A 113,471-nucleotide genomic window follows, 5' to 3' on the forward strand; every position below is an offset into this window, starting at 1 on the left:
GGTTACATTCCGAACCCGGAAGCTAAGCCTTACAGCGCCGATGGTACTGCAGGGGGGACCCTGTGGGAGAGTAGGACACCGCCGAACAAATTTTAAGAAAGGCCCACGCCGTCATGGCGTGGGCCTTTCTGCATTTCCGGGCGTATTCCCGGCCATGTTTGCGGCTGCGTCTAAGCTCGGTGGTATGCGCTACGACCTGGTTATCTTCGACAACGATGGCGTCCTCGTCGACAGCGAGCCCATCTCCAACCGGCTCCTGGCCGCCTATCTCACCGAGCTGGGGCATCCCACCTCCTACGAGGACTCCATACGGGACTACATGGGATCCGCCATGCACCGGATCCATGACCTCGTCCAGGAGCGCACCGGGCAGCGGCTGCCCGGCGACTTCGATGACGTCTTCCATGCGCGGGTGTTCGCCGCCTTCGAGGCCGAGTTGAAGCCCGTCGCCGGGGTGGCGGAGGTGCTTGAGCGGCTGGCGGCCGACGGGGTGCCGTACTGCGTGGCGTCGTCCGGGAGTCATGAGCGGATTCGGGTCGGGCATCGGACGACCGGGCTCGACCGGTGGTTCGACGAGTCGCGGATCTTCAGTGCGCAGGACGTGGGGAGGGGGAAGCCGGCGCCGGACCTCTTCCTGTACGCGGCCGAGCGGATGGGGGTCGCGCCGGGGCGTTGTGCCGTCGTGGAGGACAGTCCGCTGGGTGTGCAGGCGGCTGTCGCGGCCGGCATGGACGTGTACGGGTTCACGGCGATGACACCGGCCGACCGGCTGCGGGGGGCCACACAACTCTTCTCCGATCTGGGGCACTTGGCTGACCTGCTGGAATGACCGAGGGCAGCACGGCGGGGCTGACAATTGTCATGCCGAGCTACGGACGATCGTTTCTACTGGGGGACCCCGCCCGGACGCGAAGCTAAGAGCATGACGAAGACGACGAACGCCGGGGCCCGGAACAGCGACCAGGACAAGCAGCAGCCCAGCGTGCTGGAGAACTTCAAGCCGCTGATCGTGGACGTGGCGGTTCCCCTCGGGTCGTACTACCTCTTCAAGGGCGCCTTCGGGATGAGCACCTTCGCGGCGCTCGCCTGGAGCAGTGTGGTGCCGGCCCTGCGGACGGTGTGGAGCGTGGTCAAGGAGCGTCGGGGCAACGCGTTCGCGGGGCTCATCCTGCTGGTGAACCTGGTCTCGCTGGCGCTGAGTTTCGTCTCCGGCGACCCGCGGCTGATGCTCGCCAAGGACAGCGGGGTCAGCAGCGCGATCGGGATCGCGATTCTGGTGTCGGTGGTGATGGGCCGGCCGATGATGACCGAGGGGCTCAAGCCGTTCGTGCTGAAGGGCGACGCGGCCAGGGAGGCGGCCTTCGAGCGGCTGAGGTCCGGGTCCGCCGCGTTCCGGCGGTCGGAGCGGGTCTACTCTCTCGTGTGGGGCGTGCTGCTGCTCGCCGAGTGCGCGGTGCGGATCGTCGGGGCGTACACCCTGCCCGTGGACACCATGGTGTGGCTCGGCACGGTCATCCTGGTCAGTGCGATCGGGATCGGGATGGTGGTCAGCGGCGGGCTCGCCGCCGAGCCGATGGCCCGGATGATCTCCGCCGAGGTGAAGGCCACGGAGGACGCGGAGGACGGCGTGCAGCGTCCGGTGGCTGTCGCCGCCTGACACCGCCGAACGACCCCGCCGAAGGTAAAGCTGAAGGAAATTCATCTTTGGCTGGATCTACCCACGAGTACGCCGGGGCCCTACGCTCGCCGCCATGACAGATGTGCTGCGGCGCGGTAGGGCCTCGTTGGCGTTCAGCTTCTTCACACAGGGCGCCACTTTCGCGCTGCTCGTGACGCGCATTCCCGCCATCCAGGACCGGTACGGCGTCTCCGACGCGCTGCTGCCGGTCTTTCTCGCCGCCGTGCCGATCCTGGCGGGCGTCGGCAGTGTGACCACCGAGCAGCTGGTGAAGCGAATACGGCCGAGTCGGCTGCTGCGCTGGTCCCAGCCCGTGGTGATGCTGGCGCTGCTCGGGGTCGGGGCCGGCAGCGAGGTGGCCGAGCTGGCGGTCGCGCTGGCCGCGTTCGGGCTGGCGGTCGGGGCGTTGGACGCCTCGATGAACATGCTCGGGGTGAGCCTGCAGCGGACGTACGGACGCAGCATCATGCTCAGCTTCCATGCTGCCTACAGCCTGGGCGGGATTCTGGGGGCCTCGCTGGCCTGGGTGGGGGCGCACTGGCATCTCGCGCTGTGGGTGTCGTACCTGCCGGTCGTCGCGGTGCTGCTGCCGGCCGCGCTGGTGGGGAGCCGGTGGTATGTGGACGGCAAGCCGGCGTCGGCGGAAGACGCGGCGGACGTGGCGGACGGGACGAGCGCCGGTGCGGGCGGTGGTGTCGTCTTCAAGCTGCTGCTGCCGCTGTGTCTGGTGATGACCTTCGCCTACATCGGGGACTCGACCGTCTCCAACTGGAGTGCGAAGTATCTGAAGGACGTGCTGGGGAGCAGCGAGCAGCTGGCCACCGTGCCGTACAACGTGTACATGGTGACCACGCTGGTCGGGCGGGCTATCGGGGACTTCGGGGTACGGCGGTTCGGGGCCGTGGCGGTCGTACGGCTGGGGGCGCTGGTGGCGGCGGTCGGGTTCGCGGTGGTGGCGGGGGCGTCCGGGGCGTGGGTCGGGATGGTCGGGTTCACTCTGCTGGGGCTGGGGTTGTGCGTCCTGGTGCCGCAGACCTTCGCGGCGGCCGGGCGGCTGTTCCCGGGGGATTCGGATGCGGCCATCGCCCGGCTGAACATCTTCAACTACGTCGGGTTCCTGATCGGTTCGCCGTTGGTGGGCGCGCTGGGTGACGCGTGGAGCTATCGCGGGGCGATGCTGATCCCGATGGTGTTGGTGCTGGTGACGTTGGTGTACGCCCGTTCGTTCGCGGTTCGGCCGGACCGATACGGTGGCGGACATGAGCGGCCGCGCACAGCTGATGTGGGACGAGGCAGTAACGGGCTATGACTTCGGTCCGGGCCATCCGATGGATCCGGTCCGGCTGGCGTTGACCCGGAGACTGGTCAACGCGTTCGGGCTCGACCGGGTGGTGGACGTCGTCGCGGCGAAGCCGGCCGGGGAGTCGACGCTTCGGCTGGTGCACCGGGAGGACTACGTCGAGGCGGTGAAGGCGGCCTCGGCCGATCCCGCGGCGGCTGACCAGTCGTACGGGCTGGGGACTCTGGACGATCCCGCGTTCGCCGGGATGCACGAGGCGTCCGCGTTGATCGCGGGGCAGTCGGTGGGGGCGGCGGAGGCGGTGTGGCGGGGAGACGTCGATCATGCCGTGAACTTCGCGGGTGGGTTGCATCACGCGATGCCGGGGGCGGCCTCCGGGTTCTGTATCTACAACGACGCCTCGCTCGCCGTCGCCCGGTTGCTGGAGCTCGGGGCCGAGCGGGTCGCCTATGTCGACGTCGACGTGCATCACGGGGACGGGGTGCAGGCCGCGTTCTGGGAGGATCCGCGGGTTCTGACGATCTCGCTGCATGAGCATCCTCGTACGTTGTTCCCGGGGACCGGCTGGCCGACGGAGGTCGGGGCCGGGGCGGGGGAGGGTGCCGCGGTGAATGTGGCGCTGCCGGCGGGGACCGGGGACGCGGGGTGGCTGCGGGCGTTCCACGCGGTCGTGCCGGAGCTGGTCGCCGACTTCCGGCCGCAGGTGCTGGTGACCCAGCACGGCGCCGACACGCATTTCGAGGATCCGCTGGCGCATCTCGCCGTTTCTCTGGATGCGCAGCGGGCCGTGCAGGTCGCCTGCCATGAGCTGGCGCACGAGTACGCCGGGGGGAAGTGGGTCGCGCTGGGGGGCGGGGGGTACGAGGTGGTGGATGTCGTGCCCCGGTCGTGGACGCACCTGGTGGCGATCGCCGCGGGGCGGGAGATCGCGCCTGAGGCGCTGGTTCCCGAGGAGTGGCGGCAGGAAGTGTTCGCCCGGACCCGGCAGTTGGGGCCCGGGCGGATGACGGACGGGCGGTGGCCGGTGGGGTGGGCGGAGTGGGAGGCGGGCTACGACCCCGCTGACCGCCTGGATCAGGCGGTGCTGGCTACTCGGCGGGCCGTGTATCCGCTGCGGGGGTTGCTGGCGTAGGGGTTGGTGGATCGTTACGCCAACCGTGGGGTGTTCCGCTGGTTTCGGGCTTTCCGGGCGGCTGGGTCCGTCACTATCTCTGGCGTGTCGAGTGGTGGCGGGCTTCGGGACTATCTGGTGGCTGTGGGGCTGGCGGGGGTGGTGGCTTCCTCTCGGGAGCGGAGTCTTCGGCGTTATCGGCTGTTCGCGGATCGGGATCCTCGCGCGTTGATCGGTATTGATCCGCAAGGGGGGTGGAGTGAGCGGGATTTGGTTCGGTTGATGGCGGGCAAGTGTGGGGTTTCGGACGATCCGCGGTGTGTTTCAGGGCATGATGTGATCGATCCGGAGCTGACCGTCGCCGCGCTGGATTCCTTCGCGGAGCGGGTGGGGGACGTGGCCCGGCGGCGGGCGCCCGTGTTGTTCGGGACCGGGCATCCGCATCGGCTGATCGGCTTCTACGCCGGTCTCGCGGACGCGTTGTCGGCGGCGGGGTGTGAGGTTCTCACCCCCGCGCAGGGTCGCTGTGTCGACATAACGACCCGGTTCGGTCTACGTACGTGCAACCTCGATTACGTACAAGGTGTCGGGTTGGTGCGGGAATCGGGAGGTGAACGCCCCGGTTGTGCGCCGGGTACGCACACGCACTCACCGCTGCCGGTTCGGGTGGCGCTGGATGCGGCGGCGAGCGGCGGCGGGCCGTTGCCCGAGCTGGTGGTGGGGGACCACGGGTGGGTCTGCGGTGCTGGTCAGCTCGGGTTTGAGGCCATTGGGCTGGCGGATACGGATGACCCCGCGCTCTTTGTGGGCGAGGCCGAGGGGGTCGTGTCCGTCGCCGTTCCGGTTGATGACGGCGTGCGGTCTGATTACTACACGCCGCTTACCCGCTACGTACTCAATCGAGCGTGTCTGTCACAGTAGGCCGCCGATGGGTGCACCTCTTCCCCACTCGCATCACCCGCCCCTACATTGGGGAGTGAGCACGCAACGACGAAGAGTCACCGGAAGGGGAAGCCGGTGGCCCGTCGAGTGCGGAAGGTTCAGGTGTGTCATGGCAGCTGGCGAGAGGCCTCTCAACGAGGTTGTGTTCCTTACCGTGGCGGAGGTCGCCGCGGTGATGCGAGTGTCGAAGATGACCGTGTACCGGCTGGTGCACAGCGGTCATCTGCCCGCGATCCGGGTGGGGCGGTCCTTCCGCGTCCCCGAGCAAGCGGTACACGAGTACCTTCGCGAGAGCTATGTGGGGGTGGAGACCGCCTGACGACGGTTTCGGGATACCCGGAGCACCTCGATTACGACCTCAGCGCTCGGGCGGGTAGGCTAGCCCCTCGTAGGTCGTATGGGCCCATGGCGCCCAGCACCGAGTGATGAGAAGTGAGCGAGGGTAGTCGTGGGCTCTGTTATCAAGAAGCGGCGCAAGCGGATGGCCAAGAAGAAGCACCGCAAGCTGCTCAAGCGCACGCGCGTTCAGCGCCGTAACAAGAAGTAATTACGGCGCCGAGCCGCGAGAGCTTGTGTATGGCCCCCCACCAGTACGGTGGGGGGCCATACGCATTTTCCGGCCGCGACGGCTCGCCCTGGCCTGCCGAGGGTCATGCCAGCGCAGCATCAACCCGCTAAGTTGGCCCGCATACGGGAACTACGGGTACTACGGGAACACGGAAGAAGGGCGCTGATCTTGGGGAAGGTCGTGCTTGTGACCGGAGTGGCCCGTCAACTTGGGGGCCGGTTCGTACGACGGATCCAGCGTGACCCCGACGTCGACCGGGTCGTCGCCGTGGACGCGGTGCCGCCGGAGCACCATCTGGGCGGGGCCGACTTCATCCAGACCGACATCCGCCAGCCGACCGTCGCCCGCATCCTCGCCGAGACCGGCGCCGACACCGTCGTCCACATGGACGTGACCGGCACGCCGCTCGGCAGCGGAAGCCGGGCCACCGTCAAAGAGACCAACGTCATCGGGACCATGCAGCTGCTCGGCGCCTGCCAGAAGTCGCCGGCCGTCAAGCGGCTGGTGATCAAGTCCAGTACGAACGTGTACGGCTCCGCGCCGAAGGATCCCGCCGTCTTCACGGAGACGACCCCGCCGAAATCGCTGCCCAGCGGCGGGTTCGCCAAGGACACGGTGGAGGTGGAGGGGTACGTGCGGGGGTTCGCGAGAAGGCGGCCGGACGTGGCCGTGTGTGTCCTGCGGTTCGCCAATATTCTCGGACCGACCGCCGACACCCCGCTCGCCTCGTACTTCTCCCTCCCCGTGCTGCCCACCGTGTTCGGGTACGACCCCAGGCTGCAGTTCGTGCACGAGGACGATGTGATCGACGTCCTGCGGATCGCCTCGCACGAGCCGGCGCGGGGGACCCTGAACAGCGGCACGTTCAATGTCGCGGGCGACGGTGTGCTGTTGCTCTCGCAGTGTTCGCGACGGCTGGGGCGGCCCACCGTGCCGTTGCTGCTGCCGGCGGTCACCTGGGCCGGGTCCCTGGTGCGGACGCTCGGCATGAGCGACTTCTCGCCCGAGCAGATCCGGCTGCTGACGCACGGCCGGGTGGTCGCCACCGACCAGATGCGCGAGACGCTGGGATTCCGGCCGAAGTACACGACGGCGGAGACGTTCGCGGACTTCGTGCGCGCCCAGGCCACGGGGCTGCTGCCGCCGCAGGCGGTGGCCGCCGCCGTCGACCGGATCGCCGCCCTGCCCGTCCTGAGCGGCGGGAAGACACCGACGCAGAGCGCCAACTGAGGAGCGCAACACGATGGCGGACGCCAAGGTCATTCCGTTCGACGACGACCGGTCCCGCGGAGCTGCCGTGCAGCGGCCGGCCCGGCGCCGGGGGCCGGGGAACCGGCGCAAGGGCGGCGGCGAGCAGGCGGTGGTGCGCGAGTCCGGGGCGGTGCGTGAGGTCCAGCCTCTCGCCGGGCGGATCCCCGCGCAGGAAGATGTCCATGTGACCCGGGAGAGCCCTGAGACGGGCGTGGAGGAGCCGCACGACGACGCCGGCCTGGAGCAGCGCGTCGCACGCGGTCTCGCGTTTCTGCGCCGGCGGCTGACCGGGGACTACGAGGTCGACGACTTCGGCTACGACGAGGAGCTGACCGACCAGGTCCTGATGTCCATGCTGCGGCCGGTGTACGAGAAGTACTTCCGCGTCGAGGTGAAGGGCATGGAGAACATCCCGGCCGAGGGCGGTGCACTGATCGTCGCCAACCACTCCGGGACGCTCCCGATGGACGGGCTGATGATGCAGGTCGCCGTGCACGACCATCACCCGGCGAATCGTCACCTCAGGCTGCTGGCGGCCGATCTGGTCTTCGTGCTGCCGGTGGTGAACGAACTGGCGCGCAAGCTCGGGCACACGCTCGCGTGCGCGGAGGACGCCGAGCGGCTGCTGGGGCAGGGCGAGCTGGTCGGGGTGATGCCGGAGGGGTTCAAGGGCATCGGGAAGCCGTTCAGCGAGCGGTACAAGCTCCAGCGGTTCGGGCGGGGCGGGTTCGTGTCGACCGCGCTGCGGCAGGGGGCGCCGATCATTCCCTGCTCGATCGTGGGGGCCGAGGAGATCTACCCGATGCTCGGCAACGCGAAGACGCTGGCGCGGGTGCTGGGGATCCCGTACTTCCCGCTGACGCCGACGTTTCCGTGGCTCGGGCCGCTCGGGGCGGTGCCGCTGCCGACGAAGTGGACGATTCAGTTCGGGGAGCCGATCCGTACGGACGGCTATCCGCCGGAGGCGGCCGAGGATCCGATGCTGATGTTCAACCTGACGGACCAGGTGCGGGAGCAGATCCAGCACACGCTGTACAAGTTGCTTGTGCAGCGGCGGTCGGTTTTCTTCTGAGGGGCAGGGCCGTGAGCATGTGCCGGCCGGTGGGGGCTGGTCGCGCCCACGCGGCGGAGCCGCATATCAGATACGGCCCCGCGCCCCTTTCGGGGCGCGGGGGTGCGGCCTCGTTGACTAGTTGCCCGCGTCCTCGCTGTCGATGCCCAGGCCCGGTAGGAGGCCGGGGAGGAGCGGGGGCAGGGTGACGTCCGGTTCGCTGGTCGGGCTCTTTGACGGGGACGTGCTGCTGCCGCCTGAACTCCCGGTCTTCGGGGGGTCCAGGAGGCCGCCCGCGGCGCCGCCGATCAGGCCGTCGTCGGCGCTGCCGGAGGCCGAGCCGCTGGGGCTGCCGGTGCCGGACTCGTGGCCCGATGAGGAGCTGCCCGAGGACGACGGGGCCGTCGACCGGTGGCTGCCGGAGGTGCCGGTGGACGCCGTCCCGGAGCCCTGCCTGCCGGTGCCGCCGCCGGTCTCCTGGGGCGGCTGGGGAAGCAGGGACTGCAGCGGGGCGACCTCTTCGTCTATGGCGTCGAAGACCGACGACACCTGCTGGCTGACGTCCCCGAGCTGGACCGGGAGTTTGTCGCGCAGCACGCCCCAGGCCTCACGGTGGGACTGGGCGAACGCGGACAGGGCCTGGATGGGGCCCAGCGAGTTCGGGTCGCGCTCGTAGGCCTCATGGAGCAGGCGGTGGCCCTCGGTGACATCGTGCTGCATCCCGGACAGGGTGCGGCGGATCTCACCGATCGACTCGTGGTCGAGGTGGCCGCCGCGGTCCCGTTCCATCAGCCGGCGGGCCTCCATCAGCCTGGTCGAGGCCTGGTCGAGGTAGGTCTGGCCGCGCTGGTCGTCGCCGTCGGCCAGATAGTTGAGCTTGAAGTCCTCGATGCCGCGTTTGAGGCCGTACAGCGAGTCGCCGGGCAGGGCGCCGGAGCTGGCGGCGGCGACCCCGCCGAAGGCTCCGGCGGCCACGCCGACGCTCAGGCCACCCGCGGCCAGGCCCTTGGTGAGCCGGGAACGCGGTCGCAGTTTGCCCAGTGGGCTGGCCCGGTGTGCGCCCTTGGCCCGGTGGGAGCGCTGCTCGGGAAGCGACGCGTCCACCGCCCCGCCCAGGGTGCCCTCCGCCAGCATGGCCTCCATCGCGGCCACCAGCTGGGCCCGATGGACGACCTTGACCTCCGGGTCGAGCACCGGCTTGGGCAGTGCGCCGAGCCCTGTCGCCAGGGCCAACAGCTCGCCCGGCTCGGTCCGTTCGGCCCGGTCCGGCGTGGCCGGCGGATCGCCCGCCGGCCCCTCGGACCGCTCGGCCGCCGGGTCCCGGTCGGGCTGCTCCTCCAGGGCCTGGGCGAAGGCGTTCGCCCGCCGGTGCGCCGATACGTTCGCGATCACTGGCGGCACCTCCTCTCGTCATGACGGTCGACTCCCCAGGGGGTCCTGAGGGTTGCACGCCCTCGACCAATCCACACGATCGTGTGATCAGGGTCTTGCTGGACGTGACCACAGGGAGCCTGTATCCCGCACAACGAGCGGCTCGGCACTTGGGTTACGGACGACCGGTGATCGGCTGAGAAAGGCAACAGGCTTTCACCGAACGTGAGTTGGGTGTCGCCGAGCGTGCCCGGCTCAGCGTGCGTCGTCCGGGAGGAGCCGGGCGAGAGTGCGCACGGCCCGGTACTGGAGGGTCTTGATGGCGCCCTCGTTCTTGCCCATCACGCGGGCGGTCTCGGCGACCGAGAGGCCCTGGAGGAAGCGGAGCGTCACACACTCCTGCTGCTGGGGGTTGAGTCGTCGTACGGCGTCCAGGAGTGCCGCGTTCGACAGGGACTCCAGGACGGAGTCCTCCGGGGAGCGCTCGACCTCGTTGGCGTCGAGCATCTCACCGGTGGTGATCTCCAGCCGGAAACGGCTCGACTTGAAGTGGTCGGCGACCAGGTTGCGGGCGATGGTGACCAGCCAGGCGCCGAAGTCGCGGCCCTGCCAGGTGAAGGTGCCGATCCTTCTCAGGGCGCGCAGGAACGTCTCACTGGTGAGGTCCTCGGCGGTCGCCTTGCCGCCGACGCGGTAGTAGATGTAGCGGTACACGGTGTCGCTGTACTGGTCGTAGAGGCGGCCGAAGGCGTCGGACTCGCCGGCCTGGGCGCGCTCCACGAGGTCCATCATCCGGGCGCTGTCGCTGTCCGCGGCCGGGCGACGGGCGGTGGTCGCGGCGGTGCCGGTGGCACGGCCGCGTCTGCCGACGTCCCGCCCGTCACCCGACCGCCGCCCCTCAACGACGGCGCTGCGCGCCGGCACCTGTTCCATGCCGTCGGCCAGTGCGTAGCACGGGCCGATCGGTGCGGCGGTGGCGAAGGCGGGGACGGCGTACGCGGTCGGGACAAGGCCGCGCAGCGTCTCTTTGACCGTTGCGACAGTTGCGCGCAGCGTAGCCAGGCCCGAGGCGTCAACCCCGACGTGTGGGTACACGGGACTCCCAGAGGCAGAGCTTCCATCACGTGCAGTACGGAACCTTTCACCCGTCGTAGCGACGGAGGGGTACCGGTTTGCGTCTGAGGAGAATAACGCTTCGTGCAGGCACTGCTACACCGAGTTGCTCAAATCACCGGTTGCGTCGCTTCTGTAACCGATTTGGGATGGTTCAAGTGCCGCAGGGTGATCGGTTGTTGATCAGAAAGATGCGTGTTGAGGCGAAGTCGAGGGCGTGTTGGGATGGCGGCGCGATAATTCGGGCGCGCGAGGTTTGGGGCGCCGGGGTGTTCGGGTGCGGGAGGCTGAACCTGGAAAGCAACGGCTGGGGAGCGCCCCCTCAGGGGCGCGGGGAACTGCGCGAGCGGCCACAGGCCACCCGCGGGCGGGACGCGGCCCGCGGTTCTACGGCGCTGTTCCGGCAGGCGTGGCGCTACCGGCGCCGTCGGCTCAGCGCGATCGCCGCCGCCGTGCCACCGGCAACCGCTCCTACCCCGGCCGCCGCCGGGATGCCCACCTTCGCCGCCTTGCGCCCCGTGCGGTAGTCGCGCAGGCGCCAGTCCATCTCCCGCGCGTGCTTGCGCAGCTTCGTGTCCGGGTTGATGGCGTACGGGTGGCCGACCAGGGACAGCATCGGGATGTCGTTGTGGGAGTCGCTGTAGGCCGCGCAGCGGGACAGGTCCAGGCCCTCGGCGGCGGCCAGGGCACGTACCGCCTCGGCCTTCGCCGGACCGTGCAGGGGCTCGCCGACCAGCTTGCCCGTGTAGATGCCGCCCACCGACTCGGCGACCGTGCCGAGCGCTCCCGTCAGGCCCAGGCGGCGGGCGATCACACCGGCGATCTCCACCGGCGCCGCTGTGACGAGCCACACCTTCTGGCCCGCGTCCAGGTGGGCCTGGGCGAGGGCGCGGGTGCCGGGCCAGATGCGCTCGGCCATGTACTCGTCGTAGATCTCCTCGCCGATGGTCTGCAGCTCGGCGACCCGGTGGCCCTTGACGATGGACAGGGCGGAGTCCCGCGCGTCCTGGATGTGCTGCGGGTCCTCGACGCCGGCCAGCCGGAACCAGGCCTGCTGCCAGGCGAACTTGGCCAGGTCGCGGGTTTCGAAGAACTTCCGCTTGTACAGGCCCCGGCCGAAGTGGAAGATCGCGGCGCCCTGCATGACCGTGTTGTCGAGGTCGAAGAACGCGGCGGCCTTGGTGTCGCCGAGCACCGGGAAGTCCGGTTCTCCGGCGTCCTTGGACACGGTGCCGCCGGCCCGGGCCGACGCGTCCTCGGCCAGGGCTTCCTGGTTCTTGCGCGCGGCCTCCGCCGAGGCCTCGCCTGCCAACACGCTCCGCGCCGTGGCGGAGCGCCTACGGGGAGTGAGCCATCCGAGAGCGGCCATGTCGTGAGCATAGCCAGTTTGTTCGGTGGTCCCGGAGTCGCGGGAGTTGGATGGGTGTGAACTCTCCGCGACCGGTCCGTTAAACAAGGAGTCGAACAGGGCGCGGCAGGTGGCGCGGCAGGGCGGGAGAATGGACCGCATGAGTCCTCTCTTCGGCCGCAAGGCGCCTGCGTCTCGTGCGCGTTTGGTCACTCTGATCCGTAAGCCGGGTTGTCATTTGTGCGATGACGCACAGGTCGTGGTCGAGAAGGTGTGCGGCGAGCTGGGGGTGCCCTGGGAAGGGAAGGACATCACCCAGGATTCGCAACTGCACGATCTGTACTGGGAGCAGATTCCGGTCGTACTCGTCGACGGTGAACAGCACACCTTCTGGCGTGTGAACGAAGAGCGCCTCCGCAAGGCACTGACTGACTAGTCCAAACGGGCCGGAAAGTCGCTTAGGATCGACGGCGGTCTGGTCTCGGGGGCGGGATTCGTGAGGAGTGTGTACTGTTTTGCCCCCATCCGAGATGGAGCGCGAGCGTGTGTGCGCCGGTTCCCCGAGACTGCGCCGGGGGCGCGTGACACCGGTCACGTTGGCCGGGCAAATCGGACACCATCTTTGTGCACGCGTTCACAAAGACATAGCCTGCTGTCGACGGGGCGGTCTGGGAACGTGTGACCGTCCGCAGCCCCGCTCTACCCGCAGGAGCACCGTGGCAACTGGCCGAACTCACCGACCGGCGACCCGCAGCCGAGGGATCCCCGAGGCCACCGTCGCCAGGCTTCCGCTGTACCTCCGGGCGCTGACCGCACTGTCGGAGCGCTCGGTCCCCACGGTCTCCTCCGAGGAGCTGGCGGCCGCCGCGGGAGTCAACTCCGCGAAGCTGCGCAAGGACTTCTCCTACCTGGGCTCGTACGGAACGCGCGGTGTCGGCTACGACGTCGAGTATCTCGTCTACCAGATCTCCCGTGAGCTGGGCCTGACCCAGGACTGGCCGGTCGTGATCGTCGGTATCGGTAACCTCGGCGCCGCTCTCGCCAACTACGGCGGCTTCGCCTCCCGCGGCTTCCGGGTCGCGGCCCTGATCGACGCCGATCCGGCGATGGCCGGAAAGCCGGTCGCGGGCATTCCGGTGCAGCACACGGACGACCTGGAGAAGATCATCACCGACAACGGTGTGTCGATCGGGGTCATCGCCACGCCCGCCGGTGCCGCCCAGCAGGTTTGTGACCGGCTCGTGGCCGCCGGTGTGACCTCCATCCTGAACTTCGCGCCCACCGTGCTGACCGTCCCGGACGGCGTCGACGTGCGCAAGGTCGACCTCTCCATCGAGCTGCAGATCCTCGCCTTCCACGAGCAGCGCAAGGCCGGCGAGGACCACGAGGGGCCGGTCAAGCCCGTCGCCGCCCACCAGGAGTCCACCGAGCAGGGACCCGACGGGGACGTACCCGCCGTGATGCCGGCATGAGTCTCCTCGTCGTCGGGCTGAGCCACCGCAGCGCCCCGGTCAGCGTCCTGGAACGGGCCGCGCTCGCCACGGACGCCCAGGTCAAGCTGGTCCAGGACACGGTCGCCGCCGAACCGGCCGGTGAGGCCGCGGTGCTCGCCACCTGCAACCGCATCGAGCTCTACGCCGACGTGGACAAGTTCCACGCCGGAGTCGCCGAGCTGTCCACGCTGCTCGCCCAGCACAGCGGGGTCGGCCTCGACGAGCTCACCCCTTATCTCTACGTGCACTACGAGGACCGGGCCGTCCACCATCTGTTCTCGGTGGCCTGCGGGCTGGACTCGATGGTCGTGGGCGAAGGACAGATCCTCGGGCAGATCAAGGACTCGCTCGCCCTGGCGCAGGAGCTGCACAGCGCCGGCCGGCTGATGAACGACCTCTTCCAGCAGGGACTGAGAGTCGGCAAACGCGCCCACTCCGAGACGGGGATCGACCGGGCCGGACAGTCCGTGGTCACCTTCGGCCTGGAGCAGCTCGCCGCCGGTGCCGACGTCGAGGCCTGGGCCAAGGGCAGGAAGGCGCTGGTCATCGGCGCCGGCTCGATGTCCTCGCTGGCCGCCGCGACACTGGCCCGGGCGGGCGTCGCGGAGATCGTCGTGGCGAACCGGACGTACGACCGCGCCGAGCGGCTCGCCGAGATCCTGAACGACAGCGACGACACGGACGTGGTGGCCCGCGCGGTACCGATGGACTCGGTGCCGGTCGAGCTGACACGTGCCGACGTCGCCGTCTCCTGCACCGGGGCCACCGGACTTGTGCTGACGGCCGAGGAGGTCGCCGCGGCCGTCGAGGGGCGGACCGGTGAGCCGGTCGCCGAGATCGAGGACGACCGTCCGGCGCAGGGCGCCCCGAAGCCCGCCGTCACCGGCCTCGGCGCCGACGAGAACTGCCCGCTCGACCTCACGGCCGAGCAGAGCGGTTTCTCCGTGATGGGCGAGGCCGCCGTCGCCGGGATGGCCGCCGCCGAGCTGGAGCAGCACGCGGCCTGGGTGGACAACGGCACCGTCGACATCCGGGAGGCCGGGCGCCGTACGCCCGAGGCCGAGGCGGAGCTGATCGGCGCGCTCGCCGCGACCGCCGCCCGGGTGGGACGCATCCCCGAGCTGCGCAGGCCCGAGCCGGTCGCCGGCTTCGCCCGGCCCGCCCCCGCGCTCTTCCTCCTCGACCTCGCCATGCCCCGCGACATCGACGCGGCCGCGCACCGGCTGGCCGGGGTGCGGCTGGTGGACATCGAGTCGCTGGCGGAGGCGTCCGCGGACGCCCCCATGGCGGCCGACGTCGACCAGGTACGACGGATCGTCGCCGACGAGGTGGCCGCCTTCGGGGCGGCACAGCGGGCCGCGCACATCACGCCGACCGTGGTCGCGCTGCGCACCATGGCCGCCGACGTGGTGGCCGGTGAGATCGCTCGGCTCGACGGGCGCCTGCCCGACCTGGACGAACGGCAGCGCGGAGAGATCCGGCAGGCCGTGCACCGGGTCGTCGACAAGCTCCTGCACGCGCCGACGGTACGGGTCAAGCAGCTGGCGGCGGAGCCCGGCGGCGCCGGGTACGCGGACGCGCTGCGGACCCTGTTCGACCTCGACCCCGAGACGGTGGCCGCCGTCTCCCGGGCCGTGGACAGCACAGACAAGAAGGACCGACCGGAATGAGTGACAACCCACTACGACTGGGGACCAGGCGATCCACACTCGCCATGGCCCAGTCCGGGCGAGTGGCGGAAGCCGTGAGCCAGGTGACCGGACGGCCCGTCGAGCTCGTCGAGATCACCACCTACGGCGACACCTCCCGCGAGCACCTCGCACAGATCGGCGGCACGGGTGTCTTCGTGACCGCCCTGCGGGACGCGCTGCTGCGCGGCGAGGTCGACTTCGCGGTTCACTCGCTCAAGGACCTCCCGACCACGCAGCCCGAGGACCTGGTCCTGGCCGCCGTACCGGTACGCGAGGACCCGCGTGACGTGATCGTCGCCCGGGACGCGCTGAAGTTCACCGACCTGCCGCGCGGTGCGCGCATCGGCACCGGTTCGCCGCGCCGGATGGCGCAGCTGAACGCGTACGCACGCGCCCACGGGCTGGACGTCGAGACCGTCCCGGTCCGCGGGAACGTCGACACGCGGATCGGATACGTACACGACGGCGAGCTCGATGCCGTGGTGCTGGCCGCGGCGGGACTCAGCCGCATCGGCCGCATCGACGAGGTGACCGACTTCCTGTCGGTCGACACGGTTCTGCCCGCCCCCGGCCAGGGGGCACTGGCGATCGAGTGCGCCGCGGACAACGCGGAGCTCATCGCCCTGCTCGGGGAACTCGACGACCCGTTCACGCGGGCCGCCGTGACCGCCGAGCGATCACTGCTCGCCGCCCTGGAGGCCGGCTGCTCCGCCCCTGTGGGCGCGCTTGCCGACCTGCTGGCCGACGGGCAGATTGTCAAGGAAATGCGCCTGCGTGGCGTCGTCGGCACGACCGACGGCACACGGATGGTGCAGTTGTCCACCACCGGTCCCGTGCCCGAGACAAACGACCAGGCGACGGCGCTCGGTCGCGAACTCGCCACCGAGATGCTTGCCCAGGGCGCGGCCGGTCTGATGGGGGAGCGAGCACAGTGAGCCCCACCAACCTTCCCGCCGGCCTTGAACACGGGCACGTCACCTTCCTGGGTGCCGGACCCGGGGATCCGGGACTGCTGACCTTGCGTGCCGTGGAGGCACTGTCCAGCGCGGACGTCCTGGTCGCCGAGCACGACGTGCTCGACGTGATCAGGGCCCACGCCAGGCAGGGCGTCTCCGTCGTACCCATGAATCCGGGTTCCTCGTCGGACCCGTATCAGGGCACAGGCACGCCTCAACTAACGGTTGTTGACGGAGCGTCAACAACCGCTGCGCTCCCGCCCGCGCGGGATGCCGCTCATCTTGTCATGGAGGCCGCACGGGGCGGCAGGCGGGTCGTCCGTGCGGTAGCGGGGGACCCGGGACTTGATACGTACGCGACCGAGGAAATGCTCGCCTGCGCCGCCGCCGGTGTGCCCTTCGAGGTCGTGCCCGGTGTCGCCACGGCGGTCGGCGTACCCGCGTACGCCGGTGTCCCGCTGCGGGACGCCCAGGGCGCGGACGTCCGCTTCGTGGACGCCCGTACGGCCTCCGACCGGTGCTGGACCGAGGTCGGTGCCTCGGACGGCACGGTCGTGGTGTCGACGACCCTCGACTCGGTGGCCGCGGCCGCCGGGGAACTGGTCGCCGCCGGCCGCAAGCCGGACACCCCGATGACGGTCACGGTCGCCGGCACCACCACCCGGCAGCGGACCTGGGCCGCCACCCTCGGCACAGTCGCCCAGACCCTGAAGCAGGCGAAGGTGCTGCCCTCGCCGGAGGGCGGCCGCCCGGTGATAGCCGTGGTCGGTGAGCGGTCGTCCGCCGCCCAGCGCGACCAGTTGTCGTGGTTCGAGTCCAAGCCGCTGTTCGGCTGGAAGGTACTCGTGCCGCGTACGAAGGAGCAGGCGGCGACCCTCTCCGACCAGCTGCGGTCGTACGGCGCCGTGCCGCACGAGGTGCCGACGATCGCCGTCGAGCCGCCGCGCACGCCCCAGCAGATGGAGCGGGCCGTGAAGGGGCTCGTCACCGGGCGGTACGAGTGGATCGCGTTCACGTCGGTCAACGCGGTGAAGGCGGTCCGGGAGAAGTTCGAGGAGTACGGGCTGGATGCCCGGGCCTTCGCGGGGATCAAGGTCGCCGCGGTCGGCGAGCAGACCGCCAAGGCGCTGGTCGCCTTCGGCGTGAAGCCCGACCTGGTGCCGAGCGGTGAGCAGTCGGCCGCCGGGCTCCTTGAGGACTGGCCGCCCTACGACCCGGTCTTCGACCCGATCGACCGGGTGTTCCTGCCGCGTGCCGACATCGCCACGGAGACGCTGGTCGCCGGGCTGATCGAGCTGGGCTGGGAGGTGGACGACGTCACGGCCTACCGGACCGTGCGGGCGTCGCCGCCGCCGGCCGACACCCGGGAGGCGATCAAGGGCGGCGGCTTCGACGCGGTGCTCTTCACGTCGTCGTCCACCGTGCGGAACCTCGTGGGTATCGCCGGGAAGCCGCACAACGTGACGGTCATCGCGTGCATCGGGCCGGCCACGGCCAAGACGGCCGAGGAGCACGGGCTGCGGGTGGACGTGATGGCTCCGGAGCCGTCGGTCGGGAAGCTGGCGGAGGCGCTGGCGGAGTTCGGGCTGCGGAGGCGCGCGAGCGCGCTGGAGGCCGGGGATCCGGTGACGCGGCCGAGTGAGCGGCGGCCGGGGGCTCGGCGGCGGCGCAGCACTACGTGAGTTGGTCCGCGGGGGGTCTGGGGGCTGCGCCCCCTGGACCCCCTTCTTTTGCGGGTGGGTGGGGAACTGCGGGCCCGGTGGGGGCTTGTCGCGCAGTTCCCCGCGCCCCTATCGGCGCGCGTCATAGACACCGACGCCACGTCGGCAAGCGTGCCCGGATGACGGGCGTAGCGTAGGGCACATGACGAAGTACGGCTCCTTCCCCGGCACGCGGCCGCGTCGGCTGCGGACCACCCCCGTCATGCGGCGCATGGTCGCCGAGACCCGGCTGCACCCCGCGGACTTCATCCTCCCGGCGTTCGTGCGCGAGGGCGTCACCGAACCGGTACCGATCGCCGCCATGCCCGGCGTCGTCCAGCACACCCGCGACACCCTGAAGAAGGCGGCCCTGGAGGCCGTCGAGGCGGGCATCTCCGCGATCATGCTGTTCGGGGTCCCGGAAGAGGACAAGAAGGACGCCCTCGGGACGCCCGGCACCGACCCGGACGGGATTCTCCAGGTCGCGCTGAGGGACGTGCGGGCCGAGGTCGGCGACGAACTGCTCGTGATGTCCGACCTCTGCCTCGACGAGACCACCGACCACGGACACTGCGGGGTGCTGGACGCCGAGGGGCGCGTCGACAACGACGCCACTCTGGAGCGGTACGCCGAGATGGCCCAGGTGCAGGCCGACGCGGGCGCCCACGTCGTCGGGCCCAGCGGGATGATGGACGGGCAGATCGGCGTCGTCCGTGACGCCCTCGACCAGATCGGGCGGGAGGACGTCGCCGTCCTCGCCTACACCGCCAAGTACGCCTCCGCCTTCTACGGGCCCTTCCGGGAGGCCGTCGGGTCCTCGCTGCAGGGGGACCGGAAGACCTACCAGCAGGACCCGGCCAACGTGCGGGAGTCCATGCGGGAGCTGGCCCTTGACCTGGAGGAGGGGGCCGACATGGTGATGGTCAAGCCGGCCGGGCCCTACCTGGACGTCCTCGCCCGGGTCGCCGACGCCGTGGACGTGCCGGTCGCCGCCTACCAGATCTCCGGCGAGTACTCGATGGTCGAGGCCGCCGCCGAGAAGGGCTGGATCGACCGCGACCGGGCCATCCTGGAGACCCTGACCGGCATCAAGCGCGCCGGCGCACAGAACATCCTCACCTACTGGGCGGTCGAGGCCGCGCGGATGCTCGGCTGAGCCCGAGGCGCAAGGGCGGTGCCCGCTGTGAGATCTCACAGCGGGCACTTTCATGAGACAACTCGGGCCACCGGCTCACCAGTCGAGGGCGTCGTCCCGGTCCTGCTGCCAGTACGTCACCCGCAGCGAGCTGTCGTAGTACACGCCCTTCGCCGGCAGCGACGATGTCGCCGAGGCGCCGCCGTTGCTGTTCGGGGACATGCCCTGGAAGGCGACGACCAGCTTGCGGCCGGTCGTACCGCCGTCGCCGCTGCCGTCGGCCGCGGACAGCAGCACGCCAGCGTACCCGGACTCGCCCGGGGCGAGGGTGGTGACCGCCTGCGGGTGGGTCTCCTCGGCGGGCTGCGGGACCCACTGCATCTCGTCGAAGCGGAGCACGGGGTAGTAGGTCAGGTAGCAGGTCCTGCTGCCGGTGTTCTTCACCGTGATCAGCATGTGGTTCAGCGGGCGGGAGAGCGGCTGGACGGTGACGGTGCTGTTGGAGCCGTTGCAGAGGACGGTGGGGACGGTGGTGGACTTGCCGCCGCCCCCGCCGCCGCTCGGCGTCTTCGTGGCCGTGTCGCTCACGGGCGCGGACGTCGACTTGCCGGTGCCGGTGCCGGTGGTTGTGCCCGCCCCGGTGCCCGTGCCGCCGTCGGCGGTTTCCGAGGGCTTCGGCGTTGCTGCCGTCTGCGTCGACGCGGTCGTCGTCGACCGGGAGGCTCCCTCGTCCCGTGCGCCGGTTCCGTTCTCGCATGCCGTGAGGGCGAGAGCGGCGACGGCGGCGCCGGTGGCGGCGAGCAGGCGGACACGGCGGGCGGTACGCATGGCGAATCCTCTTTCGAGTGGCGGCGTGCTTGGATGGCCACAGCCTGCGGGCCGCTCCGTCCCGTCCGCCACAGTTACCGGACGATCAGGGACGCTGGAACGGCCATACCGGCTTTGACCTGGGAGAACATCCCTTCCCTGGAACGCGGGAACGGGATGTCGGGGGACGGAGGAACCGTGTCGGACAGTGCTGCGGGAAGCGGCTTCGCGGAGTTGCTGCGGGAGCTGAAGGACCGCTCGGGACTGAGTTACGGCACGCTCGCCAAGCGGCTGCACATGAGCACCTCGACCCTGCACCGCTACTGCAACGGGGACGCCGTACCGGCGGACTACGCCCCGGTGGAACGCCTCGCCCGGCTCTGCAAGGCCGGCCCCGAGGAACTCGTCGAACTGCACCGGCAGTGGGTGCTGGCGGATGCGGTGCGGGGGCGGAAGGCGGACGCGCCGGAGAAGCCGGAGAAGCCGGAGAAGCCGGAGAAGCCGGAGAAGCCGGAGAAGCAGGAGAAGGACGAGAAGACTGAGAAGGCGGCCGAGGTGGTCGTGACAGCGGAGCCGGTGCCGGTGCCGGAACCGGAGTCGGACCCGGAGCCGGTGGCGGAGGTGGTGGTCGGGCCGGGTGCCGCCGGGCGTGGTCGGCGTGTTCCGCGGCCCGCGCTCCTCGCCGGGATCGCGGTCGTCGTCCTGCTCGGCGCCGCCGTCGCCGCCGTACGCCTGCCCTCCGGCGGGACGGACGCGAAGAACGCGGGGCCCGCGGGCGCCACCGCCGCGGCCGGCGCCGCTCCGCACCGCACGTACCGCTCCTCGACGGCGCCGACGCCCGGCTCGTCCGCCGCCTCGAAGACCCCCTCCGCCTCGTCCTCGGCCCCGGCCGCCGGTCCGGCCGAGGACACCGCCACGGCCGGTTCCTCGCCCACCGCGGACGACGGCACGGCCGCACCCCCGCTCACCGTCAACACCCAGCCCTACAGCTGGGAAAGCCCCTGCTCCCAGCACTACCTGATCGACCGGGACCCGGCCCACGTGGCACCGCCGCCTCTGGAGACCGACGCGACCGCGTGGGTGACCGCGCACCAGGCGGTCTCCTCGGGGGAGCAGTACGTCACGCTGACCGTGCAGGGCAGCGGCACCGGGTCCGTGGTGCTGGAGGGCCTCACGGTCCGTACGGCGGAGCGGAGTTCGCCGCTCGCCTGGAACGACTACGCGATGGGGTATCCGGGCGTCGGCTGCGGCGGGAACGTGCCCACCCGCTCCTTCACCGTCGCTCTGGACGCGATGCGGCCGGCGGTCGTGCCCGAGTCGGGGCACCGGGACTTCCCGTTCAAGGTGAGCGAGTCGGACCCCGAGGTGTTCTACATCAGGGCCGACGCCTCGGCGTACTACGTGGGCTGGTACCTGGAGCTGTCCTGGTCCAGCGGGTCGCGGCACGGGACGCTGCGGATCGACGACAAGGGGCGGCCGTTCCGCACGAGCGGCAACAACGGGCGGCCCGCCTACGAGTTCCCGCTGGGCGGCGAGGCCTGGCGGACCGCGTCGTCGACGGGGTGAGGCAGGGACGCGGCGGAGGGGCCCTCGTCGCGTACGCCCTCGCCGTCCCGGCAGCCGCCGAGGACGGTCGCGGCGACCAGCGCCAGGGCGGCCGCCGCCAGGAGACGGCGGCGGCCGGCGGCCGGGGTGGGGCGCGTGGCGGACATGCGAGGGCTCCCTTGATGTCGTCGGCGTGCTCGGGGTGCTCGGCCTGGTCGGCGATCTCGGTGTGCCCTCAGCCTGTGGGGCGGAGGGCCCGGACCGCCAGAGCGCACCGGTGATTCGGGACGAGTGAACCCGGTCCACGCCTCCGACCTGCACGGATCCCACTCCTTGGGACGGCGGGACGGGACGCCCGCACACCCGGATCCGGTGCCCGGGCGTCCTTCGTCCGTATCGCGGAATCACGGGTGTAGAGGGCATCCACCTCTCTAGGCTCCGGCCAAGACGAGGATCAGCCCGAGGAGCCGTCCATGACCGTCACCAGTGCCCCAGCCGCCCTGCCGCCGCTCGCGGCCCGGGCCCATGCCGTCGGCGGTTCGCCGGTGCGGGAGATCCTCGCGGTGACCGCACGCCCCGAGGTGATCAACTTCGCGGGCGGGCTGCCGGCCCCCGAACTCTTCGACCGGGAGGGCATCGCGGCCGCCTTCCGGACGGTGCTGGAGGAGTCGCCGGAACGGGCGTTGCAGTACTCGACGACGGAGGGCGAGCCGGCCCTGAGGTCCGGGCTGGCGGCGCGCGCCACCGCACAGGGCCTGCCCACCGACCCCGACGACCTGCTCGTCACCACCGGCTCCCAGCAGGCCCTGTCCCTCCTGGCGAGCGCGCTGATAGACCCCGGCGACACGGTCCTCGTCGAAAGCCCCTGCTATCTGGCGGCACTTCAGGTCTTCGGGCTGGCCGGCGCCCGGATCCTGCCCGTCCCGGGCGACGCGGACGGCGTCGACCCGGCCGCCCTGGAGGAACTCATCCGCGCCGAGCGGCCCAAATTCCTCTACCTCGTCCCGACCTTCCAGAACCCCACCGGCCGCACCATGCCCGCCGTCCGCCGCGCCGCCCTCGCCACGACCGCCGCCCGGCACGGCCTGTGGATCATCGAGGACGACCCCTACGGCGAACTCCGCTACGACGGCGAGCGCGTCCCCTGGATCGCGTCCTTCCCCGGCGCCGCGGACCGGGTGGTCCTGCTCGGCTCCTTCTCCAAGGTGATGGCACCCGGCCTGCGCCTCGGCTGGCTCCGCGCCCCCGGCGCACTGCGCCGCGCCTGCGCGGTGGCCAAGCAGGCGGCCGACCTGCACACCCCCACCCTCAACCAGCTCGCCGCCGCCCGGTACCTGGACGTCCTGGACGACCATGTCGCCAGCGTGCGCGCCGTGTACGGCGCACGCCGGGACGCCATGCTGGCCGGCCTCGCCGACGCCCTGCCGGCCGGCTCCACCTGGAACCGGCCCGAGGGCGGCATGTTCCTCTGGGCCCGGCTCCCGGAGCCGTACGACACCACCGCCCTGCTCCGCCGGGTGGTGGAGCACGACGTGGCCTACGTCCCCGGTGAGCCCTTCTACGCCGCCGACCCCGACCGCTCCACCCTGCGGCTGTGCTTCGTGACCCAGACTCCGGAGGAGATCGCAGAGGGACTGCGCAGGCTGGCCGCCGGGCTCAGCGGCTGAGCTCAGCCGCTGAGGCGGCTCAGTCCCACCAGAAGTGCCACAGCCGCTCGCCCACCAGCTGCTCGGCGTACGACGACAGGGTGTCGTCGGCGCCGGGCAGCACGCTGTACGGGCAGAACGCGAAGTGCTCGGCGGCCACCGCCTCCGCCTCGTCGAGGTCGGCGGGCGGTGCGGCCACGGAGACGGCGAGATGGTCCAGGCCGAGGGCCACCACCCGTATCCCGAAGCGGTCCTCCCAGGAGCGCAGCACCGCGCACAGCCGGGCCACGTCCTCCTCGTAGTTCACCGGCCCGCTCCAGCCGATGGCCGCTGGTATGTCCGCGCTGCGCCGGGCCGACACCAGCGCCAGGTGCGGCTCCTTCAGCCAGGGCCGCCCCAGGCTCAGCGCGTCGGCGACATCGGCGGCCCGTGCGTCCGGGTCGGCGACCAGCGTCGGGGCGAGGGCGAGCCCCGGCCACTCCTCGCCGTTCGGCGGGTCCTCCTCCCAGTAGTCCTCCAGCACCTCGTCGGCGTCGTGGTCCCCGGGGTACGACGTCTCCTCGGGCGCGAAGTCCCAGTCGTCGACCTCGGACACGTCGATGAGCACCGGCAGCAGCCCCGCGCGGCCGGCCGGGGCGCCCAGCGCCGTCCAGGTCCCGGGACCGGCGGGCTGCCCCGCGTACCACAGCAACGGCTGGTGCCACGGGCCGTCGAGGGTCTCGTCCAGCAGTGCGCCGGGCGGCAGTTGGAGCCCCAGGGAACGACCGCTCGGGTCGGTCGCCAGCTTGGGCAGCGGGTTGGGAAGAGTCGCCATGGCACAGACTGTAAAGGCGCCCACTGACAACGACGTTGGCGACCACATGAAGTGTTCCGGTCAACCTTCGCCGTACCCCTGCGCCGCGACCACCTCCCGCAGTGCCAGACAGCGCCCCGCCGGCTCCCCGGCCAGGGCGCACAGCTGCTCCACGGCCGCGCGCGGCGGCAGGGCGCGGCCGCCCAGATAGCGCTGCCAGGACGACTTGCTGAACGTCGTCCGCGCCGCCAGCCCCGCCAGGCTCAGCCCGGTGCGGTCCCGTAACGCGCGCAGGGCGGCGGGCACCGCCTCCGCGCCGCCGCCCCGGGCCGCCACCTCGTGCAGCGCGAGCAGCCCCACCGGATCGCCGCCGCCGAGCCGGGCCAGCGCCGCCACCGCCTCCGGGGGCGGCAGCGAACGGCCCGCCAGATAGCGCTCCCAGGACTTCGGGCTGTATCCGGTGTGCGACGCCAGCCGGTGCAGACTCAGCCCGCTGCGCTCCTTCAGCCGGCGCAACCGGACGATCAACTGCCGTAAGCACGGCTCCAGTTCGACAGGCAGCGCTTTCCCGTGACGTGACATGATCCCCCCGATCGTTCGTCCCTGTCCGGCTGACGGATCGGGCGCGGTGCCCGTATGAGTCCGGCGGTGGCCGTCCTGCCGTACCGCCGCGTCGGACGGCCTTCGCGCAGGTCAACGGGTACGGCGTCCCGCCCGGCCGTCACTTGTGGGGGAGGTGTGGCTTCCGCCGTCGTCCGGCCCGCACGCTCGTGTCGATCTGTTCTCGCGACCGGAAAGAGGAACGCATGCGATCGAACGTCATGACCAGGACCCTCGTCAGTGTCGCCGCCGTGGCGGGGCTCGCCGCAGGAAGCCTGGCGACCGCGAGCACGGGTTTCGCGGCCTCGCAGCCGGCCGCCAAGGCCGCGGTGAGTTCCCGGACCGCGGCCATCCAGGCGGTGAACAACCTCGGCCTGGACACCGCCCACGCCGCGAACTGGCAGTGCTGGCTGGCCAGGTGGGGCTACAACCCCGGCACGATCGACGGGCAGCTGGGCACCAACAGCTGGAAGGCGGCTCAGCAGATGTTCAACGACCAGGGCCTCGGCGCCGGTACCGTCGACGGGGTCGTCGGACCGAACACGATCAGGGCGCTGCAGCGCTACCTGAACCAGTACGGCTACAACCTTGCCGTCGACGGCGTCGCGGGACCGGCGACCAAGGCCGCGTTCTGGGACTTCAACGCCTACTGCTGAGCCGCCCGGAACGCCCGGGCGGCTTCAGAGCCTCAGAGCCGCTCGGGCGTCCGGATGCCCAGCAGGGCCATGCCCTGGTGGAGGGTGCGGGCCGTCAGGTCGCACAGGAGGAGGCGGTTCTCCACCTGGGCGGGGGTGTCGGCCTTCAGCACCGGGCACTTGTCGTAGAACGACGTGTACAGCGACGCCAGCTGGTACAGGTACGCGGCCAGCTTGTGCGGGGCGTACTCCGCCGCCGCCTCGAAGACCGTGTCGCCGAACGCGTCCAGGTGCAGGCCCAGCGCCCGCTCCGCCGCGTGCAGTTCCAGCTCCGGGTGCGCGGCGGGCCGGACGTCCCCCGCCTTGCGGAGGATCGACTGGATACGGGCGTACGCGTACTGGAGGTAGACGGACGTATCGCCGTTCAGCGAGACCATCTGGTCCAGGTCGAACTTGTAGTCCCGGCTGGGCGACGTCGACAGGTCCGCGTACTTCACGGCACCGATGCCGACCTGCTGGGCCCGCTCCTGGATCTCCGCCTCGGTGAGGTCCTGCGCCTTCTCCCGGACGACCTCGGCGGCCCGCTGCACCGCCTCGTCCAGCAGGTCCTCCAGCCGTACGGTCTCACCCTCACGCGTCTTGAACGGCTTGCCGTCCGCACCCAGCACCGTGCCGTAGCCCATGTTGTGGGCGGTCACGTCGTCGGTGAGCCAGCCCGCCCGCCGCGCCGTCTCGAAGACCATCTTGAAGTGCAGCGACTGACGCACGTCCACGACGTAGAGCAGCGAGGTGGCGTGCAGGTCGGTGACCCGGTTGCGGATCGCCGTCAGGTCCGAGGCCGCGTAGCCGAAGCCGCCGTCCGCCTTCTGCACGATCAGCGGGACCGGCTGGTCGTCCTTGCCCCGGATCTCGTCGAAGAAGACCACGAGCGCGCCCTCGGAGCGGACCGCGACGCCCATCTCCTCCAGGAGGCGGGCGGTCTCGGGCATGCCGTCGTTGTACGCCGACTCGCCGACGATCTCGTCGTCCCGGATCTCCATGTCGAGCTTCTCGAAGACCGAGTAGAAGTAGACCTTCGACTCGTCCACGAACCGCTGCCACAGGTCCAGCGTCTCCTTGTCGCCGGACTGGAGGGCGACCACCCGCTTCCGGGCCCGCTCCTTGAAGTTCTCGTCCGCGTCGAAGACCGCCCGGGACGCCTTGTAGACCCGGTTCAGGTTCGACATGGCCTGCTCGCCGTCCGTGTCGGTCTCCGGGGACAGTTCGTCCGGGTTCTCGATCAGGTACTGGATGAGCATGCCGAACTGGGTGCCCCAGTCGCCGATGTGGTGCCGGCCGATCGTCTGCTCGCCGGTGAAGTCGAGCATGCCGCGCAGGGCGTCGCCGATCACCGCGGAGCGCAGGTGGCCGACGTGCATCTCCTTGGCGACGTTCGGCTGGGCGTAGTCGATGACCGTGATGCCCGGGTTCTCCTTGGCCGCCACGCCGAGCCGGCCGCCGTCCACGTACCGCGCGGCGAGGTTCTCGGTGATCGCCTTGTCGGAGAGGGTGATGTTGAGGAAGCCGGGGCCGGAGACCTCGACGTCCTGGATCAGGTCCGCGCCGGTGGTGATGTTCGAGACGACCTGCGTCGCCAGCTCCCGGGGGTTGGCCTTGGCCTTCTTGGCGGCGGCGAGGATGCCGTTCGCCTGGAAGTCGGCCCGGTCGCTGCGTCGCAGCAGCGGGTCGACGGGGGCCTCCGGCAGGGCTGCCGAGAGGGCGTCCGCGAGACGCTGATTGACGAGATCGGTGAGCGACGTGACCGAGGCCATGGGGTGGGAGCCGTTCTCCTCGTGGGTGCGGGTGGACGGGACCAGTATTTCACGGGGGGTAAAGGGGTTTTTGCGGGTGAGAGCTCGGGGGTGCGGTGGGCGGGCCGGGTGCGGGTGTGTGGGGGCTGGTCGCGCAGTTCCCCGCGCCCCTGGGTCGGCTGCACAGCCCGGCGCTGACAGGCCGCGTCGGCGCCCCTGGGTCGGCTGCCCAGCCGGCAACGATCCATCGCCTCGCGGTCGCGCCCGCGCGGCGGAGCCGCCCGTCGATACAGCCCCGAGCCCCTGGGCGGCGGCCGCGTCGCCGATCAGGGGCGTGTCGATAACCCGTTTTCGTGGATTCCACCTCGGCGGGGACAATAGAGCGGTCAGCCGTGCGACCGTACCGGCTGTCCCGTGTCAGAAAGAAGGACGTGCCGATCGTGGCTCAGAGCACCGAGACCACCGACTGGGTCTCCCGTTTCGCGGATGAGGTCATCGAGGAGTCGGAGCGTCGGGCCCCGGGCAAACCTGTGGTCGTCGCGTCCGGGCTCTCCCCGTCCGGCCCCATCCACCTCGGCAACCTGCGCGAGGTCATGACCCCGCACCTGGTCGCCGACGAGGCCCGGCGGCGCGGGCACCAGGTCCGGCACCTGATCTCCTGGGACGACTACGACCGCTACCGCAAGGTGCCGGCCGGTGTCGCTGGGGTCGACGAGTCCTGGGCGGAGCACATCGGCAAGCCGCTCACCTCCGTCCCCGCCCCGAAGGGCTCCGCGTACCCGAACTGGGCCGAGCACTTCAAGGCCGCGATGACCGAGTCGCTGGCCGAGCTGGGCGTGGAGTTCGACGGGATCAGCCAGACCGCCCAGTACACCTCCGGGGTGTACCGGGAGCAGATCCTGCACGCCATGAAGCACCGCGGTGACATCGACGCCATCCTCGACCAGTACCGGACCAAGAAGGCCCCCGCGAAGAAGCAGCAGCAGAAGGCCGTCGACGAGGCCGAGCTGGAGGCGGCGGAGGGGTCGGGCGCGGCGAGCGAGGACGACGGTTCCGCGGGCTCCGCCGGGTACTTCCCGTACAAGCCGTACTGCGGCGGCTGCGGAAAGGACCTGACCACCGTCACGTCCTACGACGACGACACCACCGAGCTGAGCTACGTCTGCACCGCGTGCGGGTTCACGGAGACCGTCCGGCTGAGCGAGTTCAACCGGGGCAAGCTGGTCTGGAAGGTCGACTGGCCGATGCGCTGGGCGTACGAGGGCGTCATCTTCGAGCCGAGCGGTGTCGACCACTCGTCGCCGGGGTCGAGCTTCCAGGTGGGCGGGCAGATCGTCGGGATCTTCGGCGGGCAGCAGCCCATCGGGCCGATGTACGCGTTCGTCGGCATCAGCGGGATGGCGAAGATGTCGTCCTCGCGCGGCGGCGTGCCCACGCCCGCCGACGCGCTGAAGATCATGGAGCCGCAGATCCTGCGCTGGCTCTACGCCCGCCGCCGGCCCAACCAGTCCTTCAAGATCGCCTTCGACCAGGAGATCCAGCGGCTCTACGACGAGTGGGACAAGCTGGACGCGAAGGTGGCCGAGGGCGCCGCGCTGCCCGCCGACGTCGCCGCGCACGCGCGCGCGGTGGGCACCGCCGCCGGTGAGCTGCCGCGGACCCCGCGACCGCTGCCGTACCGGACGCTGGCGTCGGTCGCCGACATCACCGCCGGGCACGAGGACCAGGCGCTGCGGATCCTCAGCGAGCTGGACCCGGCCAACCCGCTGGGATCGGTGGACGAGGCACGGCCGCGGTACGCCAAGGCCGAGGCCTGGATCAACACCCAGGTACCGGCCGACCAGCGCACCATCGTGCGGGACGAGCCGGACGCCGAGCTGCTGAAGTCCCTCGACGAGGCGTCCCTGCAGTCGGTACGGCTGCTGCTCGACGGGCTCGCCGAACACTGGTCGCTGGACGGGCTGACGCACCTCGTGTACGGCGTGCCCAAGGTGCAGGCCGGGTTCTCCGCCGACGCGACGCCCAAGGAGCTGCCGGCCGAGATCAAGACGGCCCAGCGGACGTTCTTCGCGCTGCTCTACCACCTGCTGGTGGGGCGCGACACCGGGCCCCGGCTGCCCACGCTGCTGCTCGCCGTGGGGCAGGAGCGGGTGCGGGTCCTGCTCGGGGAGTAAGCCGGCATCGGCATGAGCACGAAGAAGGGGCCCTCTTCGGCGGAGGGCCCCTTCTTCATGTTCTTCGTGCCGTGCGCGTCCTACGCGATGTGGTCTTCCTGCAGTTCCGCCGTGTGGCGGTTGGTGAAGCGGTTGACCATGCGCTCCGCCTCGCGCTGCGGGAGGGTGGTGCCGTACGTCGCCTCCACGTCGCCCCTGAACTGGCTCGAACTGGGGTAGCCGCCGTCTATCGACTTCTTGAAGACCAGGTAGAAGTCCTCCTCGGTCGGCTCCGGGGGGCCACCGCCCTCGCCGAGTTCACGGGTGCGGCCGGGACCGGAGGGGATGGGAAAGCTGCCGGTCGTCTCCGACGGGGACTCCTCGGGGAGCGACTGCTGCTCCGGCGGGAACTGCTCCTGCGCGAACCGGGCGGGCGGGAACTGCTGCTGCTGCCGGGCCAGTTGCTGCTCGTACTGGTCCCGCTGGTACTGCTCCCGCTGGTACTGCTCCTGCTCGTACTGCTGCTGTGCCTGCCAGGCCGCGTACTGCTCCTCGGTGTACTGGGGCTCGAACGTCGGGTCGTAGTCGCCGTGGTACTCGATCTGCTGGGGGTCCCTCGCGTGCAGCCACGGGTTCAGCTGCGGGTCGGGTTCCGGCTCGGGCTCCGACGCGTATGCGGGCTGCCCGGCGTTGGGGCTGGGGACCAGCTCGGGGCGCTGCTCGCCGGGAGGCGCCGCCTGCTGCGGGACGGCAGCGGGAGCGGGCGCGGGCGCGGCGGCGGCCGGAGCGGGTGCGGGGGCCGGCAGGAGCGCCGGCAGGTCTATGCCCGCCGCCGCCAGGCCCTCCGGGGCCGTCTGGGCCAGGGGGACGCCGTAGCGGGCCAGCCTCAGGGGCATCAGGGACTCCACCGGGGCCTTGCGGCGCCAGGCCCTGCCGAAGCGGGAGCGCAGTCTCGCCTGGTAGACGAGACGTTCCTGCTCCAGCTTGATGACCTGGTCGTAGGAGCGCAGCTCCCACAGCTTCATCCGGCGCCAGAGCAGGAACGTGGGCACCGGGGAGAGCAGCCAGCGGGTGAGGCGGACCCCCTCCATGTGCTTGTCCGCCGTGATGTCGGCGATCCGGCCGATCGCGTGGCGGGCGGCCTCGACCGCGACCACGAACAGGATCGGGATCACCGCGTGCATGCCCACGCCCAGCGGGTCCGGCCAGGCCGCGGCGCCGTTGAAGGCGATCGTCGCCACGGTCAGCAGCCAGGCCGTCTGCCGGAGCAGCGGGAAGGGGATGCGGATCCAGGTCAGCAGCAGGTCCAGGGCGAGCAGGACGCAGATGCCCGCGTCGATGCCGATCGGGAAGACATAGGCGAAGTTCCCGAAGCCCTTCTTGATGGCCAGCTCACGGACGGCCGCGTACGAGCCGGCGAAGCCGATTCCGGCGATGATCATCGCGCCGGTCACGACCACACCGATGAGAACGCGGTGCATCCGAGTCAGCTGTATTCGCTCGGCCACCCGTACTCCCCTCCCCTTGCGTGTTGTTGCGCGCAACAGGGTGGCACATCAGTGCGGCGCGCGTGTTGCCGGTCAGCCCTTCTTGGCTGACGACTTGGAGGCCGATGCACTCGCGGAGGGCGACTTGGAGGCCGGCTTCGAGGGCGTTGCCGCAGGTGAACTCGGAGACGTGGCAGAGCCGTTGGCCGTCGCGACCGAGGCCACCGCCTCCTTGGCGGCCTTCTCCGCGGACTTCGCGAGAGTGCCCGCGTCCGGGGTTTTCTCACCGGCCAGACCCGCGCCGTTGTAGTCGACGGTGACGACCACGTTCGCGACCCGTGCCACGACCGTCTGCTGCCGGAAGGCGCCTTCCTTCTTCTTCAGGTCGTAGTGCACGACGGTCGCCTGGTCACCGGTCCCGGCCACCGGCTCCGACTTGGTGTTCTTGGCGCCGGTCACGGACTGCGCCTCCTGCACCTGGCTCGCGTAGTACGCCTCGGCCTGCTTCTCGCCGGAACCACGGTTGGTGTCCGACTCGAAGCGGAGGAAGGAGATGTTGAGCCAGCGGAACTGCGAGCCCTTGACGCCGTTGTTGTCCAGGCTGCTCCAGGAGCAGCTGCCCCGCGTGGCCACGTCGTCCGAAGCGCCCTCCTTGCCCGACTTCGCACCCTTCGGTACGAGGGCGGTGAGTGTCTTCTTCGACAGCACCGCGCACGGCTCCGGCAGCTTCTGGTACTTGGCCGCCTGAACGGTCGGCGAAGCGGCGGCGCCGGTGCCGGTGCCGGAGCCGGAGTCGGCGGGGGCGGTGGCCGGGTTGGAGCCGCCGCCCGTCTCCTTCGCGGCGTCGTCGGAGTCCGAGGAGCAGGCCGCCGCGAACAGCGCCACGGCGGGGACGGCGGCCGCACAGACGAGGCCGCGGCGCAGGCGCCCTGCCCGTCGCTGTGCGTTCCGCTCGTTCCGGTCGCGCTGGTCGTCTCGCTGGACTGCTACTCGCTGCATGGTTCCTTCACTCATACGTTCGGGGTTCCTGCGGTCGGATCGGGTCCGAGGGGCCACGGTACGCGGTGAGGAAGCTGTGCGGTTTCGGTTCGCGGGCTTTGCGGGCGGGGTGCACAGGGCGTGCCCGGGCACTCAGCTGTTGAGGTCCTCGGCCAGCTGGGCGGCCAGATTCTGGGCCCTGTCCTGCAGTTCCTTGCTGTCCGGGACGGTCCCGGTGGCCATCGGCTGCTCCTCGTACTCGATGGTCACCACGACGTTGGACGTGCGGAACACCACAGTCACCGTGCGCTGTTCGGCCGTCGAGCCGGAGCCGCTGAGCTGGTCGTCGAGATACGCCTCGTCACCGAGGTCGGCGAGGGTGCGGGGCTGGAGGTCGGCCGGAGGGGTCGAGGCGGAGGCCGAGGTGGACGCCGTCGCGGACGTCGAGGCGGAGGTGCCGGTGGATCCCGAGGGGGACGTGGACGTGGGCGCGGAGGACGACGACGGGGACGGGGTCGGTGTCCCGGACCCTGACCCGGACGGCGATCCGGAGGGCGACTCCGACTCGGTGGCGCTCGGGGGCGCGGACTCGGGGATGCCGGCCGCCGACTCCCGCTGCGTGTAGATCGTCTGCGCCTCGTTGTCGTCACTGACCGCGTTGTCGTACGACACCACGCGCTCGAAGTCGACGGACAGCCGGTCCGTGGCGTCGGTGGACTCGACCTTCCAGTGGCAGCCGACCTTGCGGTCCGTGTCGTAGGTGAGCGTGGCCGTGCCCGCGTACGCCTTGTCGCGCTGCTCCTCGTCGGTGATCTGGGCGATGCCTGGGAGCAGCGAGTCGAGGGTGTCCTGGCTGACCGCGCCGCAGGGCTCGGGGAGGGTGCGGTACTTGCCGGGCTGGGCGGCGACGGTCGAGGTGCCGGTGTCCGCGTTCTTGTCGCTGATGTCGTCGCCACCGCTGGAACCGCTCGTGCAGCCGGCCAGCAGGGCCGCGAGGAGGGCGGCGGTGCCGGTTGCGTACGCCTTCCGCTGCACGGTCAGGCTCCTTTCCGTTCACTGGGTCGCTCGGTCCTGCTCCAGTGTCCCCGCTGGTTAATCGCTTGCCGCAGCGGGGCGTCCCCTGGAGACAATGTGTATCGCACGCACTGCGGTGAACGCCGGTCCCAAGTCTGATTTCGGTGGCCTTGGCAGCGCATTTGCGTTATGCCTTCATTAGGTCTTTTGTCCTTTTCATCTGATTGTCCGCGGGGGAATTGAGGAAGCCATGTCGTACGTGGAGATGCCGGGCGCGAAGGTACCGATCCGGATGTGGACCGACCCTGCCGCCGTCGAGGAGGTGGCGCTCCAGCAGCTGCGCAATGTCGCGACCCTGCCGTGGATCAAGGGCCTGGCGGTCATGCCGGACGTCCACTACGGGAAGGGCGCCACGGTCGGGTCGGTCATCGCCATGCAGGGGGCCGTGTGCCCGGCGGCGGTCGGCGTCGACATCGGCTGCGGCATGTCGGCGGTGAAGACGTCACTGACCGCCAACGACCTGCCGGGGGACCTGTCGCGACTGCGGTCGAAGATCGAGCAGGCGATTCCGGTGGGGCGGGGGATGCATGACGATCCGGTCGAGCCGGGGGACTTCCACGGGCTGGCGACGGCCGGGTGGGGGGAGCTCTGGGGGCGGTTCGACGGGGTCGCGGATGCGGTCAAATTCCGTCAGGAGCGAGCACATAAGCAGATGGGAACGCTCGGATCTGGCAACCACTTTGTCGAAATCTGCACGGATACGACCGGTTCTGTGTGGCTGATGCTGCACTCCGGGTCCCGGAACATCGGCAAGGAACTCGCCGAGCACCACATCGGGGTGGCCCAGAAGCTCCCGCACAACCAGGGCCTGGTCGACCGCGACCTCGCCGTCTTCGTCTCGGACACCCCGCAGATGGCGGCGTACGAGCACGATCTCTACTGGGCTCAGGAATATGCGAAGTACAACCGGTCGCTCATGATGGCCCTTCTCAAGGACGTGATCCGCAAGGAGTTCAAGAAGGCCAAGGTCACCTTCGAACATGAAGTGAGCTGCCACCACAACTACGTGAGCCGCGAGCGGTACGAAGGCATGGATCTGCTCGTGACCCGCAAGGGTGCGATCAGCGCCCAGGCCGGGGAATACGGCATCATCCCGGGCTCCATGGGGACCGGGTCGTACATCGTGAAGGGCCTCGGTAACGAGAAGTCCTTCAACTCCGCTTCCCACGGCGCGGGCCGGCGCATGAGCCGGAACGCGGCGAAGCGGCGCTTCTCGACGAAGGACCTGGAGGAGCAGACGCGGGGCGTGGAGTGCCGCAAGGACTCCGGCGTCGTGGACGAGATCCCGGGCGCGTACAAGCCGATCGAGCAGGTCATCGACCAGCAGCGGGACCTGGTGGAGGTCGTGGCGAAGCTGAAGCAGGTCGTCTGCGTGAAGGGCTGAGAGCCGGCGCTGCCGTGGCACCGCCGGCCGGCCGGTCTACTTCGCGTGATGGACCGCGTAGATCATCACGAAGGCGAGGAAGTGGATGCCGAAGAGGAAGTAGGCCAGGAAGTACCAGACCTGGCGTTCGTTCCTGGTCTCCTGTGCCAGGCGGCGCTTGTCCAGGTCGTTTTCCAGGGCGGCCGCGGGGTCGGCGTCCGGACGGTCCTCCATCACAGGTCCCGGTGGACCTTGGAGTTGGAGGCCTGGGCGCGGGGGCGTACCACCAGGAGGTCGATGTTGACGTGGCTGGGGCGGGTCACCGTCCAGGCGATCGTGTCCGCCACGTCGTCGGCCGTCAGGGGCTCGGCGACGCCCTGGTAGACCTTCGCCGCCTTCTCCTCGTCGCCGCCGAAGCGGGTCAGCGCGAACTCGTCCGTCTTGACCATGCCGGGGGCGATCTCGATGACCCGGACCGGCTTGCCGACGATCTCCAGGCGGAGTGTCTCGGCGAGGACGTGGGCGCCGTGCTTGGCGGCGACATAGCCGGCGCCGCCCTCGTAGGTGCCGTGGCCGGCGGTGGAGGAGACGACGACCACCGTGCCGTCGCCGCTCGCCTCCAGCCTGGGCAGCAGGGCCTGGGTGAGGTTGAGGGTGCCGATGACGTTCGTCTCGTACATCGTGCGCCAGTCCGCCGGGTCGCCGGTGGCCACCGGGTCGGCGCCGAGGGCTCCGCCGGCGTTGTTCACGAGGACGGCGATCGTCTTGAAGGCGGTCGCGAACTCGTCCACGGCCGCGCGGTCCGTCACGTCCAGCGGGTAGGCGGTCGCCTGCTGGCCGGCCTGGTTGATCTCCTTGGCCAGCGCCTCGATACGGTCCTCGCGGCGGGCGGTGAGGACCACGCGGTAACCGGCGGCGGCGAGCTTTCGGGCGGTCGCGGCGCCGATTCCGCTGCTCGCACCGGTGACGACGGCGATGCGGGAGGCGGCGGACGGTGCGGTGGCCATGCGGTGCTCCTGGTGCTCGGTGGGCGGTCGGCTCCTTCCAGCCTAGGCGAGGGCTAGCCGCCGTTCCTCGGCGCCCACATGATCACTGCCATGCCGGCCAGGCAGACCGCCGCGCCCGTGAGGTCCCAGCGGTCCGGGCGGTAGCCGTCGGCGACGACGCCCCACAGGATCGAGCCCGCGACGAAGATTCCGCCGTACGCCGCCAGGATGCGGCCGAAGTGGGCGTCCGGCTGGAACGTGGCGACGAAGCCGTAGGCGCCGAGGGACAGGATCCCGCCGGCGATCCAGAGCCAGCCCCGGTGCTCCCGTACGCCCTGCCAGACCAGCCAGGCGCCGCCGATCTCGAAGAACGCGGCGACGACGAAGAGGGCGGCGGAGCGGAGGATCAGCATGGCCGCAGCCTGCCATGCCGTCCGGCTGTCACCTGTTGGAGGGCGCCTGCGGCGGGGTAGGGGTGGCATACATCCGTATGAACGCCGGAGACGGACGGGACGGACGGATGGACGGGACGGGTGGCATGGCGATGCGTCGTTGCGGGCTTACGGTGGTCGGGGCGGTGACGGTGGGCGCGCTGGTGGCCGGAGCGGGCGGTACCGCGTGGGCCGGGGACGCCGACCTCGAGGTGCACGGGTCGGTGGTGATGGGCGGGGACCTGGTGGAGGTGCGGGTGACTCCGCGCAACCTCGGGCCGGACCCCCTGTCCGACGCCACCGTGCGGTTGAGCTGGTCGGCGGCGCTGGCGGACACGCAGCAGCTGCCGGCCGCCTGTGCCCGCTCCGGCGACCGGGAGGTGGTGTGCGGTACGGGGCCGCTCGCCGTCGACCTGCCCGGCGAGCAGCTGGTGGTTCCGGTACGGCTGCGGGGGCAGCCGGCGGAGGTGACGCTGGAGGTCGACGTGGTGTGGGGCGGGGGCGCGGTGGACCACGACCGTACGAACGACAGGCAGCGGGTGCTGGTGCTGGCGACCGGGGACCCGTACGCCTTCTGACCGGAATTCTGACCGGAATTCTGACCGGGACGCTAGGTCGTGCCGAAGGTCACCCGGTAGTAGCAGGCGCCCTTGCAGGGCATGGTCGCCGCGTCGTCGAAGGCGTAGGAGTAGGCGTACGGCGCGGCCCGTTTGAATACCTGGGTGTAGTCGACGGGCCATTTGGCGGGAACGCAGTTGTCGCGGCCGGCCCAGGCGCCGCGGCAGCAGTACGTGTCGCCGCCGAACGCCGCGCACGGCGGTTTGCAGCCGATCTCCTGGCCGCCGGAGAGGGCCTGCATCGCCTTGGGGCAGTCGATCCCGGTGGTGCAGGTGCCGTGGTAGCAGCCCGTGGAGCTGACCGGGTCGGTGGTCGTGGTGTGGGAGATGTTGATGTACATGGGCAGGTTGGCGCCGTCGACCATGCTGACGTCGTAGAAGTCCATGCCCGCGTACGCGTCGAAGGTGAACTCGCCGAGGGTGGTGGGCGGGTTGGGGCCGGTGCAGACGCTGGTGCAGTCCCCGGAGGCGCAGGGGCCCGCGGCGGTGCCGGTGCATCCGGTACGGCCCCAGATGCGGCCGCCCCAGTTGTTGGCCACGGTCAGCGAGAGGCTCTGGCCGGGGGCGAGTCTGCGGCCCGCGGGGTAGACGGCGGTGTTGGTGACGATCGCCCAGACCGGCTGCGCGGTTCGGTTGACGACCGTGATCAGACGCTTGCCGGCCGGGGCCGACGCCGGGGCCTGCTGTTCGGGCGCGGCGGCCGGCTTCCGGGCGGTCGTGGCCGACGGCTTGGCCGAGCGGGGCGGGGACGCGGAGGGGGATGCGGAGGAGGAGGGGGACCCACTGTGGCCGGCGGAAGGCGCGGGCGAGGTGGCCGGCGGTGTGGACGGGGCGGCTGCGGCCGTCCGGCGGGCCGGTGTGCCCGCGGTGTCGGTTCCGGGTGACGGTGTCCACGCGCCGTAGGTGATCAGTACGGTGGCCGCCGTCGCGAGGGCGGTGGCCACCGCCGAGGCGTACCACCAGCGGTGTCGCGGGGGTCTCGCGCCGTGTCTGCTGCGTCCTCGTGCCATCCTCGGGCCTTCCTCGGGCGGTGCCGGATGTGTGCCTGCCTCTCGGTGACCTCGTGCGCGGCGGCCGTACAACATAAATTGCGGACTCGAACAGGTTTCGACGTCGGCCCGCCGGTTTTTCTGTTGTCCTCGTGTGCCTCGGGGGGTCTCCACATCACAAGCCGGTCCAACAGCCGGTTCCGAGGCCGGTCCACGAGCCGGACCCCTGCGCGGAGGAACAGACCCACATGATCGAGAACCATCGGAGGGGGCCCGATCCCGGCCTGGTGACGGCCGCCCGCGCGGGTGACGGGCGGGCCCTGGAGCAGCTGGTGGGCGACTGCCTGCCGCTGGTCTACAACATCGTCGGCCGGGCCCTGAACGGTCATGCCGATGTCGACGACGTCGTACAGGAGACGCTGTTGCGCATGGTGCGGGGGCTGCCGAAGCTGCGGGATCCGTCGGCGTTCCGGTCCTGGCTGGCCGCGATCACGATCAGGCAGGTGCGCAACCGGGAAAGCCTGCGGGCCACCGACCGGGACCGCAGGGCGCGGCTGGAGGACGCGGAGGTGCTGGCCGACCCGGACCTGGATTTCGCCGGGCTGACGATCCTGCGGCTGGGCCTGACCGAGCAGCGCCGGGAGATCGCCGAGGCGACGCGCTGGCTCGATCCGGACGATCAGGAGCTGCTGTCCCTGTGGTGGCTGGAGGAGACCGGTGAGCTGGAGCGCGCCGAACTCGCCGGTGCGCTGGGGCTGTCCGACCGGCATGCCGCCGTGCGGGTGCAGCGGATGAAGAAGCAGATGGAGGTCGCGCGGTGTGTGGTGCGCGGGCTGGGCGCCGATCCGCGCTGTGCCCGGCTGGACGAGATCGCCGCGCCGTGGGACGGCACGCCGGGTTCCCTGTGGCGCAAGCGGTTCGCCCGTCACATACGTGACTGTGGGGAGTGCGCGGGCCTGGAGCGGGGGCTGCTGCCGATGGACCGGCTGCTGAGCGGTCTGCCGCTGGTGGCCGTGCCGGCCGGTCTCGATCCGGCGCGGGTGCTCGCCCACATCACAGCGACTTCCGGTACTCCCGGTACGTCCAGTACATCCGGTACGTCCGGTGCCCCTCGCGGGCGGCACGGGCATGCGGGCCGCCGCGCCCGGCGGGCCCGGCGGGCGGTGAGCAGGCAGGTCGTGGTCGGTGGCTCGGCGGCGGTCGCGGTCGTCGCGGTGGCGGCGCTGGTCGCGGCCCGGCTGACGGCGGGCCCGTCGGCCCCGGTGGCCCAGACGGCTCCGCGTCCGTCGGCGCCGGTGGCGGTCGCCTCCCCGAGCCCCACGCACTCGCCGCCCCCGTCGCCTTCCCGGTCCGCCAAGCCGAGTGCGTCCCCGAGCCGGTCCGTGAAGCCCACCCATTCCCCGCGCACGGTGGCTCCCGTGCAGGTCGCCTCCAGCGCCCGGAAGGGTGTCGGCGTGTGGTCGTTCGACGGCGTGAGCCAGGCGCTGGCGGCGAGCGGGGCGAGCTGGTACTACACCTGGAACACCCAGCATCAGGGCGTGACGACCCCGGGCTCGGCCTCCTTCGTGCCCATGGCCTGGGGCGCCGCCTCCGTGACCGACGCGTCGCTCGCGCAGGCCCGAGCGCAGGGGCCGTACCTGCTGGGGTTCAACGAGCCCGACATGGCGCAGCAGTCGAACATGACGGTCGAGCAGGCGCTGGAGCTGTGGCCCAGGCTGATGGGGGCCGGCAAGGTGCTGGGCAGCCCGGCGGTGGCGTACGGCGCGGACACGGCCGGTGGCTGGCTGGACCGGTTCATGTCCGGGGCGAAGGCGAAGGGGTACCGGGTCGACTTCATCGCGCTGCACTGGTACGGCGGCGACTTCCGCACCCCGCAGGCCGTGCAGCAGCTGACCTCGTATCTGGCCTCGGTGTACGAGCGGTACCACAAGCCGATCTGGCTCACCGAGTACGCGCTGATCGACTTCTCGCAGGGGACGCGTTTCCCGTCCGCGCAGCAGCAGGCGGACTTCGTCACCGCGTCCGCGAAGGCGCTGGACGCGCTGCCGTACCTCCAGCGCTACGCGTGGTTCGGGCTCGGCGCCGACCCGTCGAAGCCGAGCAGCGGGCTGTTCACGAACGGTACGGCGGCCACGGCGGCGGGCCGGGCCTTCCAGGCGGCGCGCTGAGCGGAGGGGGCCGGTGCGACCGCCGTGCGGCGGTGGGCGCCCGGCCCCCTCGGGGTCATGGGCTCACGCCCCAGGTGACGCGGTAGCCGCACTCTCCGGAGCAGGTGAGCACGCTGGTGGCGTCGTCGTTGACGTAGGAGTAGGCGTTGGGCTCGGCCGCCTTGAACACGGCCGCGGAGTCGACGGGCCACGAGGACGGGACGCACTGCGGGCGGGCCGCGTAGGCGCCGGTGCAGCAGGTCTGGTCGGTCTTGAACACCAGGCAGGCGCTGAGGCACGCGACGACATGGCCGTCGCGGACGCGCTGGAGCTTGGCGGGGCAGGAGGCGTTGGCGTCCCGGGTGCAGCCGGCCGCGGAGCACCCGTTCGCGTCGATCTTGTCCTTCGACGTGCCGCCGTAACTGTTGATCCACATCGGCAGGTTGTTGCCTTCGACCAGGCTGACGTCGTAGAAGTCCATGCCGTTCCAGGCGTTCAGGTTGAACTCGGCGAGCGTGGAGGGGAATTCGCCCCACGTCGAGCCGCACTGGAAGCGGCCGCAGTCCCCGGTCAGGCAGTGGCCGTGGCCGGCGGCGTCGAAGGAGCAGCCGGTGCGGGCCCAGAGGCGGACGTCCCAGTGGTCGGGGATGCGGAAGCTCAGGCTGGCGCCGGGGCGCAGGACCCAGCCGGTCGCCTCGACCGGGTGCTTGGGGTCGGCGGCGATGGCCGGCCAGATGGTCTGGTCGAGGCGGTTGACGAGGGTGATGGTGCGCTTGCCGGGGGTCTTGGCGGCGGCCGTCGGCTGCTTTGCCGTGCGGGAGGGCGAGGAGGCCTTGGCCGAGGGCGATGTCCCGGCGTGCGGAACCGACGAGGCCGAGGCCGAGGGGGTCGGTGAGGGCTTCGGGGAGGGGGTCGCGAGAGGGGTGGCGGCGGCTGTCGTACGGGGCGTCGCCGCCGGGTCGGCGGTGGTGGTCCGCTGGTCCGGGGCCGGGCCCGTCTGCATACGGGCCAGCACCACGCCGGTCACCAGGGCGAGGCAGGTGAGGACTACGGCGGTGGTGGCGGCGAGGCCGGAGTACCGGCGGGGTCGGTGGCGGCGGCGGTGGTGGCGCATGGCACGGGGCTCCTGTCCGTTCCCACGGGCGTGGGCTTACGTAGGGGAGACCTGGACGGGGGTGGTGGGACAACGGAAATGGGGTGGCTGGTGCGGGTGTGCCGCTGTGGATGCGGGCCGGTCGCGCCCACGCGGCGGTGGCCGCAAGTCGAATACGGCCCCGCGCCCCTGAAGGGGCGCTTCGGGAGCCGTCGGCCGACCCGGCGGTGGTGACGGAGCTGGCGGGGCAGGTCGCGGGGCTGGCGCCGACGGCGCGGGCGATGGGGATGTTCGGGGAGCCGGTGGCGGTGGCGGAGGGGGCGCCGGAGTTCGAGCGGCTGCTGGGGGTGACCGGGCGGGACCCGGGCTGGAAGGCGTAGCCGCGGCGTATGGAGGGGGCGCGGCACGGCGTGGGGAATACCGGCGGGTGGGGTCTCGTTCTCCAGGTATAGTTGAACTGTAAACAACCTGGAGGGTGAGCGAGCATGCAGTTCGGGATCTTCACGGTCGGCGATGTCACGCCGGACCCCACGACGGGTCGGACGCCGAGCGAGCGGGAGCGGATCAAGGCGATGGTCGCGATCGCGCTGAAGGCCGAGGAGGTCGGGCTGGACGTCTTCGCGACCGGTGAGCACCACAACCCGCCGTTCGTGCCGTCGTCGCCGACCACCATGCTCGGTTACGTCGCCGCGCGCACGGAGAAGCTGATCCTCTCCACCTCCACCACCCTGATCACCACCAACGACCCGGTGAAGATCGCCGAGGACTTCGCGATGCTCCAGCACCTGGCCGACGGCCGGGTGGACCTGATGATGGGGCGCGGCAACACCGGCCCGGTCTACCCCTGGTTCGGCCAGGACATCCGGCAGGGCATCAACCTCGCCATCGAGAACTACGCCCTGCTGCACCGGCTGTGGCGCGAGGACGTCGTGAACTGGGAGGGCAAGTTCCGCACCCCGCTGCAGGGCTTCACCTCCACCCCGAGGCCGCTGGACGGGATCGCCCCGTTCGTCTGGCACGGCTCGATCCGCTCGCCGGAGATAGCCGAACAGGCCGCGTACTACGGTGACGGCTTCTTCCACAACAACATCTTCTGGCCCGCCGACCACACCAAGCGGATGGTCGAGCTGTACCGGGCCCGGTACGCCCACTACGGGCACGGCACGCCCGAGCAGGCGATCGTCGGCCTGGGCGGCCAGGTGTTCATGCGTCACAACTCGCAGGACGCGGTGCGCGAGTTCCGGCCGTACTTCGACAACGCGCCGGTCTACGGGCACGGGCCCTCCCTGGAGGACTTCACCGACCAGACCCCGCTGACCGTCGGCACGCCCGAGCAGGTCATCGAGAAGACGCTGGCCTTCCGGGAGTACGCCGGTGACTACCAGCGTCAGCTGTTCCTGGTCGACCACGCGGGGCTGCCGCTGAAGACGGTCCTGGAGCAGATCGACATGCTGGGCGAGGAGGTCGTACCGGTGCTGCGCAAGGAGTTCGCGAACGGCCGTCCGGCCAACGTCCCGGAGGCGCCCACGCACGCCTCGCTGCTCGCCGCGGCCGCTTCGGAGACTTCGGAGTCGGAGAAGAAGGAGGTCGGGGCATGAAGCTCGTCGTCGTCTCGGCAGGGCTGAGCGTGCCGTCGTCTACCCGGCTGCTGGCCGACCGGCTGGCGGCCGCGGTGGGCCGGCAGGCCGCCGGTGTCGAGGTCGAGGTGGTGGAACTGCGCGACCTCGCGGTCGAGATCGCGCACAACTTCACGAACGGGTTCCCGGGGCGCAGGCTTGCGGCCGCGCTGGAGGCGGTGACGGAGGCGGACGGCGTGATCGCGGTCACGCCGGTGTTCACGGCCTCGTACAGCGGCCTGTTCAAGTCGTTCTTCGACGTCATGGACAGGGAAGCGCTGGTCGGCAAGCCGGTGCTGATCGCGGCGACCGGGGGTACGGCCAGGCACTCGCTGGTGCTGGAGCACGCGCTGCGGCCGATGTTCGCGTACCTGCGGGCGGTGGTCGCACCGACGGGCGTCTACGCGGCGTCGGAGGACTGGGGAGCGGAGGGCCTGGAGGCCCGGATCGAACGGGCGGCGGGAGAACTGGCGGCGCTGATGACGGGGCTGACCGGTACGAAGCGGGAGGCTCCGCCGGCGGTGGTGCCGTTCGAGGAACAGCTGGCGAGGCTGGGGGCGAGCTGAGGTCGGCTGGGGAAGCGCCCCCTCAGGGGCGGCGGGGCTGTCTCGATTTGCGGCTCCGCCGCGTGGGCGCGACCAGCCCCCACCCTCCCGCACCCGAAATCCGACGCGCCAGGTTGCCTCTGTGACGGTGAGAGGCAGGTAAAAAGGGTGATCGTAGGCCCGCTCACCCCGGCCGAACCGCCGGAGGCCTTGGCAGACTGGGTGCGTGCCCCAGACTGTGCTGCTCGCCGAAGACGACCGCGCCATCCGCCATGCCCTGGAGCGGGCCCTCACCCTGGAGGGTTATGAGGTGACGGCGGTCGCGGACGGTGTGGAAGCCCTGGCGCACGCCCACCGCGAGCGCCCGGACGTCCTCGTCCTCGACGTGATGATGCCCGGCATCGACGGCCTCCAGGTCTGCCGCGTCCTGCGCGCCGAGGGCGACCGCACCCCCATCCTGATGCTGACCGCGCTGGTCGAGACCGCCGACCGGATCGCGGGACTGGACGCGGGCGCCGACGACTACGTGGTCAAGCCCTTCGACGTCGAGGAGGTCTTCGCGAGGCTGCGGGCCCTGCTGCGGCGCACCTCCCCGGTGACCACCGGCGGCGGCTCGGGCGGCGGCTCCGGCGGCGTCGTCGCCGACCCCGGCCGGGAACCGCAGATCTCCGACCGGCAGATCGAGGCGGCCGGCCTGCGGATGGACCTCCAGGCCCGCCGGGCCTGGCGCGGCCGGCGCGAGCTGGAGCTGACCCGGACCGAGTTCGAGCTCCTGGAACTGCTCGCCCGCAATTCCGGGATCGTCCTGGACCACTCCACGATCTACGACCGTATCTGGGGCTACGACTTCGGCCCCGGCTCCAAGAACCTCGCCGTCTACGTCGGCTACCTGCGCCGCAAGCTCGACGAGCCCGGCGCCCCGCAGCTGATCCACACCGTCCGGGGCGTGGGTTACGTGCTGCGGGAGGACTGAGTGGGCCGCCTGAGGCGGCTCCGGCGGGTGCTGGTGAGGCGTCGGCCCAGGCTCGTCTCCCTGCGCACCACGTTCGTCGTCTCCTTCGCGGCCGTCACCGCGGCCGTCACGATCGTCGTCGGCATCCTGTCGTACAATGCCGCCGCCCGGCTGGTCCGGGTGGACGAGCAGTCGGTGTTCACCCAGGTCGTCTCCGACGTGCAGGACGAGGTCAAGCAGCACCGGATGGTCCCGGAGGACTTCTTCTCCTCCAAGCCGGGACATGATCTGGTCCGGCCGCCCCGCACCGACGTCCAGGTGCTGGGCGAGCACGGCGAGACCGTCGACCACGGCAGCCCGGTGCTGCCCGTCACCGACGCGGACCGGGCGGCCGCCATGGCCGAGAAGGCCGGGACGACGGCCCAGCGCAAGGACGTCAGGGTCGGCGACGACCTGTTCCGGATCGCCACGGTGGCGCTCGGCGACGGCCGGGGCGCGGTGCAGGTGGCGCAGGAGTTCAGCGACACGGAGGACCTGCTGCGGGCGCTCCAGCAGCGGACGCTGGCGCTGATGGCGGCGGTGGTCGTGGCCGCGGGGCTGTTCGGCTGGTGGCTGGCCCGCCGGATCACCCGCCGGCTGGTGATCCTCACCTCGGCCGCGGAGGACGTGGCCCGCACCCGGCAGCTCGGCATCCAGGTCCCGGTGACGGGACTGGACGAGGTGGGCCGGCTGGGCCGGGCGTTCGACCGGATGCTGGGGCGGCTGGCCCAGTCGGAGGAGGACCAGCGGCGGCTGGTCCAGGACGCCGGCCACGAACTCCGCACGCCCCTGACCTCGCTCCGTACGAACATCTCCCTGCTCCGCCGTATCGATGAACTCCCGCCGGCCACCCGGGACGAACTCGTCGCGGACCTCGGCCAGGAGGCGCGCGAACTGACCGACCTGGTCAACGAGCTGGTCGACCTCGCGGCCGGGCAGTCCGACGCGGAGCCGCCGCAGCGGGTGGACCTGGCCGACATCGCGGAGGACGTCGCCGGGCTGGCCCGCCGTCGTACCGGCCGCGAGATCCTGCTCCGCGCGAGCGGCGACACGACCACCGACGGCCGCCCGGGCATGCTCCAGCGGGCCGTCTCCAACCTGGTCGAGAACGCGGCCAAGTTCGACCGGGACGGCAAGGCCCCCATCGAGATCAGCGTCACCGGCCCCGCCCGGCCGGGCACGGTCCGCGTCGAGGTCCTCGACCGCGGCCCCGGGATCGCCGAGGGCGACCTGATCCGGATCTTCGACCGCTTCTACCGCGCCGCCGACGCCCGCTCCCTCCCCGGCTCCGGCCTCGGCCTCTCCATCGTCCGCGAGGTCGCGATGGCCCACGGCGGAGCCCCCTTCGCCTTCCGCAGGGAGGGCGGCGGCGCGGTGATCGGGTTCACGGTGGGCGGGGGGTTCGTGGGCGGCACACCTCGCGTCTGACCCACCTGGCGGGGGCCCGTCGGTACCCAGGCGGGTCATATCCGGCCATGATCCGTAACTGGGCCAGGCCGGCGACGAGGAAGCGGAGCGATGAGGTAGCCGATGATCACCATGCAGGTACGAGGGGAGACCGGCGACATCGTGGCGCGCGGATCGTCCCAACTGGACTGGACGAGAACGCTGCAACATGTGAACGCCGACAGGTTTCCCGACCGGTCCGTGCAGGAGCTCCTCGGACAGGATGCGGCGGCGGAGATCGAAGGACTCTGCCAGCGGGTGGAGCGCGGCTCCCCTCTCTACCTGTGGTTCCTGGGGGACTGACGTGACACGCCGGTACCAGATGACCCGCAAGGGTCACTGGGCGTGTCACGACCCCCAGGGAATCGTGAGGAACCCCTCCGCGCGAGCGCTCGCCAGGCCGATGCGGGGGAGGTCGCTGCTCTTGGTGAAGAGGATGTAGCGGGGCTCCCACACCGGGCGGTACTTCGCGTTCGCGCGGTACAGGGACTCGATCTGCCACCAGCGGGAGAAGAACGTCAGGGTCGCGTGCCAGAGGCGGAGGACCGGGCCGGCGCCGAGGCGGGAGCCGCGTTCGAAGACCGAGCGGAACATCGCGAAGTTGAGGGAGACGCGGTCGACCTTCAACTCGGCGGCGCGCAGGAGGAGTTCGACGACCATGAACTCCATCAGGCCGTTCTCGGAGTCGCGGTCGCGGCGCATCAGGTCCAGCGAGAGGCCCTGCTCGCCCCAGGGGACGAAACTGAGGAGGGCGCGGGGGGTGTCGTTCGCGTCCCGGCACTCCAGCATCACGCAGCGGCCGTCCGCCGGGTCCCCGAGGCGGCCGAGGGCCATGGAGAAGCCGCGTTCGGTGGCGCCGTCGCGCCAGTGGTCGGCCCGGTCGATGAGCGAGGCCATCTCGTTCGCGGGGATGTCCTCGTGGCGGCGGATGCGGACCGTGTAGCCGGCGCGGCGGACCCGGTTGTGGGCCTGGCGGACCACGCGCATCGCGCGGCCCTCCAGGGTGAAGTCGGCGATGTCCACGATCGCCTCGTCGCCGAGTTCCAGGGCGTCCAGGCCGTGCCGGGCGTAGATCGTGCCCGCTTCCTCACTCGCGCCCATGACGGCCGGCGTCCACGCGTGCCGTCGCGCTTCCGTCAGCCACGCGTCGATCGCGCCGGGCCAGGCCTCCGGGTCGCCGATCGGGTCGCCCGAGGCGAGGCTGACGCCACCGACGACGCGGTAGGTGACCGCCGACTTGCCGGTGGGGGAGAAGATCGCCATCTTGTCGCGGCGCAGCGCGAAGTAGCCGAGGGAGTCGCGGGCGCCGTGCCGGTCCAGCAGGCCGCGCAGCCGCGACTCGTCCTCGGGGCTGAGCAGGCGACGGCCGCGCGGGGAGCGGAAACCGGCGTAGAGGACCAGACAGAAGGCGGCGGCGAGGAGGACGTTGATGACGATGTCGGTCCAGCGCGGGGCGTGCACCGCGGTGACGCGGTCGGCGAGCGGGCCGACGCTGACGCCCCTCAGGAGGGTGTAGGCGATCTCGTCGGGGAGGGTGGCGTCGGGGAGCTTGTTCGTGGCGTGGACGAGGAGGGTGCCCAGGACGCCGGTCACCAGGACGCCGCCGACGCCCACCGCCAGCGCCGTCTTCGGGTTCGACGGGTCGCCGACCGCGCTGAACTCCCGGCGGCTGATCAGCAGCGCGGCCACGAAGAGGCCGGTCAGGGCGGCCGAGACCCAGTTGAAGGCGTGGGCGCGGTACTCGTGCTGGGTGAGGGCGAGGACGTAGAGGGCGAAGAGGGGCGTGGACAGGAGTACGTTGACCACCCACGCCGCTCGCTTGCGGCGCCGCATCACCAGCACGAAGAAGATCGCCAGGGCGGCCGAGACCAGGCCCGCCGTGGCGAGGTACGGCGTGAAGAACTGGCCGGAGTGGTGGGCGTGCTGCCGATGGAGGTGGAGGGTGAGGCGGCCGTTGTTGTGCTCGTCGACCTCCTGGCGGAACGGGAGCGACATCACCGCCACTATGTTCAGTACGGCGATCACGCGCAGGTACCAGACGGTGAAGTCGGCGGCCCGCCTGCGCAGTGCGCCGCCGGGTGTGGCGGCGGGGGCATGGCGGTCGGCGGACGCGCGTGGGGGGATCAGGGTCGTCGGCTGTGCGGGCATGGTGACCGGTCACCTTGGGGACGGGGACGATGGCGGAGGGAGCTGACCCTACAGTCTGTAGGGTAACGGCGCGGGCCGGGGGCGCGACCGCCCGAGGTGCGGAATACGGTGTGAATAGGGGGAGGGTCCTCTTACGGACACTCCCGTTCGGCCCGCCACCTGGCCACCAGCACCCACGCCAGGTTCCCGATCGCCGCCCCCGCCGCCACCGCCGCGACGATCACGCCGCCCGTCGCCAGCCCGTCGCTGAACAGGTGCGGGCGCCGGTCGAGGCTGTGCAGGCCGAAGCCGGACAGCTCGTACACGCCCACCGCCGCGACCAGCAGGCTCGCCACCAGCACCGCCACCGTGGGGGCGAGGCCGCGCCGCGCCTCCTGTGTGTCCGTGCCCTGCATGAGTACCCCCGATGAGCAGACGAGCCGCCGTGGCCGATGGGGAACCTACAATACGTAGGGTCCGCAAGGCCTCAGGACGTGCGTATTCACATCGGCGAGGACACGGGGGGCGGCACGCCCCGGGCCGGTGTCCTCAGGGCCGTCGGGGTTCTCGCTCACAGCCTCCCGCCGTCGTGGTCCGCACGGGTGACGGCGCGGCGTACGCGGGGATGACGGCGCGGGACGAATCGGTCGTCGCCGTACCGGTACGGGTCGCCGCCGGGTTCCGTCCCCTGCGGAGACCCGGCGGGCGACCGGCCCTCTGGCCGCCGGCCGGGCTCAGCCGAACCGGCCCGCCACGTAGTCCGCGGTGCGCTGGTCCTGCGGGGAGTTGAAGACGGCCTCCGTGTCGCCGTGCTCGACGATGCCGCCCGGGGTGCCCTGCCCCGCCAGGAAGAACGCGCACTGCTGGGAGACACGCGCCGCCTGCTGCATGTTGTGGGTGACGATCACGATGGTGACCTGGCCGGCCGGTCCTGGATCGTCTCCTCCACGCGGCGGGTGGAGGTGGGGTCCAGCGCCGAGCACGGCTCGTCCATCAGCAGCACCCGGGGGCGGACCGCCAGCGCCCGCCCGATGCACAGGCGCTGCTGCTGGCCGCCGGAGAGGGCGCCGCCGGGCTGCCGGAGCCGGTCGCGGACCTCCTTCCACAGGCCCGCGCGGGTCAGGGACTCCTCGACCAGCTCGTCCCGCTCCCGGCGGTCCACCTTCGTGCCGGTCAGCTTGAGGCCGGCCACGACGTTGTCGTAGATCGACATCGCCGGGAACGGGTTCGGCTTCTGGAAGACCATGCCGATCCTGCGGCGGGCGTCGGTCAGGCGCCACGACGGGTTGTAGATGTCCTCGCCCTCGAAGAGCACCTCGCCGCCGAACTGCGCCGAGGGGATCATCTCGTGCATCCGGTTGAGGGTGCGCAGGAACGTCGACTTGCCGCATCCGGACGGCCCGATGAGCGCGGTGACCTCGCCCGCGGGCATGGTCAGCGACACCTGGCTGAGCACCTGGTGGGAGCCGAACCAGGCGGAGACGGCACGGGCTTCGAGGGTGGCGGGGGCGGGGCCGTCCACCACCGGGACGGCGGGCAGCACGGCGGTGTCGGTCGTCGCGGCGTCGGGCGCGGCGGTGTCGGTCGTCGCGGTCTCGGTCATCTCATTCACCTGGGTCACAGCAGATTCGGCAGCAGTTCGGTGGTCCGCGTCGCGACCTGGAGGCCGAGCACCGCGACGACCGGGGCGAAGACGATCCATGTCTGGTGGCGGCCCCAGCGGTGCCAGGCCCAGACGGCGGCCACGGCGGTGAGCAGCAGCGCCTGCAGCCACATCACCAGCGGCCACGGCACCCCGGAGGGGCGGGCGAGGGGTTCCTCGGAGTCCGGCAGGGTGCCGGCGCGGATCACGGCCGAGGGGGTCTGGAACGGCTCGGAGACCAGGTCGGCGTCGACGCGCAGGACGCCCGAGGGCACGAACTTCGGTCCCGTCGCCGTGATCAGCACCAGCCGGCTCTTGCCGGCGGCGAGCGCGGTCGGTGCCGGGTCCCCGGCCCGTCGTACGTCGATGACCAGGTACTTCGCCTTGCCCTGGCCGGTGATCACGGTGAACGTGTCGCCCGTGGTCAGCTCGGAGAGCCTGCCGAACGGGCCGCCGTACGCCGCCGCCCGGCCCATCAGCACGCTGGTGCCGGCCTGGCCGGGCATCGGGGTGTCCCGGCGGTGCCCGGGGCCGTCGGTCAGCACGGCGGAGTCGGTGCCCTCCAGGACGACCTGGCTCAGGCCCAGCTTCGGGATCCTGACGATCGCGAGCGGGGTGCCCGGTGCCAGCAGCTTGCCGTCCCGGCCGGTCTGGGCCACGGGGTCGGTGCCGAGGGCGAGTTGCTCGCGCAGCTGGTCGAAGTCGGCGTGCTGCGCGGAGTGCTGGTCCCAGCTGGACTTCCAGAGCGTGTCCGCGCGCCGGGTGTGCAGGGCGCCGGCGTGCATGTCGTCCACGTAGGGGTGGAAGTCGGTCATGCACTGCTCTTTGTCGTCGGGTGCGCCCGAGTTGGGCGGGATCGTGCACCAGGGGTCGTTCTTCGGGTACTCGTCGGTGTTCGACGGGTCGAAGGTGGCGCCGGACGGGTTCAGGTCCGCGTTGGTGCTGTAGTACGGGTTGACCCGCATCCCCTCGTCGTCGGGGACACCGGCGAGGAACTGCCGGGCGGCCTTGTCGGCGACGATCCACTGCCAGAGCGCGCGGGCGGTGTCGGTGTGGCCCAGCGAGGTCATCAGGTCGGTGTCGGTGGCCGGCGTCTCGGCGACCGAGAGATTGGCGAACTCCGGGTTCAGGGCGATGAACTCGGGGTCGGAGGCGAGACCCGCCGGGTTGTTCTTCGCCCAGCCGTACCCCTTGGCCACCCCGCTGTCGAGCACCGAACCCCAGGTGGAGTTGCGGTACGACTCGGTGAGCAGCTTGGCGAGCAGGCGGGGGTTGAGCTTGATCGACTCGACCTTGGTGCCCGCGAGTTTCTGGATGCTGTCGGGCGCCGTGGACTTGGGTCTGCGTTCGATCGTGAACCCGATGACGGCACCGCTGAGCGCGACCGGTGCGTAGGTCGTCGTACCCGATGGTGCGGAGGTGCCCGGGTCGGCACCGAGTTTGCGGGTGGTGAAGGCGAGACCGGTGGAGCCGTCCGAGATGAGCCGCGCGCGGGTGTTGGGCTCGCCGTACTCGGTGTGGCTGTAGACCTTGCCTTCCGTGCACAGCCTGGCCTGCCAGCTGGTCATCGCGTCGGCCGCCGGCTCACTGCCCGTGGTGGGGCGTTCGTCTTCGCCGAGGGCGCAGTTGGTGCCCACGCTGTTGAAGTCCAGCTTGACGGCGACGCGGTTCTTCCAGTTGGTCGAGGAGACCGGGGAGCCCGCGTTGACGTGGCTCTGGTCCGCGTACGGCTTGCCGTCCAGGTCGAGGCGGCCCTGCGGGACGATCACCAGCCAGCAGGAGCGGGGCTTGGTGACGCCGTCGGTGGTGACGGGTACGCCGCAGCCGAGGTGCGGGGCTTCGTTGGCGGTCTGGACCTCGAAGTACTCCTGGCCCTTGCCGTCGGCGCTGGTGCGGGCGAAGTCGACCTCGTTGGTGGTGTTGTAGTTGAAGAGGGGGTTGTTCTGGGTGTTCCTGGTGATCGTGGTGCCGTCCACCGACTTGAAGGGGACCTCACCGGGAGCGTTGGGTTGGTGGCGCCGTACCGGTCGTCCTGGCCGTAGTTGGTGGGGTCGGCGCTGTAGAAGATCTGCCGGGTGTCGTCCTGCCCGTTGCCCGGCCAGCCGCTTCGGTCCGTGGTGGGGGAGGCGCCGAACTGGCACTGGGTGCGCGACGGGCCCGGGTTGGACGGGACCGTGCCGTCGTCGTCGCCCCAGCACGGCATGATCTGTACGAAGTCGGTGTTGAACTGCGAGCCGGCGAAGGCGGTCGGCGTGCCGCCGGACCTGATCGCGAAGCCCGCCGCCAGACCCGACTTCTGCATGCCGAGACCGAGGATCCAGACCGCGTACACCATCAGGCCGGCCACGACCGACGGCAGCGCGGTCATCGCCTCGACGATCGTCCGGACGAACCGTGAGAAGCGGCCGCGGATCTGGTTGAGGTACACCGTGCAGGCCAGGCCCAGCGGGACCGTGATCGCCAGCGCGATGGTGATCATGATGAGCGTGCCGAGCATGGCGTGCGCGATGCCGCCGTGGGTCAGCGGGTCGAGCGGGCCCGCCGCCTGCATGTCCTGGGTGACGAAGTTGCCGTGCGGCAGGGCCTCCCGGCCGCGCCACGCGGTGAAGCCGACGACCATCGCGAGCGCGAGGAACATCAGCCCGCCCGCGGTCCACAGGACGACGGTCATCACCCGGTCCCGTACCGCCTGCCCGTCCTCCTCAAGGCCTGTCAACACCGCGTAGATACCTAGGAATGAAAGGTATGCGGTGCCGAAGAAACCCAATCCCTCGGAGAACGGGGCGAGTTCGCCGAAGAGGAGGACGGCGGTGCACAGCCCGGAGGCGGCGGCGCCGAACAGCGACAGCACCCCGGAGCGGGTGAGCCCGCCGATCCGGCGCGGCACGTCGGGGAGTGCGGCGACCGAGTCGTTCGCGGTGCCGTCCGCGGTGCCGTCCGCGAGGACCTCCCGGGGGGCGTCCTGCGGAACGTTCTTCTCAAGGTCTACGACGGTCATCGTCACCCCTTGAGGAAGGCCCAGACGCCTCTCGCCCGCAGCGCCTGCCCGGCCCGGAGCAGCAGGAACAGCCCTACGGCGGCCATGATGGCGAGGACGATGCCGCCCGTGGCCGTCAACTGGTACCGGAACATCCGGTCCCCGAGCGCCCGGGCAGCGGACAGCCGCCTGGGCACGGGTCTTTCGGATTCCGCCCCGGCGGAACCCTCAAGCGTGGACACCACTGTGTCCCCCTATACGAAAACGATTCTCCCCACACGGCCCCGAAATGGGGTGCCGCGCGGGGAGAGTCAATGGCCGGTTCCTTGCGCACCAGCACGTCGAATGTGGAGCACAGGTGAACTGTCCATGCCATTTCGGTGGGGGAGATGTGGGCGCCTGTGTACTGAGGGGTGAGGTGGTACGGGACCGACGGGGTGGCGTGCGGGGGCGAAGTCGGGCGTGGGTGGGTGTGAAGGTGCCGGTGAGCGGGTGCGCAGGGCGTGCCGGCCGGGCGAGCGCGGCCGGGCGCCGGGCGCCGGGGCTGCGGCCGGGTGACGGGGGAGTTAAGTCGCGTGCGGGAGAGGGGAGGTGGGCCGCCACGGGCCGGGCGGGAGGAGTCCGGCCACGGGCCGGGGGGAGGGAGCTGAGCCGAGAGCCGGGGGGCTGGTTCAGCCGTGGGCGGCGTTGTCGAGGATGCGTTTGACGGCCTGCTCGTTCTGGCCGAGTACCGCCTTCTCCAGGCTGTGGTCGTCGTGCCGGGAGAATCGTTCCCCCTCGGCGACGTCCTCCTTGCTCAGCACACGTCCGCACCACTCGCCCTGGTCGCCGGTGCGGTCGTCGAAGGGCACGGCCCCGCCCTCGCCGAGGACCACCCAGCCGCCCTCGTGCCAGCGCAGGGCGAGCAGATAGGTGTGGCCGACCTGGAGCCGGGGCGCGTCGGTGGCCGGTTGTGCCACGCGGGTGCCGCTGGACCGGTAGACCTGCCAGCCCGGGGCGACCAGGTCGAAGTCCGACCCGAGGGCGTGCCGGGGTGAGCTGCGGGACCACAGCCTGCTGTCGGTCCGGAAGCTCACCAGCCGGTCCGTCGCGTACGCGACCGACCCCTTGCGGTAGTTCCGCCGGTTGGTCTCCTGTTCCCGGGTCGGGCCGGCGACGACGACGTGATCGGCGTACGACACCCAGTCCCGCGCGGTCTGCGACGGATAGAGGTCCCCCGATGTCCCGCATCCCGGCACCGACTCCAGCCCCGGTCCGCCGACCAGCACCCCGGCGACGATCCCGACGGCGGCCAGAATCGCGGCGACGGGCCGCGCCGGCACACGCCGAGGCATGACAGATCGTTCCCCCATGATGAAGCGCCCCCCAGTGCGTGAAGCCAGTCCCTGCGGAGCCGGATCCGGTCAAGATCCGTAACCGCGGTGATCACCCTAAGCGGGGTCCGACGGAAGTGGACAAGGATCACCACGGCCCGGCACAGAACTGTGACGCGGTGGCGGGAGTGCGGCTCAGCAGCCCTCGCCGGCCGGGACGAACTCCAGCCGGGCGTGCTCGTCCGCGGTCCGGGCGTCGACGTAGACCGAACTGCTGACCTGGTACCAGACGTCGTCCCGCGCCGTGTCGCCGTTCACGTCGTCCAGCTCCACGCACCACTTCTCGGTGCGCACGGTCCTCCGGTAGGTCTCGGTGCCGCTGCGGACCTTGGTGCAGGACCGGTGCCGCTCGGTGGTGTACCAGGTACGGGTCGTGCGTCTGCTGCCGGTCCCGCTGCTGGAGGTGTGCCGGACCCGGCGGGTGGTGGTGGAGCACTTGCCGACCATGTGGGGCGGGGTGGCTTCGGCGGTCTTCACGGGGACGTGCCGGACGGAGTCCTTCAGCCCGTGGACGGTGCTGTCCTGGGCGGAAGGGGTGCTGTCGTACCCGGAGGTGGTGCTGTCGTACCCGGAAGTCGTGTCGCTCCCGCCCGAGGTGGTGTCGTCCCCGCCCGAGACGGTGTCGCTCTGCTCCCAGGCGATGCCGTCGTCGTCTCCGCCGTTGCCGCCACCGGAACACGCACCGAGCGTGCCGATCAGAATCGCTATGGCCCCGCTCACGACGAGCCGCTTTCCGAACATGAATCCCCACCCCTGCGAACCGTGCCGATCACCGGCCGGTGATCCCGCAGATTCTGCACGGAACCCCTGTGCGGGCGCCGGGCGGGCCGGGTATAGCGTCGCGCAGTGGACCTGACCTGACCCGTTTCGTCCCGGACCGAAGGAGGATGAGCCGGATGGCCGAGCTGACCGTGGGCCGGCTGCTGACGTCGTGGCAGCTGGATGTGCCGGCGCTGCTGCTGGTCGTGGCCCTGGGCGGGCTGTACGGCTGGGGCGTGCTGCGCGTGCGTGCGAAGGGCGAGCCCTGGTCGCCGGCCCGCACCGCCGCCTTCACGGTCCTGGGCCTGGGTGCGCTGGCGGTGGCGACGATGTCGGCCCTAGCCGTCTACGACCACGCGCTGTTCTGGCCGGCCGCCGTCCAGAACATCCTGCTCGACCTCGTCGCGCCCCTGGGCCTGGCGCTGGGCGACCCGCTCCGTCTCGCGGTGGAGGCGCTGCCGGAGCCCGCGGCGGCGCGGCTCCGCCGCACGATGACCGGCCGCCTGATCCGCCTCCTGACCTTCCCCCTGGTCAGCACGGCGCTGGTGCTCACCACCGAGCTGACCATCTACTTCACCCCCTACTTCGGCACCGCGCTGCGGGTGGGCTGGCTGCACGAGCTGATGTACCTGCACCTGCTGGCGGCGGGCTGCCTGTTCGTCGTACCGGTGCTGACCCGGGAGGAGACCCTCCCGGCCTGGTGCACCCACCCGGTCCGGGCGGCCCTGGTCTTCCTGGACGGGGTGATCGACGCGATCCCGGGCGTGGTCGTCATGACGCACGGCACGCTGATCGCCGGTGCCTGGTACCTGCACCACCACCCGTCCTGGTCCCCGGACGTCCGGCACGACCAGCAGATCGGCGGCGGCGCGATGCTGAGCATCGCCGAGCTGGTCGCGTTGCCGTTCCTGCTGACGATCCTGTTCCAGTGGGCGCGGGCGGAACGGGTGCAGACGGCGGCGCTCGACCGCCACCTGGACCGGCAACAGGCCGCCGAGACCTCCGCCGCCCCCGCCCGCGTCCCCATCACGACCGCCCCGTCCGCCGAACGGGTCCGCCCCTGGTGGGAGACGGAGAAGAACGAGGTGGCCGCGAGAATCCGCCGCCAGCACGGCGACCAGTGACCGAATCTGAACCAAACGCATCATGGATTGCCCTGAATGCGTTCATGTTCTCTCGCAAAACTTCGTGTAGCGCTGGTGATCCAATAGGCGCCCTTACGCTTGGGAGCGCACCGCAGCATCATGGGGGCGCGCCTCGCGCTGCCGAGCCACCGTCGTCAGGGGGAGGACCCACGGTATGGGAGAGCCTGCGAAGGACTTCTGTTCCGACCTGCTCGATCTGTCCGGGGCCTCTTTGACGGAGCTTCAGTCCAGTGACGATCCCGCGCTGCGCGGCGCGTTGAGCCGGATGGATGTCCAGGCGACCATGTGACGAGTTGCGGGCGATCGGGATCCGGCATCCGCAGCCGCAGGCAGCGGCGCAGGAAGGCCGGCGGGAACTCCCGCTCGCCGTTGGACGTGATCACCACGACGGGAAAGGCGCGGCACTTGACGATGCCGTCGACGATCTCGGCGCTCCGGCCGGGATCGTCGGTCATCACGGTCACCTTGGGGTGCAGCCGCCGCGCCCGCGCCAACTCGGTGATCGGGAACTGTCCTTCCTCGAACACGCTCAGCAGGTCGTTCGCCAGATCCTGGTCGCTCTTGTCCAACTCGTCGACGAGCAGCACACGGGGCAGCTCGTGCGGTAACAACGCCGTGCCGAGCGGGCCGAGTTGGAGGTAGTCCCCGATTCCCGGAAGGCGTTCCTCGTCCGCGGCCTGTGGCTCTGCCCCGGCGGCGGCGCCGTCCGACCGGTGCAGGGTGTGCAGCGCCGCCGAGTCCTGGACCCGCCCGATCGCGTCGTACTCGTACAGACCACCGCGCAGCGTGGTGCGGCTGGTGATGTGCCAGCGCAGCACCCGGCCCAGCCGAAGCTCCCTGCTGATCCGGTAGGCGAGGGGCGACTTGCCGGTCCCGGGACGTCCCGTGACCAGGAGCGGCCGGCGCAGCACCAGGGCCGCGTTCACCAGGTCCACTTCACGCCTGAGCTGCTCGGAACCAGTGGATGACGCGCTCATCCGCCCCAGTCGACGCTCGATCTCCACCTGAAGGCCGTCCGGGTGTGCCATCACCTCACGGAGCAGGAACAGCAGCATCACCCGTCGGCGGCTGGTCTCGGGCAGCACGATCCTGACCCTCAGGGCCCGGCCCGCCTGGCGTGCGCACTCGTGCAGCAGCGCGGGTTCCTCAAAACACGGGATGGCGTCCAGTGCGTCGAGAAGGATCTTGGGTGGCCTCCAGGGCTCCTGAGACTCTGTCACGACGGTTCGCTCCCCGGGACGGTCGGCCGGAACTCCCCGAGGAGTCTCGAAGCGGCCCGGGCGGCCCCGGACTCGCCGTCGGGCAGGCGTACGGCATCGACCAGGTCCCGCCGGATGCCGTGGGGCTGCCCACCGCGCGCCGCGGCCCCGCTGCCGTCCGGAACACCGCGCGGACCCACCCGCGCCGCACCCGTCCCGCCCGGAGGCGACCACGCCGTACGCGGTACGGCGCGATCACCGCCGGCCGCACCGGCCGGCGGCCCGGGAAACCCGCCGCCCGACACGACGCTGGTTCCGCCGGTCCGGCCGTCCCGGCATCCGGGCAGGCTGACCGGCGGGGTGCGCGTCGGCACCGCTCCCGCGAGGCTCCGCCCTCGTTCCGTATGCGACGACACGACCTGCGCACGGGTCTGCACAGCCCCGGGCGTCGCCGGAAGGCCGGCACCCCGTACGGCCCCACTCGCCGGCAGGATGCGCACCAGCCCCAAGACCGCCGCGTCCGCCCCATCCCCCTTGGACACTGTCCCGTCCCTTCCCCCGTATGCAGCCATGGCCGGACAGCTCCACGAAGGAAGCGGCGTACGAAGCGCACGCGTTCGGTACGCGGGCTGTGCGTATCCCGGAGCTTTACCGGATGTGGCACTCGTGAATCATCGGTGGGCCCGCGGGCGCCCGGCGACACGGGGATGCCGAGTCCGGAGTGCGCGAAGAGCGAATACGGTCGACGGGCCCAACCGTTCCCGTCCTCCACCTACGAGGGGCGTGTCACCGCGGCGGAGCATCTTCCGGTACTGCGCGGCCGCTGTCCCCACACCTGGTGGACCCGGTCACCACCACGACCGGCGAACCCGCCGCCGGGGCCGGTTCGGTGACCGTGCCCTGCGCGCTCGCCGCGGTCGGGCCCCCACCCCGCCTGATGCACGAGTGACGCGAGATACCCCCCGGAACCACAACCTCCGCAGGGAAAAACGCGTCCAACAGGCGTGGCTCAGTTGCTGGATGGAATGGACGGAACGAAACGCCTCCGGGCTCGCCGGATCATGGGGGCGGTTCCCGGGTGTCCCCCTGCCGATGTCCGGGAGCGGCTTGTCCCGCCGTTTCCGGAGCCGTCTCCCCGGCTGTGGGCGCTCGTCGGGCTCGGGCCCGCGTCGGCGGGCCGCGTCGCGAGGGCGATGGAGTGGCTGGGGCCGGTGCTGGTCGCCGTGCTGGCGGGGGCGATCCGGTTCTGGCGGCTCGGCCGGCCGCGGGAGGTCGTCTTCGACGAGACCTACTACGCCAAGGACGCCTGGTCGCTGCTGCACCTCGGCTACGAGGGCACCTGGCCGGACCGCAAGATCGCCGACCCGGGGATCCTCGCGCACCCGCAGGTGATCCCGCTCTCCGACGCGGGTTCCTTCGTCGCGCACCCGCCGACGGGCAAGTGGGTGATCGCCCTCGGCGAGGGGCTGTTCGGCCTCACCCCGTTCGGCTGGCGCTTCATGACGGCGCTGCTGGGCACGCTGAGCGTGCTGCTGCTCTGCCGTATCGGGCGCCGCCTGTTCCGGTCCACCTTCCTGGGCTGCCTGGCCGGCGTCCTGCTGGCGGTGGACGGCCTGCATGTCGTGATGAGCCGTACCGCACTGCTGGACCTCGTCGTGATGGTCTTCGCCCTGGCCGCCTTCGGCTGCCTGCTGGTCGACCGGGACCGGGCACGGGCCCGGCTCGCGGCGGCGCTGCCGGCCGGAGCGGACGGCCGGGTGCGACCGGACGGCGACACCGCCGACCGCGCGGGGACGGGCCCGCGGCCCTGGCGGCTCGCGGCGGGTCTCTTCCTGGGACTGGCCGCGTCGACCAAGTGGAACGGCCTCTACTTCCTGGCCTTCTTCATGGTCCTGACCTTGCTGTGGGACGTCGGCGCGCGCCGGGTGGCCGGAGCCCGGCACCCGTACCGGGCGGTGCTGCGCAGGGACCTCGGGCCCTCGCTGCTCTCGCTCGCACCGGTCGCCGTCGTCACGTACCTGGTGACCTGGACCGGCTGGTTCCTGTCCGACGACGGCTGGGGACGCCACTGGGCGGACGGCCGCGGCGGCACCTGGGCATGGATCCCGGCCCCGCTGCGCAGCCTGTGGCACTACGAGTACCTGGTGTACCAGTTCAACGTGGGGCTGCACACGCCCCACAAGTACCAGTCGAACCCCTGGAGTTGGCTGGTCCTCGGCCGCCCCGTGCTGTTCTCCTACGACTCGCCGCAACCGGGCGAGGACGGCTGCCACACGGCGTCCGCCTGCACCCGTACGGTCCTCGCCCTGGGCACCCCGGTCCTGTGGTGGGCCGCGTGCCTCGCCCTGGTCTATCTGCTCTACCGCTGGGCACTGCGCCGCGACTGGCGGGCCGGCGCCGTCCTGTGCGCGGTGGGCGCCGGCTATCTGCCGTGGTTCCTGTACCAGGACCGTACGGTCTTCTCCTTCTACGCGGTCGTCTTCGTGCCGTACCTGTGCCTGGCCGTGACGATGATGATCGGAGCCATGCTGGGGCCGCCGGGCGCGACGGAGCGGCGCCGGCAGGCGGGCGCGGTGGCGGCGGGCGTGCTGGTCCTGCTCATCGTCTGGAACTTCGTCTACTTCTTCCCGATCTACACCGGGCAGACCATCCCGTACTCCGGCTGGCAGGCCAGGATGTGGCTCGACAGCTGGGTCTGAGGGCGGTGATCACTCCTGGAGGCGGGACGCGGACGCCCGCCGTCGGCTACGGCGTCCCGGTTGCCCGCTCGTTCAGCGGGCCGTCGCGACGAGTCGCCGTAGGGCGGCGCGGGCCGGCGGCCCCCAGCTGGGCTTGCCGCCGGGACGGCCGCGGACGCCGGCCTCGCCGATGAGGATCCCGCCGAGGGCCTGCCGTGCGGCCCAGCCGCGGGCCCGGCGCAGGGTCGCGGCGTCCGGGGCCGGCCGGTAGGCGTCGAGGAAACGGTCGGCGGTGCCGTCCGGGAGCAGCGACCAGGGAGCGGCGAGGTCGCGGGCCGGATCGCCCGCGCAGAGGTCACCGAAGTCGATCACGCCGCAGAAGGCGCCGTCCGCGGTGAGGACGTTGGCGGGATGCAGGTCGCCGTGGAGCCACCGGGCCGGACCGGTCCACGGGGGCGCGGCGACGGCGTCCTCCCAGACGGCGCGGACGGCGTCCGGGTCGGGGATCAGCCCCATCTCGGTGGCCGAGGCGAGGCCCGCGAGGAACTGGTCGGTGTGGGGCGCCAGCGGCCCCCCGTTGCCGTCACGACCGGCGGGCACCCCGTCGGGGGCGGGCCGGTGAAGGGCCGTCAGGAACGCGGCCAGGACGTCGGCGGCCTCGTCGCCACGCGTCACGGGAGCGCGGTCGGCCGGCGCACCCGCCACCCAGGTGGTGACGATCCAGGGCCGCGGGAACCGGGCGGAGGGCTCGCCGAGGCGTTGCGGGACCGGGACCGGCAGGGGAAGGCGCGGGGCGAGACCCGGCAGCCAGGCGTACTCCTTGCGCAGCAGGTCGTCGGCGGACCGTGTCGCCCACGGCAACCGGACGGCGAGGTCGTCACCGAGCCGCCACAACTGGTTGTCCCACCCGCGCGCACCGAGCCGCACAGGACGATCGGCCAGATCGGGATGCTGCTCACACAGCAACTCCCGGACCAGATCAGCGGTGATCTCCATCTCGACGAGGGCCATGAGCGGCGACGCTAGCAGCACGCGGGCCGACCCTGCCCTTCTACGGTTCGAATGCGTCCGCCGCCGTGCGGCAGACCTGGGCGGGTGGAGGTCGCCCTCTGTTGCTGCTGGCCGCGACTCGCGGGATCTCCCGGGGCGCGCGCCCCGCGCTGCTCAAGTCGCCCCCCGTACAAGGCAGATGAGACGCCCGAGTACGATCACCGCGAACTCGCTCTGTACCCCTCATCACCCCTCATCGGCGCGATGGAGTTGCCATGACGACCAACCCTCAGCCGTTTCCGTCGGTCGACACCAGCAGGGCACACCCTGCGCGGGTCTACGACTGGCTGCTCGGCGGCAAGGACAACTACCCGGTCGACGAGGCGGTCGGCGAGAAGCTGCCGCCCGAGGCGAGGGACGCCGCCCGGCAGAACCGTCAGTTCATGCACCGCGCTGCCGCGTGGCTCGCCACGCAGGGCGTCGATCAGTTCCTGGACATCGGCACCGGAATTCCCACCGAGCCGAATCTCCACCAGATCGTGCAGAACGTCGTGCCGTCGGCCAAGATCGTCTACACCGACAACGACCCGATCGTCCTGCGGCACGCGGAGGCGCTGCTGATCAGCCGCCCCGAGGGGGAGACCGACTACATCCAGGCGGATGTGCGCGACCCGGAGGCGATCGTCCGGCACGCCCGGCACGTCCTGGATTTCGACCGCCCGGTCGCGCTGTCGCTCATCGCGCTGATGCACTTCATCAGTGACGAGCAGGACGCCCACGGCATAGTCCGTGCCCTGGTCGACACGCTGCCGTCGGGCAGCCATCTGATTTTGTCGCACGCCGCGTCCGACCTGTTCCCGGACCTCGTCGCACAGGTCGTCGCCGAGTACGCCAAGGGCGGTATCCAGCTCGCCTTCCGCACCCGCCCGGAAGTGGAGCGGTTCTTCGACGGCATGGATCTGGTGTCACCCGGCCTGGTGACGGCGACGGAGTGGTTCGCCGCCACCCCGGCCCCGGAACCGGAGGGCAGCGGCATCTACGCGGGCGTGGCCCGCATCCGCTGAACCGGCGTGCGGGGAATCACGCGGCAACGGTCTGGCTCACGCCTGGAACTCGGTGAGATCGATGGCGTGAACCTGCAGCGGATAGCCGTACACCGGGTGCACCGTCTCCCGCTCCGGCACCATGCCGAGCTTGCGGATGACGTTCTCGGAGGCGTCGTCCCCTATACGGCTGATGCTGATGACGCGGTCCAGGCCGCGGTCCTGGAGCGCGAATTCCAGCGTGGCATGGGCGGCTTCGGACGCATATCCCTGGCCCCAGAACTGTGAGCCGAGCCGCCAGCTGATCGCCACGGCGGGCAGTACCTCCGGCAGGAACTCGGGCACGGACAGACCCGTGAAGCCGGCGAGCTCACCCGAAGCCAGCAGCTCGACGGCGAAGAGCCCGAAGCCTTCCTCGTCCCACTCCTCCTCCCACTGCTCAATGGCCTCCGCCGTGTGGTCCAGGTCGCGCACCGAGCCGTCGTCGATCCAGCGCATGACCTGAGGGTCCGCGTTGATCTCCGCCATGGACGTGAGGTCGTCGTCATGCCAGCGACGGAGGAGAAGGCGGGGCGTGTGGATCTCGGTCATGGCGCTCATCCTGCCGAAGGCGACGGCGTCATGGGTAATCGGCGCTCACCCGCGCCGCCGCTGCGGGACGCCGGGCGTGCCGATGGGCGCGATCAGCGTGCTTCCGAGCGACCAGGCCACGCCGGCGCCGGCGACAAGACGCCGTCCGGCAGGAAACCGACATGGACGCGGCCCCGGCACCAAAAAGGGCGAGGCCCGAAGAACCCCGCCCGATCCGCAAGAAGCCCCAGCTCAGGGCCACACCAGGCAGTACGGCTGATGCCCGGCCTCATGCAACCGATGGCTGAAGTCCTGCCACTCGTGCAGCAGCTGGTACACGTTGAACGCGTCCCTCGGGCCGCCCCGGTCCGGGACCGTCGACCAGATGAAGGCCGCCGCTCCCACCGCTTCCTCGCCGATGCCGCGCAGGGGGTCGACGACCGTCATGGGGAGCTTGACCACCGCGTAGTCCGGGTGCAGGACGACCAGCTCCAGGGGTGGCACCTTGTTCAGAGGTACGCCTTCGATGCCCGTCAGCACCATCGCGGCCATGGTCTCCGGCTTGATCTTCGTGAACATGCCGTTCATGCCGAGCTCGTCGCCGCCGAGTTCCTCGGGGCGCATCGAGATCGGGACCCGGGCCGCGGTCGCGCCGTCCGGTGCGCCGAAGTATTTGTACGTCACCCCCACCCGACCACCATTCCTGCTCCCGGTCTGAAGACGGTCGATCCGGCTGTCGATCCGCTGGCCCCTCTGGTCCCACTGATCAATACGTCGGTCGCGCCGCTCGGACTCACTCGGTACGCCGCTCTGTTCCTGACGTGCTGCCTCAGCCGCTTCCTCCGCGTCGCGTCGGTGCCTTCCCCGCCGGGCACGTCGAGGACCCAGGTCGTCAGTCCCCTCGCCCAGTCCGCCACCGCGATGCATATCTCCACCCGACTGCTTTTCTAGGACGCGTGGCCCCCGCCGCGCAACCCGATCATCGTGTCAGTGACCTCCCCCACGGCCGCCCGCCGAAACGTGCGTCGAAACATCAGTCCGCAGGATCTTTACAGCCTCCGGCCGGCTATGTACCGGATGAGCTGGGTGTATCGGGTCACAGTCTCGCAGATGCCCCGGGCACCGCGCGGGTACCGCAGTCCTCCGCTGCGAGAAGACCACCGTCCTCCGCCTACCCTGAGGAGGTCACCCAGCAACCGGAGTCCGAGAAGCCGGAGAAGCCGCACGTCATGAGCGCCCAGAGCGAAACGCCCTATCCCTACGACGCGCCCGTCTCACAGGCGCTCTTCGACCGCGCCTCCGCGGTCACGCCCGGCGGCGTGAACTCCCCGGTGCGCGCCTTCCGTGCCGTCGGCGGCACCCCCCGCTTCATGGTCTCCGGCAAGGGGGCCTACCTCACCGACGCCGACGGCCGCGAGTACGTCGACCTCGTCTGCTCCTGGGGGCCCATGATCCTCGGGCACTCCCACCCCGAGGTCATCGCCGCCGTCCAGGACGCCGTCTCCCGCGGTACCTCCTTCGGTACGCCCGGTGAGGGCGAGGTCGCCCTCGCGGAGGAGATGGTCGCCCGGATCGACCCCCTGGAGCAGGTGCGGCTCGTCAGCAGCGGCACCGAGGCCACGATGAGCGCCATCCGGCTGGCCCGCGGCTTCACCCGGCGCACCAAGGTGATCAAGTTCGCCGGGTGTTACCACGGTCACGTCGACTCGCTGCTGGCCGCGGCCGGGTCGGGGGTGGCGACCTTCGCGCTGCCGGACACCCCGGGTGTCACCGGTGCCCAGGCCGGGGACACGATCGTGCTGCCGTACAACGACCTCGAAGCCGTGCAGGAGGCCTTCCACCGGCACCCCGGGGAGATCGCCTGTGTGATCACCGAGGCCTCGCCGGGCAACATGGGTGTCGTGCCGCCCGCTCCCGGGTTCAACCAGGGGCTGAAGAACGCCTGCCGCGAGAACGGCGCGCTGTACATCTCCGACGAGGTCATGACCGGGTTCCGGACCAGCCGGGCCGGGTGGTTCGGGATCGACGGGGTGGTGCCCGACCTGATGACCTTCGGGAAGGTGATGGGGGGCGGCTTCCCGGCCGCCGCCTTCGGCGGGCGGGAGGACGTCATGGCGCACCTCGCCCCGGCCGGGCCCGTGTACCAGGCCGGCACCCTCTCCGGGAACCCCGTCGCCACCGCCGCCGGACTCGCCCAGCTGCGGCTGCTCGACGACGCGGCGTACGAGAAGGTGGACGCCGTCTCCGCGCAGATCCAGGCGCTGGTCACCGAGGCGCTGAGCAAGGAGGGTGTCGCGCACCAGGTGCAGAACGCCTCCAACATGTTCTCCGTCTTCTTCACCAACCGCCCGGTGCGCGACTACGAGGACGCGCGGGGCCAGGAGTCCTTCCGGTTCACCGCCTTCTTCCACTCCCTCCTCTCCGACGGCGTCTACCTGCCGCCGTCGTCCTTCGAGTCCTGGTTCGTCTCCACGGCCCACGACGAGCGGGCCATCCAGAAGATCGCCGACGCCCTTCCGGCGGCGGCCCGAGCGGCCGCGGAGGCCACGGCAGCATGAGCGAGCAGCAGGACATCACCGTCGTCCACGTGATGCGGCACGGCGAGGTCGACAACCCCGACGGGGTGCTGTACGGCAGACTCCCCGGCTACCACCTCTCCGAGCTGGGCCGGCAGATGGCCGACCGGGTCGCCGAGCACCTCGCCTCGCGGGACGTGACGTACGTCGTCGCCTCGCCGCTGGAGCGTGCGCAGGAGACCGCCACCCCGATCGCCAAGGCGCACGGGCTCGACCTCGCCACCGACGAGCGGCTCATCGAGGCGGAGAACATCTTCCAGGGCAAGACCTTCGGTGTCGGCGACGGGGCGCTGAAGAAGCCCGCCAACTGGAAGTACCTCGTCAACCCGTTCCGGCCGTCCTGGGGCGAGCCGTACGTCGACCAGGTCGTCCGGATGAAGGGCGCGCTGGACGCGGCCCGGGACCGGGCGCGCGGGCACGAGGCCGTGCTGGTCAGCCACCAGCTGCCGATCTGGACCCTGCGGTCGTACGTCGAGAAGCGCCGGCTCTGGCACGATCCGCGCAAGCGGCAGTGCACCCTCGCCTCCCTGACGACTTTCACATACGAGGGCGACAGGATCGTCTCCGTCGGGTACAGCGAGCCGGCCATCGACCTCGTCCCGGTCCACCTCCGCGCCGGCGCCAAGCCGGTGAAGGGGAAGGGCAAGGCCTTCGGAGCGTAACGCTCCCACGGCATACGGTACTTATCCGCCCCTTCGTCGCATTCGGCTTGAAACAGCGAAGAAGTGAAGGAACCCGTTCGTTCGTCACGCCCTCTGACTGGGTGACCACCAGAGGACGTGACGAATCGGGGAACCATGCGGACCTTCACCCGAAGGGGAATACTCGGCGTCGGTGCGGGCGCCGCGGCGGGCCTCGGCCTCGCCGGCTGCGGTACTCACACACCGTCGGACGGCACGACCCATGCCGGCGGTTCCAGCGGGACTCCCTCCGGAAAGCCCAAGCCCAAGCCCACCGCGCGCCCCCTCGGCGACGGCTCCACCTCGAACAGCGGCAAGCAGGCACACCAGCCCGGCGCCCCCGAGCCGCTGGAGCCCGGCCAGACCCCGCCGCAGTTCGTGATCTTCTCCTGGGACGGCGCCGGCGAGGTCGGCAACGGCCTCTTCCCGCGCTTCCTGGACCTCGCCAGGGAACACGGCGCGTCGATGACCTTCTTCCTCTCGGGTCTCTATCTCCTCCCCGAGTCGAAGAAGCGGCTGTACAACCCGCCGAACAACCCCCGTGGCGCCTCCGACATCGGCTACCTCACCGACGAGCACATCAAGGCGACGCTCACCAACGTCCGCCGCGCCTGGCTCGAGGGGCACGAGATAGGCACCCACTTCAACGGCCACTTCTGCGGCGGTTACGGCACGGTCGGCAACTGGACGCCGAAGCAGTGGCGCAGCGAGATAGACCAGGCCAAGGCGTTCGTGAAGGAGTGGCGGACCAACAGCGGCTGGACCGACCTGCCGTCCCTGCCGTTCGACTACGACAAGGAGCTGGTCGGCGGCCGCACCCCCTGCCTCCTCGGCCAGAACAACCTGCTGCCTACTGCCCGCGAGCTCGGCTGGCGCTACGACGCCTCCTCGCCCGGCGGCCGTCAGGTCTGGCCGGAGAAGAAGCTGGGCATCTGGGACCTGCCCCTCCAGCAGATACCGTTCCCCGGTCACTCCTTCGAGGTCCTGTCCATGGACTACAACATGCTCGCCAACCAGTCGGTCAACTCGACGAAGGCCCCCGCCTACAACTACCCGGGCTGGCGGCGGCAGTCGGCAGGGTCGTACATAGCGGGATTCGAGCGGGCGTACACGACAAACCGGGCGCCGTTCTTCATAGGCAACCACTTCGAGCAGTGGAACGGCGGTATCTACATGGACTCCGTCGAGGAGGCCTTCAAGCACATCGCCCGTGAGAAGGAGAAGGGCGCCGACGTCCGGCTGGTCTCCTTCCGGCAGTTCGTGGACTGGATGGACGTGCAGAAGCCCGAGGTCCTGAGCAAGCTCCGCACGCTGGACGTGGGGCAGCAGCCGAAGGGCGGCTGGAAGACCTTCCTCAAGCAGGGGGCGGCGGCCTGAAAGGGACGTTTCCCGGACCAAGGGGGGTGCGCAAGATCCCCAGAACGGGCATGCGAAACTTTTCACATGAGTACCCGTAGCCGCGCCGTCCTGCTTGGCGCCATGGCCGCCGCGGCGGCCCTGACCCTGTCCGCGTGCGGCAACGGCGGCACCTCCGGCGGAGGCGGCAACACCAACTTCGTCGCCGGCAAGGACGGCATCGACACGGTCGCGAAGGGCCACCGCGCGGCGGCCCCCGACCTGTCCGGCAAGACCATCGACGGCAGCACGCTGGACGTCGCGAGCTACCGCGGCAAGGTCGTCGTCATCAACGTGTGGGGCTCCTGGTGCAGCCCGTGCCGCGCCGAGGCCCCCTACTTCGCCTCCGTCTCCAAGACGTACGCGAGCAAGGGCGTCCAGTTCGTCGGCATCAACACCCGCGACACCAGCACCGGTTCCGCGGTCGCCTTCGAGAAGCAGAACGGCATCGGCTACCCGAGCCTGTACGACCCGACGGGCAAGCTGATGCTCCGCTTCAAGAAGGGCACGCTCAACCCGCAGGCCATCCCCTCCACCCTGGTCCTCGACCGGCAGGGCAACGTCGCCGCGCGCTCGCTGGCGGCACTCAGTGAGGAGAACCTGCTGAAGATGATCAAGCCGGTTCTCGCGGAGAAGTGACGTGAGTGCACTCCTGACGCTCGCGGCCGCGACCGACGGGCCGAACACGACCGTCATGAACGGCGCGCTGCTGCTCGCCCTGCCGATCGCCCTGCTCGGCGGACTCGTCTCCTTCTTCTCCCCGTGCGTGCTGCCCCTCGTGCCCGGATACCTGTCGTACGTCACGGGGGTCGCCGGCACGGACCTCGCCGAGGCCCGGCGCGGCCGGATGGCCACCGGTGCCGCGCTCTTCGTGCTCGGCTTCACCGCCGTGTTCGTGTCGGGCGGAGCCCTGTTCGGCTACTTCGGCCAGGACCTCCAGGAAGAGTCCGGCACCCTCGGCAAGGTGCTCGGAGTCCTGATGATCGTCATGGGTGTGTTCTTCATGGGCCTGATGCCCTGGTTCACCCAGCGCGAGTTCCGCTTCCACCGGCGGCCGGTGGCCGGCCTGATAGGAGCGCCCCTGCTGGGCGCGCTGTTCGGGATCGGCTGGACGCCGTGCATCGGCCCGACGCTCTCCGCCGTGCTGAGCCTCTCCGCCCAGCAGGGCAGCGCGGGCCGCGGCGCCATACTGACGGTCGCGTACTGCCTCGGCCTCGGAGTGCCCTTCGTGGTCACCGCGGTCGCCTTCCGCAAGGCGCTCGGCGCCTTCGGCTGGGTCAAGCGCCACTATGTCTGGGTGATGCGCATCGGCGGCACGATGATGATCGTGACCGGTGTGCTGCTGCTGACCGGGGCCTGGGACAGCCTCGTGCAGGAGATGCAGGGCTGGTCCGACGGCTTCACTGTGGGGATCTGATCGATGAGTACGACTTCGAAGAACGCCTCCGACGATCAGGAACTCGGCGCGGCCGGCTCGCAGCTGTCCACCGCGCCCTCCCAGGACGAGCCGCCGATCGCCCCCGGCATCGGTGTCATCGGCTGGGCCCGCTGGTTCTGGCGGCAGCTCACCTCCATGCGGGTCGCGCTGCTGCTGCTCCTGCTGCTGTCGCTGGGCGCGATCCCCGGCTCGCTGATCCCGCAGTCCGGCGCCGACATCTCCAAGGTCGACGACTTCCGCAAGGCCCACAAGACGCTGTCGCCGGTCTACGACAAGCTCGGCCTGTTCCACGTCTACAGCTCGGTGTGGTTCTCGGCGATCTACATCCTGCTGTTCGTCTCCCTGGTCGGCTGCATCATCCCGCGCGCCTGGCAGTTCGTGGGCCAGCTGCGCGGCCGTCCGCCGGGCGCGCCGAAGCGGCTGGACCGCCTCCCGGCGTACACGACCTGGCGGACCACGGCGGAGCCCGAGGAGGTCCGTGCGGCGGCGCTGAGGCTGCTGAAGAAGCGGCGCTTCCGCGCCCACCTGGCCGGGGACGCGGTCGCCGCCGAGAAGGGCTACGTCCGCGAGTTCGGCAACCTCGCCTTCCACATCGCGCTGATCGTGCTGCTGATCGCGTTCGCCTCCGGCCAGATGTACAAGTCGGACGGCACCAAGCTGGTCGTCGAGGGCGACGGGTTCGCCAACTCGATCCTCCAGTACGACGACTTCAAGTCCGGCTCCCTGTTCACCACCGACGACCTGGTGCCGTTCAGCTTCGACCTGAAGAACTTCCACGCCAGCTACCAGACCAGCGGCCCCAGCAAGGGCACGCCGGTCACGTTCAGCGCGGACATCGCCTACAGCGAGGGCGCCTACGGCAAGTCGAAGCGGACCACCATCAAGGTGAACGAGCCGCTGCACATCGACGACGCCAAGGTCTACCTCGTCAGCCACGGCTACGCCCCGGTCATCACGGTCCGCGACGGCAAGGGCAACGTCGTCTACCACGACGCCGTGCCACTGCTCCCGCTCGACGCCAACGTCACCTCCCAGGGCGTGGTCAAGGTGATGGACGGCTACAAGAACGCCCAGGGTGTCGGCGAGCAGCTCGGCATCTCGGCGTTCTTCCTGCCGACCTACGGCGGCGGCTCCTCGGTCCTGTCCACCTTCCCGGCGCTGGAGAACCCGGTGCTGAACCTGACGCCGTACCACGGTGACCTCGGCGTCAACTCGGGCATCCCGCAGAGCGTGTACCAGCTCGACAAGACCCACATGAAGGAGTTCAAGGACTCCAAGGGGGCGCAGCTGCGGGACAACCTGAAGCCCGGGCAGACCATGCAGCTGCCGAACGGCGCCGGTTCCGTGACGTTCGAGAAGGACGTGAAGGAATGGGCCGGCTTCGAGATCGTCCAGGAGCCCGGCAGCGGCTGGGCGCTGGGCGGTGCCCTCACCGCGATCTTCGGCCTCGCCGCCTCGCTGTTCATCCAGCGCCGCCGCGTCTGGGTGCGGGCCGTGCCGGGCCCCGACGGCGTCACCGTCGTCGAGATGGCCGGCCTCGGCCGCAGCGAGTCGGCGAAGGTGCCCGAGGAGCTGGGCGACCTCGCGGGAATCCTCTACGACCAGGCGCCGGGGGCTCCCGACCCCGACGAAGACGACCGTTCCGCAGAATCCCCCGTACCTGCCGAAGGGGCTGAGAAGCGATGACTTCCGCCGCCGCAACCACGCTCGCCGCGACCAACGAGCATCTCGCCAGCATGAGCAACACGCTCATCTACTCCTCGATGGCCGTCTACACGCTGGCCTTCTTCGCCTACATCTTCGAGTGGCTGCTGGGCAGCCGCAGCCGCGTCGCCCGGACCGCCAACGCGCTCACCACCGAGGGCACGGCGAAGAAGGCGCCGGCGGTGACGGTCAAGAAGGCCGGCGGCACCGCCGTACTCGAACGCCCGCAGATCGTGGTCCGCTCCGCGGCGGGCTCGCGTGACGTGCCGGACGGTCCCGGCGCCCACGGCGGCGACGAGCAGGGCGACCTCTACGGCCGGATCGCGATCTCCCTCACGGTCCTCGCCTTCCTCGTGGAGCTGGCCGGCGTGATCACCCGGGCGGCCTCCGTGCAGCGGGCGCCGTGGGGCAACATGTACGAGTTCAACATCACGTTCTCCACGGTCGCCGTCGCCATCTACCTCGGGCTGCTGGCCCTGAAGAAGAACGTCCGCTGGATGGGCCTCTTCCTCATCACCACGGTCCTGCTGGACCTCGGTCTCGCGGTCACCGTCCTCTACACGGCGAGCGAGCCGCTGGTCCCGGCCCTGCACTCGTACTGGCTGTACATCCACGTCTCTACCGCGATCTTCTGCGGCGCGGTCTTCTACGTCGGCGCGGTCGCCACGATCCTGTACCTCTTCAAGGACTCCTACGAGAACAAGCTGGAGACCGGCGGCACCCCCGGCCGCTTCGCCACCTCGGTCCTGGAGCGCCTCCCGGCATCGGCCTCGCTGGACAAGTTCGCGTACCGGGTGAACGCGGCGGTCTTCCCCCTGTGGACCTTCACGATCATCGCGGGCGCGATCTGGGCGGGCAGCGCCTGGGGCCGCTACTGGAACTGGGACCCCAAGGAGACCTGGTCCTTCATCACGTGGGTCGCCTACGCCTGCTACCTGCACGCCCGCGCCACCGCGGGCTGGAAGGGCCGCAAGGCCGCCTACCTGGCGATGCTCGCCTTCGGCTGCTGGCTGTTCAACTACTACGGCGTCAACATCTTCGTCACCGGCAAGCACTCCTACGCGGGCGTGTAGATCCGTTGCCGGCAAAGGCCGGTTCCCGTGACCCAGGTCGCGGGGACCGGCCTTCGTCGTACGGGGAGCGACCCCAGGGGTGCGGATCCCGGGGGCCGGGGTCAGGCTGGTGTCATGACCGGTTCCGTCGAACAGGCCACCAGTCAGACCCACGGCAGAACGCACATCCTCCACTTCCTGGTGCGGCTTCCGCGGCCGCCGCACCAGGTCTGGCCCAGTCTGACGACCCCGGACGGCCTGGCCGCCTGGTTCACCCCCGCCGACGTCCTGCAACCCCGCCTGGGAGGCACGGTCACCCTGCGTGACCTGGGCACGGGCCGGGTCACGGCGTGGGACGTGGACCGGGTCGCCGAGTACACGGTGGAGAGCGGCGGCCGGATCCGCTTCCACCTGGAGCGCGACGGGGCGTCGGGCAGCGCCCTGCGCTTCACGCACGAGTTCAAGGGCGAGGTGGACACGGAACAGCGCTGGCGGACCAGATTCGAACGCTTGATTGATATCGGTGTTCCGTAGCGGCGCCTCCCGGCGGAGACCGAAGCCGGGAGCAGTTCAGTCACGCAGCCCGGGATAGCGGTGGGAGAGCTCCGTGCGGTTGCGGACGCCCAGCTTGCGGTAGACGTTGCCGAGGTGGCTCCACCGTCTTCGGGGGCGCTGTCCGACGTCTCCCACGCGAAGAGCGAGACGTTCGTCTACGCCTCGCGTGAGGCAACCGCACCACGCGCCGCGGCGGCACCCGACCGCCGCGGCGCCCAGGCGTCCGGACGGCAGCACGGTCAGCGGCGGCCGAAGAGGCGGCGGATGCCGGTCGGGCGGGAAGCGGGGGCGGCCGAGGGGGATGACGGGGACGAGGGAGCGGTCAGCTGGAGCGCGATGCCGTACATGAGCGCGCGGCCCAGCTGGTAGGCGCTGCGGCTGTCGCCCTGGGCGAAGCGGAGGAAGGCGTTGCCGGTGTGCCGGTCCACGGCTTCGAGCGCGGCGAGGAGGGTCCAGCCCCCGGCCTCGTCGTCCCGGGGCGCGGTGATTTTTCTCTCCCAGGACGTGGGTGAGTCTGGCCAGGATGGCAGGGGCTGCCCCGAAGCGCCGGGAGAGCTCGGCCGTCACGAACGTCTCCGCCTGTGACCGCAGGGTGCGCAGGGCAGGCGAAGGAGTCGGGGTGGCCGGCAGCGGGGGCAGGTCCTGGCCGCGTGTCTGCAGACCGTGACCCACCCCGAGGAGCAGCCGGGCGGTCAGGGTGGCGTCGGCGGGGGGCAGGGCCTTCTGCTCCGCCAGGGCACCCAGGGTGGGCGGCAGTACGAAGGCGGACATGAAGGCCCACCGCCAGGCCTGACCCCGCTCGGCTCCGGGGAGCAGCTCGCAGGCCGTGTCCGTCGCGGCTCCCGTCAGGGTCTCGACCATGTCCTCGGCGCCGGATCTCGACTCGAGAGGCCGTCGCTGACGAACACGTTGATCAGGTTCTCGTGCTGCTGGTCCACGGGAATTCCTTCCGGTCGCGGCTAAGCGCTCCGCTGGAAGTGCCGCGATAAGCCGTCAGTCGACTGCGGTGCCGTCGTGGCTGGTCGCGCAGTTCCTCCCCCAGCCTTCGGCCGGGGGTACCCCCAGCGCCCCTTCAGGGCGTCGCCCAACCGGAGCGGACTTCGCCGGACCCGCTTAGGACGGCGGCAGGCACTCCTTGCTGGGCGGTTTCCCCTCCGGCCAGGCGATGGTCACGAACCTCGACCCGCCCTCCGGCCGCAGCTCCACGATCGGCACCGCCTTGTCGTACGGGTTCCCGTGCACGTCAAGGCAGATCCACCCGCTCGCCCCGTCCACCCGCAGCGACCCCTTCACCTGAGGCCACTGCAACCCCACGTCGGCCAGCGTCGGCACCGACCTGCCCGCCGGCACCGCCTCGCGGATGCCGTGCACCGCGAGCCGTAGAGCGTCGTACGCGATGATCAGCTGCCCGTCCTCCAGCGCCACCGGCCCGATCGGCCCCACCGGCGACTTCTCCGCGCTCTTCAGCAGCCGCGTCAGCGTCGCCGCCTCCGCGGCCGAACCGCCGGTCTTCGGGCTGCCCTTCAGCCACGCGGCCGGATGGGCGAGGGCGGTGTACCGGACCGATAGATTGTGCCGGAGGGCGTCCCGGTCCAGGTCCTTCTCGCCGGTGAGGTACGACCCCTCGTCACCCGTCAGCACCGTGAACTTCCGGTCCTGGCAGCCCCGTCCGCCCAGCGCGTTGATGAACTGCCGCAGCTGCGTGTGCCGGCCGGCGAACAGGATCGTGTCGGTCGATCGCGAGGTGTCGCAGATCAGGTTGGTGATCTGCCGGAACGTGTTCGCGGTCGTGCCCTCCCTGCTGCGGTCGGCCGGCGGTGTGAACGGCTGGGGTTCGTACGGCGAGTCCTTGATCAGCGCGGCGAACGACGTCTGGAGCGTCCGCGTGTACGGGTCGCCCGGCTTGTCGTACACCAGCAGCGCCCGGCCCCCGCCGACCTTGGCGAAGGAGGCGAGCGCCCGGGCCTCGTCGGTGTTGGTCGGGGACACCCGCGCCAGACCGGGGTAGGGGTCCTTGCCGCCCTGCCCGTTGGCGAGGTCGTCGGCGGTGATCGACGAGCCCACCACCGGGATCCCCAGCCGGGTCAGCTCCCTGACGGCCCTCTTGTTGTTGTCGGTGCTCTGCCCGACCCCGGCCACCGCCCGCAGCCGGTCCGCGGAGCCGGTCATCCGCGCCAGCTGCGCGACCATCTGCTGCCAGTACTGGCTGGTCGCACCGGGGTTGGCCAGTACCAGCCGGATCGCCGGGGACTCCCCGTTGGAGTCGTGGTTGGCCTGGTACTGGGCCAGGTAGGCGCCCTGCAGCTCGTGCTGGATGTCCGCGAGGTTCGCCGCCGCCGTCGCGGTGTACGGCAGCATCACCGCCACCGTCACATAACTCCCGGCCTTCAGGCGGGCGTTCTCGCGGGCGATCGCCCGCACGGTGTCCGTCAGCTGCGGATGCCCGAAGTCGAACGCCGTGGTCGCCACGCCCACGCACTCGTCGCTGTCCTCGGGCCGGGCCACGCCCGGCGCGCAGGACCGGTCGTCGTGGAGCGCCAGCCGGACCCCGACGACCAGGCCGGCGATCAGCCCCGCCGTGACCAGCAGGGCGAGATAGCGGCGCAGCGGGATCTCCCAGACGCCTTCGCGCACCCACGTGCCCACGCCCCGCCGTGCCATCACGCCACCCCGCTCCGCTCGTCGTCGCCCTCGTCGTCCTCCGGGTCGGCGGGCGGGCGGCCCGCCAGCGCGGCCGCGGGCCAGTCCCGGGAGGCCCGCCACAGCAGCGCGTTGCCGGCCGGCCGCAGGTTGGACAGCTGCTCCAGCTCGAAGCGGAGCCGGTCGCCGACCTTCGGGTCGGGCAGCACCAGCGGATCGGTCAGGTGCCACACCGCGTGCAGCAGCCGCCGGACGCGCAGATGCAGGACGGGATCCACGCCGTCCGGCACCTGCTGTGCGGCGTCCGTGCGGCCCAGCGCCACCGCCGCCCGCCGGTCGCCTTGCCCGGTGAAGTCGCGGCCCTCGGCGTCATGGGCGTGGAAGTAGGGCGCCGAGGCGACGAACCGCAGGGTGCGCAGCCAGCCGCGGGTGTCCAGGACCGGGAAGGTGTCGCGGAGGTGGGCGACCGCCGACTCGGTTCGGCCCAGGGCCAGTTGGTGGTGGAGCCGGAAGCGGGCCCGCTCGTCCGGGCGGTCGTCCGTGTAGGAGGCGACCAGCGTCTCGTGGGCGGTGCGCCAGCCGCCGTGGTCGGGGTCCCGCAGATGCAGCCGGAGCAGCAGCAGGGTCCGCACGAAGGGGTCGCCGACGAACTGCCCGGGCACCACCGGCAGCCCCTCCCCGGCCAGCCGGCTCTGCAGCGCCCGTACGTCCGCCGGACCGAAGTCGTCCGCGAGCAGCGCCTCGGCCAGGGCGCACGCCGAGTCGTGGTCGTGCGCGGCGGCGAGCACGGTCAGTTCGTCGAGCCGGTCCTGCGGGACCAGTCGGTCGAGGAGTTCGCGGTAGACGGGGGCGGCCGGTCCGTCCTCCGTGAGGCGCACCTCGGCGGTGAGCAGGTCGCCCAGCGCGCCGGCCCGGTCCGGGTGCTGGGCCGCCGCCTCCGCGAGCACGGCGATGCCCAGCGGGTTCCCGCCGGTCAACCGGTGTACGGCGTGCGGGAGTTGGGGTGCGGCCGGAGTGGCGACGAGGTGCAGGGTGTCGTCGGGGGAGAGCGGCGGCAACGCCACCAGCAGCGCCCGCGAGGACGGTACGGCCGCGTCCGGTGCCCACGCGGTGCGCCGGGCGACCTCGGCCAGCTCCCGTCGTACGCCGTTGCGCAGCAGCTCCCGGCCGTCGCCGCGCAGTCCGGCGACGAACGCCACCTGGTCGGCGACGCCGTCGGCGCGGTCGCGCAGTACGGCGTCCAGCAGGCCGGGGCCCGGCCCGGTCCCCACGTTGTCGACCAGTACCAGCGGGCGGCCGAGCCGCTGCATCCGCGGCAGCACGCCCGCGTACGCCTCCGTCAGGTCGGCGAGCAGGGCGCGTACGAGATAGCGCTCGGCGTGCTCCCGGGAGGTGCCGCCGGCCCGGAAGTGCCCCGACAGCAGGATCAGTCCGCGCTGCGCGTGGCCGCCCGCGTTGGGGTACGTGCGGTACCAGACCGACGCCTTCTGGTGCCGGCGGCTGGCGAAGCCCTCGGCGATCGACTCCAGGGTGGCCTCGATGGCGCCGGAGACCAGCGGTCCGGTGCCGGTGGCGGCGGCGACCACCTTCGCGGCCACCTTCCCGGCCCACCGTCCCGCGAACCCGCTGATCCAGGAGCCGCTCTCGTTCAGCAGCAGGATCCGCTCCACCTCGCGCCGGATCCGCTCCGAGTCGGCGTCCCCCCAGCCGCCGGCGGCCACCGCGACCAGGCCGGACATGAGACGCGGGAAGGTGATCCGCCCGGCGCCCGTCACCGGTTCCGCGAGCTGCTCGGCGACGACCAGCAGCGCCTGTGCGACCGGCGACCAGGACTCGGCGGGACGCCCCGCGGGCGCCGCCGTGAACTGCGCCTCCGCACAGTCCACGAGCGCGACCGGAGTGTGCCCCTTGTAGGCGTCCCGCAACTCCCCGAGCACCGCGCTCTTGCCGAGCCCCCGGGCCCCGGTCAGCACCACGAACGGCAGCTCGCCAGGGTGTTCGAGGGGATGGGCACGGTGCTGGTACGGCCGTAACCCGACGATCCTCGGTATGAGCCCGGCCGGCTCCACGTCGAACAGCGCTCCGCGCCCGTGCAACCGTCTGTGCAAGGCAGTCCCCCCTCAACGCAAGTGTAAGAAGGGGGAGTTGCTTCCGGCCATAGCGCACGGTGTCCGTATGGTTACGAAACCGGCCCGGCTGTGGGCCTGTTCTGAACGGGTGCGGCCGGTGTCCACCGTTTGCGGGCGTCGAGGAACTTGCGCCGGGCGACCACCCGCGCCGTGCGGGACGGCGCCGGAACCCTGGGGTACAGGCAGGCGTACAGCCGGGCCTCGTGCAGTGCCCGGCCCAGTCCCGCGGGGGTGAGCACGAAGCCGCTGGTGCCGCCGTCGGGGGTGCGTTCGCGGGTGATCAGGCCCTGCGCGGCCAGCCCCTGCCAGGCCTCCAGTTCACCGAAGTCGAGCAGGCGCGCCTCCGGTACCGCCTCGGCGTTCAGCAGCCGCACCACCAGCCGCCACTGCCGGCTGGTCATCGCCTCGGCCAGGAACCGGGTCCAGGAGACGGCCGCCTGGACCGCCGCCCGTTCTATCCGCTCGGTCAGCTGCCTGACCTGGTCCCGCGCCCGGCGGATGTCGTCCTCGTCCTGTCCGTAGGCGGCGGTCGCCTCCTCCGCGGCGCGTTCCCGGAGGTAGCCGCGCAGCCGCCCCAGCTCGTGGTCGACCAGCCGGCAGGTCATCCCGACCGAACGCCGCAACAGCGCGGCCAGGGCGCGCAGTTCCGGCTCGTCGGCGCCGACGGCGGCCGGCCGGCCGGTCTCGTGGGCACGGCGGAACAGGGCGGTCAGCAGCCGGGCGATCTCCTGGCGCCGCTCCGCCGCCTGCGGATGCGAGTCGAGCGAGCGGTGGACGGTGCGCGGACTGACCTCGAAGACCTCGGCGAGCCGCTGCGGCAGGGTGGCGTACCGGCGGGCCGGGAGTTTGGCGTGCAGTTCCAGGTCCCGGTAGGTGTTCCGGCTGATGCCGAGCCGCTCGGCCGCCTCGGCGCTGGTGAGGCCCGCGGCGACGCGCAGCCGGCGGATGCCGTCCGCCGCGTCGGGCACCGTCGGGCACAGCCGGCGCGGCGGGATGCCGAAGACCTCGGCGAGCTGCTCGATGCGCTGCGGCTCGGGCACCGAGGTGCCCTTCTCGTAGGCGAGGATCCGGGACTTGGAGGTGCCGACGCGACGGGCGAGTTCGGCCGCGCTCAGCAGCCGGCCGTCGACGCGCCGCCATCGTCGTACCTCGCGTAGTGCCGCGGAACTGAAGGGTGCCGTGCCACGGGCCATGAGAACGCCTTCCCACGCACGTCACGCCGGACACGCGCGCGGGAGCGGTACCGTTTCGGCCCTGTTCCCGGCGGCCGCACACCCGGTGGGGGTGCCCGGCGCGCCGACCGCGCCGCAGGCAGAGTGGTCTCCTGGTACCGTCTAGGGTTCGAGAGGGTTCTCCAAGTGGTGTGCCACGCGGCAGTATCGAGGAACGCGGAGCGCGCGACGTGGGGGATCCCATCGGACTCCCGCGGTGTTCCGTGCGTGAGTGCGTATGTACGGGTCTGGAAGTGAGCGGGCCCGCGCCCTGGCGATGTGTGGTGCACCGGTCCAGGACGCGGACCCAGTTGGCCGACCCGGCAGTACGCGGCGGGTGAGGGTGCTACCTCATCCGCCGCACCCACGCCAGAGCCCGATGAGTCCGATCGCGACGCTCACGGCGTCGATGACCAGCTGCAGGCGCTCCCAGCGCAGGCTTGTACCGTCAGGGTGATCCGGCTCCTCGGGGCCGGTCGGCTGATCGGGAGGTTCTCCCGGTTCCTCCGACTCGGTCTCCTCGGCGTTGGCCATGGATCGTTTCTCCTTTCTCTCGGTGACACGACGGCAGGCTGGATCTGTGCCTGCTGGCCTGACCCCGAGAGGGGAGTGCGACCACACTACCGAGTTCCTCGTGGCTTGCTGTGACCCTTCTCGAACACACAGTGCACAAAAACCAGCGCGAATGGTCCCGGGTAATCGGAATCCCAACTCCACTTGTGTGACAGTTGCTTGAAGGAACGTCAAAGCACCTGCTGGGAGCGGGTTACCGGGAGGGCGTCCTGTGATGGAGGGTGCAAACGACCGCAGATCGATCCGGTCATCCACGCAAACCGAATCGATCTGTGATCTGTGACACACGCATACCGGGGTGCCGGCCTCAGCCGACGGTGATGGAGTCCAGCTTCTCCCGCAGGTAGACGTGCGAGTCGACCGGCGGGTACGCCACCCGCCCGACCGGCGCCGGGACGGACTCGACGGTGGTGCCCGGGGTGCACTCGCCGAAGTAGACCAGGGACATCAGCTCCTCGCCGGGCGCGTCGGTGGGCGGCGGCAGCACCCGGTGCCGTCCCGACCGCCACCGGTCACCGGTCCAACGGGCCATCAGGTCACCGATGTTGATGGTGAAGGCGGCCGGGTCGTACGGCGCGTCCTCCCACCCGCCCTCGTCGGTGTACACCTGCAACCCGCCCTTGCCCGCCTGCCGGTCCAGGATGGTCACCGTCCCGAAGTCGGTGTGCGGCCCGATCCGGAACTGCCCCGGCGCGGGCTCGCCGAGCACCTCGGTCCCCGGATACCAGTTGATGTTGAAGCCGTACGTCGGGTGGTCCATGTGCCGGGAGAAGAAGTCCTGTTCGATCCCGAGCGCGTACCCGAGGAGGGACAGCAGCTCCTTCTCCAGCTCGGCCATCCGCGCCAGGTACTCCTCGCAGGCCACCCGCAGCTCCGGCACCTCCGCCGGCCACACGTTGGGCGCGTACCACTCGGCGTTGACCACCGGGTCCTCGAACGGCTCGTGGGTCGCGAAGGTCAGCGACTCCTTCAGGTCGGGCGGCGTCTCGGTGCCCTCCGAGTACCCGTTGGCCTCCGCCCCGGGCCCCAGCCAGCCACGCCCCCCGACCTTCACCTCGTACGCCCGCTTCACCTCGTCGGACAGCCCGAAGAACCGCCGCGCGGCCTCCCGGACCGCGCCCCGCAACTCCGCGTCCACCCCGTGCCCGGTGACGAGCAGGAACCCGGCGGTCTGAAGAGCACCGTCGACGGTCCGGGCGATCTCCCGCCGGTCCGCCTCGTCCCCGTCGAGCCAGGGGCGCAGGTCGACGGTGGGGATACGGGGGCTGCTGGTCGTGTCATTCACCGATGTCCTCGTTCCACAGAGCCGGGTTGTTCTTGATGAAGTCGCGCATCAGGGCGGTGCACTCCGGGTCGTCCAGCAGGACGATCCACACGCCGTGGTCGGCGAGCCAGTCGTGGCCGCCGTGGAAGGTGGCCGCCTCGCCGATCACGACCCGGGAGATGCCGAACTGGCGGACCAGGCCGGAGCAGTACCAGCACGGGGACAGGGTGGTCACCATGGTGGTGCCGCGGTAGGTGCGCTGGCGGCCCGCCGCGCGGAAGGCGGCCGTCTCCGCGTGCATGGAGGGGTCGTCGTCCTGCACACGCCGGTTGTGGCCGCGGCCGAGCAGTGCGCCGTCGGCGCCGTAGAGGGCGGCGCCGATCGGGATGCCCCCCTCGGCGAGTCCGGCGCGGGCCTCGGCGACGGCGGTGGCGAGCCAGGCACGGGCCTGGGTCCGGTCCAGAGGGGCCAGGGTGTCCAGCGGATCCATGGGCTGCATGACTTCACTCTCCTGTGGCCGAAACACGAGGGCAACGTGCGGAAAGTACCCTCCGGGCAACCCCCGGCCGGACGAAATGTCAGCGGCCGTGCCCGTCCCCTGGAGGTCACCGTGCCCGCACTCACCCTCCGCGAAGTCCTGGCCCTCGACCCGGTGCGGGCGGCCCGCCCCGAACTCCTCGCCGGACAGGGCGCCCTGGACCGCCCCGTGCGCTGGGTCCACTCCAGCGAGGTCTACGAGGGCGCCAACTTCCTCGACGGCGGCGAACTGCTCCTCACCAACGGCTTCGGGCTGACCGACGCCGGCGACGAGGTCCGCCGCCGCTATGTGCGGGAGCTGGCGGCGCGCGGTGCGGCCGGGCTCGCGGTGGAGGTCGGGCGGGCGCTGCCCAGCATGCCGCCGGAGGTGACCGACGAGGCCTGCCGCCTCGGCCTGCCGCTGCTCGCCCTGCACCGGGTGGTGCCCTTCGTCCGGATCGCCGAGGCCGCCAACCGGGCGATCGTGGCCCGGGGCCTGTCCGGCCGCCGTACGCTCGTCCGGCCCTGGGGCGACGACCACGCGGCGGCGCTCCTCGCCGACCTGGCCGACGGGCAGGCCCTCAACCAGCCCGAGGTGGAAGCGCGGGCCGCGCTCGGCGGGTTCCATCCCGGCCCCGGCGCCCGGCTCCTCGGCGTCTCGCTGCACGGCAGCCGGGGCGTCGGCGCGGTGGACCGGGCGGTACGGGTGCTGGGCGGGGCCGGGGTGCTGCGGGCCGCGTTCCCCGGGGACGTCCTGGCGCTGCTCGCGGTGCCGGCCGCGGTCCCCGGCGATCCCGTGCGGGCCGTGCAGGAGGCGTTCCGGGGTGCCGCCGAGGCGGGGGCCACGGTCGCCGTCGGACACGCGGTCGGCCCCGGCGGCTGGCTGCACTGGAGCGAGACGCTGCGGGCGGCCCGGACCACCCTCGAACTCGCGCTGACCGTGCCGCCCGCGGAACCGGCGCTGCCCGAGGGCCCGTCGGTGACCTCGGCCCGCGCCCTCGCCCTGGAGCGGGAGCTGACCCGGGGCGGGATCGCCGCCAACCGCGAACGTCTCGCCGCCCTCGTCCAGCACACCCTCGGCCCACTGCTGGCCTGGGAGGCGGCCCACGCCAGCGATCTGGTCCGCACCCTTGAGGTGCACCTGCGGCACGGCTGCTCACCGACCCGCACGGCCGCCCTCCTGCACATCGGCCGCCAGTCCCTCTACCAGCGCCTGGAACGCATCGAGTCCCTCCTCGGCCTGGAGATCGACGACCCGGACCTGCTTGGCGAACTCCTGACGGCGGCCTGCGCGCACCGGGTGGTCCGGGGGACGGGGGCGGCCCGGGTACGGGGGCTGCGCACGGTGGCCTAGCGAAGCCCGTTCAGAGGCGCTCGGGGTCCAGGATCGGGCACGGGCCTCTCCCGGGTGGGGGAGACCTCGGTATTCGCCGCGGGGAGCCACGTCCCGGGGACCATGCCGTACCGGGCCGCCGCCTCGCCCGGACGGCCCGCGCCTGGTCGGCGGCAGCGCGTGCGCGGGCCGCGGGCCCCACGCAGGCTGGGAGCGTGGGTGACGGGATGATCGTGACGATGGTGTCGGTGCCGGACGGGGGCACGACGCGCATCTCCGTGCCGGAGGCCCGTCGGCGGCTCGCCGGGGACCCGTTCCTGATCCTCGGGGTCCAGCTGCCGCAGGAGGCGGACCCGGCGGAGGAGCCGGTGGTCCGGCGGCTCGGGCTGGACGACGAGGACCTGGACTGGTTCGGCGTGCCGGACGAGTCGCCGCGGGCCGAGTTCCTGGGGGACATCGCCGGTTTCGTCGTACCCGTGGTCGTGGACGGCCGGGTCACCCATGTGCACGCCCTGGCCGGCGAGCGTTTCCTGGTGGCCGCCCACTGGGGCCCGGCCGTCCTGGCGCCGGGCCTGAGGGCGCAGCTGCGACGGGAGCGGCCCCATGACGCCGTGGCCACGCTGTTCCTGCTGCTCCAGGAGGCGCTGGCGACGTTCCGCCGGGCCACGGTGGACGCGCTGCTCCAGGTGGAGGAGCTGGAGGACGCCATGTTCGAGGACCGGCACCCCGAGCAGATCTACCTGCTGTCCCAGCTGCGCCGCCGTGCCGCCCTCCTGCACCACTCGCTGCTGCCCTACCTCCAGGCGGTCGACGAGGTGGTCACCCGCAGGATGATGAGCAGCGACTTCCCGGTCGAACGGCAGCGCCTCGCCCAGGAGTTCGCCCGCGCGGCACGTCTGGTCCGCACGGACATCGAGTCCCTCCAGGACGCCGCGCGGCGCGCCCTGGCCAGCTACTCGTCCCTGGTCGCGGGCGAACAGAACGGCGTGATCAACCGGCTGGCCATCGTGTCGGTGATCTTCCTGCCGCTGTCGTTCCTGACCGGGTTCTTCGGCATGAACTTCACCTTCCTGACGGACCGGCTGGGGACCCGGGACGAGTTCTGGCTGCTCGCCGTGGGCCTTCAGCTGCTCACCCTGGTCGTCGCCGTCTACGTGCTGCACCGCACCCGGATCTGGCGGCGGCTGCGGGACGACGGCTAGGGCGTTCCGGCTTCGCTCGCGTGAGGTGGCTGATAGCACATGTATGTATGAGTTGCTTGTGTGTGGGATCGGTTTACCTTTAATTCTCCGAGAAGATTTCTACAACCATCCGCCTTAGGTGTCCGTCTGGTTAACACAAGGGTGTGTAGGGGTTGATGTAGAGGAGTTCAGAACGTGACCGTGCGTTCCTTTGCCCGGCGGGTGCGACCGCGAGTCGAGCGGAAGGCCGCCGAGAAGGTGTGGCAGCTGCGTACCCTGCGGCGCCGCCGCAGAGCAGCGGTCACGGACCCGGTGCTCCGCCCGGTGGCGGTGCGCGGCCAGCAGCTCTACGGACGGGTCGTGACCCGGTTCACCGCCGCCGAGGCGGCCGCCGCCAACCTCGGACTGGTCCTCGCCGCGCTGGAGCAGGAAGGCATCCCCTACTTCCTGGTGCCGGCCTCGCGCACCCGCCACACCATCGGCGTGAACGCCCTTGACCGGGAGCGTCTCCTCACCGCCCTCGAGGCGCGGAACGCGGGGAAGGCGGTGTTCATCGGCAGGCCGCTGCCCGGCGGAAAGCTCAAGCACCCCGCCCTGTTCATGGACGGTGTCCTGCCGGCCCCGCTGCGCACGGCCCCGGTCCTGCGCATCGGGGAGAACCACCTGGGCCCCGCGGGCCAGCTGCTCGCCGGCCCGGAGCTCGCCTGCGACGTCGAGTTCTGGGAGGACGGGGCGGAACTCCTCGCCTCCGACAAGGGCCCCCGGCGGCTGGCCGCGGTCCAGCCGCAGGCGTCCGAGGACATCTTCGCGGAGTCCCTCGTCGCACCGCGGAACAACGGCATCACGGACGTACTGCCGGCGTCCGAGCAGAAGCCGGCCCTGGTGCGGATCGGCGACCGGGAACTGCCGAGCTTCGCCGCGCTCACCCGGCCGACCGTGAACGACGTGACCTTCCCCGTCGACGTGGTATACACCTGGGTGGACGGCGAGGAGCCGGAGATGCGCGCCAAGCGCGCCCGGTACCAGGAGCGCGGCACCGCCGAGATCCTGGACAAGGAGACCAACGCCTCCCGCTACACCAGCCACGACGAGCTCAAGTACTCACTGCGCTCGCTGGCCATGTACGCCGACTTCGTCCGCCACATCTACATCGTGACCGACGGCCAGAAGCCGCACTGGCTCGACGACACCGCCCCGGGGATCACGGTCGTCGACCACCGCGACATCTTCCCGGCGGACGTCCTGCCGGTGTTCAACTCGCACGCGATCGAGACCCGGCTGCACCACATCCCCGGCCTGTCGGAGCACTACCTCTACTTCAACGACGACGTGTTCGTCGGCCGCCGGGTCACCGCGGAGCACTTCTTCCACGGCAGCGGTCTGATGAAGATCCCGGTGTCCCCGCTCAAGATAGGCGTCGGCAAGCCGCACGCCGAGGAGACGGCCACCAATTCCGCGAGCAAGAACGTCCGCCGGCTGCTGCTGGAGAGGTTCGGGCGGATGACCACGAACAACTTCATGCACACCCCGCTGCCGCAGCGGCGGGAGACACTGCGGGCCCTGGAGGAGCTCTTCCCGGAGGACATCCGCCGCACCACGGCGTCCCGCTTCCGTTCGCCCCAGGACATCGCCGTGACGGCCCCGCTGCTCTACCAGTACGCGCTGATGACCGGCCACGGCGTGCCGGGCCGGTTCGGCTTCCGGTACGTCAACATCAGCCGCCCGGACGCGGAGGCCCGGCTGGCCGAGCTGCGCCGCAACCGCCGCTTCGACTTCTTCTGCCTCAACGACGTCGACGTGGCGCCCGAGGAACGGGAGCGGGTCGGCGTCCGGATGAACGAGTTCCTGGAGGACTACTTCCCCTTCGCGAGCCCCTTCGAGAAGCAGGACTGACGGGGGCCGGGGGGCATGGACATCCGTCACCGCTTCACGGCGCCCGCGGGCCTGCGCACCGCCGGGAGCCTTCTGGTGCGCCTGTGGACCCGGGTGTCGGCCGGGCTCTGGGCCCTGCGCGCGACCCGGGCCCGACGACGCCTGCGGGCCGCCGTACCCGGAACGCGGGGGATCACCCTCGGATCGACGCGGCTGTACGGCCGCACGGTCGCCGCGTACACCGCCTCGGACGCCGTCGAAGCCGATCTCGAACGCGTCTGCACCCTCCTGGAAGGGCTGCAGGTCCCGTACTTCCTGGTGCCCTCCGACCACGGGCACGGCGTGCCGCGGCAGGTCGTGGGCGTCGAGGAGTCGTACCGCGGTGCGGTCCTCGCCCGGGCCGCCCAGCGTTTCGCGGGCACCGCCGGGTACGTCGGCGCCGTCGGACCGGACGGCGCCGTGACGACCGCGGTGTTGTGGGCCGACGGCAGGCTGCCGCGGGCCCTGCGGCGGGCCGCGGTGCTCCGCACCGGTGTGGTGCGCCTCGGCCCGGAGGGGCAGCTGCTCAGCGGCCTCGAAACGGGGTGCGACATCGAGTTCTGGCGGCACGGCCGGGACCTCGGCGCCGCCCCGGACACGGCCGCGGGCAGCGCCCCGGGTACGGCCGCGGGCAGCGCCCCGGGTACGGCCGCGGGTACCGATCCCGCCTGGCTCACCGTGCCCGGCAGCCGGCTGCCGGACGTCTTCGGCCCGGCGCTCGTCGCCCCGCGCCGCAACCCCGTGGCGGAGGTGCTGCCGGTGGCCGCGCGGCAACCGGCGGCGGGTCACCGCCGCACCGTCCCGACGTTCGCCCCGTTCGCCGAGCCCGGCATCGACGAGGTGCTGTTCCCCGTCGACGCCGTGTACACCTGGGTCGACGGGGACGACCCGGCGATGGCCGCGAAGCGCCGCGCCCATCAGGAACTCTCCGACAACGTCATCGCTCCGCGCGAGACCGGCGCCTCCCGGTACACCAGCCATGACGAACTGAGGTACGCACTGCGCTCACTGGAGATGTACGCCGGGTTCGTCCGGCGCGTCTACCTCGTGACCGACTCCCAGATCCCCGACTGGCTGGACCCGGACGCGGAGGGCCTGACGGTGATCGACCACCGGGACATCCTCCCGGCCGACGCGCTCCCCGTCTTCAACTCCCACGCCATAGAAAGCGGCCTGCACCACATCCCCGGCCTGTCGGAGCACTACCTCTACTTCAACGACGACGTCTTCATCAACCGCCCGGTGGGGCCCGGGCACTTCTTCCACGGCAACGGCATCGCCCGCATCCCGCTGTCCCCCCTGAAACTCGGGGTCGGCGCCCCGCACCCACTCGAACCGGCCCCGAACTCCGCCGGCAAGAACGCCCGCGAGGTGATCAGGCGCTTCCACGGCAGACACATCACGCACAAGTCGCTGCACACCCCGCATCCCCAACTGCTCTCGGTCATGCGGGAGATGGAGGACCTCGGGATCGAGGAACTCGAACGGACCGCCTACTCGCGCTTCCGTTCCACCTCCGACGTGCCCCCCGCGTCCACGCTCCACCACCACTGGGCGCTGGCGACCGGCCGGGCCGTCCCCGCCGACTACCGCTTCCGCTACGTCCAGCTGGGCACACCGGACATGCGCCGCCGCCTGGCCCGCCTCACGGCCGGCGAGGACATCGACTTCTTCTGCCTCAACGACGTGGACACGCCCCCGGAGACCAGGGCGGCCACCCAGGCCGCGATCCACGCCTTCCTGGACCGGAAGTACCCGTTTCCGAGCCGCTTCGAAGGAGCACCCCGCAGCACCGCCCGCCCCGCCGCACCGCTCACGACGAGAGTCCCCTCCCAGCCGACGCGGGAGGAAGCGCAGCGCCACGAGTGAACGGCCCCGGAACCGGGCCCGGCGGGCCGTCACCCGGGTGGTGTATCCGGATCGTTACGCAGGGCGACGGGGGTGGCAGGCTGATGGCGCCGACCGAACTCGAAGGAGCCGCGCCATGTACCCGTCCGACTTCAAGTACACCCGGGAACACGAATGGATCCGCATGAACGGCGGCTCCGCCGAGATCGGGATCACCGAGTTCGCCCAGAAGCAGCTCGGAGACATCGTGTTCGTGGAGGTACCGACCGTGGGCCGTACGATCGACGCGGGCCAGGAGTTCGGCACCCTGGAGTCCGTGAAGGCGGTGACCGAGGTCTACATGCCGGTGGGTGGCAAGGTGATCGAGATGAACGAGCTCCTGAACTCCGAACCCGAGCTGCTCAACGAGGACCCGCACGGCGAGGCGTGGCTGATCAAGATCCAGGTCTCCGACAAGAAGGCTCTCGACGGCCTGATGAGCGCCGAGAAGTACGAGGAGTACGTCAGGTCGCGGCAGGACTAGCTGGTCACCCGGGCCGGGTCACGGCGTCCGCCTGGCCCGGCTCCGCAGTGCCGCGTACAGCAGCGCGCTCACCGCGAAGCCGACCACCGGTGTGATGTCGCCGAAGGCGGGGTGGTGCTTCGGCACCCAGCCCACGTAGTCCTCCTGGTTGGAGAAGAGCGGGACGGAGACCGCGACGCCGGTCAACAGGGCGGCCAGGCCGGGCCAGTTGGTGAAGGAGCGGTCGGCCAGCCGGGCGGCGAGCTGCTCGTCGGTCGCGGTACGGCCCTGGAGCCACCGCTCGACCAGGACCACGCCCAGCCAGGGCGCCACCCAGTACGCGATGACCAGCAGGAACGCCTCGTACGCCGCCCCCGCGTCGTCCAGCGAGGCCCAGGCCGCCGCCGTACCGGCGATGCCCGACACCACGACCAGCGCGCTGCGGCTCAGCCAGGTGGGGAGCTTCAGGCCGAAGGAGGCGATGGAGATCGCCCCGGAGTACACGTTGAGGGCGTTCGCCGAGACCCCGCCGAGCATGATGGCGAGCAGGACGAGATCGCCGAGCCAGCCGGGAAGGTGGCCGGTGAAGGCGGCGGTCGGCGTGGCGTCCTTCGGGGCGAGGATCGTGGCCGAGGCGGCGCCGATGACCGCGACGATCGAGACCGACACGAACAGGCCGACCGCCGGCCACAGCACCGTCTTCGCCTTGTTCGCGGTCCGCGGCAGATAGCGCGAGTAGTCCGTGGCGTACGGGTTCCAGCCGGCCGCGTACCCCCAGGCCGCGCTGAAAGCGAGCAGGAAGCCGCCGACACCGCCGCCCGAGCCGCCCCCGCCGAGGTCCGCGTCCTTGAAGGTCCACACCCCGGCCAGCAGGAAGATCACGGCGAGCGCCGGGAACGCGTACTTCTCGAAGGTGTGCACGAAGTTGTGGCCGATGAAGCCGATCAGGATCTCCGCGACCACGACGAGCAGCAGGGAGGGGAGGGGCCGCAGACCGGTCAGCGTGTTGAGGGCGAAGGCCGCGCTCACGCTGTTCACGGCGAACCAGCCGACGCCCGCGAGCAGGCCGTTGGCGGCGGAGGGCAGGATGTTGCCGAGGTAGCCGAAGGAGAAGCGGCCGATCACCATCTGCGGGACGCCGAACCGCGGGCCGTCCAGCGACAGCACGCCCTGGGTGACCGCGCCGAGCGCGGTGCCCAGCAGGATCGCGGCGGTCGCCGTCCAGAAGTCCAGGCCGAAGAAGAGGACGGCGATCACGCCGATGTAGACGGTCGCGAACTCGATGTTGGGGGACGCCCAGGTCCACAGGAGCTGGAGCGGGCTGCCGTGGCGTTCGGCGTCGGGGATCGGTTCCGAGCCCGCCGCCTCCACGGCGATGACCCGGTCGCCGTACTCGGGCACGATACTGGTGGTGGAACCGGCGGGAGCAGTCGTCATACGAGGTAAGTGTCGGGTTCGCGCCCGCTCCGGCCCAGGGGCGCATTGTCCGTCTCGGACGGCTCACCGGCGTACAACCTGCACGCATGCCGGAGCTTCCGGAGATGGGTCGTCCTCCGGAAGCTACGCGGGCAGCGCGCCGGGCGGTCAGCCGTTGATGCAGACGTTGGCGGCCGCCGGGTTGAGCAGGCCGATGATGTTGATGCTGTTGCCGCACACGTTGATCGGAATGCTGATCGGCACCTGGACGACGTTGCCCGACAGCACGCCCGGGCTGTAGGCCGCGGAACCGTTGGCGTTGGCGCCGTTGTCGGCGTAGGCGGCGGTGGTGCCCAGGGCGAGGGTGGCGGCGATGGCGCCGGTGACGGCGAGGGCGCGGATGCGCATGAAGGCCTCCTGGTAGCGGGGTGAGAACGCGTCCATCACAACCGCCCGCCACCGGACCCGCATGCGGAGCTGGGCCGATCGGCGCAATCGGCTCCGCCGGGGTCGCTACGCGGCGAGGCGGCCGGCCAGGTCCTTTGCCTTGTCGGACGCCTCCTGGAGGGCGCGGTCGCGGGAGGCCTCGTAGAGCGGCACGAGCTCGGACATGGCCGGCACCTGCGGAGCCATCGTCAGTTCCGGGACGATGAAGTCGACTTCGAGGCCGAGGCCGCCGGAGAGGACCGCGGACAGGTAGTTCTGCACGTACTCGAACGGCTCCCGCGGGGTGCCCGGCGCGTACGAACCGCCGCGGCTGGCCACGACGGTGACCGGAGTGCCCTTGGCGGACGGGTTCTCGCCCCCGGTGCGACCGATCAGGATCACGTTGTCCAGCCACGCCTTGAGCGTCGACGGGATCGTGAAGTTGTACATCGGCGCGCCTATGAGGATCGCGTCCGCCCGCTCCAGCTCCTCGACCAGCTTCACGCGGTCGGCGAAGGCCGCCGCCTGCTCGGGGGTGTGGGTGGCGGGGTCGGCGAAACCGGCGCTGTGGCTGGCCGCGGTGATGTGCGGCACCGGGTTCGCCGCCAGGTCGCGGTAGATCACGGTGCCGTCGGGGTGCTGCTCCTGCCATGCCGTGCGGAAGGCCTCCGTGACGGCACGGGAGGCGGACGCCTCGCCCGGCATGAGCGACGAGTCGATGTGGAGAAGGGTGGCCATGGGTGACTCCAGACACAGGGATAGCGGGCCCGGCGCGAGACGCGAGGGGCTGAGAATTCGTACTCAGCTATAGATAACACAGGTGCTTACTTTTTTTCAGCCCCGTCTCGTGGTGGGCCTGTACCCTGATGCCATGGCGGTGGACCAGACGCACGACCCGGAGCAGTGCAAAGGTGTGGACGTCGGCATCACGCGCGTCTTCCAGGTGCTGGGGAAGCGCTGGAACGGCCCGATCCTGTCCGTCCTGATGGACCAGCCGACCCACTTCGCCAACCTGCGCCGCGCCATCCCCGGCATCAGCGAACGCATGCTCTCCGACCGGCTCACCGAACTCGGCGCCGCGGGACTCGTCGTGCGCGAGGTCGACGAGGGCCCGCCGCTGCGGGTCTCGTACCGCCTGACCGCGGCGGGCGCCGCGCTGGAGCCGTCGCTGAAGGAACTCGGCGAGTGGGCGAAGGAGCACCTGCCCGACGATTCGCCCTGCTAGCGGGCGGCGAACCCGGCACCGGCAGGAGCCTCGCAACCCCTCACTCCACTTCCGTGGACTGCCCCGGGCGGCGCGCGCGTTCGGCGGCCCGGCGCTTGGTGTAGCGCCGCCAGGCCGCGGCCGTCGCCGCGACCACGGCCGCGGTCAACAGTTGCGTGGGCAGCTGTGTGAGCAGTCCGTGTGCGACGAGCGACAGTACGTGATTGAGTTGGTCCGTCATGGGGGACTCCTGCAAATCGGCGGTGACACGCCCAGCGTGCTGACCGGTCGTTCCCGGCTCCACTAGTCCAGGCAGTCCCGTGTACAAGTCCGGACAAGTGTGGAGCCGTCAGCGCGGTGAGTGGGCGAACAGACGACGAGGAACAGGGCGTCGGTGCGGGCAAGGGGCGCCGTACCCGGCCGTGGGGCCCGCTGCGCGGACCCTCGGAGCCGGCCGACCGGCTCGCGGAGACGATGCGGGGATGGCTCGACGAGGCGGGACTGCGACTCGCCGACCTGATGGGGAAGTTGCTGCCCGAACACTTCGCGAGCCGCACGGTCCCGTCCCGGACGGCGGTCGCGGATCGCCTGGCCGGGGTGAACCTCCAGTGGGACTTCGTGGAGGCGGTCGCCGACATCTGCGCCCGGACCCGGGCCGAACGCGAACGATGGACGACCGCCGCGCGCGTGCACTTCGAGGGGGCTGAGCGGGCGAAGCGGTCCGGCGGCGCGCCGGGCGCCGGAAAGCAGCGGCGCGCGGGTGCCGGAGGAGCCACCCCCACGGCCGAACTCCTCGCCGTGCAACGGCAGTCGCTCGAGCTGTCCGACCAGTTGTTCCGGGCACTGCAACGAGCCGTCGAGCTGGAGAAGGCCCGCAACGACGCGAATCACATGGTGCTGATCCTGCTGACCCTCGTCGACAAACTCCAGCGCGACATCGCCACGTTGACCGCACAGCGGAACCGGTCGCAGGCCCGGGCGGAGGACGTCCAGGAGCGGCTGCGGCACAGCGAGGCACAGCGGGACCAGGCCGAGAGCGAGCTGGCCCGCGCCCGGGCCGAGCGGGAGAAGGCGGACCGCCTCGCCGAGCTGCAGGCCGAACAGGTATGCCGGCTCACTGACGAGCTCGCACGCCTGCGCGAGGTCCACGGCGCGGCGGGGACCGCGCTCGGGGAGGTGTTGCCGACGTCGGAGGAGCCCCCGGCGGACCTGCCGGACGACATCGAGATCGCGCTGGAGAAGGCCTCGTTCATCCTGGACAAGGGGGCCAGGGACCTGGACCGACTGGAGGAGGAACTGCAGGACGAGTCGGACGGGTTGTCCGGCCCGGACAACTCCCCGACCAGCGAGGACGACCGGGCGGGCACGACGGACAACTCGCCGGAGACGGTGCCGGACAACCCTCCGGACAACTCCGCGGAATCCCGGGAGTCGTCCGGCCGCGAACCGATCGTCGACCGGGTCCTGCTGGCGTGGGAGGAGGGGCACCCCTTGCCCGCACCCCTGCTCAAGGAACTGGTCCAGGACGGCGAGCTCGGCGCCCTGGTGAGGTCCGTCGTCGCACTGGAGGCGATGGGCGGGCGGGACGCGGTCCTGGAGGTGCTGGACCAGGTCGGTGCGAAGCGTCCGAGCAGCAGCCTCAAGCAACTGGTCGACCAACTGCGCGAGATCGGGCTGAGAGGACTGGCCCCGCGCGTCCTGCTGGCCGCCGGCCGACTACGGGACATCCAGAGCCTCCCGTTCTTGCTGTCGCCGGTACGACTGGGCAGCACGGACACGGTGCTGGTCCTCAAAGGGGTCTGCGACCGGCCGCCGGAGGAGATCGCGGAAGTGGCCCGGGAGCTCGCTCTCTTCGGCATGGGCCGGGAAGCGGTCCTCCTGAACGTCGTCACCGCCGTACCGGGCGGCGCGAGCGCGGACGGTACACCCCTGGGAAAATGGGGGCGGACCAGATGGTTCACGCCGAGGGGGCCGATCCGGAAGGACCCGGCGGCCCCGCCCCCGCTCGTCCACCGGACCACGCTCACCACTCGTGTCCGCATCAACATCCCGGGCGCCCGGGAGCAGCCGCCCATCGTGCTGCGGTGGCCGGGCGACTAGCGAGCACCGGACTGCGGCTCCAGCACCGCGTAGTCCGTGAAGCTGCGGCGGTAGCGCAGGTGCCGGGTGTCCCGGGTGTGCCGACGCTGCCACTCCTCCACCGCCCCGGGCGAACCGCACGGCCCGGACGCCGCCCCGCAGTCCGTCTCGTCGCCGGAGACACAGTACGCCTCGTACTCCGGCTCGGCACTGTCGTCCTGCGTGATCAGATACGGCACGAAGCGGAAGACACGGCGCGGACGTGTGCCCCAGTGGTCGCGGCGCAGGTGCCTGCGGAGGAGTACGGCGGAGTCGGTCGTTCCGCTCGCGTCCGACCGTGCCTCGGCCTGTTCCCGCTGTCCGGCGAACTCCGCGCAGGAGGCACAGCCGGGGACCGGTTCCGGGGCCGGGGAGTCCAGCACCGGGTAAGTGAGCGTGGTGGAACGGCGGTTGGCCGCCCGTACCTCCGCGCTCAGCCGCTCCTCCGCGGTCGCCGGGCGGATCGACTCCGGCCGTGCTTCCCATTCCCGGCCGCCGCCGAGCGGTCGTAGCAGGGCGTAGGGACCCGCGTTGCCGCGGTACTCGCCGACCTTGTCCGTACGGGGGTCGTAGACGACCGTTCCCGCTTCGATCCCGCTTTCGATGTGTTCAGTCATGTGCGCTCCGACGCCACTTCGTGACTCTGTGTGTATCGAGCGTGGCGGACGGGAACGGTCGGTATCAATGCCGGGCGCGTGCCACCGGCACCTGTCACGGAGGGGGCCAGTGTTGTGACCACCAACGCCGAGTTCTTCGGAGAGCTGTTACGGCACTACCGCGAGGCCGCGTTCCTCACCCAGGACGCGCTGGCCAAGCAGATCCCCTGTGACCGGTCGCTGGTCGCGAGGGTGGAGGCGGGGACGCGGGTACCGCAGGACGCGTTCGCGAAGAAGTGCGACGAAGTACTGGACACGGGTGGGGTGTTGGGGCGGTTGTGGGGGCGGGTGGACTGGTATCCGCAGGTGGAGCATCCGGACTGGTTCGCGCGCAGGGTGGAGATGGAGGAGAAGGCTGTCGCGCTGTACGAGTACCAGTCCATGGTCGTGCCGGGTTTGTTGCAGACCCCGGATTACGTGCGGGCGCTGCTCTCCCGGCGAGCTGGTGGTGAACTGCTCGAGAACCGGGTCAGGGCGCGACTGAGTCGGCAGCCGCGCTACCTTGCCGAAGGAGGACCTGCGTACATCGCCGTGCTGGATGAGACTTGTCTGCGCCACGCGGTGGGGAGTCCCGCCGTGATGCGGGATCAGTGCGCACACCTGCTGAGCGTGGGGCGGCTCCCCAACATCCGCATCCAGGTGGCTCCGATCGGGCACTTCGATTTCCATCGCCCCAACCAGCCGATGTCGCTGCTCGTGTTGCCCGACGGCGAACGCTGGATCTATTCGGAGTCACTGAGTCGCGGCTACTTCAACAACGATCCGGACGCCTACGCCGAGATGACCCGAATCTATGATGTGCTCAGGGCGGACATCCTGTCGGCTCGTGAATCAGCCGCTTTGATCAGCGACTTGATGGAGGGCTACGGCGACCATGAACCAGCAGCAGCTGAGCGCGGCCACCTGGATCAAGAGCAGCTACAGCGGCGACGACGCCGGCAACTGCCTCGAATTCGCCCCCGAGTTCATCTCCGAAGTCCCCGTCCGTGACAGCAAGACCCCCGCGGGCCCGGTCATCGTCGTCGGCCGCTCGGCATGGTCGGCCTTCGTCTCGGGTATCCGCGGCTGAACCGGGAAGAGGGCCAGTGCCTGGCCCGTATCACCCCCGACATCCTCCAGATCACGGTGGATCGGCTGCGCCGTGTCGCGGGAATCAAGCGATCCACGCAGCCGGCGAAGACTGAGACTGGCGGATCTGTGCCAGGCCCGAGCACGGCCGGGCCCGTCGGCAGGGGGATCACGCGCCTCAGCCGTGGCACAGATCCGCCAACCGCTCCTCACTCCTGGGGGCCTGGCTGGTGTCTCGGTGCGTTGGCGCATAGATGACCTTGACCAACCTCCATCAGGGCTGGTGCGCTTGAGGAGTTGGGGCGTCACACACGGGGGTTGCGGGTGAGATCGCGGAGGGTTTTGGCGACAGCTGCCATCGCAGGCGGCGGTGCGGTCACCGCGATGCTCGTGGGTCTGGTGACGAACGCGGTGTCGGCGCAGTCTCAATGGCCGTCATGGCTGGGATGGTTGCAGGAGTATCCCTGGCTGTCGTTCGTCCTGCTGGGGGTCGTCACGGCTGCGCTGACGGCGGTCCTCGCCGTGCTGGACGACCGTCGGCCCTCGGCCTCGGAGTCTGTGTTCCGTCCGGACGACGGAGCAGGGCCGCCCGGTGCCGCGCTGGTGCTGCGGTCACTGCCTCGTGACACCTCTGCCTTCACCGACCGGTCCGCCGAACTGGAGTCGCTGGTCCAGTCGGTCCATGCCGCGCAGAACACCGGCGAGGGGCTTCCTGTCCATGTGATCGATGGGATGCCGGGCGTCGGGAAGACCGCTCTCGCGGTGCACGCGGGACACGTGCTCGCGGACCGGTTCCCGGACGGGCAGCTCTTCGTGAACCTGAACGGCCACACCCCCGGACGCAGTCCGGTGCGGTCCACCGAGGCGCTGGCCTCGCTGCTCGCCGCCGCCGGCGTGCCTACGCAGCAGATCCCCGTCGGTGACGACGTCGGCGCGGTCACAGAGGCCCGCGCCGCCATGTGGCGCACTCGGTTGGCAGGCAAGAAAGTGCTGCTCATCCTCGACAACGCGGCCGGTTACCGGCAGCTGGAGCCGCTGCTCCCCGGAGGGAGCGAATGCCTGGTACTGGTGACCTCCCGCAAGCGGCTGGCCGCTCAGGAGGAAGTGGTGCTGCCGGTGCAGGCGCTGCCTCCGGATCACGCGGTCGATCTGTTCGTAAGGCTCAGCGGACGGCCGGCGGACGCGCTCGACCGGGACACGCTCGAGGAACTGGTTCGGCTGTGCGGGTACCTGCCGCTCGGGGTGTCGCTGCTCGCCGCACGACTGCGGCATCACCCCACGTGGAGCGCTGCGGATCTGCACACGAGGCTGGTGGCGGCCCGGGACCGGCTCGGTGAGCTACGGGCCGGGGAGCGTGCGGTCGCCGCGACCTTCGACCTGTCCTACCAGGACCTCGTACCGGAGCAGCAGCACTTCTTCCGGTCCCTCGGTCACTACCCCGGTACGGATCTCGACGCCTACGCCGGGGCCGCGCTCGGCGCGGTCACGGTGGCGGCGGCCCGCGACCAGCTCGATGCGCTCTACGACGCCCATCTGATCGACGAGCATCCGGGAAGCCGCTACCGACTGCACGACCTCCTGCGCGATTACGCCCGCGGTCTCGCTGACGAAGGAGACAGCATGGACCACGTCCCGGCCGTTCAGCGTGTGGGCACCTACTATCTGGCCGCTCTCGCCGTCGCCAATGAACACATTGTCCGCAGCGGTGCGGTCGCGCCGCTTCCGCCGGATGATGCGAGGCAGGCCGAGACACAGGCTTTGGCGTCGCGTACGGCGGCGCTGAGCTGGCTGGAGGACGAGCGGCCCAACATCCTGGCCTGCATCCGGCAGGCGAACGCCCTCTCCTTGTACGACCTGGTAATGCGCCTGGCGGCTGCCATGGCGCCCTTCCTTCGGCAGGCCGGCCCCTGGGACCAGGCGGTCGGCGTGCACCGGACCGCCGTCGAGGCCGCCCGGCACACCGGCGACCAGCCGGCACTGGCCGGCGCGCTGACGGAACTCGGTGTCATACGGCGTTTCATGGCCGCCTATCCCGAGGCGACCGAGGCACTGAACGAGGCCGCGGCATGCTACGACGCGGCCGGCGACCAGCGCGGCAAGGCGGACGCCCTGAACCAGGTCGGCATCGTCTGGTACCTGACCGCGGACAACGACGACTCCGCCCGCGCCCAGACCGAGGCCCTGGCTCTCTACCGCGAGCTGGGCCACCGGCTCGGGCAGGCCAACGCGCTTGCCGACCTCGGCATGGTGCGCCGCCAGACGAGCGACTTCGACGCGGCCGTCGAGGCCCAGTCAGAAGCCCTGTCGATCTACCGTGAACTCGGTGACCGGTACGGGGAGGCCAACTCCCTGCGGGATCTGGGCGTCGTGCACAGCCTCGTGGGCGAGTACGAGCGGGCCGCGCAACGGCACCGCGAGGCGTTCGGTATCTACGAAGAACTCGACGACCGGGGCCACCAGGCATACGCCCTCAACGAGCTGGGCGTCGTGCGACGGCTCACCGGGGATCTCGACGGCGCTCGCGAAGACCACACCCGGGCCCTGGAGTACTTCACCGAACTCGGCGAACGGTTCGGGCGGGCGAACTGCATCCGCCATCTGGGGGTGCTGGACCGTCTGACCGGTGACGCACGGGCGGCGGTCCGGAATCTGGAGGAAGCCCTGGAGGCGTACCGCGACCTCGGCAGCCGCGGGGGCGAGGCGGCCTCGCTCGGCGAGCTGGGGGTCGCTCGGGCGGCGCTCGGCGACCGGGACGGGGCCGTTGAGGCGTTCGAGCAGAGCCTCGGCATCCTCCGCGAACTCGGCGATCGCTGTGGTGAGGCGGAGGTCCTGAACCACTGGGGGACACTGCTGCGTACGACCGATGACCCGCGAGCGGCACGCCGCCTCTTCGAACGGGCCCTGGTGACAGCCCAGGCCATCCACTGTCCGTTGGAGGAGGCACGGGCACTGGAGGGAGCGGGCCGCTGCGACCGGATGATCGATGGTCCCGGGCGTGCCGGGCGATCGTTACGCGAAGCGCTCGCCATCTACCGGGAGTTGGGCGTGACCGCGTCGGCCGACGACATCGAGCGGCTCCTGGTGCCGTAGCCGGGCTGGGCCAAGCGCGTGGCCATTTTCCCTGTGTCGCGGCGAGTGGCCGCACTGCTAGGTTGCGAGCCGATCTGTCGTCTTCAACCATCGTCTTCGCACCGCGCCGGTCTCCGTCGGGCACGTCCTTCACAAGGAGCGTTGAATGCCGTTACGTATGTCGCACGCCACGGACCCCACCAGCCGACAGCCCGCGCAGGGCAACCTGGTCCTGGACCGCGTCGCCGCCCGGGTACAGCAGCGGCGGGCGGCCGAACAGGTCGCGACGAACCGCGCCGGCGACGGCACCCATGCCGCCTCGCTCATCTGGCCCTGGCCGTTCTGAGCACCTGCGATCGATGACGAGGCTCGAAGTCGCCGTTCCCTTCCGGACGTTCATTCTCAAGACCGCCAACCGCTGCAACATCGACTGCGACTATTGCTTCGTCTTCAACTCCAAGGACCAGGCGGCGCGACACCTGCCCGCCCGGATGGGCTTGGACGTGGCCCGAGCCGCGGCCCGGAGGATCGGCGAGCACGTCTCAGCCCACGGCCTCCTGGCCGTCCATGTCGTGCTGCACGGCGGAGAGCCGCTGCTCGCCGGTGTCCGGCACACGGCCGACCTCTTGGCCGCTGTTCGGGAAGGGATTCCCGCGAGCGTCGAGGTGCAGTTCGAGCTCCAGACCAACGGGACACTGCTCTCTGAGGCATGGCTGGACCTCTTCGAGCGGTACAGGGTGGTGGTGGGCGTCAGCCTCGACGGGCCGTCGGCCGCCAACGACCGGCACCGGCTCACCCACCACGGGCGATCCAGCTCGGCCTCCACCGTCCGCGGCATCGAACTGCTGCGATCCCGGCCGCACCTGTTCGCCGGACTGCTCGCCGTCGTGGACCTGGCCAATGACCCGGTCGAGGTCCACGACTACCTGGCCGCATTCGAGCCGCCGGTGATCGACTTCGGCTTCCCGCACGGGACCCACGACGACCCACCCCACCGGGACGACCCGACCAGACCCGAGTACGGGCTCTGGATGAGCCGGGTCTACGACGCCTGGCTCGACCGCCCGGAATACCGGCACAGCGTCCGCATGCTGGAGGACATCATCGCGTTGAGCTCCGGTGTGCGCAGTTCGGTGGAGACGCTCGGACTGGCTCCACCCACCAGCGTCGTGATCGAGTCCGACGGCACGATCGAGGGCGTGGACACCCTTCGTTCCGTCGAGGAGGGTGCCACCCGCCTTGAGCTCGACGTCTTCGACGACTCCTTCGACGCGGCCCTCCACCACCCCAAGCTCCAACACCGCCAGGAAGAGGGGGCGGCCGCACTCGCCGAGGAGTGCCGGAGGTGTCCCCTGGTGGCAGTGTGCGGCGGCGGTTATCTGCCGCACCGCTTCAGCAGGAACCGCGGGTATCAGAACCCGTCCGTCTACTGCACGGACCTGGCGTATCTCATTCGGCACGTCCAGGGTTCTCTACAACGGCATGGTTGGCAATGAGAGGAGCTGTACGCCGATGACCGTCACGATCCGGCCGGCCGAGAAGAACGACGTCCGACAGCTGGCCGCGCTGATCGAGGAGATCGAGCGCTTCTACGGCACCGCGGATGCCGACATCCAGCCGTTCGACGAGCGTCAGGTACAGGTCGAGGAGGCGCTCTTCGGATCCCCGCCGCTGGCGTCCGCCCTTGTGGTGGAGGACGAGACGGGCGACATCGTGGGCCTCGCCGCGTACTCGTTCCTGTGGCCGAGCGCGGGTTCCACCCACTCCCTCTTCCTCAAGGAGCTGTACGTCCGGGACACCCTGCGTCGGCAGGGCATCGGGGTCCGGCTGATGAACGAACTCCGCGAATTCGCCACGGCACGCCCCGGTTGCAGCCGCCTGGAATGGATGACGGACCGAGTGAACTCGAACGCGCGCACCTTCTACCGGTCGCTCGGGTTCGAGGAGGACAACGAGAAGATCGTCTACCGGATCGGCACCGGCACGACGTGAGCCCCGCAAGAGCCGTCCCCGTCCGTGACGGCGCGTGCCCCCACGGACGGGTGCTCATCGGCGGCCGATGGCGCCCTCTGCCGACCGGCCGCAGTCCGTCGCCTTGGTGTAGGTCGCGTCCTTAGCGTTTCACCTCTCCGTCCCGGAGGCCGCCTCCGTTCTGGTCGGCACCTCGGCGCACCCGAAACGCAGGGAGAGGGCTCAGCGGTACCCGCCCGCACCGCGCCGGGGTGACGGTGATGTCCTCAAGGGCAGACCGCGGGGCAAGTTGCCCTATGCGGGCGGGAATCGGCCATCCCGGGTGCTTGCCGGTCCTATGCTGACCGCGTCTTCGGGCGTTCGGCGGGAGGGAATCGTGGCAGCTCTGGAGCCCGGCGACCCGCTCTCCGTCGGGGAGTACCAGCTGCTCAGGCGTCTCGGCGCGGGTGGTATGGGCCGGGTCTTCCTCGGTCGTTCCCCGGGCGGCCGGGCCGTTGCCGTGAAAGTGGTCCACGCGGAACTGGTCGCGGGGCAGCCGGAGTTCAGGTCCCGGTTCCGCCGTGAGGTGGAGGCCGCGCGCAAGGTCAGCGGTGCCTTCACGGCGCCCGTCGTGGACGCCGACCCGGACGCCCCGCTGCCCTGGCTGGTCACCAGCTACATCGCCGGGCCCTCCCTCCAGGACGCGGTCATGGAGCAGGGGCCGCTGCCCGCCGCCACCGTGCTCGGGCTCGCCGCCGGTCTCGCCGAGGCGCTCACCTCCATCCACGCCGCCCAGCTGGTGCACCGTGACCTCAAGCCGTCGAACGTGCTGCTCGCCGAGGACGGGCCGCGGGTCATCGACTTCGGTATCGCCCGCAGTGTGGAGTCCACGACCATCACCCGGGCGGGGCTCATGGTCGGTTCGCCCGGTTTCATGTCGCCGGAGCAGGTGGCGGGCGCGGAAGTGACCGGCGCCAGTGACGTGTTCTCGCTCGGGGCGGTGCTCGCCTACGCGGCCACCGGCGGCAACCCCTTCGGCGACGGGTCCACCCCCGCCCTGCTCTACCGCGTCGTCCACGACGAGCCCGACATCACCGCCGTCACCGACCCGGCGCTCGCCGCCCTGATCGCCGCCTGCCTGGCCAAGGACCCCGCCGAGCGGCCCACCCCGCGCCAGATCCTGGCCCGGAACGGGCCCGCGGCCAACGCGACCGCCTTCCTCCCGAGACCCGCCGCAGACCCTCGGGACGAGGTCGCCCACCCTGCCCCGCACCCCGCCGCCACCCGCCCGCTCACCCGGCTCGACCCGGCCCAGCAGCAGGTGTCGTACGCCGGCCCGCCGACCACCCCCGCCGCCGCTCCGTCCGTGCGCCGTCGCGCGTTCCTCGTCTCCGGGGGAGTGCTCGCGGCCGCCGCGCTCGCCGCCGTACCGGTCGCGCACGTCGTCAACGGGGGTGGTGGCAAGAAGACCCCGCGGTACTCCGGCGGTGGTGTCTCCGTCCCGTCGCCGTTCGGTGCCTGGCCGCTGGAAGAGACCTCCGGCACGGTCGCCGCCGACGACACCGGCCGCAACGACGGGATCGCCACCGCCGTCGGCTGGGGCCGGGGCAAGGACGGGACGGCCCTGTTCGACGGCGGCACCAGCCAGATCATGACCCGGGGGCCGGTGCTCCGCACCGACAGGGGCCGCAGCTTCACCGTCTCCGCGTGGGTGTGCCTGAGCGGCCGGCCGTCCTTCTACGCCACCGCCGTCAGCCAGGACGCCGGTGCCGTCAGCGGCTTCTACCTCCAGTACTCGGCCGCCGAGAACCGCTGGGCCTTCGCCCGGCCCGGCCTGCGCGCCCTGTCGTACACCGTCCCGAAGCCCGGCGTCTGGACCCACCTGGTCGGCGTCTACGAGGGGCCCCGCAACCAGCTCGCCCTGTACGTCGGCGGCACCCAGGAGGCGGGCATCGACGACAGCAACCCGGTCGCCGCCCAGGGCCCCCTGGTGATCGGCCGCGCCACCGCCGACGGCGGCCCCTCCGACTGGTTCCCCGGCTCGATCAAGCAGGTCCAGGTCTTCCGGCGGGCGTTGAGCGCGGCCCAGGTCAAGGCGCTGCTCTAGCGGGACGCGCCCGGTCAGTCGGTGCGCGGATCCTCCGGCTTCAGGGACTTCAGGAACTCCGGGTTGTCGTCGGGCGCGACCCACCGCTCCCGCGGCTGCCGTGCCCTGCCCGCGACCAGCCACGCCACCGGGCCGACCAGCACCTCGCCGAAGAGCAGGATGACCAGTACCCACGCCAGCTTCGGCAGGGCACGGACCTCGTCCTCGGGGGTGTTCAGGCAGTCCACGAAGGCGTAGATCCACAGCGCGAGGACCAGCAGAAGAGGCAGATACCTGAGCATGGCGGCCAGAGTAGCGGGTGGGCGACGTCGGGTGACGGGGCCGCGGGCATGATGGGTCCCTTCGATGCGGAGGGGGATCCGTGGTGGTGCGTGGGTGGTCTCGCCGGGGGCGGGCGGCGGCCGGTGTGGCGGCGGCCGGGCTGGCGGCCGGTGCCGGACTGGTGGCGTACGAGCTGAGTTCGCCGGTGTTCGGCCTGGCGCAGGGGCCGCTGGCGAAGGACCCGGCGTGTGCGCGGATCGCCGACCGCTACCCCGACCGCCTCGGCGGCGCCGGCCGCGACCCGGTCACCTTCGAGGGCCTCGCGGTCTGGGGCCACGGGGCGGTGCGGCTGCGCTGCGGCCTCACCCCGCCCGCCCCGACGACGGACGCGTGCGTCAGCGTGGACGGCGTGGACTGGGTGTGGCGGGAGCAGACGGGGGACCGTACCGGGGACCGCAAGTACCTGGTCACCTACGGCCGCAGCCCGGCCGTGGAAGTCTCGATCGCCGACTCGGTGACCCGCCCGGACGCGGTGCTGCTGGACCTCAGCCACCTGGTGGCGCCCATCAGGGCGGGCGCCAGGTGTCTAGCGAGCAGCGGCGACTAGTCACGCCTTCTCGGCCAGCAGCGGCCGGACGATCGTGCGCACCTCCGCCGCCGTGAGCGGGCTCAGGTACTTCGCGGCGATCTTCCCGTCGCGGTCGATGAAGAGGGTGTACGGCAGCGCCTGCGGCGCGTAGCCCCGGGGCAGCCGGAGCAGCTTGCGGCTGCCGGGGTCGTGCAGGCTCGGGTAGACCAGCCCGTGCGCACGCTCGAACGACCGCCCCCTGTCCCGCCGGGCGTCCGTGTCCACCCCGAACACCTGGACCCCCTTGGCCGCCAACTCCTGCTGAGCCTTGGACAGTTCGGGCGCCTCGGCCCGGCAGGGCCCGCACCAGGACGCCCACACGTTCAGGACGACGACCTTGCCCCGGTAGTCGGCGAGCCGTACCGCCCTGCCGTCCAGGCCGCTGCCCGACAGGTCGGGGGCGGCCGCGCGGTCGGCGGCCGCGACGCGGGTCAGCGCGGAGACCGGCGAGCCGCCGGTGTCCTGGCGCGGCGCACAGGCGGCGAGCACGAGCAGCAGGGCGAGCAGCGGTAACCGGCTGATCCGGCGGTGGACGGTCACGGCCGACGAGTATCGCAGGGGGTATCGCAGGGGGCGGTGACCGGGGCCGGGCCCCGGGTGGCCGATACTGGGACGCATGGCTTACGACGATCTTCGCTCCCTGCTCCGGGCACTGGAGCGCGAGGGAGACCTCAAGCGTGTCAAGGCCGAGGTCGACCCGTATCTGGAGGTCGGGGAGATCGTCGACCGGGTGCAGAAGGCGGGCGGCCCCGCGCTGCTCTTCGAGAACGTGCGCGGCTCCAGCATGCCGCTGGCCATGAACGTCTTCGGCACCGACCGGCGCCTGCTCAAGGCCCTCGGCCTGAAGTCGTACGGCGAGATCTCCGAGAAGATCGGCGGGCTGCTGCGCCCCGAACTCCCGCACGGCTTCGTCGGTGTGCGGGAGGCCTTCGGGAAGCTCGGCGCGATGGCCCACGTACCGCCGAAGAAGGTGAAGTCCGACAACGCGCCGGTCCAGGAGGTCGTCCTGCACGGCGACGACGTCGACCTGGACCAGCTCCCGGCCCTGTTCACCTGGCCGCAGGACGGCGGCTCCTTCTTCAACCTGGGCCTGACCCACACCAGGGACCCCGAGTCCGGCATCCGCAACCTGGGCCTGTACCGGCTCCAGCGGCACGACCGGAACACCATCGGCATGCACTGGCAGATCCACAAGGACAGCCGCAACCACTACCAGGTGGCGGCACGCAGGGGCGAACGGCTGCCCGTCGCGATCGCCTTCGGCTGCCCGCCTGCCGTCACCTACGCCTCCACCGCCCCGCTCCCCGGCGACATCGACGAGTACCTGTTCGCCGGGTTCATCGCGGGCCGGCGGATCGAGATGGTCGACTGCAAGACGGTCCCGCTCCAGGTCCCGGCCAACGCCGAGGTCGTCCTGGAGGGCTGGCTGGAGCCGGGCGAGATGCTCCCCGAGGGCCCCTTCGGCGACCACACCGGCTTCTACACCCCGCAGGAGCCGTTCCCGGCGCTGAAGATCGACTGCGTGACGATGCGGAAGCGGCCGCTCCTGCAGTCGATCGTCGTAGGCCGCCCCCCGACGGAGGACGGACCCCTCGGCCGTGCCACCGAACGGTTCTTCCTCCCCCTGCTGAAGATCATCGTCCCGGACATCGTGGACTACCACCTCCCCGAGGCGGGCGGTTTCCACAACTGTGCGATCGTCTCGATCGACAAGAAGTACCCGAAGCACGCCCAGAAGGTCATGCACGCGGTCTGGGGGGCGCACATGATGTCCCTCACCAAGCTCATCGTGGTCGTCGACTCCGACTGCGACGTCCACGACCTGCACGAGGTCGCCTGGCGGGCCCTCGGCAACACCGACTACGCCCGTGACCTCACGGTCGTGGAAGGCCCCGTCGACCATCTCGACCACGCCTCCTACCAGCAGTTCTGGGGCGGCAAGGCGGGCATCGACGCGACGAGGAAGTGGCCCGAGGAGGGTTACACCAGGGACGGGGGCTGGCCGGACATGGTCCTGTCGGACCCGGATACGGCGGCGACGGTCGACCGCCGCTGGAAGGAGTACGGACTTTGAGCTCCGCTTCCGCAGCGCTCCCGCAGCCAGGACGCACCAAGGCGTTTCTCCGTCTGGTGATGATCGAGCACTCGGTCTTCGCCCTGCCCTTCGCGTACATCGCCGCGCTGACCGCGATGTTCGAGCTGGACAAGAACATCCACTGGGGGCGGCTGCTCCTGGTCACGATCTGCATGGTCGGCCTGCGTACCTTCGCGATGGCCGTGAACCGGATCATCGACCGCGAGATCGACGCCCGGAACCCGCGCACGGCCCACCGCGAGCTGGTCACCGGCGCGATGAGCGTGAAGCACGCCTGGACGGGCGCGCTGGTCGCGGTGGCGGTCTTCCTCGGCTCGGCGGCCCTGCTCAACCCCCTGTGCCTGGCCCTCGCCCCGGTCGCCGTGATCCCGATGGTGGTCTACCCCTACGGCAAGCGGTTCACGAACTTCCCGCAGGCCATCCTGGGCGTCGCCCAGGCCATGGGCCCGATCGGCGGCTGGCTGGCGATCAGCGGCGAGTGGTCCTGGAATGCGGTGATCCTCGGCCTCGCGGTCGGCATCTGGATCGGCGGCTTCGACCTGATCTACGCCTGCCAGGACGTCACGACCGACCGCGAGATCGGCGTCATGTCGGTCCCGGCCCGCTTCGGCATCCCGGCGGCGATCTGGGGCGCCCGCGCCTGTCACCTGATCACCACGGCCCTGTTCGTCTGGTACGCCGTGGCGACGGACGCGGGCGGGTTCTTCTGGCTGGGCCTGGTGATCGTCGCCGGCGCCTTCGCCTACGAGCACTCCATCGTCCGCCCCCACGACCTCTCCCGCCTCAACCGCGCCTTCTTCAGCGTCAACGGGTTCATCGGCATTGCCCTCTTCGTGTGCGCCCTGCTGGACCTGCTGGTCCGGGGCCTGACGGTCTGAGTACCGTCGGCCACCGCGGCCCCGTCCTGAACTCGGCCGGGCGCGCCGGTACGCTCAAGGTGTGAACGCAGGAGAAACACAGCGCGTGCCTTGGATCGTGGGGGTGTCCGGGGCGTCCGGTACGCCGTACGCGGCCGCTGTGCTGCGTGCGCTGCTGGACGCGGGCGAGAGCGTCGACCTGGTGGTCAGCCGGGCCTCGCGCCTCACCCTGCTGGACGAGACCGGGATCTCCTTCCGGGACGCGCACTGGCAGGACGACCTGGGGGAGTGGCTGGCCCGGGGGGCCGACGGCAAGCCGGGGACCTTCCAGACGGACCTGACGCGGGTGCGGTACTGGAACGCCGGGGACCTGGCCGCCGGGCCGTCCTCCGGGTCGTACCGGACCAAGGGCATGCTGATCGTGCCGGCGTCCACCGCCGCCGTCGCCGGGGTCGCGCTCGGGCTCTCCAAGGACCTGCTCCAGCGGGCGGCCAGTGTCAACCTGAAGGAGCGCCGGCCGCTCGTCGTCGCCGTCCGCGAGACCCCGCTGAACGGCCAGACCCTGCGGCACCTCGTCACCCTGGACGACCTCGGGGCGGTCGTCGTCCCCACCTCCCCGGCGTTCTACGCGGGCGCGACGCACATCCAGGACCTGGTGGACTTCGTCGCCGGGCGGGTGCTGGACGCGGCCGGTGTGGGGCACCGGCTGTACCGCCGCTGGGAGGGCGACCTCGGGGGCGGCGGCAAGTAGCAGAACCCGGCACCACCTGGCACCACCTGGCACCACCTGGCACCACCTCTGCAGTACCTCTCATCTACTTCGGGCACTTTCAGCGGAAGGCTTCGATCGCATGGACGCCGTGGACAGGCAGCTCATCCAGGCCCTGAGGGAGAACGGCCGGGCCTCGTACGCGGAGCTGGGGCGCCTCGTCGGACTGTCGGGACCCAGCGTCACCGACCGCATCAACCGGCTGGAGGCGGCCGGTGTCATCACCGGCTACCGCGCCACCGTCAACGCGGCCTCGCTCGGCCTCGGTGTCATCGCCCTGATCGGCATCTCCCTCTCCGACGCGGCCGACCACGAGGACGTGGCGCAGCGGCTGCGGGACCTGCCGGAGATCGAGGACTGCTGGTTCATCGCCGGCGACGACTCCTTCATGCTCAAGGTGCGGTCGACCAACGTGGACGGGCTGGAGAAGACCATCCGGCGGCTGTCCGGGACCAAGGGCGTCTCCCGGACCCGTACCACCATCGTGTTGTCCACGAAGTGGGAGAACCGGGTCGGGGAACTGCCCGAAGAGGTGTAGCCGTACGGTGGGGTGGTCGTGGTCGTGACGAAAGGTGTGGGCATGGACGTCGGGCTCAAGCGTGAGCTGGAGGAGAAGGTCAGGGCCGGTGAGCGGCTGACCCGCGAGGACGGCATCGCGCTGTACGAGTCGGACGACCTGGCCTGGCTGGGCGGCCTCGCCCACGAGGTGCGGACGCGGAAGAACGGCGACGTGGTCCACTTCAACGTCAACCGCCACCTCAACATGACCAACGTGTGCACCGCGTCCTGCGCGTACTGCTCGTTCCAGCGCAAGCCGGGCGAGAAGGACGCGTACACGATGCGCATCGAGGAGGCGGTGAAGCTCGCCAAGGCGATGGAGGGCGAGAACCTCACCGAGCTGCACATCGTCAACGGCCTGCACCCGAACCTGCCGTGGCGCTACTACCCCCGGTCGCTGCGGGAGCTGAAGGCGGCCCTCCCGGACGTCTCGCTCAAGGCCTTCACGGCCACCGAGATCCACCACTTCGAGACGATCAGCGGCCTGTCCGCCTCCGAGATCCTCGACGAGCTGATCGACGCGGGTCTGGAGTCCCTGACCGGCGGCGGCGCGGAGATCTTCGACTGGGAGGTCCGCCAGCACATCGTGGACCACCGCACCCACTGGGAGGACTGGTCCCGGATCCACCGGTTGGCGCACGAGAAGGGCCTCAAGACGCCCTGCACGATGCTCTACGGCCACATCGAGGAGCCCCGCCACCGGGTCGACCACGTGCTGCGGCTGCGTGAACTCCAGGACGAGACGAACGGCTTCCAGGTCTTCATCCCGCTCCGCTACCAGCACGACTTCGTGGACATGAAGGACGGCAAGGTACGCAACCGGCTCCAGGCGCGGACGCAGATGGCGACCGGCGCCGAGGCCCTGAAGACCTTCGCGGTCTCGCGTCTCCTCTTCGACAACGTCCCGCACGTCAAGGTCTTCTGGGTCATGCACGGCGTCCAGACAGCCCAGCTGGCCCTCCAGCACGGCGCGGACGACATGGACGGCTCGGTCGTCGAGTACAAGATCACCCACGACGCGGACAACTACGGCACGCCGAACAAGCTGACGCGCGAGGACCTGCTGGACCTCATCCGCGACGCCGGCTTCCGGCCGGTGGAGCGGAACACGCGCTACGAGATCATCCGCGAGTACGACGGCCCGGACCCGGCACGCAGGGAGTCCCCCCAGCCGATGCGGGTCTGAGGGAGCCGCGGGGGGTGCGTTCCCGGGTACGGGTGCGTCCCCTGAAGGGGCGCGGGGAACTGCGCGACAAGCCACGACGCACCCGCAGTCGACAACGCACCCTGGTCCGCATGGCGAAAAGTCGTCGCACCCGTCTCCGTGTAATGGATACCATCCGGTTATGCCCCTTACCTTCACCCTGGATCCCGCCGTCACCCCCGCCCTCCGCGACGGCATCCTCGACCTCTGGACCGAGGTGTCCAACGCCGGCGGCGCCGTCGGGTTCGTCGCCCCGGTGAGCCCCGAGGAGATCCGCCCGGAGCTGGTCAAGCACTTCGTCGCCATGGCCGAGGGCCGCCACCGGCTCCTCGTCGGCCACGACGACACCGGTACCGTCGCCGCCACCGCCTTCTTCTCCTTCAACACGCACCGGCTCATGAAGCACTGGGTGTGGCTGTACACGGTGATGGTGCACCCCAAGCACCAAGGGCAGGGCTACGGCCGTGACCTGCTCGCGGCCGCCGCCGACGCGGCCCGCGGCTTCGACGGCATAGCCGCGATACGCCTCGGCTGCCGCGGCGGCCACGGCCTGGAGAAGTTCTACGGCTCCTGCGGCTACCAGGAGGTCGGCCGCGTCCCCGCCGCGATCCGCGTCGCCCCCGGCGACGACCGCGACGACATCACCATGCTGCTCCCGCTCGTCTGACCCCGCCGCAAGATCGGTCTCGCGCCGTGCTTCACTGGACGGTGCCCCTTTTCGTCATCGGAAGACTGGATTGAGATGCTCCGCTACACGCTGATGCGCCTCGGTATCTTCGCGGGCTGCCTCCTCGTCGTCTGGGGCCTGGTCTACGCCGGCGCGTTCCCGCGTGGTTTCGGCGACTCCAACCTCCTGTGGGTCCTGCTGCTCTCCCTCGTCCTGTCGGCGCCGATCAGTTTCATCGTGCTGCGCAAGGAGCGGGACCGCGCCTCGGTCCAGGTCTCGCGGCGGGTCGACCGGATGAAGGCCAACATCGAGGCCAACCGCAGCCAGGAGGACGACGCCGTCGACGAGGCGGCGCAGGCGCAGGCCCAGACCTCTTCCTGAGCTTCCCGGGCTTCCCGGGCGACGCTCTCATCGCCGGCCCCCTTTAGGCTTTGCCTCATGGGTGCCGTGAAGACCAAGCGCATGCCGCGGGCGGTCCGGGAGCAGCAGATGCTGGACGCCGCCGTGCGGACCTTCGGGCAGCGCGGCTACATGGCCGCGTCGATGGACGAGATCGCCGAACTCGCCGGTGTCTCCAAGCCGTTGGTCTATCTGTACCTCAACTCCAAGGACGACCTGTTCACGGCGTGCATCCGCCGTGAGGCGACGGCGCTGACCGAGGCGGTCCGGACCGGCGTACGCCCGGACCTGCCCGCCGACCGCCAACTCTGGGACGGGCTGCAGGCGTTCTTCGCGCACACCGCCGAACACCCCGACGGCTGGTCGGTGTTGCATCTGCAGGCGCGAACACACGGTGAGCGGTTCGCCTCCGAGGTCGCCGCGATGCGCACGGAGATCGTGGAGTTCGTGACCCAGCTCATCGTGGTCGCCGCCCGTGAGGCGCGCCGCGATCCCGACCTGCCCGAGCGTGAGGTGGCGGGGCTCGCCGAGGCCCTGGTCGGCGCCGCCGAGTCCCTCGCGGCCTGGGCGAACGTCACTCCGGGTGTCACCGCGCGCGAGGCCGCGACGACCCTGATGAACTTCGCGTGGGCGGGCCTCGGCAACCTGATGGACGGTCGGCCGTGGCTGCCGCCGGTCACGGTTTCCTAAAGGATCCGTGGGAGTTCGGTGTGTCGGTCGCGGAGGGTTGGCGAGAAAGCGATGTCCGATCGGTGACTTCTGGCCTGGTTCCGTTTGGTGGCCATGTGGTGCCCCCATGGGGGAATGCATGGTTCCGTAGGTCATGGCCAGGTCAAGCAGGTCGTGGAGCAAGAGACTTGAGCTAAATCTGAGGACGCGTTTTACCTGGTCAGACGCGGTCTCGTTCACCTGGAATACATCTCGCCACCTTTCCCTCACTTCCCACTCAGGGGTGTGTTCCGCACCCCTGTTCTGTGTTGGAGGGGTGTTGAAGAGACACAAGCTGTGGCGGATGGACTCGCCACGCACAGTGAACCGGCTGAGACGGACCGCCCTCGCGGTGGCCGCGGTGCTGGCGGCGGAGACGGCGCTGCTGTCGCTGGGCACCGGGACGGCCTTCGCGGCCGGTTCCGGCTCCGGTGCGACGGAGCGGGCCGCGGCGTCGAGCGCCCGGCCGGCCGCGGCGTCGAGCGCCAAGTCGGCCGCCTCGTCGGCGGATTCGGTGGCTTCGGCGATGCTGATGGCCCGGACGCAGAACCGGAAGATCGAAGTCCTGTCGGAACGGACGTCCGACTCCACGACCTACGCGCTGCCGAGCGGGGAACTGCAGACGGAGGCGTACGCCGGACCGGTCCGTGTGAAACAGGACGGCAGGTGGAAGGAGATCGACACCTCGCTGTCCGACACGGGCCCCGACCTCACACCGGACGCGGCGGTCGCGGACATCGCCGTCTCCGACGGCGGTGACACCCGGCTCGCCTCGGTGACCAAGGGCAAGGAGTCCTTCGGACTGGGCTGGCAGGACAAGCTGCCCAGCCCGACCGTCAAGGACAACACCGCCTCCTACGACCTCGGCGGCGGCCAGACCCTCTCGGTCACCGCGCTCGCCCAGGGCATCTCGGAGAACATCCGGCTCGACCGGCGCCCGGCCGGTGACGCGGTGTCGTACCGCATCCCGCTGCACCTGGACGGGCTCAAGCTGTCCCAGGCGGACTCCGGCCATCTGCTGCTCAAGGGCCTGGACGGCAAGCTCGTCGCCGAGGCGCCGGCACCGATGATGTGGGACTCCAGCAAGGACAAGGCGTCCGGGGAGTCCGCGCACCAGGAGAAGGTCGCGACGAAGGTCGAGACCGCCGCCGACGGGTCGCAGACGCTGGTGCTGACGCCGGACCAGGACTTCCTGGCCTCGGCGGCCTACCCGGTGACCGTGGATCCGACCACCACCCTGGCGGTGACCACGGACACCTGGCTGCAGACCCCGGACTACCCGGACTCCCAGGTCTCCTCCCAGGAGCTGAAGTCGGGCACCTACGACTCGGGCGCCGACCTGGCCCGCGGGTTCCTGAAGTTCGACGTGTCGAAGTTCGCCGGCAAGCACATCACCGACACCAACTTCGCCCTGTACAACTACTACTCGTCGACGTGCGCCAGCACCGGCTCCGGCACCACCGTCCGCCGGCTCACCTCCACCTGGTCGTCCACGTCGGTGACCTGGGCGACCCGGCCGTCCTCCACCGGGACCGGCGCCGTCGTCAACCTCATCCCGCACGGCTACGACTCGTCCTGCCCGGCCGCCTGGGCCAACTGGGACATCGACGGCATCGTGCAGGCCTGGGCCGACGGCTCGCCCAACTACGGGCTGATGGTCTACGGCACGGACGAGAAGGACTCCACCACCTGGCGCCGCTGGCGCTCGGCGAACTACACCACCGCCGGCTACGCGCCGAAGCTGACGGTCACCTACAACTCGTACCCGTCGACGCCGAGTTCGCTCGCCCTGTCGCCCTCGCAGGTCGACACCTACAGCGGCACCCGGTACCTCACCTCCACCACGCCGACGCTGGCGGCGAAGGTCACCGACCCGGACGGGTCCAGCACCAAGGCCCAGTTCGAGATCACGGCCGACCCGGCGTTCGCGGACACCACCTACTCCTACACCGGCACGTCCGCGGCGGTGGCCTCCGGCGGGACGGCCAAGCTGACCGTCCCCTCGGCCAACGCCCTGCCGGCCGGCACCCATCTGCGGTACCGGGTGCGCGCCTACGACGGCACCGACTACGGCACGTGGTCCTCGTACGTCCCGTTCGCGATGAACACCGGTCTGCCCGCCGCCGCGGTGGTCACCTGTGACACCTACGCGAAGGACGGCTGGACGGCGAAGGCGGACGACGCGGTGTCGTGCACCTTCGACACCTCCTCGACCGACGGCGCCGGCTACTACTGGGGCCTGGACGACAGCAGCCTGCCGAACCGGAAGACGGACACCACCGACGGCAACGGCGGCGACGCCCTCACCGTCTCCGTCGACCCGGCGAACGGCTGGCACACGCTGTACGCCCGCACGGTCGACGTGGCCGGCAACCTGTCCACGGCGACCACCGCGTACTCGTTCGGCGTCGGCGCCGACGGAGCCGCGGTGCTGTCCCCGTCCGACGGCGACACCACCGCCCGCCGCCTGACCCTCGCGGCCAGGGGCCTGACCACCTACACCGGGGTCACCTGGCAGTACCGGCGCGGCGAGACCGACAGCTGGCACACCGTGCCGGTCGGCGATGTCACCGCCGGCGGCAACGCGGTGTCCGCCTGGCCGGTCCCCGTCACCGCCGGCACCGCCGCCAAGCTGGTCTGGAACACCGTCGGCTCGCTGGCCGAGGACGGCGTGATCCAGCTGCGCGCCGCCTTCACCGACGGCACCACCACCGGCAACTCCCAGACCGTCGAGGTCACCCTCGACCGCGACGCCGGCACCGCCCCGACCACCGCGGTCGGACCCGGCGAGCTGAACGAACTCACCGGCAGCTACACCCTGTCGGCCACCGACGCCGCCGCCTTCGAGGCGAACGTGGCGCGCACCTACTCCTCGCGTGCCAACTCCACCGCCACCGAGGGGCAGGCGCAGATCTTCGGACCCGGCTGGGTCTCGTCGGTCACCGGGCAGGCGGGCGACTACACCCAGCTGCGGAAGACCTCCACCACCTCGGTGGAGCTGCTTGGCGCGAACGGCGACGCGACCGCGTTCACCGCGACCAGCGGCGGCGGCTGGAAGCCGCAGACCGGCGCCGAGAACCTGACCCTGACCGGCTCGCTGGCCGGTTCGGCGTTCACCCTCACCGACACCGAGGCGCACACCACCGTGTTCACCAAGGCGGCGGACGCGGCCCCGACCTGGACCCTGTCCTCGTCGGCCACCGCGGCCGACGACTCCAAGGTGACCACCGTCTCGGAGACCGTCACCGCGGGGAACCTGACACTGGCCCGCCCCAAGTACGTCATCGCCCCGACCGGCGCGGTCCCGGCGGCCACCTGCCAGGCGGCCCCGGCCACCAAGGGCTGCCGGGTGCTGGAGTTCGTCTACGCCGCCGGCACCACCGGCACCGACTCCGCCTTCGGCGACCACACCGGCCAGGTCAAGGCGATCAGGCTGTGGGCCACCGACCCGGGTGCCTCCGCCGCCACCGCCGAGACCATCGCCTCCTACGCCTACGACGGCTCCGGCCGCCTGCGCCAGGAGTGGGACCCGCGCATCAGCCCCGCGCTGAAGACGGCGTACGGCTACGACTCCGACGGCCGTGTCACGACCTTCACCAGGCCCGGCGAACTCCCCTGGACCTTCGCCTACGGCAAGGCGGGGTCGGCGCTGACCGCGGGCTCCGGCATGCTCCTGAGCGCCTCCCGGCCGGCTCTGGCGGAGGGCACGACGAGCACCACGTCGGGCACGGCGACCACCACGGTCGTCTACGACGTGCCGCTGTCCGGCTCCACCGCCCCGTACCAGATGGACGCGGACACGGTGGCCGGCTGGGCCCAGGACGAGGTGCCGACGGACGCCACCGCGGTCTTCCCGGCGGACTCCGTCCCCTCCTCCAGCACCGGCGGTGACCTGGCCGCGAGCGCCTACGGCCGGGCCACCGTCACCTACATCGACGCGGACGGCCAGGAGACCGACACGGCCAAGCCCGGCGGCGCGATCACCACCACCCAGTACGACGAGTCCGGCAACACCGTCTTCGAACTCGGTGCCGCCGACCGGGCCCTGGCCCTCGGCAAGTCGGCCGGCGCGGACGACGAACTGGCCGGACTCGGCCTGACCGGCCTGTCCACCGCCGACCGGGCCCGCCGGCTGGGCTCCGTCTCCGTCTACTCGGCGGACGGCCGCCGCCTGACCGACGAGTACGGCCCGCTGCACCAGGTCACGCTCACCCAGCAGCTGACCGGCTCCACCAGCGCCGCCACGCTCGCCGCCGGCGCCGTCATCCCGGCCCGGGCCCACACGTCGTACAGCTACGACGAGAACCGGCCCGCCGACGCGGCGGTCTCCGACCTGGTCACCACGACCACCACCGGCGCGGCCGTGGAGGGCTACGGCACCGACGCGGACGCCCGTGCGGTCACCACGACCTACGACTGGTCCACGGGTGACGAGAAGGCGACCAGCGGCGACGACACCACCCACACGGTGACGGCCTACGACACCACGGGCCGGATCTCCTCGACCCGTACCACGGCCTCGTCCGGCTCGGACGCGGGCACGCTCGGCTACACCTACTACAGCGCGGACGCCACCGGCACCTGCGCCTCCGTGGAGTGGTCCGGGCTGCTGTGCCGGACCGCGCCCGCGGCCGACATCACCGGCGGCGGCAACCCCGGCCAGGCGGTCACCACCGTCTACACCTACGACCGCTGGGGCCGGACCGCGACCAAGGCGGAGACCGCCAACGGCGTGACCCGGACGACCACCTACACGACCGACACGGCGGGCCGGCAGACCCGGACGGCGATCACCGGCGGCACCGGCGAGACCACGCCGGCCACCTCGATCACGTACCACTCGGACAACGGCCGGATCGCGACCCGCACCTCCAACGGCCAGACCGTCGCCTACGGTTACGACGCCCTCGGCCGGGTCGCCACGTACGACGACGGGGCGGGCAACACCGCCCGCACGTCCTACGACATCCTGGACCGGCCGCTGAAGACCACCGACTCGGCCCCGTCCAGCGTGACCTACGCCTACGACACCGCCGGTGACGTCAAGACCCTGACCGACTCGGTCGCGGGCACCTTCACCGGCACCTACGACGCCGACGGCACCCTCGTCTCCGAGTCCCTGCCCGGCAGCTACGCCCTGACCGTCACCACCGACCCGGCCGGCCAGGAGACCGGCCGCGAGTACACCGCCCCGGACGGCACCACCGTCGCCTCCGACAGCGCCGGCTACGCGGTGACCGGCCGCCAGACCGGCCACACCCAGACGGCCGGCTCCACCACCCAGTCCGACTACACCTACGACAGCGCCGGCCGCCTCACCCGGGCCGCCGACACCACCGCGACCGGCTGCACCACCCGCGCCTACACCTTCGACGCGAACAGCAACCGCACCGGGCTGACCACGACGTCCGACGACTGCGACAGCGGCACCGACGACACCACGACCACCTCCACGTCGTACGCGTACGACAGCGTGGACCGCCTGGTGAACTCCGGTTACGCCTACGACGCCTTCGGACGCACCACCACCACCGGCGGCGGTACGAGCCTGTCGTACTTCACCAACGACCTGGCCCGCACCCAGACGGCCGGCACCAGCCGCACCCTGTGGGACCTGGACGCCGCCGGACGGCTCGCCGTGCAGCGGTCCCAGACCCAGGCGGCCGACGGCACCTGGACCACCGCCACCACCACGACCAGCCACTACGGCGACCCGTCGGACAGCCCGACGTGGAGCGCGACCGGCACCGGCGTCACCCGTGACGTCAAGGATCTGAGCGGCGCCCTGAGCGCCACCACATCCGCGGCCGGTTCCGTCGTCCTGGAGCTGACGAACCTGCACGGCGACGTCACCGTGCAG

104 protein-coding genes, 1 rRNA gene and 2 pseudogenes (1 of these 107 running past the window's edge) are annotated in these 113,471 nt (G+C 71.0%); 64 read left to right on the forward strand and 43 right to left on the reverse strand.

The window, feature by feature from the left end; genetic code table 11:
- The 10 genes from rrf to ACGFZQ_RS46465 form a co-directional block, all read left to right on the forward strand.
- Positions 1-87: ribosomal RNA gene (gene rrf / locus ACGFZQ_RS46420) — 5S ribosomal RNA — on the forward strand; the annotation flags it as partial.
- Between the two features lie 97 nt (positions 88-184).
- Positions 185-829 carry an HAD family hydrolase gene (locus tag ACGFZQ_RS46425; protein ID WP_393845585.1) on the forward strand — a complete coding sequence of 215 codons (645 nt, stop codon included), beginning with the start codon at positions 185-187 and terminating at the stop codon, positions 827-829.
- A 93-nt stretch (positions 830-922) separates the two neighbouring features.
- Positions 923-1,657, forward strand: a complete 735-nt coding sequence (locus ACGFZQ_RS46430) for a VC0807 family protein (RefSeq protein ID WP_393845586.1) — start codon at positions 923-925, stop codon at positions 1,655-1,657.
- A 94-nt stretch (positions 1,658-1,751) separates the two neighbouring features.
- On the forward strand, positions 1,752-2,987 hold the full coding sequence (locus tag ACGFZQ_RS46435) for an MFS transporter (protein WP_393845587.1): 1,236 nt from the start codon (positions 1,752-1,754) through the stop codon (positions 2,985-2,987).
- On the forward strand, positions 2,938-4,110 hold the full coding sequence (locus ACGFZQ_RS46440; protein ID WP_393845588.1) for an acetoin utilization protein AcuC: 1,173 nt from the start codon (positions 2,938-2,940) through the stop codon (positions 4,108-4,110). Before ACGFZQ_RS46435 ends, ACGFZQ_RS46440 begins: the two co-directional genes overlap by 50 nt.
- Positions 4,111-4,194: 84 nt before the next feature.
- Entirely contained in the window at positions 4,195-5,010 is an 816-nt protein-coding gene (locus ACGFZQ_RS46445) for a phosphatase (protein WP_382547293.1), read from the forward strand.
- A gap of 130 nt (positions 5,011-5,140) precedes the next feature.
- Positions 5,141-5,350 carry a helix-turn-helix domain-containing protein gene (locus ACGFZQ_RS46450; protein WP_067299677.1) on the forward strand — a complete coding sequence of 70 codons (210 nt, stop codon included), beginning with the start codon at positions 5,141-5,143 and terminating at the stop codon, positions 5,348-5,350.
- Positions 5,351-5,479: 129 nt separating this feature from the next.
- Positions 5,480-5,578, forward strand: coding sequence for a 30S ribosomal protein bS22 (locus ACGFZQ_RS46455; protein WP_003948845.1), 99 nt, complete (start codon positions 5,480-5,482; stop codon positions 5,576-5,578).
- Between the two features lie 189 nt (positions 5,579-5,767).
- Positions 5,768-6,829, forward strand: coding sequence for an NAD-dependent epimerase/dehydratase family protein (locus ACGFZQ_RS46460; RefSeq protein WP_393845589.1), 1,062 nt, complete (start codon positions 5,768-5,770; stop codon positions 6,827-6,829).
- 13 nt (positions 6,830-6,842) lie between these two features.
- A complete protein-coding gene (locus tag ACGFZQ_RS46465) occupies positions 6,843-7,922 on the forward strand; it encodes a lysophospholipid acyltransferase family protein (protein ID WP_393845590.1) in 1,080 nt (359 codons plus the stop codon).
- Positions 7,923-8,039: 117 nt separating this feature from the next.
- Here the strand turns inward: ACGFZQ_RS46465 and ACGFZQ_RS46470 are convergent, their stop codons facing one another.
- The 3 genes from ACGFZQ_RS46470 to ACGFZQ_RS46480 all read right to left on the reverse strand — a co-directional run bounded on the left by ACGFZQ_RS46470 (position 8,040) and on the right by ACGFZQ_RS46480 (position 11,754).
- Complete coding sequence (locus tag ACGFZQ_RS46470) at positions 8,040-9,293, reverse strand: DUF5667 domain-containing protein (protein WP_351741289.1); 1,254 nt, start codon at positions 9,291-9,293, stop codon at positions 8,040-8,042.
- Between the two features lie 234 nt (positions 9,294-9,527).
- Entirely contained in the window at positions 9,528-10,367 is an 840-nt protein-coding gene (locus ACGFZQ_RS46475) for an ECF subfamily RNA polymerase sigma factor, BldN family (protein ID WP_393845591.1), read from the reverse strand.
- A gap of 433 nt (positions 10,368-10,800) precedes the next feature.
- Positions 10,801-11,754 carry an HAD-IB family hydrolase gene (locus tag ACGFZQ_RS46480; protein WP_351741284.1) on the reverse strand — a complete coding sequence of 318 codons (954 nt, stop codon included), beginning with the start codon at positions 11,752-11,754 and terminating at the stop codon, positions 10,801-10,803.
- Between the two features lie 139 nt (positions 11,755-11,893).
- Between ACGFZQ_RS46480 and ACGFZQ_RS46485 the strand changes: the two genes are divergently transcribed.
- The 6 genes from ACGFZQ_RS46485 to hemB all read left to right on the forward strand — a co-directional run bounded on the left by ACGFZQ_RS46485 (position 11,894) and on the right by hemB (position 18,729).
- A complete protein-coding gene (locus ACGFZQ_RS46485; protein WP_351741281.1) occupies positions 11,894-12,169 on the forward strand; it encodes a glutaredoxin family protein in 276 nt (91 codons plus the stop codon).
- A gap of 280 nt (positions 12,170-12,449) precedes the next feature.
- Positions 12,450-13,205, forward strand: a complete 756-nt coding sequence (locus ACGFZQ_RS46490) for a redox-sensing transcriptional repressor Rex (RefSeq protein ID WP_351741278.1) — start codon at positions 12,450-12,452, stop codon at positions 13,203-13,205.
- Complete coding sequence (locus ACGFZQ_RS46495) at positions 13,202-14,896, forward strand: glutamyl-tRNA reductase (RefSeq protein WP_393845592.1); 1,695 nt, start codon at positions 13,202-13,204, stop codon at positions 14,894-14,896. The genes ACGFZQ_RS46490 and ACGFZQ_RS46495 overlap by 4 nt, the downstream gene beginning before the upstream one ends.
- A complete protein-coding gene (gene hemC / locus ACGFZQ_RS46500) occupies positions 14,893-15,852 on the forward strand; it encodes a hydroxymethylbilane synthase (protein ID WP_393845593.1) in 960 nt (319 codons plus the stop codon). The genes ACGFZQ_RS46495 and hemC overlap by 4 nt, the downstream gene beginning before the upstream one ends.
- On the forward strand, positions 15,849-17,555 hold the full coding sequence (locus ACGFZQ_RS46505) for a uroporphyrinogen-III synthase (RefSeq protein WP_393845594.1): 1,707 nt from the start codon (positions 15,849-15,851) through the stop codon (positions 17,553-17,555). Before hemC ends, ACGFZQ_RS46505 begins: the two co-directional genes overlap by 4 nt.
- A gap of 181 nt (positions 17,556-17,736) precedes the next feature.
- The gene (gene hemB / locus ACGFZQ_RS46510; protein WP_382535762.1) at positions 17,737-18,729 is read left to right on the forward strand and encodes a porphobilinogen synthase; all 993 of its coding nucleotides are present in this window, start codon (positions 17,737-17,739) and stop codon (positions 18,727-18,729) included.
- Positions 18,730-18,804: 75 nt separating this feature from the next.
- Here the strand turns inward: hemB and ACGFZQ_RS46515 are convergent, their stop codons facing one another.
- Complete coding sequence (locus tag ACGFZQ_RS46515; protein ID WP_393845595.1) at positions 18,805-19,536, reverse strand: DUF4232 domain-containing protein; 732 nt, start codon at positions 19,534-19,536, stop codon at positions 18,805-18,807.
- 177 nt (positions 19,537-19,713) lie between these two features.
- Between ACGFZQ_RS46515 and ACGFZQ_RS46520 the strand changes: the two genes are divergently transcribed.
- Complete coding sequence (locus tag ACGFZQ_RS46520; protein WP_393845596.1) at positions 19,714-21,081, forward strand: helix-turn-helix domain-containing protein; 1,368 nt, start codon at positions 19,714-19,716, stop codon at positions 21,079-21,081.
- Here the strand turns inward: ACGFZQ_RS46520 and ACGFZQ_RS46525 are convergent.
- Positions 21,027-21,227, reverse strand: a complete 201-nt coding sequence (locus tag ACGFZQ_RS46525) for a hypothetical protein (RefSeq protein WP_382535771.1) — start codon at positions 21,225-21,227, stop codon at positions 21,027-21,029. The genes ACGFZQ_RS46520 and ACGFZQ_RS46525 overlap by 55 nt on opposite strands.
- A 306-nt stretch (positions 21,228-21,533) precedes the next feature.
- Here ACGFZQ_RS46525 and ACGFZQ_RS46530 point away from each other — a divergent pair, with 306 nt between their 5' ends.
- The gene (locus ACGFZQ_RS46530) at positions 21,534-22,727 is read left to right on the forward strand and encodes a PLP-dependent aminotransferase family protein (protein WP_393845597.1); all 1,194 of its coding nucleotides are present in this window, start codon (positions 21,534-21,536) and stop codon (positions 22,725-22,727) included.
- Between the two features lie 19 nt (positions 22,728-22,746).
- On the opposite strand, the gene ACGFZQ_RS46535 is transcribed toward ACGFZQ_RS46530, so the two are convergent.
- Positions 22,747-23,520: a DUF4253 domain-containing protein gene (locus tag ACGFZQ_RS46535; RefSeq protein WP_393845598.1), complete on the reverse strand. Its 774-nt coding sequence runs from the start codon at positions 23,518-23,520 to the stop codon at positions 22,747-22,749.
- A 60-nt stretch (positions 23,521-23,580) separates the two neighbouring features.
- A complete protein-coding gene (locus tag ACGFZQ_RS46540; protein ID WP_393845599.1) occupies positions 23,581-24,081 on the reverse strand; it encodes a helix-turn-helix domain-containing protein in 501 nt (166 codons plus the stop codon).
- 224 nt (positions 24,082-24,305) lie between these two features.
- Here ACGFZQ_RS46540 and ACGFZQ_RS46545 point away from each other — a divergent pair, with 224 nt between their 5' ends.
- Positions 24,306-24,755 (forward strand): peptidoglycan-binding protein, encoded by a 450-nt coding sequence (locus ACGFZQ_RS46545; RefSeq protein WP_393845600.1) that lies wholly within the window; start codon positions 24,306-24,308, stop codon positions 24,753-24,755.
- 32 nt (positions 24,756-24,787) lie between these two features.
- Here the strand turns inward: ACGFZQ_RS46545 and argS are convergent, their stop codons facing one another.
- Positions 24,788-26,545, reverse strand: a complete 1,758-nt coding sequence (argS, locus tag ACGFZQ_RS46550) for an arginine--tRNA ligase (protein ID WP_393845601.1) — start codon at positions 26,543-26,545, stop codon at positions 24,788-24,790.
- Between the two features lie 410 nt (positions 26,546-26,955).
- On the opposite strand from argS, the gene lysS reads away from it, so the two are divergent.
- Positions 26,956-28,698, forward strand: a complete 1,743-nt coding sequence (gene lysS, locus ACGFZQ_RS46555) for a lysine--tRNA ligase (RefSeq protein ID WP_393845602.1) — start codon at positions 26,956-26,958, stop codon at positions 28,696-28,698.
- An 80-nt stretch (positions 28,699-28,778) separates the two neighbouring features.
- Here the strand turns inward: lysS and ACGFZQ_RS46560 are convergent, their stop codons facing one another.
- The 3 genes from ACGFZQ_RS46560 to ACGFZQ_RS46570 all read right to left on the reverse strand — a co-directional run bounded on the left by ACGFZQ_RS46560 (position 28,779) and on the right by ACGFZQ_RS46570 (position 32,177).
- On the reverse strand, positions 28,779-30,158 hold the full coding sequence (locus ACGFZQ_RS46560; RefSeq protein WP_393845603.1) for a DUF2637 domain-containing protein: 1,380 nt from the start codon (positions 30,156-30,158) through the stop codon (positions 28,779-28,781).
- Positions 30,159-30,257: 99 nt separating this feature from the next.
- The gene (locus ACGFZQ_RS46565) at positions 30,258-31,178 is read right to left on the reverse strand and encodes a DUF3558 family protein (protein ID WP_393845604.1); all 921 of its coding nucleotides are present in this window, start codon (positions 31,176-31,178) and stop codon (positions 30,258-30,260) included.
- Between the two features lie 117 nt (positions 31,179-31,295).
- Positions 31,296-32,177 (reverse strand): DUF3558 domain-containing protein, encoded by an 882-nt coding sequence (locus tag ACGFZQ_RS46570; RefSeq protein WP_393845605.1) that lies wholly within the window; start codon positions 32,175-32,177, stop codon positions 31,296-31,298.
- Between the two features lie 229 nt (positions 32,178-32,406).
- Between ACGFZQ_RS46570 and ACGFZQ_RS46575 the strand changes: the two genes are divergently transcribed.
- Positions 32,407-33,600 (forward strand): RtcB family protein, encoded by a 1,194-nt coding sequence (locus ACGFZQ_RS46575; RefSeq protein WP_393845606.1) that lies wholly within the window; start codon positions 32,407-32,409, stop codon positions 33,598-33,600.
- 36 nt (positions 33,601-33,636) lie between these two features.
- Here ACGFZQ_RS46575 and ACGFZQ_RS46580 read toward each other — a convergent pair whose 3' ends face one another.
- From ACGFZQ_RS46580 to ACGFZQ_RS46590, 3 genes are read right to left on the reverse strand one after another with little or no spacing between them, the layout of a single operon-like run.
- Complete coding sequence (locus ACGFZQ_RS46580; RefSeq protein ID WP_393845607.1) at positions 33,637-33,813, reverse strand: hypothetical protein; 177 nt, start codon at positions 33,811-33,813, stop codon at positions 33,637-33,639.
- The gene (locus ACGFZQ_RS46585; protein WP_393845608.1) at positions 33,813-34,586 is read right to left on the reverse strand and encodes an SDR family NAD(P)-dependent oxidoreductase; all 774 of its coding nucleotides are present in this window, start codon (positions 34,584-34,586) and stop codon (positions 33,813-33,815) included. The genes ACGFZQ_RS46580 and ACGFZQ_RS46585 overlap by 1 nt, the downstream gene beginning before the upstream one ends.
- 53 nt (positions 34,587-34,639) lie before the next feature.
- Positions 34,640-34,978, reverse strand: a complete 339-nt coding sequence (locus tag ACGFZQ_RS46590; RefSeq protein ID WP_360489005.1) for a YnfA family protein — start codon at positions 34,976-34,978, stop codon at positions 34,640-34,642.
- A 125-nt stretch (positions 34,979-35,103) separates the two neighbouring features.
- On the opposite strand from ACGFZQ_RS46590, the gene ACGFZQ_RS46595 reads away from it, so the two are divergent.
- Entirely contained in the window at positions 35,104-35,574 is a 471-nt protein-coding gene (locus ACGFZQ_RS46595) for a hypothetical protein (RefSeq protein WP_393845609.1), read from the forward strand.
- A 32-nt stretch (positions 35,575-35,606) separates the two neighbouring features.
- On the opposite strand, the gene ACGFZQ_RS46600 is transcribed toward ACGFZQ_RS46595, so the two are convergent.
- Positions 35,607-36,557 carry a thaumatin family protein gene (locus ACGFZQ_RS46600; RefSeq protein WP_393845610.1) on the reverse strand — a complete coding sequence of 317 codons (951 nt, stop codon included), beginning with the start codon at positions 36,555-36,557 and terminating at the stop codon, positions 35,607-35,609.
- A gap of 293 nt (positions 36,558-36,850) precedes the next feature.
- Between ACGFZQ_RS46600 and ACGFZQ_RS46605 the strand changes: the two genes are divergently transcribed.
- Complete coding sequence (locus tag ACGFZQ_RS46605; RefSeq protein WP_393845611.1) at positions 36,851-38,770, forward strand: sigma-70 family RNA polymerase sigma factor; 1,920 nt, start codon at positions 36,851-36,853, stop codon at positions 38,768-38,770.
- Positions 38,771-38,825: 55 nt separating this feature from the next.
- Here ACGFZQ_RS46605 and ACGFZQ_RS46610 read toward each other — a convergent pair whose 3' ends face one another.
- Complete coding sequence (locus ACGFZQ_RS46610) at positions 38,826-39,863, reverse strand: thaumatin family protein (RefSeq protein ID WP_393845612.1); 1,038 nt, start codon at positions 39,861-39,863, stop codon at positions 38,826-38,828.
- 83 nt (positions 39,864-39,946) lie between these two features.
- On the opposite strand from ACGFZQ_RS46610, the gene ACGFZQ_RS46615 reads away from it, so the two are divergent.
- The 6 genes from ACGFZQ_RS46615 (at position 39,947) to ACGFZQ_RS46640 (ending at position 44,743) form a co-directional block, all read left to right on the forward strand.
- Positions 39,947-40,222 carry a hypothetical protein gene (locus ACGFZQ_RS46615; RefSeq protein ID WP_393845613.1) on the forward strand — a complete coding sequence of 92 codons (276 nt, stop codon included), beginning with the start codon at positions 39,947-39,949 and terminating at the stop codon, positions 40,220-40,222.
- Between the two features lie 105 nt (positions 40,223-40,327).
- Complete coding sequence (locus tag ACGFZQ_RS46620; protein WP_393845614.1) at positions 40,328-41,440, forward strand: LLM class flavin-dependent oxidoreductase; 1,113 nt, start codon at positions 40,328-40,330, stop codon at positions 41,438-41,440.
- Positions 41,437-42,024, forward strand: a complete 588-nt coding sequence (locus ACGFZQ_RS46625; protein ID WP_393845615.1) for an FMN reductase — start codon at positions 41,437-41,439, stop codon at positions 42,022-42,024. The genes ACGFZQ_RS46620 and ACGFZQ_RS46625 overlap by 4 nt, the downstream gene beginning before the upstream one ends.
- A 205-nt stretch (positions 42,025-42,229) precedes the next feature.
- Entirely contained in the window at positions 42,230-42,976 is a 747-nt protein-coding gene (locus ACGFZQ_RS46630) for a response regulator transcription factor (RefSeq protein ID WP_351741211.1), read from the forward strand.
- A gap of 9 nt (positions 42,977-42,985) precedes the next feature.
- Positions 42,986-44,422 (forward strand): ATP-binding protein, encoded by a 1,437-nt coding sequence (locus tag ACGFZQ_RS46635; RefSeq protein ID WP_393845683.1) that lies wholly within the window; start codon positions 42,986-42,988, stop codon positions 44,420-44,422.
- 102 nt (positions 44,423-44,524) lie between these two features.
- Positions 44,525-44,743, forward strand: a complete 219-nt coding sequence (locus tag ACGFZQ_RS46640) for a hypothetical protein (RefSeq protein WP_393845616.1) — start codon at positions 44,525-44,527, stop codon at positions 44,741-44,743.
- Between the two features lie 45 nt (positions 44,744-44,788).
- Here ACGFZQ_RS46640 and ACGFZQ_RS46645 read toward each other — a convergent pair whose 3' ends face one another.
- The 8 genes and pseudogenes from ACGFZQ_RS46645 to ACGFZQ_RS46680 all read right to left on the reverse strand — a co-directional run bounded on the left by ACGFZQ_RS46645 (position 44,789) and on the right by ACGFZQ_RS46680 (position 53,300).
- The gene (locus tag ACGFZQ_RS46645; RefSeq protein WP_393845617.1) at positions 44,789-46,588 is read right to left on the reverse strand and encodes a phosphatidylglycerol lysyltransferase domain-containing protein; all 1,800 of its coding nucleotides are present in this window, start codon (positions 46,586-46,588) and stop codon (positions 44,789-44,791) included.
- A gap of 131 nt (positions 46,589-46,719) precedes the next feature.
- The gene (locus ACGFZQ_RS46650; protein WP_351694364.1) at positions 46,720-46,983 is read right to left on the reverse strand and encodes a hypothetical protein; all 264 of its coding nucleotides are present in this window, start codon (positions 46,981-46,983) and stop codon (positions 46,720-46,722) included.
- 318 nt (positions 46,984-47,301) lie between these two features.
- Positions 47,302-48,170: pseudogene (gene pstB, locus ACGFZQ_RS46655) on the reverse strand (phosphate ABC transporter ATP-binding protein PstB).
- Positions 48,171-48,184: 14 nt separating this feature from the next.
- Complete coding sequence (locus tag ACGFZQ_RS46660; protein ID WP_393845684.1) at positions 48,185-49,777, reverse strand: sortase domain-bontaining protein; 1,593 nt, start codon at positions 49,775-49,777, stop codon at positions 48,185-48,187.
- 197 nt (positions 49,778-49,974) lie between these two features.
- A complete protein-coding gene (locus tag ACGFZQ_RS46665; protein ID WP_393845618.1) occupies positions 49,975-51,207 on the reverse strand; it encodes a hypothetical protein in 1,233 nt (410 codons plus the stop codon).
- A 2-nt stretch (positions 51,208-51,209) separates the two neighbouring features.
- Entirely contained in the window at positions 51,210-51,383 is a 174-nt protein-coding gene (locus ACGFZQ_RS46670) for a hypothetical protein (protein WP_393845619.1), read from the reverse strand.
- A gap of 474 nt (positions 51,384-51,857) precedes the next feature.
- Positions 51,858-52,520, reverse strand: coding sequence for a hypothetical protein (locus tag ACGFZQ_RS46675; RefSeq protein WP_393845620.1), 663 nt, complete (start codon positions 52,518-52,520; stop codon positions 51,858-51,860).
- Between the two features lie 174 nt (positions 52,521-52,694).
- A complete protein-coding gene (locus ACGFZQ_RS46680) occupies positions 52,695-53,300 on the reverse strand; it encodes a hypothetical protein (protein WP_393845621.1) in 606 nt (201 codons plus the stop codon).
- Positions 53,301-53,446: 146 nt separating this feature from the next.
- Here ACGFZQ_RS46680 and ACGFZQ_RS46685 point away from each other — a divergent pair, with 146 nt between their 5' ends.
- Positions 53,447-54,442, forward strand: coding sequence for a cytochrome c oxidase assembly protein (locus ACGFZQ_RS46685; protein WP_393845622.1), 996 nt, complete (start codon positions 53,447-53,449; stop codon positions 54,440-54,442).
- Positions 54,443-54,597: 155 nt separating this feature from the next.
- On the opposite strand, the gene ACGFZQ_RS46690 is transcribed toward ACGFZQ_RS46685, so the two are convergent.
- Together ACGFZQ_RS46690 and ACGFZQ_RS46695 are read right to left on the reverse strand one after the other, a co-directional pair.
- A complete protein-coding gene (locus ACGFZQ_RS46690; RefSeq protein ID WP_393845623.1) occupies positions 54,598-55,683 on the reverse strand; it encodes an AAA family ATPase in 1,086 nt (361 codons plus the stop codon).
- Positions 55,680-56,036, reverse strand: coding sequence for a hypothetical protein (locus tag ACGFZQ_RS46695; protein ID WP_393845624.1), 357 nt, complete (start codon positions 56,034-56,036; stop codon positions 55,680-55,682). The genes ACGFZQ_RS46690 and ACGFZQ_RS46695 overlap by 4 nt, the downstream gene beginning before the upstream one ends.
- 687 nt (positions 56,037-56,723) lie before the next feature.
- On the opposite strand from ACGFZQ_RS46695, the gene ACGFZQ_RS46700 reads away from it, so the two are divergent.
- Positions 56,724-58,361 (forward strand): dolichyl-phosphate-mannose--protein mannosyltransferase, encoded by a 1,638-nt coding sequence (locus ACGFZQ_RS46700; protein WP_393845685.1) that lies wholly within the window; start codon positions 56,724-56,726, stop codon positions 58,359-58,361.
- A gap of 72 nt (positions 58,362-58,433) precedes the next feature.
- Here the strand turns inward: ACGFZQ_RS46700 and ACGFZQ_RS46705 are convergent, their stop codons facing one another.
- Complete coding sequence (locus ACGFZQ_RS46705) at positions 58,434-59,351, reverse strand: aminoglycoside phosphotransferase family protein (RefSeq protein WP_393845625.1); 918 nt, start codon at positions 59,349-59,351, stop codon at positions 58,434-58,436.
- A 254-nt stretch (positions 59,352-59,605) separates the two neighbouring features.
- Between ACGFZQ_RS46705 and ACGFZQ_RS46710 the strand changes: the two genes are divergently transcribed.
- Positions 59,606-60,394, forward strand: a complete 789-nt coding sequence (locus tag ACGFZQ_RS46710; RefSeq protein ID WP_393845626.1) for an SAM-dependent methyltransferase — start codon at positions 59,606-59,608, stop codon at positions 60,392-60,394.
- A 36-nt stretch (positions 60,395-60,430) separates the two neighbouring features.
- Here the strand turns inward: ACGFZQ_RS46710 and ACGFZQ_RS46715 are convergent, their stop codons facing one another.
- The gene (locus ACGFZQ_RS46715) at positions 60,431-60,964 is read right to left on the reverse strand and encodes a GNAT family N-acetyltransferase (RefSeq protein ID WP_393845627.1); all 534 of its coding nucleotides are present in this window, start codon (positions 60,962-60,964) and stop codon (positions 60,431-60,433) included.
- Positions 60,965-61,195: 231 nt separating this feature from the next.
- On the reverse strand, positions 61,196-61,870 hold the full coding sequence (locus ACGFZQ_RS46720) for a hypothetical protein (protein ID WP_393845628.1): 675 nt from the start codon (positions 61,868-61,870) through the stop codon (positions 61,196-61,198).
- A 302-nt stretch (positions 61,871-62,172) separates the two neighbouring features.
- Between ACGFZQ_RS46720 and hemL the strand changes: the two genes are divergently transcribed.
- The 8 genes from hemL to ACGFZQ_RS46760 all read left to right on the forward strand — a co-directional run bounded on the left by hemL (position 62,173) and on the right by ACGFZQ_RS46760 (position 70,322).
- On the forward strand, positions 62,173-63,501 hold the full coding sequence (hemL, locus tag ACGFZQ_RS46725; RefSeq protein WP_393845629.1) for a glutamate-1-semialdehyde 2,1-aminomutase: 1,329 nt from the start codon (positions 62,173-62,175) through the stop codon (positions 63,499-63,501).
- Positions 63,498-64,181, forward strand: a complete 684-nt coding sequence (locus ACGFZQ_RS46730; RefSeq protein WP_393845630.1) for a histidine phosphatase family protein — start codon at positions 63,498-63,500, stop codon at positions 64,179-64,181. Before hemL ends, ACGFZQ_RS46730 begins: the two co-directional genes overlap by 4 nt.
- A gap of 135 nt (positions 64,182-64,316) precedes the next feature.
- Positions 64,317-65,576 (forward strand): hypothetical protein, encoded by a 1,260-nt coding sequence (locus ACGFZQ_RS46735; RefSeq protein WP_393845631.1) that lies wholly within the window; start codon positions 64,317-64,319, stop codon positions 65,574-65,576.
- Between the two features lie 66 nt (positions 65,577-65,642).
- Positions 65,643-66,233: a TlpA disulfide reductase family protein gene (locus ACGFZQ_RS46740; RefSeq protein WP_351741142.1), complete on the forward strand. Its 591-nt coding sequence runs from the start codon at positions 65,643-65,645 to the stop codon at positions 66,231-66,233.
- 1 nt (position 66,234) lies between these two features.
- Complete coding sequence (locus ACGFZQ_RS46745; protein WP_393845632.1) at positions 66,235-67,011, forward strand: cytochrome c biogenesis CcdA family protein; 777 nt, start codon at positions 66,235-66,237, stop codon at positions 67,009-67,011.
- Between the two features lie 3 nt (positions 67,012-67,014).
- Positions 67,015-68,718, forward strand: coding sequence for a cytochrome c biogenesis protein ResB (locus tag ACGFZQ_RS46750; protein ID WP_393845633.1), 1,704 nt, complete (start codon positions 67,015-67,017; stop codon positions 68,716-68,718).
- Positions 68,715-69,809, forward strand: a complete 1,095-nt coding sequence (gene ccsB / locus ACGFZQ_RS46755; protein ID WP_351741134.1) for a c-type cytochrome biogenesis protein CcsB — start codon at positions 68,715-68,717, stop codon at positions 69,807-69,809. Before ACGFZQ_RS46750 ends, ccsB begins: the two co-directional genes overlap by 4 nt.
- A gap of 114 nt (positions 69,810-69,923) precedes the next feature.
- Positions 69,924-70,322, forward strand: coding sequence for an SRPBCC domain-containing protein (locus tag ACGFZQ_RS46760; protein WP_393845634.1), 399 nt, complete (start codon positions 69,924-69,926; stop codon positions 70,320-70,322).
- Positions 70,323-70,582: 260 nt separating this feature from the next.
- Here the strand turns inward: ACGFZQ_RS46760 and ACGFZQ_RS46765 are convergent, their stop codons facing one another.
- From ACGFZQ_RS46765 to ACGFZQ_RS46795, 7 genes are all read right to left on the reverse strand, one after another.
- A complete protein-coding gene (locus tag ACGFZQ_RS46765) occupies positions 70,583-70,771 on the reverse strand; it encodes a hypothetical protein (RefSeq protein ID WP_393845635.1) in 189 nt (62 codons plus the stop codon).
- A 685-nt stretch (positions 70,772-71,456) separates the two neighbouring features.
- Positions 71,457-73,004, reverse strand: coding sequence for a hypothetical protein (locus ACGFZQ_RS46770; RefSeq protein ID WP_393845636.1), 1,548 nt, complete (start codon positions 73,002-73,004; stop codon positions 71,457-71,459).
- Complete coding sequence (locus ACGFZQ_RS46775) at positions 73,004-75,091, reverse strand: hypothetical protein (protein ID WP_393845637.1); 2,088 nt, start codon at positions 75,089-75,091, stop codon at positions 73,004-73,006. The genes ACGFZQ_RS46770 and ACGFZQ_RS46775 overlap by 1 nt, the downstream gene beginning before the upstream one ends.
- A 71-nt stretch (positions 75,092-75,162) precedes the next feature.
- Positions 75,163-76,305: a helix-turn-helix domain-containing protein gene (locus tag ACGFZQ_RS46780; protein ID WP_393845638.1), complete on the reverse strand. Its 1,143-nt coding sequence runs from the start codon at positions 76,303-76,305 to the stop codon at positions 75,163-75,165.
- A gap of 369 nt (positions 76,306-76,674) precedes the next feature.
- Positions 76,675-76,857: a hypothetical protein gene (locus ACGFZQ_RS46785; RefSeq protein ID WP_393845639.1), complete on the reverse strand. Its 183-nt coding sequence runs from the start codon at positions 76,855-76,857 to the stop codon at positions 76,675-76,677.
- 346 nt (positions 76,858-77,203) lie between these two features.
- The gene (locus ACGFZQ_RS46790; protein ID WP_393845640.1) at positions 77,204-78,181 is read right to left on the reverse strand and encodes an isopenicillin N synthase family dioxygenase; all 978 of its coding nucleotides are present in this window, start codon (positions 78,179-78,181) and stop codon (positions 77,204-77,206) included.
- Positions 78,174-78,659, reverse strand: a complete 486-nt coding sequence (locus ACGFZQ_RS46795) for a nucleoside deaminase (protein ID WP_393845641.1) — start codon at positions 78,657-78,659, stop codon at positions 78,174-78,176. The genes ACGFZQ_RS46790 and ACGFZQ_RS46795 overlap by 8 nt, the downstream gene beginning before the upstream one ends.
- Positions 78,660-78,770: 111 nt before the next feature.
- Between ACGFZQ_RS46795 and ACGFZQ_RS46800 the strand changes: the two genes are divergently transcribed.
- From ACGFZQ_RS46800 to gcvH, 5 genes are all read left to right on the forward strand, one after another.
- Entirely contained in the window at positions 78,771-80,030 is a 1,260-nt protein-coding gene (locus tag ACGFZQ_RS46800; RefSeq protein WP_393845642.1) for a PucR family transcriptional regulator, read from the forward strand.
- A gap of 194 nt (positions 80,031-80,224) precedes the next feature.
- Positions 80,225-81,211, forward strand: coding sequence for a CorA family divalent cation transporter (locus tag ACGFZQ_RS46805; protein WP_393845643.1), 987 nt, complete (start codon positions 80,225-80,227; stop codon positions 81,209-81,211).
- A 174-nt stretch (positions 81,212-81,385) separates the two neighbouring features.
- Positions 81,386-83,083 carry a stealth family protein gene (locus ACGFZQ_RS46810; RefSeq protein ID WP_393845644.1) on the forward strand — a complete coding sequence of 566 codons (1,698 nt, stop codon included), beginning with the start codon at positions 81,386-81,388 and terminating at the stop codon, positions 83,081-83,083.
- A gap of 15 nt (positions 83,084-83,098) precedes the next feature.
- Positions 83,099-84,970 carry a stealth family protein gene (locus tag ACGFZQ_RS46815; RefSeq protein ID WP_393845645.1) on the forward strand — a complete coding sequence of 624 codons (1,872 nt, stop codon included), beginning with the start codon at positions 83,099-83,101 and terminating at the stop codon, positions 84,968-84,970.
- A 115-nt stretch (positions 84,971-85,085) separates the two neighbouring features.
- Positions 85,086-85,472: a glycine cleavage system protein GcvH gene (gcvH, locus tag ACGFZQ_RS46820; RefSeq protein ID WP_393845646.1), complete on the forward strand. Its 387-nt coding sequence runs from the start codon at positions 85,086-85,088 to the stop codon at positions 85,470-85,472.
- Between the two features lie 18 nt (positions 85,473-85,490).
- Here the strand turns inward: gcvH and ACGFZQ_RS46825 are convergent, their stop codons facing one another.
- The 3 genes from ACGFZQ_RS46825 to ACGFZQ_RS46835 all read right to left on the reverse strand — a co-directional run bounded on the left by ACGFZQ_RS46825 (position 85,491) and on the right by ACGFZQ_RS46835 (position 88,031).
- The gene (locus ACGFZQ_RS46825; RefSeq protein ID WP_393845647.1) at positions 85,491-86,888 is read right to left on the reverse strand and encodes a purine-cytosine permease family protein; all 1,398 of its coding nucleotides are present in this window, start codon (positions 86,886-86,888) and stop codon (positions 85,491-85,493) included.
- Positions 86,889-87,035: 147 nt separating this feature from the next.
- Positions 87,036-87,311 (reverse strand): chaplin, encoded by a 276-nt coding sequence (locus ACGFZQ_RS46830; protein WP_393845648.1) that lies wholly within the window; start codon positions 87,309-87,311, stop codon positions 87,036-87,038.
- Positions 87,312-87,380: 69 nt separating this feature from the next.
- A complete protein-coding gene (locus ACGFZQ_RS46835; RefSeq protein WP_351741083.1) occupies positions 87,381-88,031 on the reverse strand; it encodes an NAD(P)H-dependent oxidoreductase in 651 nt (216 codons plus the stop codon).
- Between the two features lie 133 nt (positions 88,032-88,164).
- Here ACGFZQ_RS46835 and ACGFZQ_RS46840 point away from each other — a divergent pair, with 133 nt between their 5' ends.
- Entirely contained in the window at positions 88,165-88,518 is a 354-nt protein-coding gene (locus tag ACGFZQ_RS46840; protein ID WP_393845649.1) for a winged helix-turn-helix transcriptional regulator, read from the forward strand.
- A 40-nt stretch (positions 88,519-88,558) separates the two neighbouring features.
- Here the strand turns inward: ACGFZQ_RS46840 and ACGFZQ_RS46845 are convergent, their stop codons facing one another.
- On the reverse strand, positions 88,559-88,738 hold the full coding sequence (locus ACGFZQ_RS46845; RefSeq protein ID WP_393845650.1) for a hypothetical protein: 180 nt from the start codon (positions 88,736-88,738) through the stop codon (positions 88,559-88,561).
- A gap of 116 nt (positions 88,739-88,854) precedes the next feature.
- Here ACGFZQ_RS46845 and ACGFZQ_RS46850 point away from each other — a divergent pair, with 116 nt between their 5' ends.
- Positions 88,855-90,597 carry a hypothetical protein gene (locus tag ACGFZQ_RS46850; protein WP_393845651.1) on the forward strand — a complete coding sequence of 581 codons (1,743 nt, stop codon included), beginning with the start codon at positions 88,855-88,857 and terminating at the stop codon, positions 90,595-90,597.
- Here ACGFZQ_RS46850 and ACGFZQ_RS46855 read toward each other — a convergent pair.
- Positions 90,594-91,232, reverse strand: coding sequence for a hypothetical protein (locus ACGFZQ_RS46855; RefSeq protein WP_393845652.1), 639 nt, complete (start codon positions 91,230-91,232; stop codon positions 90,594-90,596). The two genes, ACGFZQ_RS46850 and ACGFZQ_RS46855, sit on opposite strands and share 4 nt — an antisense overlap.
- A 114-nt stretch (positions 91,233-91,346) precedes the next feature.
- Here ACGFZQ_RS46855 and ACGFZQ_RS46860 point away from each other — a divergent pair, with 114 nt between their 5' ends.
- The 7 genes and pseudogenes from ACGFZQ_RS46860 (at position 91,347) to ACGFZQ_RS46890 (ending at position 99,465) form a co-directional block, all read left to right on the forward strand.
- Positions 91,347-92,261 carry a Scr1 family TA system antitoxin-like transcriptional regulator gene (locus ACGFZQ_RS46860; RefSeq protein ID WP_393845653.1) on the forward strand — a complete coding sequence of 305 codons (915 nt, stop codon included), beginning with the start codon at positions 91,347-91,349 and terminating at the stop codon, positions 92,259-92,261.
- Positions 92,230-92,340: pseudogene (locus ACGFZQ_RS46865) on the forward strand (DUF397 domain-containing protein); the annotation flags it as partial. The gene ACGFZQ_RS46860 and the pseudogene ACGFZQ_RS46865, both read left to right, overlap by 32 nt.
- 341 nt (positions 92,341-92,681) lie before the next feature.
- Positions 92,682-95,429, forward strand: coding sequence for a cyclophane-containing RiPP biosynthesis TPR protein HaaT (haaT, locus tag ACGFZQ_RS46870; RefSeq protein WP_393845654.1), 2,748 nt, complete (start codon positions 92,682-92,684; stop codon positions 95,427-95,429).
- A 145-nt stretch (positions 95,430-95,574) separates the two neighbouring features.
- Complete coding sequence (gene haaA, locus ACGFZQ_RS46875) at positions 95,575-95,754, forward strand: HaaA family cyclophane-containing RiPP peptide (RefSeq protein ID WP_393845655.1); 180 nt, start codon at positions 95,575-95,577, stop codon at positions 95,752-95,754.
- A 13-nt stretch (positions 95,755-95,767) separates the two neighbouring features.
- Positions 95,768-96,904, forward strand: coding sequence for an FxsB family cyclophane-forming radical SAM/SPASM peptide maturase (locus ACGFZQ_RS46880; protein ID WP_393845656.1), 1,137 nt, complete (start codon positions 95,768-95,770; stop codon positions 96,902-96,904).
- Between the two features lie 16 nt (positions 96,905-96,920).
- Positions 96,921-97,400 carry a cyclophane-containing RiPP N-acetyltransferase HaaN gene (gene haaN / locus ACGFZQ_RS46885; protein WP_393845657.1) on the forward strand — a complete coding sequence of 160 codons (480 nt, stop codon included), beginning with the start codon at positions 96,921-96,923 and terminating at the stop codon, positions 97,398-97,400.
- 355 nt (positions 97,401-97,755) lie between these two features.
- Complete coding sequence (locus ACGFZQ_RS46890; protein ID WP_393845658.1) at positions 97,756-99,465, forward strand: protein kinase; 1,710 nt, start codon at positions 97,756-97,758, stop codon at positions 99,463-99,465.
- Between the two features lie 14 nt (positions 99,466-99,479).
- Here the strand turns inward: ACGFZQ_RS46890 and ACGFZQ_RS46895 are convergent, their stop codons facing one another.
- Positions 99,480-99,746, reverse strand: coding sequence for a PLD nuclease N-terminal domain-containing protein (locus ACGFZQ_RS46895; protein WP_351694223.1), 267 nt, complete (start codon positions 99,744-99,746; stop codon positions 99,480-99,482).
- 86 nt (positions 99,747-99,832) lie between these two features.
- Here ACGFZQ_RS46895 and ACGFZQ_RS46900 point away from each other — a divergent pair, with 86 nt between their 5' ends.
- Entirely contained in the window at positions 99,833-100,333 is a 501-nt protein-coding gene (locus tag ACGFZQ_RS46900) for a DUF3515 family protein (protein ID WP_393845659.1), read from the forward strand.
- Here ACGFZQ_RS46900 and ACGFZQ_RS46905 read toward each other — a convergent pair whose 3' ends face one another.
- Entirely contained in the window at positions 100,334-100,894 is a 561-nt protein-coding gene (locus ACGFZQ_RS46905; RefSeq protein WP_393845660.1) for a TlpA family protein disulfide reductase, read from the reverse strand.
- Between the two features lie 76 nt (positions 100,895-100,970).
- On the opposite strand from ACGFZQ_RS46905, the gene ACGFZQ_RS46910 reads away from it, so the two are divergent.
- The 9 genes from ACGFZQ_RS46910 to ACGFZQ_RS46950 form a co-directional block, all read left to right on the forward strand.
- Positions 100,971-102,428: a menaquinone biosynthesis decarboxylase gene (locus tag ACGFZQ_RS46910; protein WP_351741060.1), complete on the forward strand. Its 1,458-nt coding sequence runs from the start codon at positions 100,971-100,973 to the stop codon at positions 102,426-102,428.
- Complete coding sequence (gene mqnP / locus ACGFZQ_RS46915) at positions 102,425-103,327, forward strand: menaquinone biosynthesis prenyltransferase MqnP (RefSeq protein WP_393845661.1); 903 nt, start codon at positions 102,425-102,427, stop codon at positions 103,325-103,327. The genes ACGFZQ_RS46910 and mqnP overlap by 4 nt, the downstream gene beginning before the upstream one ends.
- 85 nt (positions 103,328-103,412) lie before the next feature.
- Positions 103,413-104,057, forward strand: coding sequence for a UbiX family flavin prenyltransferase (locus tag ACGFZQ_RS46920; RefSeq protein ID WP_382536007.1), 645 nt, complete (start codon positions 103,413-103,415; stop codon positions 104,055-104,057).
- Positions 104,058-104,157: 100 nt separating this feature from the next.
- Entirely contained in the window at positions 104,158-104,613 is a 456-nt protein-coding gene (locus tag ACGFZQ_RS46925) for an Lrp/AsnC family transcriptional regulator (RefSeq protein WP_351694208.1), read from the forward strand.
- Positions 104,614-104,655: 42 nt separating this feature from the next.
- On the forward strand, positions 104,656-105,819 hold the full coding sequence (gene mqnE / locus ACGFZQ_RS46930) for an aminofutalosine synthase MqnE (protein ID WP_093499805.1): 1,164 nt from the start codon (positions 104,656-104,658) through the stop codon (positions 105,817-105,819).
- A 160-nt stretch (positions 105,820-105,979) separates the two neighbouring features.
- Complete coding sequence (locus ACGFZQ_RS46935; RefSeq protein ID WP_393845662.1) at positions 105,980-106,504, forward strand: GNAT family N-acetyltransferase; 525 nt, start codon at positions 105,980-105,982, stop codon at positions 106,502-106,504.
- 75 nt (positions 106,505-106,579) lie between these two features.
- On the forward strand, positions 106,580-106,885 hold the full coding sequence (locus tag ACGFZQ_RS46940) for a DUF4229 domain-containing protein (RefSeq protein WP_393845663.1): 306 nt from the start codon (positions 106,580-106,582) through the stop codon (positions 106,883-106,885).
- A gap of 57 nt (positions 106,886-106,942) precedes the next feature.
- A complete protein-coding gene (locus tag ACGFZQ_RS46945) occupies positions 106,943-107,593 on the forward strand; it encodes a TetR/AcrR family transcriptional regulator (protein ID WP_351741044.1) in 651 nt (216 codons plus the stop codon).
- Between the two features lie 322 nt (positions 107,594-107,915).
- Positions 107,916-113,471: the 5' portion of a DNRLRE domain-containing protein gene (locus ACGFZQ_RS46950; protein WP_393845664.1), read on the forward strand. The gene runs 561 nt beyond the window's last position; 5,556 of the gene's 6,117 nt are visible here — the first part of the coding sequence; the start codon lies at positions 107,916-107,918; its stop codon lies off the right edge, out of view.

Origin of the sequence: Streptomyces sp. NPDC048254 (assembly GCF_043201895.1) — a bacterium.
In the GTDB taxonomy this organism is placed as follows: domain Bacteria; phylum Actinomycetota; class Actinomycetes; order Streptomycetales; family Streptomycetaceae; genus Streptomyces.

Bases quoted from the DNA above. Each gene is read 5' to 3' on its own strand.
- ACGFZQ_RS46565 (WP_393845604.1), bottom strand. From the start codon at position 31,178: ATGAGTGAAGGAACCATGCAGCGAGTAGCAGTCCAGCGAGACGACCAG.
- ACGFZQ_RS46610 (WP_393845612.1), bottom strand. From the start codon at position 39,863: ATGCGCCACCACCGCCGCCGCCACCGACCCCGCCGGTACTCCGGCCTC.
- ACGFZQ_RS46735 (WP_393845631.1), top strand. From the start codon at position 64,317: ATGCGGACCTTCACCCGAAGGGGAATACTCGGCGTCGGTGCGGGCGCC.
- ACGFZQ_RS46660 (WP_393845684.1), bottom strand. From the start codon at position 49,777: ATGACCAGCTGGCAGGCCAGGCTGTGCACGGAAGGCAAGGTCTACAGC.
- ACGFZQ_RS46825 (WP_393845647.1), bottom strand. From the start codon at position 86,888: ATGACGACTGCTCCCGCCGGTTCCACCACCAGTATCGTGCCCGAGTAC.
- ACGFZQ_RS46795 (WP_393845641.1), bottom strand. From the start codon at position 78,659: ATGCAGCCCATGGATCCGCTGGACACCCTGGCCCCTCTGGACCGGACC.
- hemC (WP_393845593.1), top strand. From the start codon at position 14,893: ATGAGTGACAACCCACTACGACTGGGGACCAGGCGATCCACACTCGCC.
- ACGFZQ_RS46450 (WP_067299677.1), top strand. From the start codon at position 5,141: ATGGCAGCTGGCGAGAGGCCTCTCAACGAGGTTGTGTTCCTTACCGTG.
- haaA (WP_393845655.1), top strand. From the start codon at position 95,575: ATGCCGTTACGTATGTCGCACGCCACGGACCCCACCAGCCGACAGCCC.
- ACGFZQ_RS46770 (WP_393845636.1), bottom strand. From the start codon at position 73,004: ATGGCACGGCGGGGCGTGGGCACGTGGGTGCGCGAAGGCGTCTGGGAG.
- ACGFZQ_RS46710 (WP_393845626.1), top strand. From the start codon at position 59,606: ATGACGACCAACCCTCAGCCGTTTCCGTCGGTCGACACCAGCAGGGCA.
- ACGFZQ_RS46590 (WP_360489005.1), bottom strand. From the start codon at position 34,978: ATGCTGATCCTCCGCTCCGCCGCCCTCTTCGTCGTCGCCGCGTTCTTC.
- ACGFZQ_RS46945 (WP_351741044.1), top strand. From the start codon at position 106,943: ATGGGTGCCGTGAAGACCAAGCGCATGCCGCGGGCGGTCCGGGAGCAG.
- ACGFZQ_RS46585 (WP_393845608.1), bottom strand. From the start codon at position 34,586: ATGGCCACCGCACCGTCCGCCGCCTCCCGCATCGCCGTCGTCACCGGT.
- ACGFZQ_RS46545 (WP_393845600.1), top strand. From the start codon at position 24,306: ATGCGATCGAACGTCATGACCAGGACCCTCGTCAGTGTCGCCGCCGTG.
- ACGFZQ_RS46880 (WP_393845656.1), top strand. From the start codon at position 95,768: ATGACGAGGCTCGAAGTCGCCGTTCCCTTCCGGACGTTCATTCTCAAG.
- ACGFZQ_RS46730 (WP_393845630.1), top strand. From the start codon at position 63,498: ATGAGCGAGCAGCAGGACATCACCGTCGTCCACGTGATGCGGCACGGC.
- ACGFZQ_RS46855 (WP_393845652.1), bottom strand. From the start codon at position 91,232: ATGACTGAACACATCGAAAGCGGGATCGAAGCGGGAACGGTCGTCTAC.
- ACGFZQ_RS46705 (WP_393845625.1), bottom strand. From the start codon at position 59,351: ATGGCCCTCGTCGAGATGGAGATCACCGCTGATCTGGTCCGGGAGTTG.
- ACGFZQ_RS46830 (WP_393845648.1), bottom strand. From the start codon at position 87,311: ATGGACGCGTTCTCACCCCGCTACCAGGAGGCCTTCATGCGCATCCGC.
- ACGFZQ_RS46740 (WP_351741142.1), top strand. From the start codon at position 65,643: ATGAGTACCCGTAGCCGCGCCGTCCTGCTTGGCGCCATGGCCGCCGCG.
- ACGFZQ_RS46535 (WP_393845598.1), bottom strand. From the start codon at position 23,520: ATGGCGACTCTTCCCAACCCGCTGCCCAAGCTGGCGACCGACCCGAGC.
- ACGFZQ_RS46715 (WP_393845627.1), bottom strand. From the start codon at position 60,964: ATGACCGAGATCCACACGCCCCGCCTTCTCCTCCGTCGCTGGCATGAC.
- ACGFZQ_RS46640 (WP_393845616.1), top strand. From the start codon at position 44,525: ATGATCACCATGCAGGTACGAGGGGAGACCGGCGACATCGTGGCGCGC.
- ACGFZQ_RS46665 (WP_393845618.1), bottom strand. From the start codon at position 51,207: ATGACCGTCGTAGACCTTGAGAAGAACGTTCCGCAGGACGCCCCCCGG.
- mqnE (WP_093499805.1), top strand. From the start codon at position 104,656: ATGGACGTCGGGCTCAAGCGTGAGCTGGAGGAGAAGGTCAGGGCCGGT.
- ACGFZQ_RS46700 (WP_393845685.1), top strand. From the start codon at position 56,724: ATGGGGGCGGTTCCCGGGTGTCCCCCTGCCGATGTCCGGGAGCGGCTT.
- haaN (WP_393845657.1), top strand. From the start codon at position 96,921: ATGACCGTCACGATCCGGCCGGCCGAGAAGAACGACGTCCGACAGCTG.
- ACGFZQ_RS46720 (WP_393845628.1), bottom strand. From the start codon at position 61,870: ATGCATCGCGGTGGCGGACTGGGCGAGGGGACTGACGACCTGGGTCCT.
- ACGFZQ_RS46650 (WP_351694364.1), bottom strand. From the start codon at position 46,983: ATGCAGGGCACGGACACACAGGAGGCGCGGCGCGGCCTCGCCCCCACG.
- ACGFZQ_RS46935 (WP_393845662.1), top strand. From the start codon at position 105,980: ATGCCCCTTACCTTCACCCTGGATCCCGCCGTCACCCCCGCCCTCCGC.
- ACGFZQ_RS46575 (WP_393845606.1), top strand. From the start codon at position 32,407: ATGTCGTACGTGGAGATGCCGGGCGCGAAGGTACCGATCCGGATGTGG.
- ACGFZQ_RS46425 (WP_393845585.1), top strand. From the start codon at position 185: ATGCGCTACGACCTGGTTATCTTCGACAACGATGGCGTCCTCGTCGAC.
- ACGFZQ_RS46750 (WP_393845633.1), top strand. From the start codon at position 67,015: ATGAGTACGACTTCGAAGAACGCCTCCGACGATCAGGAACTCGGCGCG.
- ACGFZQ_RS46785 (WP_393845639.1), bottom strand. From the start codon at position 76,857: ATGGCCAACGCCGAGGAGACCGAGTCGGAGGAACCGGGAGAACCTCCC.
- ACGFZQ_RS46495 (WP_393845592.1), top strand. From the start codon at position 13,202: ATGAGTCTCCTCGTCGTCGGGCTGAGCCACCGCAGCGCCCCGGTCAGC.
- ACGFZQ_RS46465 (WP_393845590.1), top strand. From the start codon at position 6,843: ATGGCGGACGCCAAGGTCATTCCGTTCGACGACGACCGGTCCCGCGGA.
- ACGFZQ_RS46605 (WP_393845611.1), top strand. From the start codon at position 36,851: ATGATCGAGAACCATCGGAGGGGGCCCGATCCCGGCCTGGTGACGGCC.
- ACGFZQ_RS46685 (WP_393845622.1), top strand. From the start codon at position 53,447: ATGAGCCGGATGGCCGAGCTGACCGTGGGCCGGCTGCTGACGTCGTGG.
- hemB (WP_382535762.1), top strand. From the start codon at position 17,737: ATGACGAAGTACGGCTCCTTCCCCGGCACGCGGCCGCGTCGGCTGCGG.
- ACGFZQ_RS46595 (WP_393845609.1), top strand. From the start codon at position 35,104: ATGGCGATGCGTCGTTGCGGGCTTACGGTGGTCGGGGCGGTGACGGTG.
- ACGFZQ_RS46835 (WP_351741083.1), bottom strand. From the start codon at position 88,031: ATGGCCACCCTTCTCCACATCGACTCGTCGCTCATGCCGGGCGAGGCG.
- ACGFZQ_RS46675 (WP_393845620.1), bottom strand. From the start codon at position 52,520: ATGCCTCGGCGTGTGCCGGCGCGGCCCGTCGCCGCGATTCTGGCCGCC.
- ACGFZQ_RS46760 (WP_393845634.1), top strand. From the start codon at position 69,924: ATGACCGGTTCCGTCGAACAGGCCACCAGTCAGACCCACGGCAGAACG.
- ACGFZQ_RS46485 (WP_351741281.1), top strand. From the start codon at position 11,894: ATGAGTCCTCTCTTCGGCCGCAAGGCGCCTGCGTCTCGTGCGCGTTTG.
- ACGFZQ_RS46940 (WP_393845663.1), top strand. From the start codon at position 106,580: ATGCTCCGCTACACGCTGATGCGCCTCGGTATCTTCGCGGGCTGCCTC.
- ACGFZQ_RS46540 (WP_393845599.1), bottom strand. From the start codon at position 24,081: ATGTCACGTCACGGGAAAGCGCTGCCTGTCGAACTGGAGCCGTGCTTA.
- ACGFZQ_RS46780 (WP_393845638.1), bottom strand. From the start codon at position 76,305: ATGGCCCGTGGCACGGCACCCTTCAGTTCCGCGGCACTACGCGAGGTA.
- ACGFZQ_RS46580 (WP_393845607.1), bottom strand. From the start codon at position 33,813: ATGGAGGACCGTCCGGACGCCGACCCCGCGGCCGCCCTGGAAAACGAC.
- argS (WP_393845601.1), bottom strand. From the start codon at position 26,545: ATGGCCTCGGTCACGTCGCTCACCGATCTCGTCAATCAGCGTCTCGCG.
- hemL (WP_393845629.1), top strand. From the start codon at position 62,173: ATGAGCGCCCAGAGCGAAACGCCCTATCCCTACGACGCGCCCGTCTCA.
- ACGFZQ_RS46815 (WP_393845645.1), top strand. From the start codon at position 83,099: ATGGACATCCGTCACCGCTTCACGGCGCCCGCGGGCCTGCGCACCGCC.
- ACGFZQ_RS46925 (WP_351694208.1), top strand. From the start codon at position 104,158: ATGGACGCCGTGGACAGGCAGCTCATCCAGGCCCTGAGGGAGAACGGC.
- ACGFZQ_RS46480 (WP_351741284.1), bottom strand. From the start codon at position 11,754: ATGGCCGCTCTCGGATGGCTCACTCCCCGTAGGCGCTCCGCCACGGCG.
- ACGFZQ_RS46895 (WP_351694223.1), bottom strand. From the start codon at position 99,746: ATGCTCAGGTATCTGCCTCTTCTGCTGGTCCTCGCGCTGTGGATCTAC.
- ACGFZQ_RS46625 (WP_393845615.1), top strand. From the start codon at position 41,437: ATGAAGCTCGTCGTCGTCTCGGCAGGGCTGAGCGTGCCGTCGTCTACC.
- ACGFZQ_RS46845 (WP_393845650.1), bottom strand. From the start codon at position 88,738: ATGACGGACCAACTCAATCACGTACTGTCGCTCGTCGCACACGGACTG.
- ACGFZQ_RS46680 (WP_393845621.1), bottom strand. From the start codon at position 53,300: ATGTTCGGAAAGCGGCTCGTCGTGAGCGGGGCCATAGCGATTCTGATC.
- ACGFZQ_RS46440 (WP_393845588.1), top strand. From the start codon at position 2,938: ATGAGCGGCCGCGCACAGCTGATGTGGGACGAGGCAGTAACGGGCTAT.
- gcvH (WP_393845646.1), top strand. From the start codon at position 85,086: ATGTACCCGTCCGACTTCAAGTACACCCGGGAACACGAATGGATCCGC.
- ACGFZQ_RS46620 (WP_393845614.1), top strand. From the start codon at position 40,328: ATGCAGTTCGGGATCTTCACGGTCGGCGATGTCACGCCGGACCCCACG.
- ACGFZQ_RS46910 (WP_351741060.1), top strand. From the start codon at position 100,971: ATGGCTTACGACGATCTTCGCTCCCTGCTCCGGGCACTGGAGCGCGAG.
- ACGFZQ_RS46515 (WP_393845595.1), bottom strand. From the start codon at position 19,536: ATGCGTACCGCCCGCCGTGTCCGCCTGCTCGCCGCCACCGGCGCCGCC.
- ACGFZQ_RS46430 (WP_393845586.1), top strand. From the start codon at position 923: ATGACGAAGACGACGAACGCCGGGGCCCGGAACAGCGACCAGGACAAG.
- ACGFZQ_RS46645 (WP_393845617.1), bottom strand. From the start codon at position 46,588: ATGCCCGCACAGCCGACGACCCTGATCCCCCCACGCGCGTCCGCCGAC.
- ccsB (WP_351741134.1), top strand. From the start codon at position 68,715: ATGACTTCCGCCGCCGCAACCACGCTCGCCGCGACCAACGAGCATCTC.
- ACGFZQ_RS46530 (WP_393845597.1), top strand. From the start codon at position 21,534: ATGACCGTCACCAGTGCCCCAGCCGCCCTGCCGCCGCTCGCGGCCCGG.
- ACGFZQ_RS46560 (WP_393845603.1), bottom strand. From the start codon at position 30,158: ATGCACCGCGTTCTCATCGGTGTGGTCGTGACCGGCGCGATGATCATC.
- ACGFZQ_RS46840 (WP_393845649.1), top strand. From the start codon at position 88,165: ATGGCGGTGGACCAGACGCACGACCCGGAGCAGTGCAAAGGTGTGGAC.
- ACGFZQ_RS46525 (WP_382535771.1), bottom strand. From the start codon at position 21,227: ATGTCCGCCACGCGCCCCACCCCGGCCGCCGGCCGCCGCCGTCTCCTG.
- ACGFZQ_RS46435 (WP_393845587.1), top strand. From the start codon at position 1,752: ATGACAGATGTGCTGCGGCGCGGTAGGGCCTCGTTGGCGTTCAGCTTC.